Origin of the sequence: Erythrobacter longus (assembly GCF_000715015.1) — a bacterium.
Classification (GTDB): domain Bacteria; phylum Pseudomonadota; class Alphaproteobacteria; order Sphingomonadales; family Sphingomonadaceae; genus Erythrobacter; species Erythrobacter longus.
Genome location: NZ_JMIW01000005.1, coordinates 57672 through 169699 on the forward strand (window position 1 = coordinate 57672; position 112028 = coordinate 169699).

General features: G+C 57.8%; 120 protein-coding genes (1 of these 120 only partly in view). 62 read left to right on the forward strand and 58 right to left on the reverse strand.

The window, feature by feature from the left end; all coding sequences use genetic code 11:
• Window positions 1-599 precede the first annotated feature (599 nt).
• Window positions 600-962: a hypothetical protein gene (locus EH31_RS11390; protein WP_034960541.1), complete on the forward strand. Its 363-nt coding sequence runs from the start codon at window positions 600-602 to the stop codon at window positions 960-962.
• A gap of 228 nt (window positions 963-1190) precedes the next feature.
• On the opposite strand, the gene EH31_RS11395 is transcribed toward EH31_RS11390, so the two are convergent.
• The gene (locus EH31_RS11395) at window positions 1191-2189 is read right to left on the reverse strand and encodes an adenosine kinase (protein ID WP_034960695.1); all 999 of its coding nucleotides are present in this window, start codon (window positions 2187-2189) and stop codon (window positions 1191-1193) included.
• A 139-nt stretch (window positions 2190-2328) separates the two neighbouring features.
• Here EH31_RS11395 and EH31_RS11400 point away from each other — a divergent pair, with 139 nt between their 5' ends.
• From EH31_RS11400 to EH31_RS11410, 3 genes are all read left to right on the forward strand, one after another.
• Entirely contained in the window at window positions 2329-3072 is a 744-nt protein-coding gene (locus EH31_RS11400; RefSeq protein ID WP_034960543.1) for an EI24 domain-containing protein, read from the forward strand.
• Complete coding sequence (locus EH31_RS11405; RefSeq protein WP_034960544.1) at window positions 3065-3469, forward strand: hypothetical protein; 405 nt, start codon at window positions 3065-3067, stop codon at window positions 3467-3469. The genes EH31_RS11400 and EH31_RS11405 overlap by 8 nt, the downstream gene beginning before the upstream one ends.
• Window positions 3470-3566: 97 nt before the next feature.
• Window positions 3567-4541 (forward strand): hypothetical protein, encoded by a 975-nt coding sequence (locus tag EH31_RS11410; protein WP_034960545.1) that lies wholly within the window; start codon window positions 3567-3569, stop codon window positions 4539-4541.
• A gap of 3 nt (window positions 4542-4544) precedes the next feature.
• On the opposite strand, the gene EH31_RS11415 is transcribed toward EH31_RS11410, so the two are convergent.
• From EH31_RS11415 to EH31_RS11475, 13 genes are all read right to left on the reverse strand, one after another.
• Window positions 4545-5021, reverse strand: a complete 477-nt coding sequence (locus tag EH31_RS11415) for a hypothetical protein (RefSeq protein WP_034960546.1) — start codon at window positions 5019-5021, stop codon at window positions 4545-4547.
• The gene (locus tag EH31_RS11420) at window positions 5021-5383 is read right to left on the reverse strand and encodes a HesB/IscA family protein (protein ID WP_034960548.1); all 363 of its coding nucleotides are present in this window, start codon (window positions 5381-5383) and stop codon (window positions 5021-5023) included. The genes EH31_RS11415 and EH31_RS11420 overlap by 1 nt, the downstream gene beginning before the upstream one ends.
• Window positions 5383-5844, reverse strand: a complete 462-nt coding sequence (locus tag EH31_RS11425; RefSeq protein WP_034960550.1) for an SUF system Fe-S cluster assembly protein — start codon at window positions 5842-5844, stop codon at window positions 5383-5385. The genes EH31_RS11420 and EH31_RS11425 overlap by 1 nt, the downstream gene beginning before the upstream one ends.
• Window positions 5845-5846: 2 nt before the next feature.
• The gene (locus EH31_RS11430; RefSeq protein ID WP_081853380.1) at window positions 5847-7097 is read right to left on the reverse strand and encodes an aminotransferase class V-fold PLP-dependent enzyme; all 1251 of its coding nucleotides are present in this window, start codon (window positions 7095-7097) and stop codon (window positions 5847-5849) included.
• Window positions 7073-7498, reverse strand: coding sequence for a hypothetical protein (locus tag EH31_RS11435; protein ID WP_034960551.1), 426 nt, complete (start codon window positions 7496-7498; stop codon window positions 7073-7075). Before EH31_RS11435 ends, EH31_RS11430 begins: the two co-directional genes overlap by 25 nt.
• Window positions 7495-8250 carry a SufD family Fe-S cluster assembly protein gene (locus EH31_RS11440; RefSeq protein ID WP_034960553.1) on the reverse strand — a complete coding sequence of 252 codons (756 nt, stop codon included), beginning with the start codon at window positions 8248-8250 and terminating at the stop codon, window positions 7495-7497. The genes EH31_RS11435 and EH31_RS11440 overlap by 4 nt, the downstream gene beginning before the upstream one ends.
• Complete coding sequence (locus EH31_RS11445) at window positions 8247-8660, reverse strand: hypothetical protein (RefSeq protein WP_034960554.1); 414 nt, start codon at window positions 8658-8660, stop codon at window positions 8247-8249. The genes EH31_RS11440 and EH31_RS11445 overlap by 4 nt, the downstream gene beginning before the upstream one ends.
• Window positions 8657-9409 carry a Fe-S cluster assembly ATPase SufC gene (gene sufC, locus EH31_RS11450; protein ID WP_034960556.1) on the reverse strand — a complete coding sequence of 251 codons (753 nt, stop codon included), beginning with the start codon at window positions 9407-9409 and terminating at the stop codon, window positions 8657-8659. The genes EH31_RS11445 and sufC overlap by 4 nt, the downstream gene beginning before the upstream one ends.
• 126 nt (window positions 9410-9535) lie before the next feature.
• Window positions 9536-10099: an endonuclease domain-containing protein gene (locus EH31_RS11455; protein ID WP_034960557.1), complete on the reverse strand. Its 564-nt coding sequence runs from the start codon at window positions 10097-10099 to the stop codon at window positions 9536-9538.
• Window positions 10092-10508, reverse strand: a complete 417-nt coding sequence (locus EH31_RS11460; RefSeq protein ID WP_206742030.1) for a hypothetical protein — start codon at window positions 10506-10508, stop codon at window positions 10092-10094. Before EH31_RS11460 ends, EH31_RS11455 begins: the two co-directional genes overlap by 8 nt.
• A gap of 38 nt (window positions 10509-10546) precedes the next feature.
• Entirely contained in the window at window positions 10547-12052 is a 1506-nt protein-coding gene (sufB, locus tag EH31_RS11465) for a Fe-S cluster assembly protein SufB (protein ID WP_034960560.1), read from the reverse strand.
• A complete protein-coding gene (locus EH31_RS11470) occupies window positions 12049-12486 on the reverse strand; it encodes an SUF system Fe-S cluster assembly regulator (RefSeq protein ID WP_034960561.1) in 438 nt (145 codons plus the stop codon). The genes sufB and EH31_RS11470 overlap by 4 nt, the downstream gene beginning before the upstream one ends.
• A 145-nt stretch (window positions 12487-12631) precedes the next feature.
• The gene (locus tag EH31_RS11475; RefSeq protein WP_051699209.1) at window positions 12632-13570 is read right to left on the reverse strand and encodes a helix-turn-helix transcriptional regulator; all 939 of its coding nucleotides are present in this window, start codon (window positions 13568-13570) and stop codon (window positions 12632-12634) included.
• A 296-nt stretch (window positions 13571-13866) separates the two neighbouring features.
• Here EH31_RS11475 and EH31_RS11480 point away from each other — a divergent pair, with 296 nt between their 5' ends.
• From EH31_RS11480 to EH31_RS11490, 3 genes are all read left to right on the forward strand, one after another.
• Window positions 13867-14949: a quinone-dependent dihydroorotate dehydrogenase gene (locus EH31_RS11480; protein ID WP_034960563.1), complete on the forward strand. Its 1083-nt coding sequence runs from the start codon at window positions 13867-13869 to the stop codon at window positions 14947-14949.
• An 11-nt stretch (window positions 14950-14960) separates the two neighbouring features.
• Window positions 14961-16733, forward strand: coding sequence for a gamma-glutamyltransferase (gene ggt, locus EH31_RS11485; protein ID WP_034960564.1), 1773 nt, complete (start codon window positions 14961-14963; stop codon window positions 16731-16733).
• A gap of 165 nt (window positions 16734-16898) precedes the next feature.
• The gene (locus EH31_RS11490; RefSeq protein WP_034960698.1) at window positions 16899-18701 is read left to right on the forward strand and encodes an AMP-dependent synthetase/ligase; all 1803 of its coding nucleotides are present in this window, start codon (window positions 16899-16901) and stop codon (window positions 18699-18701) included.
• 1 nt (window position 18702) lies between these two features.
• Here the strand turns inward: EH31_RS11490 and EH31_RS11495 are convergent, their stop codons facing one another.
• From EH31_RS11495 to thiS, 3 genes are all read right to left on the reverse strand, one after another.
• The gene (locus tag EH31_RS11495; protein ID WP_152553556.1) at window positions 18703-19032 is read right to left on the reverse strand and encodes a hypothetical protein; all 330 of its coding nucleotides are present in this window, start codon (window positions 19030-19032) and stop codon (window positions 18703-18705) included.
• A gap of 161 nt (window positions 19033-19193) precedes the next feature.
• Window positions 19194-19724 (reverse strand): hypothetical protein, encoded by a 531-nt coding sequence (locus EH31_RS11500; RefSeq protein WP_034960567.1) that lies wholly within the window; start codon window positions 19722-19724, stop codon window positions 19194-19196.
• A gap of 98 nt (window positions 19725-19822) precedes the next feature.
• A complete protein-coding gene (gene thiS, locus EH31_RS11505) occupies window positions 19823-20806 on the reverse strand; it encodes a sulfur carrier protein ThiS (protein ID WP_081853381.1) in 984 nt (327 codons plus the stop codon).
• A 118-nt stretch (window positions 20807-20924) separates the two neighbouring features.
• Here thiS and EH31_RS11510 point away from each other — a divergent pair, with 118 nt between their 5' ends.
• From EH31_RS11510 to rpsI, 4 genes are all read left to right on the forward strand, one after another.
• The gene (locus tag EH31_RS11510) at window positions 20925-21992 is read left to right on the forward strand and encodes a COX15/CtaA family protein (protein WP_034960568.1); all 1068 of its coding nucleotides are present in this window, start codon (window positions 20925-20927) and stop codon (window positions 21990-21992) included.
• The gene (gene cutA / locus EH31_RS11515; protein ID WP_034960569.1) at window positions 21989-22315 is read left to right on the forward strand and encodes a divalent-cation tolerance protein CutA; all 327 of its coding nucleotides are present in this window, start codon (window positions 21989-21991) and stop codon (window positions 22313-22315) included. The genes EH31_RS11510 and cutA overlap by 4 nt, the downstream gene beginning before the upstream one ends.
• A 185-nt stretch (window positions 22316-22500) precedes the next feature.
• Entirely contained in the window at window positions 22501-22980 is a 480-nt protein-coding gene (rplM, locus tag EH31_RS11520) for a 50S ribosomal protein L13 (RefSeq protein WP_034960570.1), read from the forward strand.
• Window positions 22980-23498: a 30S ribosomal protein S9 gene (gene rpsI, locus EH31_RS11525; RefSeq protein WP_034960572.1), complete on the forward strand. Its 519-nt coding sequence runs from the start codon at window positions 22980-22982 to the stop codon at window positions 23496-23498. The genes rplM and rpsI overlap by 1 nt, the downstream gene beginning before the upstream one ends.
• A gap of 92 nt (window positions 23499-23590) precedes the next feature.
• On the opposite strand, the gene EH31_RS11530 is transcribed toward rpsI, so the two are convergent.
• Entirely contained in the window at window positions 23591-23788 is a 198-nt protein-coding gene (locus tag EH31_RS11530) for a hypothetical protein (RefSeq protein ID WP_034960573.1), read from the reverse strand.
• A gap of 131 nt (window positions 23789-23919) precedes the next feature.
• Entirely contained in the window at window positions 23920-24663 is a 744-nt protein-coding gene (locus EH31_RS11535; RefSeq protein ID WP_034960574.1) for a metallophosphoesterase family protein, read from the reverse strand.
• 333 nt (window positions 24664-24996) lie between these two features.
• On the opposite strand from EH31_RS11535, the gene EH31_RS11540 reads away from it, so the two are divergent.
• On the forward strand, window positions 24997-25314 hold the full coding sequence (locus EH31_RS11540) for a UrcA family protein (RefSeq protein ID WP_051699210.1): 318 nt from the start codon (window positions 24997-24999) through the stop codon (window positions 25312-25314).
• A 227-nt stretch (window positions 25315-25541) separates the two neighbouring features.
• Here EH31_RS11540 and EH31_RS11545 read toward each other — a convergent pair whose 3' ends face one another.
• The 3 genes from EH31_RS11545 to fumC all read right to left on the reverse strand — a co-directional run bounded on the left by EH31_RS11545 (window position 25542) and on the right by fumC (window position 29231).
• The gene (locus EH31_RS11545; RefSeq protein ID WP_034960575.1) at window positions 25542-26315 is read right to left on the reverse strand and encodes a LytR/AlgR family response regulator transcription factor; all 774 of its coding nucleotides are present in this window, start codon (window positions 26313-26315) and stop codon (window positions 25542-25544) included.
• A gap of 18 nt (window positions 26316-26333) precedes the next feature.
• On the reverse strand, window positions 26334-27593 hold the full coding sequence (locus EH31_RS11550) for a sensor histidine kinase (protein WP_034960576.1): 1260 nt from the start codon (window positions 27591-27593) through the stop codon (window positions 26334-26336).
• A 162-nt stretch (window positions 27594-27755) separates the two neighbouring features.
• Entirely contained in the window at window positions 27756-29231 is a 1476-nt protein-coding gene (fumC, locus tag EH31_RS11555; RefSeq protein WP_241765910.1) for a class II fumarate hydratase, read from the reverse strand.
• A 186-nt stretch (window positions 29232-29417) separates the two neighbouring features.
• Here fumC and EH31_RS11560 point away from each other — a divergent pair, with 186 nt between their 5' ends.
• From EH31_RS11560 to EH31_RS11575, 4 genes are all read left to right on the forward strand, one after another.
• Entirely contained in the window at window positions 29418-30032 is a 615-nt protein-coding gene (locus tag EH31_RS11560) for a protein-L-isoaspartate O-methyltransferase family protein (protein ID WP_034960577.1), read from the forward strand.
• Window positions 30017-31519, forward strand: coding sequence for a TolC family outer membrane protein (locus EH31_RS11565; RefSeq protein WP_034960578.1), 1503 nt, complete (start codon window positions 30017-30019; stop codon window positions 31517-31519). Before EH31_RS11560 ends, EH31_RS11565 begins: the two co-directional genes overlap by 16 nt.
• A gap of 41 nt (window positions 31520-31560) precedes the next feature.
• A complete protein-coding gene (locus EH31_RS11570) occupies window positions 31561-32049 on the forward strand; it encodes a DUF2497 domain-containing protein (protein WP_034960580.1) in 489 nt (162 codons plus the stop codon).
• 266 nt (window positions 32050-32315) lie between these two features.
• Window positions 32316-34361, forward strand: a complete 2046-nt coding sequence (locus EH31_RS11575; protein WP_034960703.1) for a dipeptidyl-peptidase 5 — start codon at window positions 32316-32318, stop codon at window positions 34359-34361.
• On the opposite strand, the gene EH31_RS11580 is transcribed toward EH31_RS11575, so the two are convergent.
• Window positions 34358-34672 (reverse strand): hypothetical protein, encoded by a 315-nt coding sequence (locus EH31_RS11580; RefSeq protein ID WP_034960581.1) that lies wholly within the window; start codon window positions 34670-34672, stop codon window positions 34358-34360. The genes EH31_RS11575 and EH31_RS11580 overlap by 4 nt on opposite strands.
• A 134-nt stretch (window positions 34673-34806) precedes the next feature.
• Here EH31_RS11580 and EH31_RS11585 point away from each other — a divergent pair, with 134 nt between their 5' ends.
• From EH31_RS11585 to xth, 3 genes are all read left to right on the forward strand, one after another.
• The gene (locus tag EH31_RS11585) at window positions 34807-35238 is read left to right on the forward strand and encodes a CBS domain-containing protein (protein ID WP_034960704.1); all 432 of its coding nucleotides are present in this window, start codon (window positions 34807-34809) and stop codon (window positions 35236-35238) included.
• 49 nt (window positions 35239-35287) lie between these two features.
• Window positions 35288-35617: an iron-sulfur cluster insertion protein ErpA gene (gene erpA / locus EH31_RS11590; protein WP_034960582.1), complete on the forward strand. Its 330-nt coding sequence runs from the start codon at window positions 35288-35290 to the stop codon at window positions 35615-35617.
• Window positions 35618-35678: 61 nt separating this feature from the next.
• On the forward strand, window positions 35679-36485 hold the full coding sequence (gene xth / locus EH31_RS11595) for an exodeoxyribonuclease III (protein WP_034960583.1): 807 nt from the start codon (window positions 35679-35681) through the stop codon (window positions 36483-36485).
• A 120-nt stretch (window positions 36486-36605) separates the two neighbouring features.
• Here the strand turns inward: xth and EH31_RS11600 are convergent, their stop codons facing one another.
• The 10 genes from EH31_RS11600 to EH31_RS11645 all read right to left on the reverse strand — a co-directional run bounded on the left by EH31_RS11600 (window position 36606) and on the right by EH31_RS11645 (window position 43174).
• Complete coding sequence (locus tag EH31_RS11600; RefSeq protein ID WP_034960584.1) at window positions 36606-37283, reverse strand: cell wall hydrolase; 678 nt, start codon at window positions 37281-37283, stop codon at window positions 36606-36608.
• A 213-nt stretch (window positions 37284-37496) separates the two neighbouring features.
• A complete protein-coding gene (locus tag EH31_RS11605) occupies window positions 37497-37832 on the reverse strand; it encodes a DUF1491 family protein (protein ID WP_034960585.1) in 336 nt (111 codons plus the stop codon).
• A 10-nt stretch (window positions 37833-37842) separates the two neighbouring features.
• Window positions 37843-38298 carry a PaaI family thioesterase gene (locus EH31_RS11610; RefSeq protein ID WP_034960586.1) on the reverse strand — a complete coding sequence of 152 codons (456 nt, stop codon included), beginning with the start codon at window positions 38296-38298 and terminating at the stop codon, window positions 37843-37845.
• Window positions 38288-38752: a PTS sugar transporter subunit IIA gene (locus EH31_RS11615; RefSeq protein WP_034960587.1), complete on the reverse strand. Its 465-nt coding sequence runs from the start codon at window positions 38750-38752 to the stop codon at window positions 38288-38290. The genes EH31_RS11610 and EH31_RS11615 overlap by 11 nt, the downstream gene beginning before the upstream one ends.
• 159 nt (window positions 38753-38911) lie before the next feature.
• Window positions 38912-39481, reverse strand: coding sequence for a ribosome hibernation-promoting factor, HPF/YfiA family (hpf, locus tag EH31_RS11620; protein WP_034960589.1), 570 nt, complete (start codon window positions 39479-39481; stop codon window positions 38912-38914).
• Window positions 39482-39511: 30 nt separating this feature from the next.
• Complete coding sequence (dnaQ, locus tag EH31_RS11625) at window positions 39512-40219, reverse strand: DNA polymerase III subunit epsilon (RefSeq protein WP_034960590.1); 708 nt, start codon at window positions 40217-40219, stop codon at window positions 39512-39514.
• 40 nt (window positions 40220-40259) lie between these two features.
• A complete protein-coding gene (gene coaE, locus EH31_RS11630) occupies window positions 40260-40871 on the reverse strand; it encodes a dephospho-CoA kinase (RefSeq protein WP_199797033.1) in 612 nt (203 codons plus the stop codon).
• Window positions 40868-41731 carry a shikimate dehydrogenase gene (gene aroE / locus EH31_RS11635; protein WP_034960591.1) on the reverse strand — a complete coding sequence of 288 codons (864 nt, stop codon included), beginning with the start codon at window positions 41729-41731 and terminating at the stop codon, window positions 40868-40870. The genes coaE and aroE overlap by 4 nt, the downstream gene beginning before the upstream one ends.
• The gene (locus tag EH31_RS11640) at window positions 41728-42318 is read right to left on the reverse strand and encodes a Maf family protein (protein WP_034960592.1); all 591 of its coding nucleotides are present in this window, start codon (window positions 42316-42318) and stop codon (window positions 41728-41730) included. The genes aroE and EH31_RS11640 overlap by 4 nt, the downstream gene beginning before the upstream one ends.
• 10 nt (window positions 42319-42328) lie before the next feature.
• Window positions 42329-43174, reverse strand: a complete 846-nt coding sequence (locus EH31_RS11645; protein WP_034960593.1) for a pyruvate, water dikinase regulatory protein — start codon at window positions 43172-43174, stop codon at window positions 42329-42331.
• 332 nt (window positions 43175-43506) lie between these two features.
• On the opposite strand from EH31_RS11645, the gene hemE reads away from it, so the two are divergent.
• From hemE to EH31_RS11670, 5 genes are all read left to right on the forward strand, one after another.
• Window positions 43507-44523, forward strand: a complete 1017-nt coding sequence (gene hemE / locus EH31_RS11650) for a uroporphyrinogen decarboxylase (RefSeq protein ID WP_034960594.1) — start codon at window positions 43507-43509, stop codon at window positions 44521-44523.
• Between the two features lie 5 nt (window positions 44524-44528).
• The gene (locus EH31_RS11655) at window positions 44529-44981 is read left to right on the forward strand and encodes a CopD family protein (protein WP_034960595.1); all 453 of its coding nucleotides are present in this window, start codon (window positions 44529-44531) and stop codon (window positions 44979-44981) included.
• A gap of 246 nt (window positions 44982-45227) precedes the next feature.
• On the forward strand, window positions 45228-46493 hold the full coding sequence (gene rho / locus EH31_RS11660; protein ID WP_034960596.1) for a transcription termination factor Rho: 1266 nt from the start codon (window positions 45228-45230) through the stop codon (window positions 46491-46493).
• 54 nt (window positions 46494-46547) lie between these two features.
• A complete protein-coding gene (locus EH31_RS11665; protein ID WP_051699212.1) occupies window positions 46548-46940 on the forward strand; it encodes a BLUF domain-containing protein in 393 nt (130 codons plus the stop codon).
• Window positions 46941-46948: 8 nt separating this feature from the next.
• Entirely contained in the window at window positions 46949-47377 is a 429-nt protein-coding gene (locus EH31_RS11670; RefSeq protein ID WP_034960597.1) for a hypothetical protein, read from the forward strand.
• Here the strand turns inward: EH31_RS11670 and EH31_RS11675 are convergent.
• The gene (locus EH31_RS11675; protein WP_051699213.1) at window positions 47364-47786 is read right to left on the reverse strand and encodes a nuclear transport factor 2 family protein; all 423 of its coding nucleotides are present in this window, start codon (window positions 47784-47786) and stop codon (window positions 47364-47366) included. The two genes, EH31_RS11670 and EH31_RS11675, sit on opposite strands and share 14 nt — an antisense overlap.
• Window positions 47787-47900: 114 nt before the next feature.
• On the opposite strand from EH31_RS11675, the gene EH31_RS11680 reads away from it, so the two are divergent.
• The 9 genes from EH31_RS11680 to EH31_RS11720 all read left to right on the forward strand — a co-directional run bounded on the left by EH31_RS11680 (window position 47901) and on the right by EH31_RS11720 (window position 58617).
• Window positions 47901-48170 (forward strand): DUF6489 family protein, encoded by a 270-nt coding sequence (locus tag EH31_RS11680; protein WP_199797034.1) that lies wholly within the window; start codon window positions 47901-47903, stop codon window positions 48168-48170.
• Window positions 48171-48215: 45 nt separating this feature from the next.
• The gene (gene mnmE, locus EH31_RS11685; RefSeq protein ID WP_034960598.1) at window positions 48216-49502 is read left to right on the forward strand and encodes a tRNA uridine-5-carboxymethylaminomethyl(34) synthesis GTPase MnmE; all 1287 of its coding nucleotides are present in this window, start codon (window positions 48216-48218) and stop codon (window positions 49500-49502) included.
• Between the two features lie 97 nt (window positions 49503-49599).
• Entirely contained in the window at window positions 49600-51453 is a 1854-nt protein-coding gene (mnmG, locus tag EH31_RS11690) for a tRNA uridine-5-carboxymethylaminomethyl(34) synthesis enzyme MnmG (RefSeq protein WP_034960599.1), read from the forward strand.
• On the forward strand, window positions 51450-52091 hold the full coding sequence (gene rsmG / locus EH31_RS11695) for a 16S rRNA (guanine(527)-N(7))-methyltransferase RsmG (protein ID WP_034960600.1): 642 nt from the start codon (window positions 51450-51452) through the stop codon (window positions 52089-52091). Before mnmG ends, rsmG begins: the two co-directional genes overlap by 4 nt.
• Before the next feature lie 33 nt (window positions 52092-52124).
• Entirely contained in the window at window positions 52125-52904 is a 780-nt protein-coding gene (locus tag EH31_RS11700) for a ParA family protein (RefSeq protein WP_034960602.1), read from the forward strand.
• On the forward strand, window positions 52901-53914 hold the full coding sequence (locus EH31_RS11705) for a ParB/RepB/Spo0J family partition protein (protein ID WP_051699214.1): 1014 nt from the start codon (window positions 52901-52903) through the stop codon (window positions 53912-53914). The genes EH31_RS11700 and EH31_RS11705 overlap by 4 nt, the downstream gene beginning before the upstream one ends.
• A gap of 254 nt (window positions 53915-54168) precedes the next feature.
• On the forward strand, window positions 54169-54717 hold the full coding sequence (locus tag EH31_RS11710) for a DUF4402 domain-containing protein (protein WP_034960603.1): 549 nt from the start codon (window positions 54169-54171) through the stop codon (window positions 54715-54717).
• A gap of 264 nt (window positions 54718-54981) precedes the next feature.
• Window positions 54982-55803, forward strand: coding sequence for a fimbrial biogenesis chaperone (locus EH31_RS11715; protein WP_034960604.1), 822 nt, complete (start codon window positions 54982-54984; stop codon window positions 55801-55803).
• A gap of 42 nt (window positions 55804-55845) precedes the next feature.
• Window positions 55846-58617, forward strand: a complete 2772-nt coding sequence (locus EH31_RS11720) for a carboxypeptidase-like regulatory domain-containing protein (protein WP_152553557.1) — start codon at window positions 55846-55848, stop codon at window positions 58615-58617.
• A gap of 18 nt (window positions 58618-58635) precedes the next feature.
• Here the strand turns inward: EH31_RS11720 and EH31_RS11725 are convergent, their stop codons facing one another.
• Complete coding sequence (locus tag EH31_RS11725; protein ID WP_034960605.1) at window positions 58636-59649, reverse strand: hypothetical protein; 1014 nt, start codon at window positions 59647-59649, stop codon at window positions 58636-58638.
• A gap of 173 nt (window positions 59650-59822) precedes the next feature.
• Window positions 59823-60320 (reverse strand): GAF domain-containing protein, encoded by a 498-nt coding sequence (locus EH31_RS11730; RefSeq protein ID WP_034960606.1) that lies wholly within the window; start codon window positions 60318-60320, stop codon window positions 59823-59825.
• A 142-nt stretch (window positions 60321-60462) separates the two neighbouring features.
• On the opposite strand from EH31_RS11730, the gene EH31_RS11735 reads away from it, so the two are divergent.
• The gene (locus EH31_RS11735; protein WP_034960607.1) at window positions 60463-61950 is read left to right on the forward strand and encodes a PQQ-dependent sugar dehydrogenase; all 1488 of its coding nucleotides are present in this window, start codon (window positions 60463-60465) and stop codon (window positions 61948-61950) included.
• 25 nt (window positions 61951-61975) lie between these two features.
• Here EH31_RS11735 and EH31_RS11740 read toward each other — a convergent pair whose 3' ends face one another.
• Both EH31_RS11740 and EH31_RS11745 read right to left on the reverse strand, forming a co-directional pair.
• Window positions 61976-62815, reverse strand: coding sequence for a DUF815 domain-containing protein (locus tag EH31_RS11740; protein WP_034960608.1), 840 nt, complete (start codon window positions 62813-62815; stop codon window positions 61976-61978).
• Window positions 62816-64558: an acyl-CoA dehydrogenase family protein gene (locus EH31_RS11745; RefSeq protein WP_034960609.1), complete on the reverse strand. Its 1743-nt coding sequence runs from the start codon at window positions 64556-64558 to the stop codon at window positions 62816-62818.
• An 84-nt stretch (window positions 64559-64642) separates the two neighbouring features.
• Here EH31_RS11745 and EH31_RS11750 point away from each other — a divergent pair, with 84 nt between their 5' ends.
• Window positions 64643-65590, forward strand: coding sequence for an L-threonylcarbamoyladenylate synthase (locus EH31_RS11750; protein ID WP_034960610.1), 948 nt, complete (start codon window positions 64643-64645; stop codon window positions 65588-65590).
• 1 nt (window position 65591) lies between these two features.
• Here the strand turns inward: EH31_RS11750 and EH31_RS11755 are convergent, their stop codons facing one another.
• The 6 genes from EH31_RS11755 to EH31_RS11780 form a co-directional block, all read right to left on the reverse strand.
• Window positions 65592-65924, reverse strand: coding sequence for a hypothetical protein (locus tag EH31_RS11755; RefSeq protein ID WP_034960613.1), 333 nt, complete (start codon window positions 65922-65924; stop codon window positions 65592-65594).
• An 84-nt stretch (window positions 65925-66008) separates the two neighbouring features.
• Window positions 66009-66785, reverse strand: a complete 777-nt coding sequence (locus EH31_RS11760) for a head GIN domain-containing protein (RefSeq protein WP_051699216.1) — start codon at window positions 66783-66785, stop codon at window positions 66009-66011.
• Between the two features lie 138 nt (window positions 66786-66923).
• Complete coding sequence (locus tag EH31_RS11765; RefSeq protein WP_034960614.1) at window positions 66924-67457, reverse strand: CarD family transcriptional regulator; 534 nt, start codon at window positions 67455-67457, stop codon at window positions 66924-66926.
• Between the two features lie 309 nt (window positions 67458-67766).
• Window positions 67767-68105 (reverse strand): ferredoxin FdxA, encoded by a 339-nt coding sequence (gene fdxA, locus EH31_RS11770; RefSeq protein ID WP_034960615.1) that lies wholly within the window; start codon window positions 68103-68105, stop codon window positions 67767-67769.
• An 88-nt stretch (window positions 68106-68193) separates the two neighbouring features.
• A complete protein-coding gene (locus tag EH31_RS11775) occupies window positions 68194-68499 on the reverse strand; it encodes a S4 domain-containing protein (protein WP_241765911.1) in 306 nt (101 codons plus the stop codon).
• A 24-nt stretch (window positions 68500-68523) separates the two neighbouring features.
• Window positions 68524-71373, reverse strand: coding sequence for a helicase-related protein (locus EH31_RS11780; RefSeq protein WP_241765919.1), 2850 nt, complete (start codon window positions 71371-71373; stop codon window positions 68524-68526).
• Between the two features lie 335 nt (window positions 71374-71708).
• On the opposite strand from EH31_RS11780, the gene EH31_RS11785 reads away from it, so the two are divergent.
• The 5 genes from EH31_RS11785 (at window position 71709) to EH31_RS11805 (ending at window position 76239) form a co-directional block, all read left to right on the forward strand.
• Window positions 71709-73493: a M23 family metallopeptidase gene (locus EH31_RS11785; RefSeq protein ID WP_338390483.1), complete on the forward strand. Its 1785-nt coding sequence runs from the start codon at window positions 71709-71711 to the stop codon at window positions 73491-73493.
• Window positions 73494-73578: 85 nt separating this feature from the next.
• Window positions 73579-74574 (forward strand): porphobilinogen synthase, encoded by a 996-nt coding sequence (gene hemB, locus EH31_RS11790; RefSeq protein WP_034960617.1) that lies wholly within the window; start codon window positions 73579-73581, stop codon window positions 74572-74574.
• Between the two features lie 6 nt (window positions 74575-74580).
• The gene (locus EH31_RS11795) at window positions 74581-75135 is read left to right on the forward strand and encodes a GNAT family N-acetyltransferase (RefSeq protein ID WP_034960618.1); all 555 of its coding nucleotides are present in this window, start codon (window positions 74581-74583) and stop codon (window positions 75133-75135) included.
• Window positions 75128-75667 (forward strand): GNAT family N-acetyltransferase, encoded by a 540-nt coding sequence (locus EH31_RS11800; RefSeq protein ID WP_034960619.1) that lies wholly within the window; start codon window positions 75128-75130, stop codon window positions 75665-75667. Before EH31_RS11795 ends, EH31_RS11800 begins: the two co-directional genes overlap by 8 nt.
• Window positions 75664-76239: a gamma carbonic anhydrase family protein gene (locus tag EH31_RS11805; protein ID WP_034960620.1), complete on the forward strand. Its 576-nt coding sequence runs from the start codon at window positions 75664-75666 to the stop codon at window positions 76237-76239. The genes EH31_RS11800 and EH31_RS11805 overlap by 4 nt, the downstream gene beginning before the upstream one ends.
• A gap of 18 nt (window positions 76240-76257) precedes the next feature.
• On the opposite strand, the gene EH31_RS11810 is transcribed toward EH31_RS11805, so the two are convergent.
• Together EH31_RS11810 and EH31_RS11815 are read right to left on the reverse strand one after the other, a co-directional pair.
• The gene (locus tag EH31_RS11810) at window positions 76258-76776 is read right to left on the reverse strand and encodes a DUF1993 family protein (protein ID WP_034960621.1); all 519 of its coding nucleotides are present in this window, start codon (window positions 76774-76776) and stop codon (window positions 76258-76260) included.
• A gap of 52 nt (window positions 76777-76828) precedes the next feature.
• A complete protein-coding gene (locus EH31_RS11815) occupies window positions 76829-78424 on the reverse strand; it encodes a cisplatin damage response ATP-dependent DNA ligase (protein ID WP_034960622.1) in 1596 nt (531 codons plus the stop codon).
• A gap of 11 nt (window positions 78425-78435) precedes the next feature.
• On the opposite strand from EH31_RS11815, the gene EH31_RS11820 reads away from it, so the two are divergent.
• Window positions 78436-78819 (forward strand): hypothetical protein, encoded by a 384-nt coding sequence (locus EH31_RS11820; RefSeq protein ID WP_241765912.1) that lies wholly within the window; start codon window positions 78436-78438, stop codon window positions 78817-78819.
• A gap of 25 nt (window positions 78820-78844) precedes the next feature.
• On the opposite strand, the gene EH31_RS11825 is transcribed toward EH31_RS11820, so the two are convergent.
• The 4 genes from EH31_RS11825 to EH31_RS11840 form a co-directional block, all read right to left on the reverse strand.
• Window positions 78845-79876 (reverse strand): ligase-associated DNA damage response exonuclease, encoded by a 1032-nt coding sequence (locus EH31_RS11825; protein ID WP_199797035.1) that lies wholly within the window; start codon window positions 79874-79876, stop codon window positions 78845-78847.
• A gap of 38 nt (window positions 79877-79914) precedes the next feature.
• Complete coding sequence (locus EH31_RS11830) at window positions 79915-82017, reverse strand: alpha/beta hydrolase family protein (protein ID WP_034960624.1); 2103 nt, start codon at window positions 82015-82017, stop codon at window positions 79915-79917.
• Between the two features lie 73 nt (window positions 82018-82090).
• Window positions 82091-84496, reverse strand: a complete 2406-nt coding sequence (gene clpA, locus EH31_RS11835; RefSeq protein ID WP_034960625.1) for an ATP-dependent Clp protease ATP-binding subunit ClpA — start codon at window positions 84494-84496, stop codon at window positions 82091-82093.
• Between the two features lie 111 nt (window positions 84497-84607).
• Window positions 84608-84823, reverse strand: a complete 216-nt coding sequence (locus tag EH31_RS11840) for a DUF1192 domain-containing protein (RefSeq protein ID WP_034960627.1) — start codon at window positions 84821-84823, stop codon at window positions 84608-84610.
• A 209-nt stretch (window positions 84824-85032) separates the two neighbouring features.
• Here EH31_RS11840 and EH31_RS11845 point away from each other — a divergent pair, with 209 nt between their 5' ends.
• From EH31_RS11845 to EH31_RS11865, 5 genes are all read left to right on the forward strand, one after another.
• Window positions 85033-86016: an NAD(P)H-quinone oxidoreductase gene (locus EH31_RS11845; protein WP_034960719.1), complete on the forward strand. Its 984-nt coding sequence runs from the start codon at window positions 85033-85035 to the stop codon at window positions 86014-86016.
• The gene (locus tag EH31_RS11850) at window positions 86013-86975 is read left to right on the forward strand and encodes a glutathione S-transferase family protein (RefSeq protein ID WP_338390484.1); all 963 of its coding nucleotides are present in this window, start codon (window positions 86013-86015) and stop codon (window positions 86973-86975) included. Before EH31_RS11845 ends, EH31_RS11850 begins: the two co-directional genes overlap by 4 nt.
• Window positions 86976-87050: 75 nt before the next feature.
• Window positions 87051-87950 (forward strand): hypothetical protein, encoded by a 900-nt coding sequence (locus tag EH31_RS11855; protein WP_034960628.1) that lies wholly within the window; start codon window positions 87051-87053, stop codon window positions 87948-87950.
• A 125-nt stretch (window positions 87951-88075) separates the two neighbouring features.
• Complete coding sequence (locus EH31_RS11860) at window positions 88076-88966, forward strand: DUF1013 domain-containing protein (RefSeq protein WP_051699226.1); 891 nt, start codon at window positions 88076-88078, stop codon at window positions 88964-88966.
• Window positions 88967-89192: 226 nt separating this feature from the next.
• Entirely contained in the window at window positions 89193-90854 is a 1662-nt protein-coding gene (locus EH31_RS11865; protein ID WP_034960629.1) for a long-chain-fatty-acid--CoA ligase, read from the forward strand.
• Between the two features lie 118 nt (window positions 90855-90972).
• On the opposite strand, the gene EH31_RS11870 is transcribed toward EH31_RS11865, so the two are convergent.
• Together EH31_RS11870 and EH31_RS11875 are read right to left on the reverse strand one after the other, a co-directional pair.
• Complete coding sequence (locus EH31_RS11870) at window positions 90973-91377, reverse strand: bactofilin family protein (protein ID WP_051699217.1); 405 nt, start codon at window positions 91375-91377, stop codon at window positions 90973-90975.
• Window positions 91378-91393: 16 nt separating this feature from the next.
• Window positions 91394-92572: a M23 family metallopeptidase gene (locus EH31_RS11875; protein ID WP_338390485.1), complete on the reverse strand. Its 1179-nt coding sequence runs from the start codon at window positions 92570-92572 to the stop codon at window positions 91394-91396.
• Window positions 92573-92944: 372 nt separating this feature from the next.
• Between EH31_RS11875 and EH31_RS11880 the strand changes: the two genes are divergently transcribed.
• The 9 genes from EH31_RS11880 to EH31_RS11925 all read left to right on the forward strand — a co-directional run bounded on the left by EH31_RS11880 (window position 92945) and on the right by EH31_RS11925 (window position 100715).
• On the forward strand, window positions 92945-94249 hold the full coding sequence (locus EH31_RS11880; RefSeq protein WP_034960630.1) for a glutamate-5-semialdehyde dehydrogenase: 1305 nt from the start codon (window positions 92945-92947) through the stop codon (window positions 94247-94249).
• 41 nt (window positions 94250-94290) lie between these two features.
• A complete protein-coding gene (locus tag EH31_RS11885) occupies window positions 94291-94956 on the forward strand; it encodes a nicotinate-nucleotide adenylyltransferase (RefSeq protein WP_034960631.1) in 666 nt (221 codons plus the stop codon).
• 171 nt (window positions 94957-95127) lie between these two features.
• Window positions 95128-95505: a ribosome silencing factor gene (rsfS, locus tag EH31_RS11895; RefSeq protein ID WP_051699218.1), complete on the forward strand. Its 378-nt coding sequence runs from the start codon at window positions 95128-95130 to the stop codon at window positions 95503-95505.
• Between the two features lie 246 nt (window positions 95506-95751).
• Window positions 95752-96174: a 23S rRNA (pseudouridine(1915)-N(3))-methyltransferase RlmH gene (locus EH31_RS11900; protein ID WP_034960727.1), complete on the forward strand. Its 423-nt coding sequence runs from the start codon at window positions 95752-95754 to the stop codon at window positions 96172-96174.
• A 35-nt stretch (window positions 96175-96209) separates the two neighbouring features.
• On the forward strand, window positions 96210-97409 hold the full coding sequence (locus EH31_RS11905) for a murein hydrolase activator EnvC family protein (RefSeq protein WP_241765913.1): 1200 nt from the start codon (window positions 96210-96212) through the stop codon (window positions 97407-97409).
• 150 nt (window positions 97410-97559) lie between these two features.
• Window positions 97560-98978 (forward strand): S41 family peptidase, encoded by a 1419-nt coding sequence (locus tag EH31_RS11910; RefSeq protein WP_034960634.1) that lies wholly within the window; start codon window positions 97560-97562, stop codon window positions 98976-98978.
• Window positions 98979-99025: 47 nt separating this feature from the next.
• On the forward strand, window positions 99026-99478 hold the full coding sequence (locus EH31_RS11915; protein ID WP_081853389.1) for a disulfide bond formation protein B: 453 nt from the start codon (window positions 99026-99028) through the stop codon (window positions 99476-99478).
• A 31-nt stretch (window positions 99479-99509) separates the two neighbouring features.
• Window positions 99510-100031: a demethoxyubiquinone hydroxylase family protein gene (locus EH31_RS11920; protein ID WP_034960636.1), complete on the forward strand. Its 522-nt coding sequence runs from the start codon at window positions 99510-99512 to the stop codon at window positions 100029-100031.
• A 72-nt stretch (window positions 100032-100103) separates the two neighbouring features.
• On the forward strand, window positions 100104-100715 hold the full coding sequence (locus EH31_RS11925) for a hypothetical protein (protein WP_034960637.1): 612 nt from the start codon (window positions 100104-100106) through the stop codon (window positions 100713-100715).
• 26 nt (window positions 100716-100741) lie between these two features.
• On the opposite strand, the gene EH31_RS11930 is transcribed toward EH31_RS11925, so the two are convergent.
• The 4 genes from EH31_RS11930 to EH31_RS11945 form a co-directional block, all read right to left on the reverse strand.
• On the reverse strand, window positions 100742-101755 hold the full coding sequence (locus EH31_RS11930; RefSeq protein ID WP_034960638.1) for an SDR family NAD(P)-dependent oxidoreductase: 1014 nt from the start codon (window positions 101753-101755) through the stop codon (window positions 100742-100744).
• Entirely contained in the window at window positions 101755-102561 is an 807-nt protein-coding gene (gene fabI / locus EH31_RS11935) for an enoyl-ACP reductase FabI (protein WP_034960639.1), read from the reverse strand. The genes EH31_RS11930 and fabI overlap by 1 nt, the downstream gene beginning before the upstream one ends.
• The gene (locus tag EH31_RS11940; RefSeq protein WP_051699219.1) at window positions 102558-103556 is read right to left on the reverse strand and encodes a YihY/virulence factor BrkB family protein; all 999 of its coding nucleotides are present in this window, start codon (window positions 103554-103556) and stop codon (window positions 102558-102560) included. The genes fabI and EH31_RS11940 overlap by 4 nt, the downstream gene beginning before the upstream one ends.
• Before the next feature lie 75 nt (window positions 103557-103631).
• Window positions 103632-104642: a DnaJ C-terminal domain-containing protein gene (locus EH31_RS11945; RefSeq protein WP_034960640.1), complete on the reverse strand. Its 1011-nt coding sequence runs from the start codon at window positions 104640-104642 to the stop codon at window positions 103632-103634.
• Window positions 104643-105155: 513 nt separating this feature from the next.
• Between EH31_RS11945 and pdxH the strand changes: the two genes are divergently transcribed.
• Together pdxH and EH31_RS11955 are read left to right on the forward strand one after the other, a co-directional pair.
• Window positions 105156-105812 carry a pyridoxamine 5'-phosphate oxidase gene (gene pdxH / locus EH31_RS11950; RefSeq protein ID WP_081853384.1) on the forward strand — a complete coding sequence of 219 codons (657 nt, stop codon included), beginning with the start codon at window positions 105156-105158 and terminating at the stop codon, window positions 105810-105812.
• A 15-nt stretch (window positions 105813-105827) separates the two neighbouring features.
• Complete coding sequence (locus EH31_RS11955) at window positions 105828-106634, forward strand: PhzF family phenazine biosynthesis protein (RefSeq protein WP_034960641.1); 807 nt, start codon at window positions 105828-105830, stop codon at window positions 106632-106634.
• On the opposite strand, the gene EH31_RS11960 is transcribed toward EH31_RS11955, so the two are convergent.
• Window positions 106635-107771, reverse strand: coding sequence for a serine hydrolase domain-containing protein (locus EH31_RS11960; protein ID WP_034960642.1), 1137 nt, complete (start codon window positions 107769-107771; stop codon window positions 106635-106637).
• On the opposite strand from EH31_RS11960, the gene EH31_RS11965 reads away from it, so the two are divergent.
• Complete coding sequence (locus tag EH31_RS11965; RefSeq protein WP_241765914.1) at window positions 107770-108159, forward strand: hypothetical protein; 390 nt, start codon at window positions 107770-107772, stop codon at window positions 108157-108159. The two genes, EH31_RS11960 and EH31_RS11965, sit on opposite strands and share 2 nt — an antisense overlap.
• A 17-nt stretch (window positions 108160-108176) precedes the next feature.
• Here EH31_RS11965 and mnmA read toward each other — a convergent pair whose 3' ends face one another.
• Window positions 108177-109349, reverse strand: a complete 1173-nt coding sequence (gene mnmA, locus EH31_RS11970) for a tRNA 2-thiouridine(34) synthase MnmA (protein ID WP_051699220.1) — start codon at window positions 109347-109349, stop codon at window positions 108177-108179.
• 326 nt (window positions 109350-109675) lie between these two features.
• Here mnmA and EH31_RS11975 point away from each other — a divergent pair, with 326 nt between their 5' ends.
• The 4 genes from EH31_RS11975 to EH31_RS11990 all read left to right on the forward strand — a co-directional run.
• Window positions 109676-109999 (forward strand): hypothetical protein, encoded by a 324-nt coding sequence (locus EH31_RS11975; protein ID WP_152553558.1) that lies wholly within the window; start codon window positions 109676-109678, stop codon window positions 109997-109999.
• A complete protein-coding gene (sciP, locus tag EH31_RS11980; protein ID WP_034960645.1) occupies window positions 109996-110295 on the forward strand; it encodes a CtrA inhibitor SciP in 300 nt (99 codons plus the stop codon). Before EH31_RS11975 ends, sciP begins: the two co-directional genes overlap by 4 nt.
• A 160-nt stretch (window positions 110296-110455) precedes the next feature.
• Window positions 110456-110725, forward strand: a complete 270-nt coding sequence (locus EH31_RS11985; protein WP_034960646.1) for a GlsB/YeaQ/YmgE family stress response membrane protein — start codon at window positions 110456-110458, stop codon at window positions 110723-110725.
• Between the two features lie 282 nt (window positions 110726-111007).
• On the forward strand, window positions 111008-112028 hold the 5' portion of the coding sequence (locus EH31_RS11990; RefSeq protein ID WP_034960647.1) for an efflux RND transporter periplasmic adaptor subunit. 173 nt of this gene lie beyond the right edge of the window; the window shows 1021 of its 1194 coding nt (coding positions 1-1021); it begins with the start codon at window positions 111008-111010; the stop codon falls past the right edge of the window.

Consider the following 112028-nt stretch of genomic DNA (forward strand, 5'->3'; position numbering starts at 1 on the left):
TAGGCTATGTACGGGCCAGCCTACGAACGAGCCACCGGGTCGACAAATAGCCAAAAAAGCAAAGAGGAACACTCCACCATGCGAGGTGAGCCGTCAGTGAAGCCCACACGGCTTCGTCTTTGGGCAAAAGGTCATAGTACCGCTGTCGGATCGCGCGAAGGACGTACCAGTGGAGAATTGGATAAGCCGTTGCCACGCTGAGGCTTCCCAAACCCCAGAAGAACCACCGCTGCCGAGAGAAGGCAAAGCCCACTAAAATGGCTAGCAAGATCGGGATCGAAGACCCTAGGAGGACGATTGTCATTGTCGCAGGTTAGCAGTCTGTACCACGTCCGCAATTGGGTGGATTTCCCGAGCCGCATCTACCGCAACGATATCGGCTGAACAGACGTTGCGCACGAAGGCGAGTACGCGCATCTGCCCACGCCCAACCCCTCCCGCAAGCGGGGAGTCGCAGACGGCCGTAGGCCAGCGGAGCGAGACTTGCCGAACCGATAGGTGAGGCTTAGTCGCAGCGGGGTGGGCTGTATGGAGAGCGTGCAGACACAAACTTGATTCAGATCAAAGACACTTGGCCTTAATGGGTTCATACAGCCAATATGACCCATCGCCTCATCATCTCCGCCGCAGCAGGTCTGCTCCTTGCCTCTTGTCAGTCCGCTTACCCGGATGCGCCTCAGGTCGGGGCGATCTCGACGGCTCCTGCGCCCGCTTTCGTCGAAGCAGCTTGCGGGGGGTGCCATGCGGTTGAGCCACCCTTCCTCTCGCCCAATGCGACCGCGCCAAGCTTTGAATCGATTGCCAATCGGCCCGGTGTGACCCGGTCCACAATCCAGGCCTGGCTCAGAAACGCGCACAATTATCCTGAACAGATGGATTTCGACCTGACCCCCGATAAGGTCAATGAAGTGTCCAACTACATGATTACGCTAAAGCGCCGGGATTACGTGCCGGTGGAGTGATTTCGAAAGCTGGGGTGACGTGGGCAAGCCATGTCGGAGAAACACTGGTTTTCCTACTCGGGCTTAGCGCGCTAACCTCAAGTATGGCTTTTTCACTTCCCGGCACGCTTGACCCAGTTCAATCGGTAGAACCGATTAGTGAGCGCCCGACTAATCGAACGGATTTCAACCCCAGGACAGTGTGTCAAGTGTGTCAAAACTTGCGTATTTTAGCGCATTTTCAGAAGCTTACAGACTTTGCTCCATCAGCGCCTTCATATCGGCTTCTGGACGCGGGCCATAGTGTGAAATCACTTCGGCGGCTGCAATGGCTCCGCGCTTGAGGCAAGTCTCCAGCTTCTCACCGCGCGCAAAACCGGCAAGGAAACCGGCGGCGAACTGGTCGCCTGCCCCTGTGGTGTCGACCACCTTGGCAACAGGCGCTGCGGCAACAACGGCGCGCTCGCCATATGCGCTGGCAACGGCGCCTTTGGCGCTGCGGGTGGCGACGAGGACGGGGACATTGGGCGCGATCATGTCGAAGCCGGTTTCGAAATCGTCTTCACCCGTAAGGCTCGCAAGCTCGGTTTCGTTGACGAAGAGGATGTCGATCAGCCCCTCTTCGATCATGGCGCGGAAATCATCGCCGTGACGGTCGATGACGAAGCTTTCGGAAGCGGTGAACGCGACCTTGCGGCCTGCGGCTCTGGCAACGCCCATGGCGCGGCGCATGGCATTACGCGGCTCTTCGGGGTCCCAGAGGTATCCTTCGAGATAGAGGATCGCGGCGCTAGCGATCAGCTCTTCGTCGAGGGCCGAGGAAGGCAGGAACTGGCCTGCGCCAAGGAAGGTATTCATCGTGCGCTCGCCATCGGGCGTCACAAAAATCAGAACGCGCCCGGTCGCAGGTTCACCAGTCCGGGCCGGGGTGTCGAAATCAATTCCGGTTGCGCGCATATCGTGGCGAAAGACCTTGCCGAGCTGGTCATCGGCAACCTGTCCGATAAACGCGCATTGCAGACCAAGGGTGGAAATGCCCGCCAGAGTGTTGGCAGCGGAACCCCCGGAAACCTCGCGCGCAGGTGGCATAGCGTCGTAGAGCTCGTCCGCCTTCGCCTCATCAATCAATGTCATGCCACCGCGATTGAGACCAAGCTCTTCAATAAGGCCCTCGTCGCACGAGGCGATGACATCAACAACAGCGTTGCCAATTGCGAGTACGTCATAGCGGGTGGTTGTGTCTGACACGATGAAGAGGTCCTTGGATCGAATAATTGAAAATGTTGAGCGAGCGCCTAGCGCCAAGGAGGGGAGAGGCCAAGCATAAAGGGGTAAAGCGCCTATGCGTGGTTTGACTTAAGCCAAGAGGGCAAGCACAGGTGAAGGTATGAATGACGTGATTTCAGCGCTGGTAAAAGGCCTTGGCCAGCTTACCGACCGGGCGGTTGTGTTGCTGCTTGTCAAGACGGCGGCGATGACACTTCTGGTGTTCGCGCTGTTCGGCACTGGCCTCTACTTTGGCCTTAGCGTTGCACTCGAAGCAATTGGGCTTGAAGCGGCCGGTGTTGATGGTGGCGGGTGGGCTGGATCTGGAGTTGCGGCGGCGGCGGCGGTGATCATCGGTGGCCTTGCATTCTGGTTCTTGTTCCGGGTGGTGGCGCTCGCAGTGCTTCAATTCTTTGCCGATGAGATTGTGATTGCGGTCGAACAAAAGCACTATCCCAAGGCCGCTGCGCAAGCGAACAAGCTGCCGTTTCAGCGTGACCTTGCCAACAGCGTGCGCGGGATTGGAAGAGCGTTATTGTTCAATGCTCTGGCCCTGCCGGTCGCGGCTGTGTTGGTGTTTACAGCGATCGGGCCTGCGATTGTATTCCTGCTTGTTAATGCAGTGCTATTGGGCCGGGAACTCACCGATATGGCATGGTTTCGTCATTGCGGTGACCAACCCAGCGCAAACCCCGTCCCCGGCTTTCAGCGCTTTGTCTTGGGAGCGGTTATTGCAGCGATCATGGTGGTCCCCTTCGTCAATTTCCTTGCTCCCATCTTAGGGGCGGCGGCTGGAACCCATTTGGCGCATCGGGGGATGGGTAGTGCTATCGCCAGCGGTCAAGGAACAGCATTGGATGCGTAAGGGCTTCGCAGTGATTTGTCTTAGCGGCCTGTGCCTGTCTGCCTGCGCGGGAGGGGCCGGCGGCGCGTCCACCACCGCTCGCACCACGGCTTCGGCTGGCACGGTTCCGCCCCCGCGCATTTTACGTGGAAACGGCCTCGAAAGCGTTATTGGCAAGCAAGCCACAGCCCTGACCCAGCGTTTTGGCGAGGCGCGGATTGACCTTTCCGAAGGCGACGCGCGCAAGTTGCAGTTCATTTCTGAAACCTGCGTGCTCGACATCTTCCTCTACCCGCTTCAACCGCGCTCCCAGCCGGTTGCGACCCATATTGAGGCACGCAGACGGGTTGGCGGTGAGAGTGCCGACCGGGCGCGGTGTATCTCCGAGGTCGAACGTAGCTCGCGTTCGGGCGGTTAAGGCGGGTGGATAAGGCGGGTGGATAGATCGACTTGGTAACCCGGCTTTAAGCACATTGTGTCATGTAACTGCCCATATCAAAGGGGTTACGACCAAAATGACCACGCATTTTACTGAACTCGCCAAAGCTGCCGCCGTCGATGGGAAGGTCGATGCACAAGAGGTTCTCGCGCTTCGCCGCCAAGGTTGGGGCGATGGGATCATTGCACGCGACGAGGCAGAGGCGCTGTTTGCGCTCAACAATGCCCTCGATCAACGCGACGAGGAATGGTGCGACTTTTTCGTTGAGGCCATCGGCGAATTCGTCCTGAACGCCACCCCGCCCCGCCTGCAATGCGACGATGCAGAAGCCCGCTGGCTGATCAAACAGGTCGACCAGGATGGGATCGTGGACAGTGCGGTTGAGCTTGAAACAATCGTGCGCATCATCGAGCGCGCTGAAAACGTGCCTTCGCTGCTTAAGAACTATGTTGTTGAGCAAATCGAGCAAGAGGTTCTCACAGGAACAGGCCCCACGCGTTGCGGTGGTGAATTGTCAGACACGCATATCACCAGCACGGAGGCCAATATCCTTCGCCGTGTGGTGTTCGCCAGCGGTGGTTGTGGCCCTGCTGCGGTCAGCCGGTTTGAAGCGGAGATGTTGTTCCGCCTCAAAGATGCAACGCTATCGGATGCCAACGCGCCGGAATGGGAGCAATTGTTCCTCGATGGGGTAGAGAATTATCTCAAAGGCTTCACCATGGCGAATGCCCAGTTGAGCCATGACCGCAAGCTTGAACTGCAAAGCTTTGTTGCGGACAATGACGCCAATGTTGGACGCTTCTTGGGTAATATGGTCCGCGCCGCGCCCAATGTGTCTGAGAATTTCGCGAACGCAATGGGCGTTGTTTTCGGCAAGCGCAAAGGCGGGCCGCTGCCAGAAAGCGCAGGCGAAAACATTGTCGCAGCGTCCATCGAAGGGGCCAAGGTTACTCAGGCTGAAAAAGACTGGGTCAACGCCATGGTGGAGACTGACGGCGAAGTGGATGATCTTGAGCAACGCTTGATCGCCCGGATTGTTAAAGGCAGCTGAGGTTCAACGCTTTAGCGGGGCAAACCCTTTCGCTACAAGAGAGCGCCAGCGTCTTTGACGGTGGGCATAGAAAACGCGCGCAAACCCGGCGACAAGCGGCGTTAGAAAGCCTGCGTCCACAGTAACACGGTCGGTGTAGCGCGTTGCGGTGCCGCCCGTGTCGGGTGCGATCTCGATCCAGTGGTCCCAGCGTTTTATCATCGGGCCATAGCCATTATCGCGCAGCGTCCGGACCTCGCCATCGGGCTCGGGGAAGCTGATAACGATCGCCTGCCACCCTATCGGGATGATGCCAAACAGCAGCATCAAGGCGCGGTGTTCGCCCACGGTCCAGTCTGGCGGGAACCGCTTCCCCCCGCGCGGCACAAACCGGATCAGCGGCGCGGCAATATAGTCAAGAAGCGCCGAGGTGCGCACATAGGTCCACGCTTCGTCAGGCGCGCAGTCAAGCGTTGTCGTCAATTCGACAACCCGCTGCATCAGACCATAAAGCTCTCACCGCACCCGCACGCGCCTTTGGCGTTGGGGTTTTCAAAGGTGAAACCGGCGGTGAAGTCGTCTTCGACCCAGTCCATGGTCGATCCCACCAGATAGAGCACACTCGCCCCGTCGATGTAGAATGTGCCGCCGGGTGTTTCGATCTTTTCGTCGAAGTTGGCCTCTTCGGTGACATAATCGACCGAGTAAGCAAGGCCGGAACACCCACGGCGCGGGGTTGAGAGTTTGACGCCGATCGCATCATCAGGCGCCTGGCTCATCAGATGGGCAATCCTCTCCTCTGCGCCCTTTGTCAGGACCACAGCTGCGGGCAGTTTGCGGGTCTTTGTTGTTGTATCGGTCATCACAACATCCCCAGTTCGAGGCGGGCTTCGTCGGACATTTTTTCAGGGCTCCATGGCGGATCCCAGACCAGCTCCACCTCCGCATCCCGAATGCCGGGGACGGATGCGGCGCGCAGCTCCACTTCACCCGGCATAGTCTCGGCAACCGGACAATGCGGGGTCGTGAGCGTCATCGTGACGGTCGCATCGCACTCATCATCCACTTCAACCCCGTAAATCAGGCCCAGATCGTAGATGTTGACCGGAATTTCCGGGTCGTAAATCTCTTTGAGGGCATCAATCACTGCCTGCTGCAAATCGCCACCCGGACCGCCAGCGGCGTCGCTGGCCGGCTTCTGGTGCAGGAAACCGTCGAGATAATCACGGGTCCGAGGTGCAGTCGCGCCCGATGTGTCCGGGTCGACAGCGTCTTCAACCCGAGCGCGGGGTGGTTTTTCCTGAGTTTGGTTGGGAGTGGTCATACTCAAATGCCTTTTCCAAAAATCCGGCGAGTGCGGGCGATGCCTTCAAGAAGCGCGGTTACGTCTTCCTGAGTGGAATAGAGCCCGAAACTGGCGCGCGCCGTGGCTGGTACGCCGAGATAGTCCATCAATGGCTGTGCACAATGGTGGCCTGCGCGGATGGCGACATTGGCTTCGTCAAGGATGGTGCCAAGGTCATGGGGGTGAATGCCGTCGATGGTAAAACTGACGATCCCTGCGCTTGCCTCAGGACCGTAAACGGTCACATCGTTCATCGCGGTCAGCTCGCGGCGAAGACGGGCCACAAGCTCGCCTTCCGCCTCGTGCATCGCGCCAAGGCCAACGGATTGAACGTAATGCGTGGCAGCGGCAAACGCGATCGCTTCAGTGATCGCAGGCGTGCCCGCTTCAAAACGTTGGGGTCCGCTGGCGTAAGTGGTCTTTTCAAAGGTCACGCGATCGATCATCGCCCCGCCGCCTTCCCAGGCGGGCATTTCGAGCAGGATTTCAGAGCGCGCCCATAAGGCACCGATGCCCGTTGGACCATAAAGCTTGTGCGCGGAGAAAACGTAGAAATCGCAATCGAGCGCTGCGACATCGACCGGCATATGCGCAACCGCCTGACAGCCATCGAGGAGCAATTTCGCGCCGACTTTGTGAGCGAGGTCCGCCGCACGCTTGGCATCGAGCACGCCGCCCAGGACATTGGATACATGACCAAAGGCGACCAGTTTGTGTTGCTCGGTGAGCATGGCCTCGGCTGCATCCAGATCGATCTGATGGTCGCTTGTCAGTGGCACTACATCGATATGTGCGCCAACCTCTTGCGCCAGCATTTGCCATGGCACGATGTTGGAGTGGTGCTCCAATTGCGAGAGGAGAATGCGGTCGCCTGATTTGAGGTTCGCCTTGCCCCAGCTTTTGGCGACAAGGTTGATCGCCTCGGTCGCGCCCCGGGTAAAGACGATCTCGTCCTCTCCGCCGCCGATCAGCGAGGCAATCGTGCGCCGCGCGTTCTCATAGGCCAAAGTCATATCGGCCGAGCGCGAGTACACCCCGCGGTGAACGGTCGCATAGTCTTGCCCGAGCGCGCGCGACATGGCCTCGATCACCGCCCGCGGCTTTTGCGCCGTCGCAGCGGTGTCTAGGTAATGCCACGGCGCGCCATCCTTGGTCACAAGACCAGGAAAGTCAGAGCGCAAGTCAGCAGCAGGTCGATTGGCAAGGGCTAGGGGCAAACTTCTCTCGTCCATTGATTTGTGTTGGGGCCATTCTGGCATTTGCGACGAAGGCCCGCTTCAACAGCTTCCCAGCCGCCGCTTTCGGCTTTTAGCTCAAGACGCCATTGAACCGCGTTGACCTTCGGATCATCAATGCCTTCGACGGTCGCAATAACGACTTTGTGCCTGTTGTTGCGCGGGTTACGTCCTTCTTCATACTCGGCATCGCGCGCCGAAAGGCCAAGCATCTGGACGTAAAATTCCGCCATATCCTTGGGCTTTTCGTAATTGGTGTCGAACCGCTGCATCGGTGCAAATTCGCTCGACGGGAGCATAAGCGCGCTTGTTTCGTCTTGCGCTGAAGCCGTCACGGCCGCGCCGCCCAGCAATGCGATAACGGGCAGAACCGCCAGCTTCGAACTTTTCGTGATCATAGTTTACCCTCCAATTTAGAAAGCGCTGCTTCGAGAAGCTTTTCGCGGCTTTCCTCGTCCTCAAGTTCTACAAAGGCATCACCAATAAAGGCCTGCACCAGAAGTCGCCGTGCCATCTCGGGCGAGAGCCCGCGTGCAGCCATGTAGAAGCGCGCCGCCTCATCAAGTTGACCAACGGTCGCGCCATGCGCACATTTCACGTCATCAGCGAAGATTTCAAGCTGCGGGACCGCATTGGCGCTCGCACCTGCTTCGAGAAGCAAGCCTTTGAAATCCTGTGCAGCGTCGGTTTTTTGCGCGTGGCGCGCGACTTTGATCTCGCCAAGGAAATTGCCCGCAGCCGTGCCCCAATGGACGCTGCGGACGATCTGGTTGCTGGTTGCATCGGGCTGCGCGTGCACAGTTTGCGTCACAAATTCGCGGGTTGCATCGCCGCCACCGATCGTCACCCCGCCAAATTCAAAATGCGCGCCTTTGCCGAGTGTGACTTCGATCTCGAGGCGGGTGTAGTCATCACCAGCGCTGGTCGCGAAGACTTCGGCGCGCCCGCCATCGCCGACGCTCATGCGGATCCGCGTGACTTCGGGAGCATCGCCGCCGACAACCATGCACGTGCGCTTGGTCTCGCCAGCGGGCACCGCGATGTCTTGCCATTCGGAAATGCCAGCAAGGCCAAGCCGCTCGACCGCGTCGATATCGGCATAGCGCCACGCCTCATCGCGGCGGGTTGGGAGGGTTGCTATTTGTGTCATGATCCGTCTCCCCGACGGGCAGCTGCCAGCGCTTCAATGCCCTCCTCACGCCTCGAAAAAGTGCACTGCCCGACATTGCCTTGTTCAAGAACAGCATTCAGGCGGTTGCCCATTTCACGGCGCGATAAGTCCATCTGTTCGAGTGCAACAAACTCGGGAACGAGCGGTGTCATGCACGAAGTCATCGCGTCGCAACCGATTGCATCGATGTCTTTGTCGCCGGTCGACTTGCGGGTCTTACAAACAACCGCGCCGTCTTTGAGTTTCCAGCTGCCCCGCCAGTCGCGCAGCTGCCGGCCAATCACGACAATCTCATTCTCGACTTCCGGCTCCAGCGTCGGGGACGGGGCCAAGGACGGAAACGGCGGCGGCGCTGCAGCGGATAGGGTGAGGAAAGCGATGCCTATCATGCCATCACCGCATCGTAGCCTTCGTCTTCGAGACGAAGCGCAAGCTCTGGGCCACCGGTCTGAACGATGCGTCCATCGGCGAGAATGCTCACCTTATCAGGCTTCACCACGTCGAGCAGGCGTTGGTAATGGGTTATCAGGAGCACGCCCTTGTCGGGTGCGCGCATGATCGAATTGATGCCCTCACCCACAATGCGCAGCGCATCGATATCGAGGCCTGAATCGGTTTCATCCAGCACAGCGAATTTGGGATCAAGAATGCCCATCTGCACCATTTCAGCGCGCTTTTTCTCGCCGCCGGAAAAGCCGACATTCACCTGCCGCTTGAGCATTTCCATGTCCATTTTGAGAAGCGCGGCTTTCTCTTTGGCAAGCTTCAGGAACTCGCCGCCGGACAGAGGCTCCTCGCCGCGGAACTTGCGCTGCGCATTGAGGGCCTCGCGCAGAAATTGGACGTTGGAGACGCCGGGGATTTCAACCGGGTATTGGAAACCGAGGAACAGGCCCGTGGCGGCACGCTCATGCGGGTCGAGGTCGAACAGGTCCTGGCCCATGAATTCGACCGAGCCGCTGGTCACGTCATATCCGGGCTTTCCCCCAAGGACATTGGCGAGCGTCGATTTACCCGCGCCATTGGGGCCCATGATCGCGTGGACTTCGCCAGCCTGAACTTCGAGAGAGAGGCCCTTGAGGATCGGCTTGGGGTCGGCCTCGCCAACGGTTGCGTGGAGGTCGGTGATCTTAAGCATCTGTTTCAATTCCATAGCAATTTTCGTCTCCCCGGACTTGATCCGGGGTCCAGCTTGCTTCTTGCGAAATGGCAAAGGAGCGGGATGCCGGATCAAGACCGGCATGACGGGAGGGGGTAAATTGGCTCATCGGCGGTCACCACCATCGCGGTCATGTCCCCTGTCACTACCAGCGCGATTGTCTTTGCGATCAGGCCGTGAGTAATCTTGGTTGGGGTTGGCCTCGCGGTGGGCGCGGGCGGCGTCTTTTCTGTCTCCGATACGAATGCGCATGCCAGCGGTGATACGCGCGAGCACGGCGTCCATATCGTCGAGGATATCAGTCGCCTTGATGCGCATGATGCGAATGCCAACGCTCTCGAGGCTCTTGTCGCGGCGTTTGGCCAGCGTTTCGTCCTGATCCTCTTCATCGATCATGATCGCCATACCGAGGTTGTGGCAGTTGAAGTCGACAATCGCGCTGCCAACAACGGCAAAGCGTTTGAAGGTGTAGCGGCCGAGATCGGCCTCAGCGAACTTCTTGGCGAGCGCTTTGTTCGCAGGCGAGGCAAAGCGCCGCATTTCGCGCGCACGGTCGTGGAGCGCGTCGAGACGCTTATCCGAAATCTTCCACCCGCGACCCTTTTTAGGGAGCTCGGGGGCTTCGGTGTCGCTTGTGTCGCGGAGGCCTAGGGTTTTGCGGTCAGTCATGGGTAGCTTCTGCCTTATTTGGCCCTACCGGACCAGGTATGGGGATCTGCCAAACAAATAGGTCTTCCTCGTATGTCAGCTGCACTCTTCTCAGTTCCTCTGCGGAGCGGATGAGGTCTCTGGCTGAATAAGCCCGATTGCCTCGCCCATTTGGCAGCATCTCAAATACCTGCAATTCAAGGTCGAGATAATTGCATGCCTCGCGTGCGTCCGAATTGACCGCAGCTAAGCGTTCGTCAATTTCCGCAACGCTCGTTTTCCCATCAACTGCTGGACGAGGAGCGTAAGTGGCGCCGCGCAAGCTCGTCTCCAACTCAATCATCTGGCGGTCATAAGGTGTCCGGCACTCAAGGTAAGGTTGCATCACCAACAAGAGTTGCGAAAGCGCAGGCAATTCGGTGTCGGCCATTGGTGCCGTTGACATCGCAAGGGCAAGAAATACGCCCATCACCCCACACTCCCCTCAAGCGAGATCGCCAGCAGCTTCTGCGCTTCGACGGCAAACTCCATCGGCAGCTCTTTCAGCACGTCTTTTGCAAAGCCGTTGACGATCAGCGCCACCGCTTCCTCTTCGTCGAGGCCGCGTTGTTGGGCGTAGAACATTTGCTCATCGGAGATTTTCGACGTGGTCGCCTCGTGCTCGATCTGAGCGCCGGGGTTCTTCACCTCGATATAGGGCACGGTGTGGGCGCCGCATTCATCGCCCAGCAGCAGACTGTCACATTGCGTGAAGTTGCGCACCCCTTCGGCCTTTGGACCCACGCGGACAAGCCCGCGATAGGTGTTGTTCGAATGGCCAGCGCTGATCCCCTTTGAGATGATGGTCGAGCGCGAGCCCTTGCCATTGTGGATCATCTTGGTGCCGGTGTCGGCCTGCTGGTAATTGTTGGTGACCGCGACCGAGTAGAACTCGCCCACGCTGTCTTCGCCATTGAGGACGCAGGACGGATACTTCCACGTCACCGCGCTGCCGGTTTCAACCTGCGTCCAGCTGATCTTGGAGCGGTCGCCTTGGCAAAGCCCGCGCTTGGTCACGAAATTGTAGATCCCGCCCTTGCCCTCGGCATCACCCGGATACCAGTTCTGGACAGTCGAATATTTGATCTCCGCATCTTCCATGGCGACCAGTTCCACGACGGCTGCGTGAAGCTGGTTTTCATCGCGCATCGGGGCGGTGCAGCCTTCGAGATAGGAGACGTAAGAGCCTTTCTCCGCGATGATCAAAGTGCGCTCAAACTGCCCCGTATTCTCGGCATTGATGCGGAAATAGGTGGAGAGCTCCATCGGGCAGCGCACGCCTTCGGGGATGTAAACAAAGGTGCCATCGGAGAAGACGGCTGCATTGAGGCAGGCAAAATAATTGTCGCGCGTGGGCACAACCCGGCCCAGCCACTTTTTGACGAGTTCAGGATACTCCTTGATCGCCTCAGAGATCGAGCGGAAGATAACGCCGGCACGCATCAACTCATCGCGGAACGAGGTCGCGACGCTCACGCTGTCGAAAACGGCATCCACGGCGACTTTCTTCGCGCCTTTGACCCCGGCGAGCACTTCTTGTTCGCCCAGCGGAATGCCAAGCTTGTCGTAAACGCGCTTAATCTCGGGATCGAGATCGTCGAGCGAATCAAGCTCCACCTTCTTCGTCGGCGCGGCGTAGTAGTAGGCGTCCTGATAATCGATTTTCGGATAGCCGACTTTGGCCCAATCGGGCTCTTCCATTTCCTGCCACATGCGGAAGGCTTTCAGGCGCCAATCGAGCATCCATTCCGGCTCACCCTTTTTGCCAGAGATAAACCGAACCGTATCTTCGGTCAGGCCCTTTTCGGCAAATTCGGTCTCAATATCCGAGGACCAGCCATGCTCATACTCGGTCGCAGCAGCAGCCGCGTCCTTGGCGTCCCTATCTATCTCTTGGGTGTCGATTTCCGGTTGTAGGTCGAGATTGTCGGTCATGCCGTAAGCTCTTTTTGTGTAAATTTTTGAGAGGGTGAATTTGGACGCAGATCGTCCAGAGTGATTTCAGCAAGCGCGCCGCGCAGCTTGGCGTTGATCATCGGCCAATGCGGCTTCATATTGCAGCCGGCCTCGTGATCGCAGTCGCCATTGTCGAGACATGCGGTAAGCGCAATCGGCCCCTCCACCGCTTCGACAATATCGGCAACCGTAATCGCAGCAGCTGGGCGGCCCAATTGCAGACCTCCGCCCGCACCGCGAACCGACCGCAGAAGGCTCGCCGCGGTCAGCTTGGACACCAAACGTTGAACCGTGGGAACAGGAAGCCCCGTCTCATTCGCCAATTCAGCCGCGCTCACCCGGCCATCCCCGCAATGGGTCGCCGCCTGGCACATCGTGATGATGGCGTAATCGGTGAGGTTGGAGAGGCGCATGAGAGAGGGAAAAGGGCCTTATTGCGAGTGGTTCTTAAATCGGATTGATTCGTTCCTATTTCAAATACGCGCAATATGCTCCGATTTCAAGCGCAGCGGGAGCGCCGGCAGGACTTGCCTCTCGATATTGCCTGCAAAGAAGGGCTCAGCTGTCCAGTTCGCGCAAGTTTTGCGGGGCGATCATCTCGGACAGGAACGGCGTATCCGGGTCCTGCAAGCGCGCGGGTGTGCGCCCGACGAAGAGATTGATCTCGCGGATCATGTGAGACTGGTCGAAAAAGGCGCCTGCCAACTGCGCCTCGAATTCGGGGGTGAGGCTGGGAAAAGACAAGAGAGCAGCAGCACGAAGAGCGCGGTATTTTCGCGCCAACGCTTGTGGTGGTAGGCCGAAATACCTCTCGGTCAAACGCTGAACCTGGCGCGTTGAATAGGCCGCAGCTTTGGTGAGGTCGTCAAGGCTGGGATTGAGCGAGGACCCAAGCCAGGTATTGACCGTCTTGATCAGCTGAGCATGGCGCGAATTGACCGGTTTAAAGCGGGCCTTCAAAAACTCACCGATGGCAAGGGCGCATTCATGCCCAGTCTGTGCGCCTGATAGATAATCGGCATTGAGCGCCTCACCCAGATCGACCGCATCTTGCCCAAGGACATCGCTTGCGCAAAGCAATCTGTCGCAAATCTCGCCTGCATGAAGCCCGGTCAGCGCGGCCCAGCCAAGGGGAGTGAGTGCTGCGCCAATGGAGTGCATCGGACCTTTGACCTGGATCGGGTGAGCGGTCGATAAAGGCGTCATCACAACGCTCGCGTGATTGGGGTCGCGCCGCCCATCGCGGAACAGCATTTCGCCGCGGCCCTTTGGAAATATCGCAAAATGGCCAACAGATGCAGGCTGAATGTCGCAAATCTCCGGTTCATCGCAGCGGAAGTGGTAAAGCGTGGTCACAAAGTCGCTGATCGCAGCAGGCGGCGCGATGTAGTCAACTTCGATGAGATCACCTGAGGTAAGCTCGACTTCAAAGTCAGCCGCCGTCCCGCCGTTATGACCGCCCGTTAGACCGGGAAAGCCTTCAAATCCCTCAACCATTTGTGCACCTACTCTTCTTTCGCGCAGAGCTAACAGAGGGACTGCACAAAAAAAAGGGCGGCTTTCACTCTAGGAAAGCCGCCCATGTGAGTTGAGGAACTCTTTGCATCGCTGCTTAGAGCCCTTCGGGTCGCGAGCTTTACTTAGCGGGGGTTTAAAAGGAATAATTGTATTGAAGCGACAAGCTTGGAGTGTTGCAATTTTCTCAATACTCGACGCATTTTGTAGCTTTTGTGCGCGTTCGGGTGATTGTTTGCGCTCGACAATCGCCCGTTTTTTGGGCTTAGCAATACGCGATGTTCAGCTCATTCAAACTGTTTGACCTTGCCCGCCCTGCCATTTTCGCGCTCGATTCGGAAACGGGTCACAAGCTTGCGATCAAGGCGCTCAAAGCGGTGCCTATAGGTGCGTCCCCAAAACGCCAAGCGGGCACTTCCAGCCTTGCGATCAATGTGGCGGGGCTCGATTTTCCCAATCCTGTCGGCGTTGCTGCAGGCTTTGATAAGGATGCAGAGGTTCCAGATAGCCTTTTGGCGCTGGGCTTTGGGTTTACAGAAGTGGGATCAATCACCCCGCGCCCTCAAGCGGGTAATCCCAAACCGCGCCTCTTTCGCCTGACCGAAGATCAGGGCGTTATCAACCGGATGGGGTTCAACAATGCTGGCGCTGTGGCGGCGGTTAAACGGCTCGAGGCACGCAAAACTCGCGGTGGCCTTGTGGGTATCAACATCGGCGCAAACAAGGATTCCGAAGACCGGATCGCAGACTATGCTGAGATGGCACGGGTGATGACCCCTTATGCAAGCTACCTGGCTGTGAATGTGTCGAGCCCCAATACACCGGGTTTGCGGGCGCTTCAGGATGAGGGCGCGCTTTCTGCCCTCATCGACGGCGTGATCGCGGCGCGGGCAGAGGCAATGGAGGGCGCGGCATCAAGGGGCAGTCTGCCGCCGATGTTCCTTAAAGTGGCGCCTGATCTCGAGCCCCAAGACATTGACGCGATTTCGCGCATTGCGATGGATAAGGGGCTTGGCGCGCTGATCGTGTCCAACACAACCATTTCGCGCGACGGGCTGACCTCGCGCCATGCAGGCGAAACCGGGGGGCTGTCAGGACAACCACTGCGCCAGCTTGCGCTTCAGCGGGTCCGGGATTTCCGGGCGGCCACTGGCGGGGCTATTCCTTTGATCGGAGTGGGCGGTATCGCCACGGCTGAACACGCCTGGGAACGGATCTGCGCCGGAGCCAGCCTCGTTCAGCTTTATTCCGCAATGGTTTATCACGGCCCCACATTGGGCGCACAAATCGCCCGGGGTCTTGCCCGGATAATGGAGCGCGAGGGCGTCTCAAGCATTGCGGAGGCGGTTGGAAGCGAATAGCTAGCTTGCCCATGCTAAAACACGTCGCAATCTTAGCCCCGTTTGCTCTTGGCCTGTCCGGATGCAGCAATGCGCCCGCACCTCTTTCAAGCACCCCGCCGCCGATTGAGAGAGCGGTCTCCGACCCTATTGACCTTGGCGCCGTCAGCAGCGCTGATCCACGAGCGACCGCTGCGGGTGAGGCGATTTTAGCAAAAGGCGGATCTGCAACGGATGCTGCGATTGCGGTGATGCTGGCGCTTACCGTGGTTGAACCGCAAAGCTCTGGCATTGGCGGAGGCGGCTTTATGTTGCGTGCGGGCGATGGTGAGCTTGTCACATTTGACGGCCGGGAAACCGCGCCAAAGTCGGCAACGGGCAACCGTTTCCTTGATGCAGAAGGCGAGCGGCTGCCCTTCGAGATGCGCACTATCTCGGGGCTTAGTGTGGGTGTTCCGGGCAACATCGCCCTCGCTGCAAAGGCCCATGAAAGGTACGGTAAGCTGCCTTGGGCTGACCTGTTTGAGCCCGCAATTGCCCTGGCGCGCGATGGTTTCGTTGTAAACCGCCGCCTGCACGCATCGTTGAGCGGCCGGGTCGACCGAGCAGGCAAAACCGAGGCTGCGCGCGCTATATTCTATGGCGCAGACGGCGAAGCTTTGCCTGTCGGAGCGACGATTAAAGTCCCCGAATTGGCCGCCACGTTCGAGATGCTGGCAGCTAAAGGGGCCTCGGCCTTTTACGATGACAGCGCCGCCGAATTTGCCGCCTATGTCGCAGGCGAAACCCCGCAAGATGGCCGCATGACAGCGACCGATGTCTCATCCTACACCGCCAAGCAGCGCGATCCCGTCTGTGTTCCCTATCGCGCCTACAAAGTGTGCGGCATGGGCCCACCCTCGTCTGGCGGCGTTGCGGTTGGACAGATGCTGGCTCAACTCGAACGGTTCGATGTCGCTGCTCTTGGCCCAAACAGCCCCCAATTCTGGCACCTCTTCCTCGATTCGCAGCGCCTCGCCTATGCCGATCGTGAACTCTACATCGGCGATGAAGACTTCGTATCTGTGCCTGTCGCAGGGCTTGTCGACCCCGCCTATCTCTCCAGCCGAAGCGCATTGTTGGACCCTGCAAAGGCGCTCGAAGAAGCAGAAGCCGGGACACCGCCCGGAGCCCCCCTCGCCCGCGGCGATGGCGACGAACCAGCCGAAAACGGCACCACCCATTTTGCAATCGTCGACGGCGAAGGCAATGCGGTAAGTTACACCTCAACCATCGAGGGAGCATGGGGGTCAGGCCTCCATTGGGGCGGCTTCTACCTCAACAACGAACTCACCGATTTCAGCACCAACCCGGTTGCAGACGGAAAGCCGGTCGCAAACCGTGTCGAAGGCGGCAAGCGCCCGCGCTCTTCCATGGCCCCTACAATCGTGTTCGATGAGCAGGGCGAGGTCGTTTTGGTGATCGGCGCAGCGGGCGGACCGACTATCCCTGTGCAAGTGACCCGGTCCATCATTGGCGTCCTTGATTTCGGGATGAGCGCTAAGGATGCTCTCAACCTGCCCTTGTTTATGGCGTTTGGACCAGTTGCCATCACCGAAGAAGGCGGCATTGTTGCTGGCATGGTCGATGAGCTTAAAGCGCTTGGCCATGAACAAATCCGGGTGATTGCCCCGCGCGGTAAAACCAATGCTTTGCGCAGGACAGACGACGGTTGGGAAGCGGCAGGCGACCCGCGGATCGCTGACCTTTTGTCCTACACGCCAACAGAAGAGGTCGATCCAGAGGCAGCTGCGAACGCGCCTTGAGCTTGACGGGGTATCTCTTGCCGCCCCGCCAATCATCGCTTATTTCGACTTTTGAGAGAGATATGAGCGTTGCCGTGCCGGCTTTCTGGCGCAGGCATACGCGATGAGGAGCCCTAATCTGTGAACGCCCCATATGCGCCGCCTGTGATTGATCCCAATGACGATCTGATCCTGCAAGACGTTGATTGTGCAAACAACCTTGTCGAGCTGTTCCTGAAACGCGCCGATGAAAAGGGGGATGCCCCCTTTCTCGGGCGCAAGGTTGATGGCGAATGGACCACGCAAAGCTGGAGCGAGGTGGCCAAGGCTGTGTGTCTGCTTGCCGAAAACCTGCGCCGGATTGGCTTGAATGCTGGCGACCGGGTGGCGCTTGTTTCCGAAAACCGCCCGGAATGGTGCATTGCCGATCTTGCGATCATGGCAGCGGGCTGCGTTTCGGTCCCGACCTACATCACCAACACTCAGCGCGATCATGCCCATATTCTCGACAATTCCGGCGCACGCGCCGTGATCGTCTCCAATGAGAAGCTTCTTGCCCCATTGGTGGGCGCGATTGGAGAGACGGGCTGTACCGATTTTGTGATCGGGATTGACGATCTTAAGCGGCGCCAGGCGAGCAGCTTTGAATACCACAATTGGGACGACATGACCGCTGGCGATGCAAAAGCGGCGCGCGCGATCGTCGATGCCCGGATTGCGGATATGGGCCGCAATGATCTTGCCTGCCTCATTTACACCAGCGGCACCGGCGGGGCGCCGCGCGGAGTAATGCAGCACCACGGCGCGATCCTTTGCAATGTATCGGGCGCGGCGGAAATTCTCATCAATGATTTTGGCATTACGGACGAACGGTTCTTGTCCTTCCTGCCGCTCAGCCACGCATACGAACATTCCGCCGGGCAATATCTGCCTATCGGTGTGGGCGCTGAGATTTTCTATGCCGAGGGGCTCGAAAAACTGGCCTCCAATATCGAAGAAACCCGGCCCACCATCATGGTCGTGGTCCCGCGCCTGTTCGAAGTGCTGCGCACGCGCATCATGAAGCAGATCGAAAAGCAGGGCAAAGTCGCCAATTTCATGATGGATGCAGCGCTCAAGATCAGCGGCAATTCGCGCGGCGGCAAAAAACGCCTGCGCGACCGGCCGCTGGATATGCTGGTTGAAAAGACCCTGCGCCCGAAAATCCGCGCCAAGTTTGGTGGGCGATTGAAAGCCATGGTTTCAGGCGGCGCGCCGCTTAACCCCGACGTTGGCAATTTCTTCCAAGCGATGGGCCTCACCATGCTGCAAGGGTATGGCCAGACCGAAGCAGGCCCCATCATGAGCTGCAACCGGCCAAGGACAGGCCTTCGCATGGACACCGTTGGTCCGCCGATGCGCGGAGTCAATATCAAGATCGCTGAAGATGGAGAGATCCTGTGCGCAGGCGAGCTCGTCATGCACGGCTATTGGCGCAATAAGGCCGAAACGGCGCGCACGGTTAAGGATGGCTGGCTTCACACAGGCGACATTGGCCTGATCGATGAAGGTGGCAGGATCAAGATCACCGACCGCAAGAAAGACATGATCGTCAACGACAAGGGCGACAATGTCGCCCCGCAAAAGGTTGAAGGCATGCTAACCCTGCAACCTGAGATCGCTCAGGCGATGGTGAGCGGTGACAACCGGCCTTATGTCGTGGGACTCATCGTGCCCGATGCGGAATGGGCATTGGAATGGGCGCGGGCGAATGACGAGAAATTTGACCTAGCCGCCCTGCAAGACCTCCCCGCCTTCAAAAACGCAGTGCGTGCGGCAGTGGACCGGACGAACAAGGACCTCTCAGTGGTCGAAAAGGTCAAGAGCTTCGCCTTTGCGGACGAAGCCTTCACCATCGAGAACGAAGAGATGACTCCGAGCATGAAAATCCGCCGTCATAAGATCCGTGACCGGTATCAGGAGCGGATCGATGGGATGTATCGTCGGTGAGCTAGAGCCTCTTTCGTAGAGAACCAAGTTCGCACGAAAGGGAAACAAAGCCGCTCTTCAGACGGTCGTTAAACTTAGTTGTCTCTGGACGGTCCAGCACCCATTGCTCTTCAATTGGCGTGTTGGCCTTAACCCGGGTGAGGTCAAACCGGGCATGCCATCCCCCTTGCGCTTCTAGCAGCGTGGTAAGCTCGCCGTGCGCCAGAAACGCGCGCTTTGGTTCAACCTCCTGCCAGAGGTTTATTGCGGCAGATGCGGCATCGCGTTGCTTTTGGGTGGCATCAACCTTCAAGATGAGTGACTGTATTTCTGAGAAGCGGGGTCCAGCCATTGGGCTGATTTTAACCTCCTTTCCGGAGGCTTGAGCCGTTTGGAGTGCAGAGATAATTGCTCTCTCACCACGAGCAAAAAGATCAATACATTTGCCTCGCCAAGCCTCTATTTCAGCGCGCGCAATTTGGTGCGCGCTCAAGGGCTTCAGGTCAGACGCATTCACGCCGCTTCCACATCCTCGACATATTCGGGAAGGAAGCTTGGCTGACGCTCTGACCATGCGGGTGCTGTGGCGGCGGCTTCGCTCAAGCTTTGCAACAGAACTTTGCGGTGGTCTGGCCGGATAAGCGGTAATGCTGCGGCAGCGCAGAATACGCTTGGCAGATAGGGGCGCACTTGGGCACCCAAGAGGCGCTCATAAAGGAAGCGGAAGGCGGAGAAGCTTTCGATCCGTTCCTGGCCAAGGTCAAAGGCAGCGATGCGGATGCATTTGCCGACAAAGCACTCAATCTCGCCAATGCCGCCTTCTTGCGGGACTAACCCACGCAAGGACCGCAAGTCCTGATAGGCGACATATTGCCGGCGGATTGCGACATTCTCGTCCTCTGTGCGGCCCCACAGGCGAAAAGCATCACAGCGCGAAAGCCCGATATCGAGGCTGCGCTTGATGTAGCGCTGCTCGGCGGGGGTGAACCCTGCAAATTCGCGCATTTCGCCAATGGTCAAGGTCGAGGTGCTGGCAAGTGTCATTCATCGTCTCCTGACTTCAGAAAACGGATGTGACAGCCTATGGTTAATACGTAGTAACCAAGGCGGAGGATTTACAATTCGGTCAGCATATCGGCAAGCTAGATCAGACCGGCAAGCGGGCTGGACGGATCCGCATATTTGCGCCTTCCCATGCGGCCAGCAAGATAAGCCTCGCGTCCGCCTTCGACGGCCAGCTTCATCGCGCGGGCCATGCGGATGGGGTCTTTCGCCTCGGCAATGGCGGTGTTCATTAAGATGCCGTCGCAGCCAAGCTCCATACCCACCGCTGCATCGGACGCTGTACCAACGCCTGCGTCCACAAGGACGGGCACTGACGCGCCTTCTACGATCAGGCGGATGGTCACCTGGTTTTGAATACCAAGGCCAGAACCAATCGGCGCGCCCAAGGGCATGATCGCGACCGCGCCTGCGTCTTCCAATTGCTTGGCCGCGATGGGGTCGTCGACACAGTAGACCATCGGCTTGAACCCCTCTTTGGCGAGCACTTCGGTCGCCTCAAGCGTCTCTTTCATATTGGGATAAAGCGTGCGCGCTTCGCCCAGCACTTCGAGCTTTACAAGGTCCCAGCCCCCTGCTTCCCGCGCCAGCCGCAGCGTGCGGATTGCATCATCAGCGTTAAAGCACCCGGCGGTGTTGGGAAGATAGGTGACTTTCTTGGGGTCAATGAAGTCAGTGAGCATGGGCGCTTTGGGGTCGGTGACATTGACCCGGCGCACGGCCACGGTCACGATTTCCGCACCGCTTGCCTCAACAGCCGCGGCGTTCTGCTCAAAGTCCTTATATTTGCCGGTGCCCACGATCAGGCGCGAGGTAAAGGTGTGGCCAGCAACGGTCCAAGTATCGGCCTGATGGTCGCCCCCACCCACAAAGTGGACGATCTCGAGCGTGTCACCTTCAGCCAATGGGGCATCTTCCAAGGTCGAACGCGGGACGATCTCCCGATTGCGCTCAACCGCCACTTTTGCAGGCTCCAGTTCAAGCTCGCGCACAAGCGCGGCGATAGTGGTGGCAGAAGTCTGGCGCGGTTCGCCGTTCAGCGTGATGGAAATAGTGTCGCTCATGGCCCTTCAAATAGAGCCCTCGCACAGCGGCGCAAGCCTCGCTTGCACAAGACGTAACGCTGCGTTTCCGCAAACGCACTTGCTTGCGCGCGGGTTCAGGCACATTTAGTGCGCAATTATGGCTACCACCGCTCCTCATACCGCCTTTCAACCGGCCCCCAGTGCGCTTGCACGGCCGCTTGCGCTTGCCCGCTGGCTTGAGGCTGTGGCTGGCCTTGTCGTGCTGATCGTCCTTGTTGGCGGCATTACCCGCCTGACCGAAAGCGGCCTTTCGATCACCCACTGGAGCGTTGTGACCGGTATCCTGCCCCCGCTAAACGATGCGGCCTGGTTGGCCGAGTATGAGCTCTATAAGCAAACGGGCGAATTCAAGTTTGAAAGCGGCCCTGCGGGTATGGACCTTGCGAAGTTCAAGTTCATCTATTTCTGGGAATGGTTTCACCGCATCCTTGGCCGTGTAATCGGGCTTGCCTTCTTGCTGCCGATGGTCTGGTTCTGGGTGAAGAAGACCATTCCCAAAGGCTACAAGCCGCGCCTTCTTGCGATGTTTGCCCTCATCTGCGGTCAGGGTGCGCTTGGCTGGTATATGGTGAACTCGGGCGTTGGCACGGACCTGACCGATGTGAGCCACTTTCGCCTCTCAGCGCATCTGCTCACTGCTCTGTTCCTGCTCGGCGGGCTTGTTTGGACCGCGCGGGACCTGCGCAATTTGCCGAGCAATCCCGATGCTCTACCAGCAAAGCTCACAACCCCTTCCGCCATTGTAGCGGGCGTATTGTTTATCCAGCTGCTGCTTGGCGCATGGGTGGCAGGGCTCAATGCTGGCCATGCCGCCTATGACTGGCCGCTGATGAACGGGCGGCTGGTCCCAGAGGTGAGCTTTGAGGGCGGGTTCTTTGCGACACTCACCAATGACCCCTTCCTCTTGCATTTCCTCCACCGCTGGTGGGCATGGATCGCTGTCGCAGCGCTGATCTATCTCGCGCGGCGAGTGCGGAAAACGGACCGCGCCGCTTCAATAGCAGTTCACAGCGCGTTCGGCTTTATGGTCATCCTTGGGATTGCGACGGTCATGAGCGGGGTTGAGCTTTGGATTGCAGCGGCTCACCAATTAACCGGTGCCTTGCTCGTCGCGAGCACCGCCTGGGCAATGCATTCTGATGGCAAGGTCAAGCTCAGCGCATGAGCGGTGACCCGCAAGCAGCGCTCGTCTGGTGCCCCTTCCCCGATGCCAAGACCGCCCGGGCAATTGCGGGCACATTACTCGAAGAAAAACGCATCGCCTGCGCCAACATCCTGCCCGGCGTAGAGTCAGTCTTTACTTGGAATGGCGAAGTGTCGAGCGAGACTGAGACAGCGGTCCTGTTCAAGACGACGGCCGGTCAACTGCGCGCCCTGACCAAGCGTCTGGAGGAGCTACACCCCTATGAGACGCCGGCGATTATGGGGTGGTTGGTTGATGCAACACCTCCCAAGACGCTGGAGTGGTTGAATCAGAGCCTCAAATAGCCTCAATCGCGCGAGAGGTATTATTTTACCACCCCCGAAACCCCCGGATTTGCTTGACTTGAAGCCCCTAAAGCGACAAATGCGCCCCACTTCGATGGACAGGCAACGCTGTCTATCGGCTGTGATTCGCAAGCAGCGAACCACAACCAGTTTCGAGAAACCCTTGATTTAAGGACGCATCAGCCATGAAGGCTCTCAGCAAACAGACCGCGTCGGTGAAACCGGCAGAGGTCGAAAAGAAATGGCATATCATCGATGCCGACGGCCTTGTGGTCGGTCGCCTTGCATCGATCGTCGCCAATATTCTGCGCGGTAAGCACAAGCCAAGCTACACCCCCCATGTCGATTGTGGCGATCACGTGATCATCATCAACGCGGGCAAGGTGAAGTTCACCGGCAAGAAAAACACCGACAAAATCTATTACAAGCACACCGGTCACCCCGGCGGCATCAAGCAAACCACCCCTGAGAAGGTTCTGGGCGGTCGTTTTCCTGAGCGTGTGCTTGAAAAAGCGATCGAGCGTATGATCCCGCGTGGTCCATTGGGCCGCGATCAGATGCGCGCTTTGCACCTCTATAACGGCACCGAGCACCCACACGACGGGCAGAAGCCCGAAGTGCTCGACGTTGCTTCGATGAACCGTAAGAACAAGGTTTCTGCATAATGGCTGACGAAAACAACACCGTCTCCGATCTCGCTGATCTTAAAGACATCGCTGCGGATGCACCGGCTGCGGATGCGGCGGAAATCGCCCAAAACCCAGCTACGCCTCTGCGCGAGCAAGAACTCGACGCACAAGGCCGCGCCTATGCAACTGGTCGCCGTAAAGACGCAACTGCACGCGTCTGGCTCAAGCCTGGCACCGGCAAGATTACTGTGAACGGCAAGGATCAGGAAGTGTATTTTGCACGTCCAACGCTTCGCCTCATCATCAACCAGCCTTTCGGCATCACCGATCGCACTGGCCAGTATGACATCGTCGCAACCGTTAAGGGCGGCGGCCTTTCGGGTCAGGCTGGCGCGGTGAAGCACGGTATCAGCCAAGCTCTTACCAAGTACGAGCCTGAGCTGCGCAGCACGGTGAAAGCCGCTGGCTTCCTCACCCGTGACAGCCGTGTGGTTGAGCGTAAGAAATACGGCCGCGCGAAAGCCCGTCGTAGCTTCCAGTTCAGCAAGCGCTGATATTTGGGGGCGGCCACACCGCCCTTCTCAAGATACGAAAAGGGGCAGCTTCCACGAGGAGGCTGCCCCTTTCTTTTGCGCTTCGCGAACAGTCAGCGCTGAAGCAGCATAATCCCCCAGCCAAAGCCACTCCCGCAAAGGAAGACTGGCCATGACCAGAAAAAGCGAAACCCATCAAAGGTAATCGCATAAATGGCCAATGCGCCGCCGCTTGTCCCTTGCGATCCAATTACGAGCGCAATGCAGAGCGTCAAAAGAGAGCTCAATCCCATCGCTTTCAATAGGTCCATCGAACACACTCCAACTGTTGTTACCCGCACCTTCGCGTGCGAATCCCGTGCACACACAATATCAGCGCAGGGTCGTTAAATGCGAACCTCTAAGAAAGGTTAAATTTCGCGGCGTCGAGGTAAACGTCAAGTTACTGAAAACCTCTTAGTTCGACCTGTATCGGTTCGCCGCGCACGCAGGTCAGCACATTGTAGGACGGTGGAAAACCTCCACGAAGCCGGGTCGAAAGGGTGCCAGCCCCAATAACATGGGTGCTCCAACCCGAACCTGCGCGGATTTCGGAGAAGGGTTTGTGAATATGCCCGGTCAAGACCGCATCCATGCCGCCTGACGCGAGGGTCGCGATCACTTCATCCCCGCGGATTGTATCATTGGGCCCGCCTGCGACCGGCCCATGCAACGGATGGTGCGCGGTCACGATAATGTGCCGAGGGTCATCATTATAGCGCGCCAGATCCTCACAAGTGCGTGCCTCAGATGCCTCGGTTATGTGTCCATCAGACCACGGCCACCGGTTTTGTGATCGCACTGTGGTCTTAAGCGGGATCAGCACCACATCGTCAGTTTCAAAGCGCTCTATTGCCACGGCTTTGCGCAAGGCATTGTACCGGTCATATGGCCGCTTGAAGCGCTCCCAAAGGTTATAATAAGGCATGTCATGATTGCCCGGATCAATCCAGACAGGCACATCAAACTGGCGAAACCAGTCCGCTGCCGCTCTATACTGGGACCGGGTGGCACGCTGCGTCAGATCCCCTGTGCAAACAAGCGCATCGGGCCGCTCATCATGCACGGCCAAAGCGACTGTCTCGAGGGCAGCCCGGTTCTCGACCCCGAAATGGACGTCGCTGATATGGAAAAGGCGTGTTGTCATGCCGCTAAGCCCCAAGCGCTTTCACAGCGCCCTTGCAAGCAGAAAAGATGGCGAAAAAGTTGGCCAAAAGGATGATCGATAAGCCCACATCATGTGTGACAATATGGCGAAACCCCTCGTCCTTTGAAATAGGCTGTTCGTCAGCACGCTTAAGCACTCGGTCATTTCCCACGCCCTCAATCGACGACTACAAGTGGTTTCGTCGAGCATGAAATGACGCGGGCGAAGGCTTTGGGTAACCCTTAATCACAGCACAAAAGGCGGCATCGCCAAATTCTGGCCCGGTTCGGCCCCCTTCGAACCCAGCCTTTAGTGCTTTGATGGAGAGTAGTTATGAAAACCCGTAATTTTGCCACAATGGCAACCGCCACCCTCGCTCTTGCAATGACGGCCAGCCCTGCTTTTGCAGGTAGCGCCGAGGTCCACACCAAGATGGTTGATTATGCCGATTTGAACCTTGCTTCCCCAGCAGGCCAGAAGCGGCTTGAGCAACGCATTGAAGCGGCCGCGCGCAGTGTGTGCAGCGTCCATGAAAACCGTATCGGTACGCGCCTTCGCTCCCCTGAGCTTGACGCCTGCCTCGCAAACGCCCGCGCCGGCGCCAAAAAGCAGGTAGCAACCATCATGTCTGACCAACGGCGCGGCGGCTAACTCACGCGTTCACTCCTGCGCCCCTTATCTTACCCCGATATAGGAGCGCAAACACTGCGGCCCGAACCCTACTCAGTCCCGGGGTTCGGGCTGCTTCTTTTAGCTTTGCACAGCGCCGCTTTGTCGCTGCGCACCGAGCGCTTTCGGGAGCGCTTTCCAGGACGCGTATGGGCCCACTTGCAGGCCTTTTCAGCCCGACTGAACTCCTTCGACAATCAGCGTGGCGCTTAACGCCCCGCCATGGCTTTCACTTTGGAAAGATAGGTCCGCCCGATCCTTAAAGCCTCACCATTTTGCAGCTCTGCTGACCACACACCGAGCCCATCATGCCGCAGGCCCCGAATGTTATCGCGGCGCAAGATGGTCGAACGGTGGATGCGAATAAACTGCTCTGGGTCCAACCTGTCTTCAAGACCCGCAATGGTTTGAAGCAAAAGATAAGAGCGCCCCGTTTCAGCGCTCGTCACCGGATCACCGACATGAAGGCGGACATAGTCGCGCTCTGCATCAATCTGATGCACTTCGCTCACCGCAATGCGTAACAGTTCAGAGCGGTGCGGGACCCACAGCTCTTCGAGCCATTTGCTGGCAGGGGCTTTGCGCTCGCCCTTTCGGGCCACAGCGCGTTCAATCGCTCGGTCGAGGCGCTCCGATGAAACGGGTTTTAGAACATAATCAATCGCTTCAAGATCAAAGGCTTCGACTGCAAAATGATCATGGGCGGTCACAAAGATCACCGCTGGCGGATTGCTGTCTTCGGCAAACTTTCGCGCGACACCAAGGCCATCAAGTTCTGGCATAGTCATGTCGAGCAGCACGAGATCAGGCTCAAGCTTTTCGGCAAGCCGCAGCGCTGCTGCCCCGTCGCTCGCCGTGCCCACGACATTTATCGCAGAAAGTTCGGCGCAGATCACCTGGATCCGCTCCACGGCCAAAGGCTCATCATCCACAATCAAAGTGCGCAGTTTGATTTGAGCGTCTTCGCTTTCAGCTTTGGCCAAGAATCACCTCTTATCTAACTAGTCTCGGGGTTTGAAATCTCTGGGTTTAGAGAGCGGGATTCGAATTTCCGTTCTGTATCCGCCTGGAACCGGGGTGGAGGTAAAGGCAATATCGGAACCAAAGCGCGCTTCGAGCCGGTCGCTTACATTGGCAAGGCCAATACCAAAGCCATGCGGCGCGCCTTCTGGTATGCCGGGGCCATCATCGCTGATCGTGATGACCAGCCGGTCAAATTCCTCATGCGCAGCCACGGTCACGGTCACCGGCCGCGTCACAGCAGAGACAGCATATTTGACCGAGTTTTCAACCAGCGGCTGAAGGATCATGCCGGGGACCCGCGCCTCTTCAAGGCTCTCAGGAAGGTTGAACACAGGTTTCAACCTTTCGGGAAACCTCACCGCTTCGATGTCGAGATAAAGCTTTTGGAGGTCGAATTCGTCTTTGAGTGTCACATCGCTGGTCGGCTCATCAGCCAGACTGTGGCGATAGAACCGGCTCATCGTCTGGATCATGCGCTCGGCCTGTTCTGCTTTGCCGGTCATCACCAAAGCGGACAGGGAATTGAGCGTGTTAAAGAGAAAATGCGGGTTCACCTGATAGCGCAAGGACCTGAGCTCCGCCGCTTTTGCTGCGGAGCGAAATTGTTGTTCACGCCGTTCAGCCACGCGCGCCTTTGTACCCGCAAGCAGCGCAAAATAGGTCGATGACCACGCAAGCAAAAGGAAATATCGACCAAGCGCAATTTCCAGAACCGAACGCCACGTGCTCCCGGCCTGTTCAGCCTCTACGATGATAAGGCTCTCAGATTGTTCAAAGGTGCTGGACCCGTCTGGTCCTGGCGCTGGAACGGTCACACCTTCGGGAAGGTCAAAAATCAGATTGCCTTCACCATCGAAGCGAAACCCGCGCTCTTCGGCGAATTTGGCCTGCAACTCGGTCTGTATGTCTTCGAAAACGAAGTGGTTGATTTGGCCAATCGCGCCCGCAACGGGGATAGCAAACAGGCTCGCGGCGAAGATTTTGATCCATAGAGAAAACCGGTCGACGAGGCGCAAAAGCGCCCACAAAACGAAAGTGAGCCCAATCGCTGCGAGGGTTACGAGAAACCTGCGCGCAGCCATCTCCACCTGCATGTCCAATTCAAAGACATAGGTACGAAGGGTAATAAGGAGGAAATACGCCCCCCAAAGCAATACGGCCGACAGCAATACCGTGCGAAACGGTACGCTTGCCGAGCCCTTTTTGACGGGCGTTTCGGGAGTGCGGCTTAAATCCATACTGAAAGGCCGAGATAGCGCTTTACAAGCCAAAGCGCCAACCGGTCGTCGGCGCAAAAGCTCTTTTCGTCGATTGGGATCGACCCTGAACGAGCCCAGTCTTCAACAAGGCCAGTCTTCAACAAGTCCAGTCTTCATCCAGCCCGGCCTTGCACATTGGCGTCAAGCGCGCGGCTTGATCATATCGGCTGGCACCACCCACTGCGCAAACTGTTCTTCGGTAAGAAGGCCAAGCTCAAGCGCGGCTTCTTTCAACGTCGTTCCATCGCCATGCGCTTTCTTCGCGATTTTTGCGGCGTTGTCGTAGCCGATGTGCGGGTTCAGTGCTGTGACAAGCATCAGGCTTTCATTCATCAGCTGGTCGATGCGGGCGGTGTTCGCCTCAATCCCGACAACGCAGTTGTCGGCAAAGCTGCGTGAGGCATCCGACAGAAGGCGCACGGATTGCAGGACATTGTAGATCATCACCGGCTTGAAGACGTTGAGCTCAAGGTGCCCGTGAGAGCCTGCAACGCTGACGGTGGTGGCATTGCCCATAACCTGCGCGCACACCATAGTCAGCGCCTCGCACTGCGTTGGATTGACCTTGCCCGGCATGATCGAGGAGCCCGGCTCATTGGCAGGTAGCGCAATTTCACCCAGACCCGAACGCGGGCCAGAACCAAGCAGGCGGATATCGTTGGCAACCTTCATCAAGCTAACGGCGGTGGAGTTCAGCGCGCCTGCCAGTTCGACCAAGGCATCATGCGCGGCGAGTGCTTCAAACTTGTTGGGAGCCGTTACGAACGCATGGCCGGTGATGTTCGCCACTTGCGCTGCAAATTTCTCTGCAAAGCCTGCTTTGGAATTGATGCCGGTCCCCACAGCCGTACCGCCCTGCGCAAGTTCAAGCACGCGGGGGAGCGCGTTTTCAATCCGCGCAATCGAATATTCAACCTGCTTGGCATAGCCCGAAAACTCCTGACCCAGGGTCAGAGGCGTTGCGTCTTGCAAGTGAGTGCGGCCAATCTTCACAATGTCCGCGTATTCTTTCGCCTTGGCATCCAATGCGCCGTGAAGGTGCCCAAGCGCAGGGATAAGCTGCTCAATCGTCTCACAGCCAGCAGCAATGTGCATTGCGGTTGGGAAGGTGTCGTTTGAGCTTTGCCCCATGTTGCAATGATCGTTGGGGTGAACCGGCTCCTTACCACCATGAACGCCGGTCAGGATCTGATTCGCGCGGCTCGCGATGACTTCGTTCGCGTTCATATTGGACTGTGTGCCCGAACCCGTCTGCCAAACACTCAAAGGAAACTGATCGGCAAGCGTGCCATCAATCACTTCGCCCGCTGCTGCGACAATGGCATTGCCGATCTCTTCAGAAAGCACGCCCAATTCCATATTGGCCTTCGCGCTTGATTGCTTTTGAATACCCAGCGCCTTTACCAGCGGAGCGGGCATCGTCTCTGTACCAATCGCAAAATTATACAGGCTGCGCTGTGACTGCGCGCCCCAGTGAGCATCGATGGGAACGGCCACTTCGCCAAGAGAATCCGTTTCGATCCGCACATCGCCGGTCGCACCGAAGATCGCACCATCGTTGTGCACTTGACGCGAATCTTTTCCATCAGCGCCACCTGTTTGCTTCATGTCACTCATCGAAACTCTCCATTCTTCGGTCGAACCGGGATTCCTGTGTTACTTTGTGCCCCATATGACGCCTGACGGTGACAGGTCAAAGGGAAGCTCACGCAAGTTTACCTAATGGCTTGGAAGTCTTGGCTCCGAGAGCTAAGTAGGGTTGACGAGCTGTGTTATGAGCATAATACAGCGCTTGGAAAAAATATGAGCGATACCACCATGTCAGTGACCAAGAGCGCCAATAGCGAAACCGCGCGTAAAGCCATGATCGACAGCCAGCTTCGCACCAGCGGCGTGAACGAGGAATTTGTCCTTGGCCGTATGAACTCTGTCCCGCGCGAAGCATTTTTGCCAGAGGACAAGGCCAGCCTTGCCTATATCGACCGCTCGGTATCCATTGGGCCCGATGCACATCTTGCCTCGCCATTGTTTTACGGAAAACTCTTGCTTGAAGCAGCGCCCATGCCCTCTGACCGCGTGCTTATCGTTGAGGGCGGCACCGGCTACCTCGCTGAGCTTGTGCGCCCGCTTGTGGCAGATGTGACCGTTGTGGCTGCCAAGGATGCGGCCGAGGGTTCTGCGATCAAAGGCACCTATTCCATGATCCTGATCGACGGTGCGATTGAGGCGCTGACCCAAGGTTTAAGCGATGCTCTCGAGGAAGAGGGCACAATTGTCTCCGGCTTGCTCTTGCGCGGCGTCACCCGCCTTGCATCTGGCCGCAAGGTCGTTGGCCACCTCTCGCTTGAGCCTGTCGCTGACATCGGAATTCCGCTGCTCCACGCCTTTGACCAGCCCAGAGAATGGACCTTTTCGTGACAATCAAACCTTGCTCCTATCGGGCTTTTAAGCTTGCCTCCTGCACAAGCGTTGCTGCCCTTTTGATGGGGGCAAGCGTCGCTCAGGCGGACACTTTGCGCGATGCGCTGGTTTCGGTTTACAACACCAATCCAACCCTAGAAGGCGCACGCGCCACGCAGCGTGCTGAGGACGAGAACGTCCCGATCCAGCGTGCGCCGGGCTTACCGAGTGTGAACGTAACAGCCACTCATATCGAGTTTATCCAGCAGTCTGCGAACGCCTTTACCGCACCAGAGCGTAACCTGGGCGTCAATGCACAGCTTCAAGTGCCGATCTATTCGGGCGGCGCTGTGCGCAACGGTATTCGCGCTGCAGAAGAGCGGGTTGCAGCAGGTCAAGCGACTTTGCGCGCCACGGAAAGCTCCGTTTTCAGCCAAGCCGTTGCCGCCTACATGGATGTGCTTCGTACACAGGCGCTGGCACAGCTTGCGGCCAATCAGGCCGAAGTGCTCGAAGTGACGTTTCAATCGACAAGCGACCGGTTTGAAATTGGCGACCTTACCCGCACCGATGTGGCACAGGCAGGCTCTCGCCTTGCGGTCGCTCAAGGGGACCTGCGGACCGCCTACGCCAATCTCGTGACCGCGCGTGAGACATATATTCAGCTGGTGGGCCGTGCGCCCGACAACCTCGAAGCGCCGCCCCCTCTTCCAGGTCTTCCTGAAACAGTCGGCTTGGCAGTCGTAACAGCGCTTGAAAACAACCCTGATGTGATCGCTGCCAAGGAGCGCGCAGTGGCAGCAGGGTATGACACCGAAGTTGCCGGCGCAGGACGCCTCCCGACAATCGGCCTGTTTGCCAATGGCGATTACAGTGATTTCTTCGGCACGCTGGGCGGGCCCGTTGCCGCAGAGTTCGCACAGAGTGAGAAGACAGCCAACGCCGGAGTGCGGCTCACCATTCCGATTTTCCAAGGTGGTCTGACCGCCGCGCGCCAACGTCAGGCGGGCGCGCGCGAAAGTGCGGCTTTGGAGCAAGTCATTGCCACTGAGCGCAGCGTCATCCAACAGACCCGCTCGGCCTATGCAAGCTGGCAAGCGTCCAACGCCGTGATTGAAAGCTCCATAGCCGCCGTCGAAGCCGCTGAAGTCAGTCTCGAAGGCGTGCGCGCAGAAAATTCCATCGGCAATCGTACGATTATCGATGTTCTCAACGCTGAGCAGGAATTGCTCCTTGCGCGCGCCAACCTCGTGACGGCAAGGCGCAATGCCTATGTCGCAGGCTTCACCTTGCTTGCCGCCATGGGCCGCGCAGAAGCACGCGATCTCAACCTTGATACTGGCGGGCCGCTCTACGATCCTCAGGTCAATTACGAACGCGTGCGAGGCAAGCTTTGGGATTGGGATCGCGATCCTGAACCCGAACCAAAATCGACGAGAACCGTTGACATTGAGGCCGCTGAGGCTTTCATAGGCCCCGTATTGGAACCTCGCGAAACGCCTTAAACCGCGATTCGTAATGGTTAATGTGGAATTGGGGAATTTCCTTGAGCAAGAACGGCGAACCTTCGGTCGAAGAGATATTGGAATCGATCAAGAACGTAATGGAGCGCGACAGTCGCGCATCCGCTGCTGATGCCAAACGCCGCAACCGCACCGAGGGTAATGATCTCGCCGCCAGCCGTTCAAACGAGGAAGCGGGCAAGGCATCTGAGGATGAAATCCTCGATCTGAGTGAGCTTGAACTCTCAAATGTGGTCGACTTTGAAGCAAATGATGATGACAGCGCAGAGTACGCACCGTTGATCGGCGAACAGACACGCGGCGCTATGCAGGAAAACCTCGCGGCGCTCGCAATGCTCGCCGAACCCGGTGCAAAACCGCAAATCGTGCGGTCAGGTGAGACCTCTCTTGAGGGGCTTGCGCGTGAATTGATGCGCCCGATGCTTGCAGAATGGCTCGACAAGAATCTGCCTGGTATGGTTGAGAAAATGGTGCAGGCCGAAATCGCCCGCATCGCTGGAAAGCGCAGCTAAAAACCCAATAACTCTGGTTTCGCTGGAAACCTTCTGGTGTTGGGGTTAGCGTTGGCAACATGGGACTTATCAAATCATCGCGCCTTCTTTTGGCCGCTCCGCTGTTTGTGACCTCGTTCTCGTTTGGTGGGCCGCTGGCCGCCGACAATATGGCCGCCGATAATCACGTCACAAACGGTCGCCCAAATGAAACCGCGCCAAATGAAACCGCCCCAAATGAAACCGCCCCAAATGAAACCGCCATTGCGGGCGTTAGCAAACCGCCGATGACCGCGCGCGACCTTATCACCATGCCGCGCTTGGGGTCGCCAACGGTGACATCAGATGGCCGATATACGGTCTATTCGGTCACTTATACCGATCCGCAGACACTAGAGCGCGCGCCAAAGCATTATCTGCTTGATCTTTCCGTGTCCGGAAGCTCTCCAGTAGAGTTTGAATTGGGTCTCTCGGGCCATTCTTTGAGTTTTGGGCCTGACAACTTCCTCTATTTTCTGACTTCGAAGCATACCGATGAAGGAGCAGAGCCCCGCTCGCGGCTTTGGCGGGTGGCGCTTGAGAGTGCGAACGGTTCGTCGGTAAATGTGACCGGCCCCATGCCCGTTGCTGATATTGCCACAACTGACATTGCTGGCTTCAAAATCGCACCAAGCGGCGACAAAATCGCACTTTGGGCCGAGATTGGCCGCGATTGCCCGCGGTTTGGCTGTGTCATAGAAGATAATGCCACTGGCTCTGGCCGCCTTTACCAAGGGGGCGGGGGGTTTTACCGCCACTGGGACCATTGGGTGGAACCCGGCCTTCTTAGCCGCGTCTTCGTTTTCGGCCTCGAAGACGGCGGAGTTATCGGCGACGGAGTGCCGGTCGATGGCGGCATGGGTATCGGCAACACACCGACAAAGCCGTTTGGCGGGGAAGAAGACATTGCTTGGGCCCCGGATGGATCAGGTCTTTATTTCGTCGCTCGCCGATCGGATGCAAAAGAGCCGACCTCGACCGATCTCGACATTTACTGGTCCGACTTGTCGGGCGGTACACCGACCAAGCTGACCAAGTCCAACGAAGCGCACGATTCAAGTCCGGCCCCGTCGCCCGATGGCAAATACCTTGCTTATTTGGCGATGGCGCGTCCCGGATACGAATCGGATCGCATGGTCGTGCATCTTCGCAATTTGGAAAGCGGCGAAACCCGCGCGCTGATCCCCAATCGTGACCTCTCTTTTGGCAGCCTTACCTGGACCCACGACGGCAAAGCGCTTCTGGCAACGGCGACAGATATGCTCGATGTGCCTGCGTACCGGATTGATCCGACAAATGGCTCCGTCGAAGAGCTCAACCTGATCGCCGGAAACGAAGCGCATATTGGCGCGCTTACATCGCTTCCTGGAGACAGGCTGCTATTCACCCGCGATTCGATCGGCACTGCAAAAGAGCTGTTTCTAGCCAAAGGCCGCGCCAAGGCCATGCCGCTTACCGACGTGGTCACCACTCGCACTGGGGCGATGGCCTCAACTGTGACCACACGTTTTAGTTTCAAGGGAGCGGGAGACGATACCGTCTGGGGGCAGATCACGCGGCTTGAGGAACAAGAAGGCCCGATCCCAGCAATCCTTTACATCCACGGCGGCCCGCAAGGCTCCTTTATCGATGGCTGGTCCTCGCGCTGGAACCCGCGTGTTCTGGCAAGCCAGGGCTATGCGGTCATCTCGGTCGATTTCCACGGCTCTTCTGGATACGGGCAGGATTTCACGGACTCCATCAATCGTGACTGGGGCGGTAAACCATTGGAGGATTTGCAAAAAGGGCTGGAAGCTGCACTCGAGCTAGACAGCCAGATCGATGGGACTCGCGCCTGCGCTATGGGGGCAAGCTATGGCGGTTATATGGTGAACTGGATCGCGGGCAATTGGCCTGACCGGTTCAACTGTCTTGTTCAGCACGACGGCCTTTTTGATATGCGCAGCTTCTACTATTCGACAGAAGAATTGTGGTTCCCGCGCTGGGACTTTGGCGGTTCTTATGGTGAGAACCGGGAAGTTTATGAAAAGTGGAACCCGGTCAACCACGTCGACAAATGGCAAACACCGATGCTTGTGATTACTGGCGAAAAGGACTTCCGCGTACCTTATACCCAAGGCTTGCAAAGCTTCACCGCCTTGCAAGAACGCGGTGTCCCCTCCCAATTGCTCGTGTTCCCGGACGAAAACCACTGGGTTTTGGGCGCTGCCAATTCTTTGCAATGGCACGACACGGTGTTTGCGTGGCTTGATCGCTGGTTAAAGCAGCCCGAGAACAGCTCAGAAGAGGACTAATTCTCGTCCTTCTTGGACCAAAGTTCATCAGGATCAGGCAGGCGATTGTCGACCGATGCATCGTGACCCGTTCCATTGGAAAGAAACGCCAAGCCCATCAAAGCCCCGCCAAGCAACATCGTGAAACTGATACCCAAGGCAACCGCGATGTAAAAATGGACCGAAATGGCGCCATTATACGCGTACAAAAGGCCCACCGCGATCAAGACTGTCGCAACCGTGACCGAAAGCAGGATCCGCATGATTTGACGATACCGCGCCCATGCGTGGGCTGCGTTTGCGGGATCATCGAGGGGGGACTTATTGACCATGGGGGCTCCATGCGGTGGGCGAGGGGACATTGCAATGGTCAAGGTACGAACGGTTCTCGATTTAGGTTTTAACTGCGCGGACTCGCAATTTGGCGCAATTGGTGGCATTTTCTTTCCCGGAAGAGGAGTTGGCCATGACAATTGGAAAAATTATCCGCGATCGGAATGCATCGGACATCATCTCTTGTGACGTGAGCACTCCGGTCAAGGAAGTCATTGGTATGCTTGCTGGAAAGCGGATCGGAGCCCTGCCGGTTTTGCGCGATGGCAAGGTTGCCGGGATCGTTTCGGAACGCGACATAATCTACCGACTCGCAAAAGAGGGACCAAGCTGTCTTAACGGCCCGGTCGAGGCGATTATGACATCACCCGCGATAACGATTGAGCCTTCAACAAGGATCGACGATGCCTTGGCGCTGATGACGAAACGCCGGTTCCGCCATTTTCCCGTGGTTGAAGGCGAGGCTCTGGTCGCATTCGTCTCCATTGGTGACCTGGTGAAAGACAAGATCGACGAGGTTGAACATGAAGCGGCGGCACTGCGCGATTACATTCAGACGGTTTAGGCGGAACGCTCCCCTTGAGGATTCTATCCGCCGGACCTAAATGGTACTCATGGCACAAACCCTGACCCTTACCCCTGCGGCGGCAAAACGCATTGCGCTGATCGCGCAAAAACAGACGAAGCCTGCCATCTTGCGGCTTTCGGTCGAAGGGGGCGGGTGCTCCGGCTTTCAATACAAGTTTGACCTCGCCGAAGGTGCGGATGGCGACGATTGTGTGAGCGAAACGGATGGGGTGAAGCTCGTAGTGGACCCGGTCAGCCTTGATCTTGTCGGCGGAAGCGTTGTCGATTTTGTCGAATCGCTGGGCGGGGCGGCCTTCCGCGTCGAAAACCCTAACGCAGCGGCCGGTTGCGGTTGTGGTTCAAGTTTCGGGATTTAATCGCTCTGACAGCAAACACTCATGATGGACGAAGGCCCTTCGATCCTTCATGAATGCTTCCATGAAAATCGCCACTTACAACATCAACGGTGTTAAAGCGCGCCTGCCTCGGCTTAAGGAATGGCTTGAGGAAACACGGCCATCGGTTGCCTGCCTTCAAGAGATCAAGAGCCAGGACAAGGACTTTCCCGCGCACGAATTTGAAGCCTTGGGATATTCGCTCATCTGGCACGGGCAAAAATCGTTTAACGGCGTCGCGGTCCTGGTTGATACCAAGGCGGGCTACTCCCTGAACGAGGTCAAGCGCGGGCTAGGAATTGACGGTCCCAAAGAAGGCGAGGGCGAACAATCACGCTATCTCGAAGCAGACGTCACCAAAGACGGGCAAACGGCGCGCATCGTTTGCATTTACCTGCCCAATGGAAATCCGCAGCCAGGGCCCAAATTTGATTACAAGCTTGCATGGATGGAGAAGCTGCGCGCGCGCATGGCCGAAATTTGGGCCGAGGAAGTGCCAGCGGCGATCTTGGGCGACTACAACGTGATTCCGCAAGACGATGATGTTTATTCGGTGAAAGCCATGGCGTCTGATGCACTGATGCAGCCCGAATCGCGCGCTGCATACAGCCGGTTGTTGGCAGACGGTTGGACCGATGCGGTGCGCACGCACAACCCGAATGGCGGCGTGTGGACCTATTGGGACTATCAGGCGGGCGCTTGGCAACGCGACCATGGTTTTCGCATTGACCACATCTTGTTGTCGCCAGAACTCGCTGACCGTTTAAATGCCGTGGGTGTCGACCGCGAACACCGCGGGCGCGAAAAAGCGAGCGATCATGCCCCCACATGGGCCATATTGCGCGACTGATTCCACTTTTTGGAAAACCCCAAGCAAAAGGACCCCGCCCTCGGGGGGAGAGGGCGGGGCCTTAAGCCATCGGCTGGAGCAATGCCCAGCGATAGAAAGGGTTCAACGATGAAAAAGGGTTCAGCGGTAGAAGACGTGCGTATCGATCTGTGTCACGCGGGTCTTTGTCCGGCTCCACTTGGGCCGAACATAATTTGCGTGGAAATACACCGCTTCGTTGGCTTCTGACTGCCACAGATTGTCATGCGCGATCTTGGCAACCGCCTTGGCGCGGCGCCATGTCGCGCTTGACGTGTTGATCGACGGCATTTTGCCCCCGCGGACAAAGGAAAACTGCGCGCGCTGATAGACGACACCGCAATAGCTTGCAGGCCAGCGATTATCTTGCGCCCGGTTGATCACAACCTCAGCGACAGCGAGCTGCCCGTTAAGAGGCTCACCGCGCGACTCAAAATACACAGCACCCGCCAGACAACGAAGCTGTTCGCTCAAAGTCGCGTTCTGATCAATGCTTGATACAAGCTCGCGCAAGGACGACGCCTCGATAGGCGCATCAACAACTGGCTCAACGACTGGCTGAACCACCTCATTAGCGACAAATGCGATCTCTTGGGAGGAAGGGTTTTGAGGCACGATCTCGATCGTTTCTGCCTCGACAGTCTGGCTTTGCTCCTCAACCACCTCATCTTGAGCGATGAGGTCTTGTGCAAAAGCCTCAGCACCATCGGCGCTGGAGAAACTCAGTGCTGCAACCGCCACAATTGCGGCTGCGCTGTATGAATAAGTCTTACGACTCATGAAACTTACTTTTTGTGCGGTGAGCGAGCTCAGACGCAGGCGGAACCTGGAGTGCGATTATGTCGCGAATTAGGAGAGGTGGTTCAAAAGCCTGCCGGCTGCCCCCCGTCTGCGTGCCATAGGTCGAGCCGAATTGCTCGCGTCATGGCCTGCGCGTCTGGAAGTCGGGGGCTCAAATAATCTCAGACGAAACTATGTCAAGTTAACGACCCCTCACTTGGGCAAAAGCGCGATGAACCGTTCTGGATCGTCGATATCCACCTCAAGAACCCAAATATCCGGGTCCTGAGATTGCCTTCGTGAAATGTATTCGTCAAATTCCAATTGTTTTTCAGGGTCTTGTGATTTTGTCAGCACGAAAGGGCGTGTTCCGTCCAATTGCGGCATCCTTTCGTAAAGTCTCGCATTACTGCCGCGAAACATACTTACTATGAGAATAGTGCCTGCATCGCGCTCCCCTTTGGCTAGCACCATCGCAAAGCCACCATTTGATTCGGCAAGCCGCATCAGGCTCGATACTTCAAGATGTGCGGGGAGCCGCTCGCTCATCGCGATGCCTTTACCCTACATATCCAGGCAGGCTGGAGAGCGGGATGCGCGAGCGCATGAATGTGCCGGTGCCGCGACCGATTTCTTCGCCCTCGCCGTCAACCAACCGGGATTCAGCAACCATCACGCGCCTTTTGCCGCTCACCCATTTGCCCTCAGCCACCACTTCACCCTCGCGCACGGGCTTGGTGAAGTGAAGATTGAAACTGGTTGTGAGAAGGAAGGTATCGGTCGCAAGCGTGTTAGCCGCATAAAAAGCCGCATCGTCGAGCATCTTGAAATAGATCGTCCCATGCGCCGCACCTGCGGCGTGATAGACGTCCTTAGTCACCATAAAGGTCAGGCGCGAAATGCCTTTCCCCGTGATTTCCAGCTTGGAGTTGAATAGCGAATTGACCGGAGCCGAAGCGTAAAGCCGCTCAAGCGCGCGGTAATGTCCTTGCGCTCCTGTCTCTTCAGGCGGCATCGCGGCCAAAGAATTGGTTGGTCAACACCGCAAAGACTGCCTCTGAATCAGGCGCGTCGCCAAGCGCATTGAGCATATTTTCATCGCGCATGATGCGAGAGATCGCAGCCAATGCGTGAAGATGGATGGCCCCCGCGTTTTCGGGCGACACAAGGCCAAATGCAATCGTCACAGGAACAGCATCGGCTGCCTTAAAGTCCACTGGGTGATCAAGCTTAAGCACGACCAGTGTTGGACGGGTCACCGTTTGGAGGCGGCAATGCGGAATAGCAACGCCGCGGCCAAAGCCGGTACTGCCCAAGGCTTCGCGCTGCTCGAGACCTTCCAGCACGTCATCTGCGTTCAGCCCGTAAACTGATGCAAAAAGCTCAGAAATGCGGGTTAAGACCTGATGGCTGGATTCAGCGCGTACCAACGCGATCGCATCCGGCTCAAGTGCAATGTTAACGTCCATGTAAATCCCAAAACTTGTTTATCCCCTTATCACGAAGGGAACATTGAAATCTTCCAATAGTGAGCAAAAGCGCCGCAATTAAGGCGTGTGCTTCCTCTCTTAGGTTTGATTTGGACCGATCTGGTTGCTTTGCGGCTCCCAACCGCTGTCCAGACTTCCTTAGCCCTGAGTGGGTTCAACCCAGCCGATTGATCCGTCGGCGCGGCGATAGACCATATTATGCCGTCCAGTTCCAGCATTTTTGAAAAATAGTGCCGGTGTGTCGCGCAAATCCAGCATCATCACAGCGTCGGCAACGCTGCTTTCAGGCACATCGACGCTGGTTTCAGCGATAATGGGCGGGGCGTCTGCCACCTCCTCTTCGCTTTCGTCTTCGACAGCAAAAATCGTATAGGCCGCTTCTTCTTCTGCTCTTGCATGAAGCGCTTGTTCGTGATGGTCTTTCAGTCGCCTTTTGTAACGGCGCAGCTGTTTTTCAATCTTTGCGGCCGCATCATCCAAAGATTGGTGTGCATCATGGGCGCTGCCTTGCGCCCTCAGGATCAGCCCCTGCATCACATGCATGACAATATCGCAGGTAAAAGCGCTGCCGGGACCTTTGCCAAAGGTCACATGGGAGGAAAGGGCGCGGTCAAAGTGCTTTTCAACGATACCGCCCAGCCGGTCGGATGCGTGTTCCTGGAGGGCTGCACCTGTTTCGACCTGATGGCCTGAGATCCGCATTTCCATATTGCCAGTCCTCCTGTGTGTAATTCTAATTCATCGCGCCCAGATCGCTTCCTTGATCTCGGCGACAAATTCCTCGTGGCGCGCCAGTTCAGCGGCGCTGGCCGCGTGGGGTCGCGGCTCTCTTCGTGGGGCTTTGGGCTTTGTAACAACGCCGTCCGCGCCATTGCTTTGAGCATCGACCATTGCATCGCCGCGCTTTGGTTCACCGGCAAGCTCAAGCCCAATCTGACGCCCGCCTTTGAGTTCAACATAAACCTGTGCGAGCAGCTCTGCGTCCAGCAATGCGCCGTGTTTTACCCGGTGACTGCGATCTACGCCGTAGCGCGTGCACAGCGCATCAAGCGAGAGTTTGGCGCCGGGGTGTTTCTTGCGCGCGATTGCGACCGTATCGATCATACGATCCATCGAAATCGGCTCGCGCCCGATCAACACCAACTCAGAATTGAGGAAGCCAAAGTCGAAGGCTGCATTGTGCGCCACCAAGGGGGCATCGCCCAAAAACTCGAGCAATTCGTCAACTGTTTCAGAAAACAGCGGCTTTCCCGAGAGGAAATCGGCTGATAGCCCATGCACCGCTTCGGCAGCGGCGGGCATATCGCGTTCGGGGTTGTAATAGGCGTGGTAGGAATTGCCGGTCTCAACCCGGTCAATCATCTCAACACAGCCAATTTCGACCATTCGGTCCCCTGTCTTGGGGTCTAATCCGGTCGTCTCTGTATCGAAAATCACTTCGCGCATTTGCTGGACTATCGGCTCATGTGCTGGCGAGCGCAAGAGCCTAGACCTGCGCTTTCAGCACTTCGATCAAAGCGCGCACCTGTTCCTCTGTTTCTTCAAGGCTTACGCCTGTCTCAATCACATGGTCAGCGCGCTCGCGCTTTTCCTGGTCAGGGGTTTGCAGGCCAAGGATGTGTTCAAACTTTTCCGGCGTCATGCCGGGACGGGCAAGGACCCTTTCACGCTGAACTAGGGCAGGGGCCGAGACAACAACGATGTGATCGACATGGGCATGACCGCCACCTTCGAACAATAATGGGATGTCAAAAAGGATGAGCGGCTCATCGGCGTTATCTTTTAGAAACTGCGCGCGTTTTTGGCCCACAGCTGGGTGCACGATCCCCTCAAGCGCGGCGAGTTTCGCCTTGTCAGCAAAAACAAGCTTGCCCAGCGCATCGCGGTCAACTCCGCCAGGTCCGGTAGAGCCCGGGAAGGCAGCCTCGATTGCAGGGATAAGCTCACCGCCGGGACCCTGCATTGTGCGAACCTCGGCATCGGCATCGAAGACCGGGATACCAGCGTGTTCAAACATAGCGGCAACGGTGGATTTGCCCATTCCAATCGAGCCGGTAAGGCCGATCATTTTAGGGCCAGAGGTGCTTTTGTCCTTCATACAGCCAAAAGCTCCACCAATTCAGCGTCGTATTCGCGCGGAGGGGCGGCGTTGAAGAATTTCTCAAACGCCGTGGCCGCCTGTCCGATAAGCATCGCAAATCCATCAATCGTCTGGTGACCAGCCGCGCGTGCATTTTGCAGGAACGGCGTATCAAGCGGGCTCGTCACAATATCGTAAGCGACGCTGTCCGGAGGCGCGTGGCTCCAATCAAAGGGGAGGGGGGGATTGCCTGTCATCCCCAAAGGCGAGGCGTTAACGATAAGGTCAAAACATCCCTGCCGGTCATCAAACTCAAAATCGGTTGCCTTGGCAAAATGGCCGAGATCGATTGCGTGATGCTCGCGCTGGGGGGCAAGCTCATCGAGAAGCGCGCGCGCCTTATCGGGATCGCGCCCTGCCAGGACCAAAGTGAACCCATGCGCTTCCAAAGCAGCAATGATCGCCCGTGCCGCGCCGCCGGTACCAAGAACACGCGCCATGCGGAACAAATGTTTCTCACCAAGCGCGGATCGCAGCGGCTCCAGAAACCCTTCGCCATCGGTGTTATAGCCAACAAGTCCGCCATCCTTGGCGCGAACCACCGTATTCACCGCCCCCAGCTTTTTTGCCAGAGGGTGGAGGCGATCAAGCAGCGGTATGATCGCCTGCTTATGCGGCATGGTGACATTGCAGCCGGTCCAGCGCGGATTGTCTTTCGATTGCGAAAGATAATCGGACAATTCGCCGCTTTTGACATGGGCGCGGCCATATTCGCCTTCGATCCCAAGCTTCTCAAGCCAGAACCCGTGAATAACGGGCGACTTTGAATGCGCAATGGGATCGCCGATCACTTGGGCAAAAGGGGTTGGGGAGGTCATGGCAAGAGCACGCCCTCGTCGCGCAAAGCCCCAAGCACCGCAAGAAGCGGCATTCCCAAAACGGTGAATTGATCGCCTTCAATACTCTCAAACAGCTGGACACCCATGGCTTCAATCCGGAAGCACCCCACGGTGTAGCCAATTGCGGGCCATTCAACCTCAAGGTAATGTTCAATGAAATCAGGCGACAATTCGCGCACCTTCAACCGGGCACAGTCCATATGGCTCCAAATACACCCGCCATCGCGCACAAGAGCAGCCGCGCTGTGTAGTTCTATTGTCTTGCCGGAGAAAAAGCTCAGGTGTTCGCGTGCGTTTTCGCGTGATGTGGGCTTATCGAACCGTGTGCCCTCCACCACGACCAAGGAATCGCTGCCCAGAACGATGCCATCGGGACGGGAGTTTGCGACCTCTGCGGCCTTGGCAACGCTTAATGCTTCGGCAATTTCCGAAGAAGCCGCATTTTGCAAACTCTCTTCAATTGCGCGCTCATCTACATCGGCAGGCACCGCTTCATAAGTCACGCGTGCTGCATCAAGCATCGCCCGACGCGAGGCCGATTTGGACGCGAGTATCAGCTTGGTCATTTCATACCGTTCATATCGGTTTGCTCACTCCATCGACCTGGCGGTCTTTGCGCTGGCGCTCTTGTACCAGGCGGATGATCGCAGCGGCGCTTTCTTCGATAGAGCGGCGCGTCACATCGATAACCGGCCAGCCATTGTCGGCAAACATGCGGCGAGCAAATGTCAGCTCATCCTTGACCTTGTCATTATCAACGTAAGGCGTCTTAGTGCCTTCATTCAAAGACAAGAGGCGATTGCGGCGGATCTGGACCAGCCGCTCTGGCGCGGTGGTTAGGCCAACGACCAGAGGGTGGCGAAGACCAAACAGCGCTTTGGGCGGCGGGCTTTCGACCACAAGCGGGATGTTCGCGGTTTTGTACCCGCGATTGGCAAGATAGATGCTGGTCGGAGTTTTTGAGCTGCGCGAGACGCCAGCAAGGACGATGTCGGCCTCTTCCCAATCCTCCCATGCAACTCCGTCATCGTGAGCAATAGTGTATTGGATCGCATCGACGCGCTTGAAGTAATCTTCATCCATCAAATGCTGTCGGCCCGGGCGGCCGTGCGCTTCCTGGCCCAATTGCGATTCAAGTGCGGCGGTCACTTGATCCAGGACGGGCACTGCGGGAAGGCCAAGGTGCAAACAATGCTCCTCCAACCTTGCGCGCGTCTCCGGATTGACCAGAGTAAACAGGACAAGCCCCGGATTGTCCGCCAGATCAGGCACTATCCGGTCCAAATGCTGACGCGAGCGCACCATCGGCCAGAAGTGGCGGCTGACATCGGGATCATCAAACTGCGCAAGAGCAGCCTTGGCGATCATCTCGAGAGTTTCGCCCGTGGAATCCGAGACTAAATGAAGGTTAAGACGGCTCATAAGTCGATTCGCGCGTGGCCCTGATCAGCTTGTGGACAGAATGCTGCATAAACCACGGGAGAGAACCGTCGACAACCTAGGGACAGTTTTTCCTACCCACTACGCGATTTTTCCTGAGGGTCTTTCTCTACATAAATTCACGAATGTGCACAGGCTGGTAAGACTGGGGAAAGAATCTGATTGACCACGTAATCTTGCGGATTCGGCATGTGTAAATCTTGCTGGACCTTTCCGATTGTATAGGGGAAAGTACGATAATCCCCGCTTTCCACAGGGCCAACAGACTCCATCAAACCTTTTATAATTATAATTTATTTGTTTAGAGGAACCCCATGCCTGGTCCATTGCTTGAAACCCTGAAGGGTAACCGCCAAGAAATCGCTCCTGTTTGGCTTATGCGCCAAGCGGGCCGATATCTTCCTGAATATCGCGAACTTCGCGCTGACAAAGGCGGCTTTCTAGCACTTGTTTATGATAGCGAGGCAGCAGCTGAAATCACGGTTCAGCCGATCAGGCGATTTGGCTTTGATGGAGCGATCTTATTTTCGGATATTCTCATCGTCCCTCATGCGATGGGTCAGGGGTTGGAGTTTCTGGCAGGCGAGGGACCTAAGCTCTCGCCCACTTTGCTTGAAACTGAGCTTGATAGCTTTTCTGCGCAGTATGAGCGGTTTGATCCCATTTACGAGACGGTGCGGCAAACGCGAGCCCAGATATCTGACCAGGTGACGATGCTGGGGTTTGCAGGCTCTCCGTGGACGGTTGCGACCTACATGGTCGCTGGCGAAGGATCGAAGGATCAGGGTAAGACACGGCTTCTGGCCTATCAGGACCCAGCCCGTTTTCAGGCGATTTGCGATGCGATTGCTGACGTTTCGATCACCTATTTGCGCGGCCAAATTGATGCAGGGGCGGAAGCGGTACAATTGTTCGATAGCTGGGCAGGGACGCTTGCCCCTGATGAGTTTGAACGCTGGGTAATTGCGCCCAATGCGAAAATCACTGCGGCGATCAAGGAAAGCCATCCTGACACGCCCGTGATCGGTTTTCCCAAAGGCGCAAATGAGAAACTTCCGGCGTATGCACGCGAAACAGGCGTTGATGCGGTGGGTCTTGATGAATCGCTTGATCCCAATTGGGCCAATGCAAATCTTCCCGAAGGCATGCCAGTGCAGGGCAATCTTGATCCGCTGCTGGTGGAAGCTGGCGGCGATATGCTTCCCAAACGGGTTGAAACCATTCTCAAGGCGTTTGAAGACCGGCCCCATGTGTTCAATTTGGGTCACGGCATCGGGCAATTCACTCCGATTGAGCACGTCGAGACGCTTTTGAAAGCTGTACGGGGCTAATTCTGATGCAAGAGGCGCTGCTGACCATCTATCCTTGGCTCACTGCGGGCCATGTGATTTTCGTCGTGTTCTGGATGGCGGGGCTCTTCATGTTGCCGCGCCAGTGTATCTATATGCACGATTGCGCACCCGGCTCGTCCGAAGAAGCCTTGTGGGCGCATCGCATGGGCCTTTTGCGCAAGATTATCCTCACGCCCAGCCTGATCGTCGTGTGGGTCCTTGGCCTTACACAGGCGGTTGCGATGGAAATGTTCACCCAAGGATGGCTGCACATCAAAATCACGCTTGTGGTGCTCATGTCGGGCTATCACGGGTGGTTGGTTGGCCAGACAAAGAAGATGGCACGCGGCAAACGGCCGCTGAGTGAAAAGACGCTGCGTTTGGTTGGAGAGGTTCCCGGTATCCTCCTCATCCTTATCGTTGTTGTCCTTTATCTTGGCCGTATCCACCTTGCATAAAACGATCATCATCGCAGGCTTTGCGATTGATGGATTGACCAGCGCGCTTTCCGCCCGTAATTTGTAACCCATCAAACCGAATGGTCGCAGCGTCTAACGCTCGGCCCGTCTGCTTTCTCCAAGCCCAGCCTTCCCTGCAATCGAAGCAGCGAGGCACCTCTTTTTTTCGAGAAGAGGGACTGACGTTTCGGCCATCCCTTTGCGCAAGATACCTTTTGCGCCGTAATATTTGGACTGTAATTTTCTATGCACCTTAAAGACTTAAAGGAACGCACCCCGGCCGATCTCGTGGCAATGGCGGAAGAGCTCGGTGTTGAGGGTGCCTCAACCATGCGCCGGCAGGACCTCATGTTCTCAATCCTTCGCGAGCTTGCCGAAGATGAAGAATATGAAGAGAAAATCATGGGCATCGGCACGATCGAAGTGCTGCAAGATGGCTTTGGTTTCCTGCGTTCACCCGAAGCGAACTATCTCGCTGGGCCAGACGATATCTATGTTTCCCCCAACCAGATCCGCAAATGGGGCCTTCGCACAGGCGATACGGTAGAGGGCGAAATCCGCGCACCAAAGGATGGCGAGCGCTATTTCGCTCTGACCAGCCTTAGCACCGTCAATTTTGAGGACCCCGATGCGGTTCGTATGCGGACCAATTTCGATAATCTCACCGCGCTCTATCCTACAGAGAAATTGAATCTCGATACGCTCGATCCGACGGTTAAAGACAAGTCGGCCCGCGTGATCGACATCATTTCACCGCAAGGTAAAGGCCAGCGCGCCCTGATTGTGGCACCGCCGCGCACGGGTAAAACGGTTCTTCTCCAGAACATTGCCAAGGCGATCACCGACAATCACCCGGAAGTGTTTCTGATAGTGCTTCTCGTAGATGAACGCCCGGAAGAAGTCACCGATATGCAGCGCAGCGTGAAGGGCGAGGTGATCTCTTCAACTTTTGACGAACCTGCAACGCGTCACGTGCAAGTCGCTGAAATGGTGATCGAAAAGGCGAAACGTCTGGTTGAACACAAGAACGATGTTGTGATCTTGCTCGATTCGATCACGCGCCTTGGCCGCGCCTACAACACGGTTGTGCCATCCTCGGGTAAGGTTCTTACAGGCGGTGTCGATGCGAACGCTCTGCAGCGCCCAAAACGCTTCTTTGGTGCAGCGCGTAACATTGAAGAGGGCGGATCGCTGTCCATCATTGCAACCGCTTTGATCGACACCGGCAGCCGGATGGACGAGGTGATCTTCGAGGAGTTCAAGGGCACCGGTAACTCTGAAATCGTGCTTGATCGCAAGGTATCCGATAAACGTATCTTCCCAGCCCTTGATGTGGGCAAATCGGGTACCCGTAAGGAAGAGCTTCTGGTCGAGAAGGACAAGCTCTCCAAGATGTGGGTATTGCGCCGCATCCTTATGCAGATGGGCACCGTAGATGCGATGGAATTCCTCCTCGACAAGATGAAGGATTCCAAGACAAACGAAGATTTCTTCGATACTATGAACCAGTAAGGGCACTGGGACAACGAAGGCTTCGTACCAAGTGGTCACAGGGAGGGTCGCAGGTTGATCAGTCAATACGTTTATATCAGCACGGCCCAAGGCCTTTCTCGCGACCAGGTTCAGGCGATTTTGGACAGCTGTGCCCGCAACAATGTGGAGCACGGAGTTACGGGCCTTCTGTTGTATAATGGCCGCAACTTTCTCCAACTTTTAGAAGGGGATAAGGTTGCGGTTGATCAGCTCATGACGATCATCGAAAAGGACCCTCGCCATGCAGGTCTTGCCATTTTGCACAAGGGCGAGGTTGATGCGCGTGTGTGCCCCGACTGGGCGATGAAGTGGATCGCGATTTCAGATGCGTTTGATCTGCGTCAAGAACGCCTCGAGGAAGACCTTCCCAAAGCCGTTGATCCGGCAATTCACAAGATCGTTATGAACTTTGCCATGCTCAATTAGGCGGCTGTATGACTGACCTGGTCACTGTTTCCATCGCTGTTTCGCGCGCTGAAGCTCTCGTCGTTGCTTCGATGTTGGAAGGTTACGGCATCCCAGTTCATATCGGAGGGGATCGGCAAGGCTCGACCGAGTATTTGTCTCTCGCTTATGGCGGCTACAGGCTTTGGATATCGCAGGACGACCACGAGGTTGCATCGCAAATTATCCGGCAATCCGGGGCTCTGGACGAAGGCGACCAGCGCAAATGGCCACGCAGGGCGCTTGTTCGGTTTTTGTTGATCTGGACTGGCCTGAAAGTGGCTATAGTAATTGGCTTCTCCGGTGCATCGGGTGTATCGCCGCCGCTGTATGCGTTGGGCTTCGTCATGTTGGAAAGCCTGACCGCGCCAGTAAACCCGCAAGGGCGAGCGGATTATTTTTTGGCTAGCCCTTCTTAAGCTGCGTCCCCATCATCTCCCACACTTTGTTCACAGCCTGTAGTGGGCGCACCATCACCTTGAAATCGGTGATCTTTCCGTCATCATCGAAGGTGATGATATCGACCCCATTGACCTCAATCCCTCCCATGACCGTACGAAACTCAAGCACAGCTGAGGTGCCGCTCACGACCTCGCGTAGATACTCAAAACTGTCATTACCAAGCGTTTTACCTGCGGCGGCAAGATAAGCTGTGGTGATTTTGCGGCCCCGTTGCGGTGTATGGACAACCGGAGAGTGAAAAACGACGTCTTCATGGAGGATTGAGCTAAGGCCCTCCATCGTGCTGCCCCCGGCCAGAACCTCGTGCCAGTGTTTGAGCCCACCAAGCGCGGGTGAGTTTTGGGTGGCTGTGCTTGCGTGGGTCATTATCGTTCACATTTCCTGTAATAGGGTATGAAACAAACCTAGCCATTGCTCGGCGCTTGATGCAAACCCAAATGCATGGTCTGATTGATGCAGGCGATTTTGTGGGAGAGTGCGATGAAAATTAATGTAGAATTTGACTGCACACCCCAGGAAGCGCGCGAGTTTCTGGGCCTTCCTGATGTGAGCGAAGCAAACAGCATCTATGTCGAGAGCATCACCAATGCGATGAAGGGCGTTCAAAGCCCTGCGCAATTGCAAGAATATGCGCAAGCGCTTGCTCCAATGGGTCAAATGGGCCTCAAAATGTTTCAAAGCTTTGTTGAAGGCGGCCTTCGCGGCGCTGGTGTCTCTGGTGGAAAATCCAAGAGTGGCTCTGACGAATAATCCGCGCAAGGTTGGTAATAGTCCGACTGGGCGAACCCCATTGAAATGAATGCAGACCTCCCCACCATTTTTGCGATCTCAAGCGGCGCCCCTCCTGCGGCCATTGGAGTAATCCGGGTAAGCGGGCCGAAAGCTGGGCTTGCTTTGTGCGCATTGACCGGGCGTGATCTCGAACCACGGCGCGCTTCCTTGGCAAAGTTGCGGGACAATTCAGGCGAAGTGCTCGATGAAGCGCTCGTTTTGTGGTTTCCGGGCCCAAAGACGGCGACAGGGGAGGATCTGGCGGAACTTCATTGTCATGGGGGCCGCGCTGTCCTTGCCGCTGTGTGCGAGGCCCTGGGGGCGATAGATGGCCTACGTCCGGCGCAAGAGGGCGAATTCACCCGACGTGCATTCGCCAATGGCCAGATTGATCTGGCACAGGCTGAAGGGCTCGCTGACCTTTTGGAGGCCGAGACCGAATTGCAGCGTGCTGCTGCCATGCGCAGCGTGAGCGGAGCGATATCTGACAAGGTAGAAGGGTGGCGAGAGCGTGTCTTGCAGCTTTCTGCGCAGATCGAGGCCGCGCTCGACTTTTCTGACGAAGACGATGTGAGCGAACTGCCGCCAACGTTTGTTGAGAGTATCGACGAACTCGCCGCATCAATAGAGGATTGGCTGACGCGTCCACGGTCTGAACGGTTGAAGGATGGGCTTAGGATCGTCCTCGCTGGGCCGCCCAACTCGGGCAAATCCACTCTGTTTAATGCTCTTGTAGAGAGCGAAGCGGCGATCACGTCTCCGATAGCGGGCACAACCCGCGATGTGATCGAACGCAGCGTTGCGATCAAAGGCGTTCCGTTCGTCTTTATCGATACAGCTGGGCTTCGCAGCGATAGCGCGGACGAGATAGAAGCGATCGGGATAGCGCGCGCCAATGACGAATTTGAACGCGCGGATTGCGTGCTCTGGCTCGGCAAAGAAGGCGAGGGGCCGCCCGATGCCTGGGAGATTGCAGCAAGAGCGGATTGTACCGATTTTGTCGCCAAGCCCTCAGCCCTTCATAGCGTGTCTGCAACGACAGGGGCGGGGCTCACCGGTTTGAAAGATGCTTTGGTCGCATTTGGACGGGCCCGTCTGCCAAAACCCGGTGATGCCGCTCTCAACGCAAGACAGCGGGACCGTTTGAACGAGGCGTATGAGGCTTTGGTATCGGCGAAATCACAAACGGATTTTCTCCTTATTGGAGAAGATTTGCGCAGTGTACGCCTCGCATTTGATCGTCTGATTGGCCGAACCTCGACTGAAGATATGCTCGATGCACTCTTCGGTCGCTTCTGCATCGGGAAGTAGGTCTCTCGCGTTAGTTGCTGGTTGAGTGTTTCACGTGAAACAGTTTCGAGGCAAAACGCCTTTGACGGGGCCTAGGAGAGGCTCTATTTGGCGGCTCATGCAAAATTTTGATGTTCTTGTGGTTGGCGGCGGGCACGCCGGTGTTGAGGCAGCCTGTGCGGCTGCGCGCATGGGCGCGCGCACTGCGCTCATCAGCTTTGACCTTGAAGCCATCGGAGCGATGAGCTGCAACCCTGCAATCGGCGGGCTGGGCAAGGGCCACCTAGTTTGCGAGGTCGATGCACTGGACGGTGTTATCGGCAGAGCGGCCGATGCGGGCGCTATACATTATCGCATGCTAAACCGGTCGAAGGGCAGTGCGGTCTGGGGCCCAAGGGTTCAAGCGGATCGGAAGCTCTTCAAAGCGGAAGTGAAGCGCATTGTTCGTGCGCAAGATAAACTCACCCTTGTGGAAGGCGAGGCAGCCGCGCTTTCGCTAAAAGGCGGCAAGGTCGCTGGGTTGGAGCTTGCGGACGGCACACTCATTGAGGCCCAGCGCATCATTTTATGTACGGGCACCTTTTTGGGCGGCATCCTCTTTCGCGGGGAGGAGCGCTTCGAAGGGGGCCGTATTGGCGAGAACGCAGCAGCGCGGCTCGCAGAACAGCTTCGTGGTGCAGACTTGCCTATGGCGAGGCTCAAGACAGGCACCCCGCCGAGGATTGATGGGCGCACGATCGACTGGTCACAGTTGGAAGAGCAGCACTCCGATGCTGACAATTGGACGATGTCGGCCATGGCAAGCGAGAGGGTGAACCCGCAAGTATTCTGCGCGATCACTCGCACGACCCAAGCCGCGCACGACATAATTCGTCAAAATCTGCACCGCTCACCCTTATTCTCGGGTGCAATCGGGGCTGCGGGTCCACGGTATTGCCCCTCCATCGAGGACAAAATCCATCGTTTTGGAGACCGCGATGGTCATCAGGTATTCCTGGAGCCAGAGGGGTTGGACACACATCTCGTCTATCCCAACGGGATCAGCACGTCTTTGCCGGTTGATGTGCAGCACGATATGCTGCGAATGATGCCCGGCCTCGGCAGCGCCGAGATGGTGGTTCCGGGCTACGCGGTTGAATACGATCACATCGATCCACGTGCGCTCACCCCTGATCTTCAGCTTCGCGCCATTCCAGGCCTTTATTGTGCTGGTCAGATTAATGGCACCACCGGATATGAAGAGGCAGCGGCGCAAGGAATGGTTGCGGGACTTGAAGCTGCTGCGGCAGCATTGGGCAAAACCGCTCCTGCGCTCGACAGGGCTAACTCCTATATCGCGGTGATGATTGATGACCTCACGCTGCAGGGTGTTTCTGAACCCTACCGCATGCTCACCTCGCGTGCGGAATACCGGCTTCGCCTGCGCGCAAACAATGCATCGACCCGTCTCACCCAGCTTGGCATTGATGCGGGATGTGTTGGTGGGGATCGACTACGATGGTTCAGATCGCGCGATGTTTCACGTGAAACAGTTAGGGCCGCGTTTGCATCGAAGGTCCATTCGCGCGAATTGGCTGACGCGGGAATGAATGTGCGGCGCGATGGCGGTGAGAAGCCCATTGAAGAGTGGTTGCGGCACGGCGGCGTGGATGTGTCCACTATGCAGCCGTGGCTCAGCGAGTTGAACGGCGTCGATCAAGCGCTTGTCGAGGAAATGGCGGAAGATGCCGCCTATGCGCCCTATCTCGCACGCCAAGAGGCTGAATTGCGCGATTTGCGCGCAAGCGAGGCGCTAGGCCTACCGTCAGATTTTCCTTATGAACAGGTGCCTGGTCTCTCAAACGAGATGGTTGAACGCTTGACCAAGGCGGCCCCAGTGAGCCTGGCAGCAGCAGGACGTGTTCCGGGCATTACACCAGCGGCCCTGTCGGCTCTTCTGGTACACGCTCGGCGTTGGCAAAACGCGGCGTGAGCGATCGACGGCTTCTCACGAGTGAGACTGAGGCAAGATCCTACGTCGAAAGCCTCGCAAGCCAAGAGGCGTGGGAAGGTCTCAACCGCTATGCGTCCTTGCTCCTTGAAGAGAATCAGCGGCAGAACCTTATAAGCAAGCCGAGCGAGGCAAGCCTTTGGCTGCGTCATATAGCGGATAGCGCTCAGTTGCTTGAGCACGCTGGCCTTAATGCGCCATCGCAGAATACAGATGGACCCTGGCTTGATCTTGGTAGTGGTCCAGGCCTTCCGGGACTTATTATCTCGATCCTTTCCCCTGAATTACCGGTTGTCCTCGTTGAATCTCGTGCCCGGCGGGTTGAGTTTCTTGAGCGATGCATAAGCGAGATGGGCCTCAACAATTGCACTGTTCGTGGTGACCGCTTGGAACGGATTGACCCATTTCATGCTGGTATTATTTCGGCACGGGCTTTCGCGCCGTTGGAGAAGCTCCTGAGTTTATCCGCACCCTTCTCCACAAAGCATACTCGCTACCTCTTGCCCAAAGGGCGGTCGGCGGCGCACGAATTGAAACGTGTAAAGGCGCCGATTCGGAAGATGTTTCACGTGAAACACTCGTTGACCGATGCAGACGCAGGGATCATCGTGAGCAAATAGCTCTGATTGAGCCAACCAATAAGGGAGAGCCCAGTGCTTACAATTGCCATTGCGAACCAGAAAGGCGGGGTGGGGAAGACCACAACCGCTATCAATATGGCAACAGCAATGGCTGCGACCGGTTGGCGCACGCTTTTGATCGACCTTGATCCGCAGGGAAATGCGTCCACGGGTGTTGGGGTTGAGGCCTCGTCACGCCACGTTTCGAGCTATGATATCCTCGTGGAGGGCCTGCCCCTTGCAGAAGCCACTATGGAGACGAGCATCCCGGGGCTGGATATTGTCCCTGCAACAGTAGACCTTAGCGGGGCTGAGGTGGAGCTGGTTTCTGTGGAAGAGCGCACCGAATGTCTGCGCAAGGCTTTGGCCGGGCATAAGGACCACGAAATCTGCTTTATCGATTGCCCTCCATCGCTTGGGCTTTTGACCTTGAACGCTCTGTGCGCCGCGGATTCGATCCTTGTGCCGCTACAATGCGAGTTTTTCGCGCTGGAGGGCTTAAGCCAGCTTTTACAGACAGTTGAGCGTGTTCAACAAGGCTTTAACCCGAGACTTAACATCATTGGCGTTGCGCTCACCATGTTTGATCGCCGCAACCGTCTGACCGACCAGGTTTCCGATGATGTGCGCGATTGTCTTGGTGATTTGGTGTTTGAGACAGTGATTCCGCGCAATGTTCGTCTTTCCGAGGCGCCGAGCCACGGGCTTCCCGCGCTGGTTTATGACCACAGCTGCGTTGGCAGCCGGGCATACATTGCTCTGGCGCGTGAATTGATTGGACGTTTCCCCCCTGAAAGACAGGTTGCAGCATGAGCGGTAAGACATCAGACCCCATTCCTTTTTCGGTGCCACAGCGCAGTCCAGCGGACCGCAAGAAGAAGCTGGGTAAGGGGCTTGGCGCGCTTTTAGGTGAGACTAAGCGCGAGGAGCCGCTTGTCAGGCAAGATGGTGAGGGGGAGCAAGGCCGCAGCGGCCAAGGCTTGGCTGCGCAGACATCTGGTGACGGGTCTTTTTCAAGTGAATCTCCGTTCAAATCCCTGCCAATTGCCTCAATCCAGCCTTTGCCGGGTAACCCGCGCAAACATTTTGACGAGGGTGCGCTTGAAGAATTGGCGGCATCGATCGCTTCGCGCGGGGTAATCCAACCCATCATCGTGCGACCCAAGGGCAATGGCCGTTATCAATTGGTCGCCGGTGAACGTCGCTGGAGGGCGGCCCAGAAGGCGCGCCTTCATCAAATCCCCGCTCTCGTGCGCGAGCTCAGCGACCGCGAGGTCATGGCGCTTGCCCTGATTGAGAACCTCCAGCGTGAAGATCTCAACCCGGTTGAGGAAGCGCGTGCTTACCAACGTCTCGCTGATGACGAGGGGATGACGCAGGCGGAAATTGCCCGGATGGTTGAAAAGTCACGCAGCCATGTCGCGAACATCCAGCGTCTTCTGGGCCTTCCCGAAGCTGTGCTTGATCTTGTTGAGGGCGGTAAGCTTTCGATGGGGCACGCCCGCGCGCTTGTGGGGCACGAGGATGCAGCAGCGCTCGCTAAACAAGCGGTGAATGACAAGCTCTCCGTACGCGAAATTGAAAAGCTCGTGCGCAAGGTTGCCAAAGAGGTGGGTGGTGCGAAAGCAGTAAAACCCTCAATCGCTGCCGACGGTGAAGACGCAGATATCGTCGCTGTTCAGCGCCATCTTGAGGAATTCCTTGGACTTAAAGTCCGAATCAAAGCGGATGCCGACCCGCGATCGGGGGCGATTACGATCCAATATGGCTCTCTTGATCAGCTCGATTTGTTGTGTCAGCGGCTAACGGGCGGTGATTTTTAAGAAGAAAATTTGCACGTGATCTGATCGAAAAGGTCAGGATTTCAGGTGCTTGGAGTTAATCAGGCGAAAGTCCTACCGCTCCATTAACCATACCTAAAAACGAAAGCGGAACCCCGGACTTCTACCTAGAGGGCCGAACGGGAAAAAACTCGTTCGGTTAGGGTGATCTGGTGCAGTGATTCGCGACGGGTTGCGAGAGTGCTTTGTCCTTCACCCTGACAACGGGAAAAAAGAATTTTCGGAAGGACCACAAAATGACCAAGATTTTTCGCACTGCCGCTGCTGGCGTTGCACTTTTCGCCGCTGTAGGCCTCGGCTCAGCTGCTCACGCCCAAGTTACCGAAAGCGCGGATGCGACTGCAGAAGTTCTTGCAGCACTTCAGCTGACTAACGATGCCGGCCTCGACTTTGGTGCGATCGTCGTAAACGCTGGTTCAACCGGCGGTAGTGTTGCAGTGGACTTTACTGGTTTCCGCAATTGCGCAGGCGATGTGATCTGTGGCCCAGGCGGCACTGAGCAGGCTGCTGCCTTCACTGTCACCGGTGCTGCGGGCACCAACGTGTCAGTATCTGTCCAGGACCTCGGCGCAAACCCAGTTGTTCTCACGCATACCGGCTTCGCTGGCTCAACCAGCAACGAGCACCTGATCGAGCTGACATCGCTCCAGGATGGTTCATTCGGCGGGTTCCCGTTCTTCAACGGCTCTGAAACCTTCAACGTTGGTGGAACTATCTCTCTCGACGGGACTGAAATCGCTGGCACCTACGAAGGTTCGTTCGACGTAACCGTTCAGTACCAATAATCTCCTTGATGCTGAGCGCCCGCCCTTAGGGTTGGGTGCTCAGCCAGAGACCAAAACAAGAAGCCGCACCCTTTCATAGGGCTGCGGCTTTTTGTTTTTGGGTCTGGGCCCTCGAGATTGGCCCCTCATGCCATGCGGTCTTTAACCAATCTTAACCCTATTTGCTTACCAACTTACGTGAAAACGCGTGGGGGCTCAGGTGGTGATGAGCTTCCATTCACGGGAGCTATGGAAAATATGTCACTGAAGTCTTTTGCAAAAACCATGAAAACTGCTGCTTGCGCTGCTGCTGTCGGCCTTGCTGCTCTATCGGGCGCTCTATCAACCTCAGCGCAGGCTCAGGGCGATCTCCTTGTTGCTCCCACGCGGGTGATCCTTGATGGATCACGTGGCACAGAAGTGATTCTTAGCAACATCGGATCAGAAGAAGCGACCTACCGGATCGGGCTCGAGCTGCGCCGCATGACCGAAGATGGCCGCCTGGTTGAGGTTGAGAAAAGCGAAGCGAACAGCGTCGAAGAAGCATCGCTTGGCATGATCCGTTATGCGCCGCGCCGCATCGCTCTTCCTCCAGGGCAGCCACAGGCTGTGCGACTGGCGGCGCGCCCGGGCGCAGAATTGCCCGATGGCGAATACCGCGTGCATATGTCTTTCAAGGCAATCCCACGTCCGCGCGAAGTAACTGAGGAAGAGACGCGTTCTGATGCGGTGACCTTCCGCCTGGTCCCGATTTACGGGATCACCATTCCAATTATCGTGCGCCATGGAAGGGTTGAAGCGCAAGTGGCCCTGACACAGCCGAGCATCGTTGCCGGCGAAAATGGCCCAGAACTCGCCATGTCGATCGAACGTTCCGGCGAGAGCTCGACTTACGGCGTTTTGAGCGTTGTGAAGCCGGGTGTGCCTGATCCCATTATTCTTGCAGGCGGCATCGCGGTTTATCCCGAAGTTGGTTCGCGCGAGGTGCGCATTCAGCTGACCGATGAACAGGTTGCGCAGATCAAAGGTCCTGGCCGGATCGAATATCGCGAACTGCCTGAGCAGGGCGGGGCGTTGATCGCCGCTGTTGACGGAATGATCGGCTAAGGCTGGCTCAGCCAGTCGGGGCCGATTCCCGGAATATTCCTCATGACTGCACTACGCCAACGAATTCTAAGCGCCGCTGCGATTGCCGCAGTGGCGCTTAGCGCGTTTGCGTCTGGTGCGCCGGTTCATGCTCAAGCCAACAGCCGGGCCCAGGAAAGTGCTGCTAATCCAAGCGGCTGGCGGGCGAATGAGGATGATTATCTTCTCCTCCAGATGAAGATCAAAAACTTCAGGCTGAGCTACGAAGTGCGCGGTTACCAAACCGACCGCGGCGTCTGCCTTGATTTGGCCGATGTGGTGCAATCACTCGACCTGCCGATCCGTATCGACAAAAAGTCGCGCCGCGCAACTGGTTGGTTGTTTGCAGAAGATCAGGAAATCACGATTGATCGTTCCTCAAACACGGTACAAAAGGTGAACACAGGGCCGGCTCCGCTCGCCAACGACATCTATGATACGCCCGAAGGATGGTGCGTTGATACCAGAGCCCTTTCGCGTTGGTTTGGCGTCGATTTTACGCCGGATCTGTTCAACGCAGCGGTAAAGCTCGAGTCTGAGACCGAACTGCCCTTTATGCAGGCGATTGAACGCCGCAAACGGGCTGAACGTATCAGGCCAAGCAATGTGAGCTTTGATCTCTCGCAATACCCCTCTTCGAAAATGGAATATCGCAATTGGCGCACACCATCGGTTGATGTGGTTGCAGATGTGGAAGCGCGCAAAGACAGCGGTCTTGCCGGGCGTGTCGAGTTCTTTGCAGCGGGCGAGGCGCTGGGGGCAAGCTATACCGCGCGGATCAGCACCGATAACCAGCTTCGGCCGCAATCTGTGCGTGTGCGCGCCTATCGCAGCGATGTTGAAGGAGGCCTGCTTGGGCCGCTTGATGCAACCGATGTGGCGATTGGCGATGTTGAGACGGTTCCGGGCCGATTGGTGGGTCAGACGGCTGTTGGACGAGGCGCTTTTGTCACAAACCGGCCCCTTAACCAGACCTCGCGCTTTTCCACGACCGTCTTGCGCGGCACTTTGCCATCGGGCTGGGATGCAGAGCTGTATCGCAATGGCCAGTTGATCGCTTTCCAGGGTTCGCGCGACGATGGCCGTTACGAATTTATCGATATTGAACTGTTCTTTGGTCGCAATGACTTTGAAGTCGTCCTGTATGGCCCACAAGGCCAGATCAGGCGCGATCGATCATCGGTCCCTGTGGGGGCCAGCCAGATTGAGCCTGGGCAGACCTATTATTGGGCCGGCGTGGTACAGGACAACCGCGACCTCATTCAGCTCGAACCCATAACCGTCAGACAGGCGCAACTTCCGCAAAAGTGGCGCTGGGGCACCGGGGTAGAGCGCGGTCTTAGCAAGCGGACCAGTGTGGGTTTCGGTGTTCACAATTTGTTCCGAAATGAGGCTCGGCATACCTATACCGAGGCCACTCTCACGCACTCCTTATCCTTTGCGCAGGTCGAACTGGCCGCGGCACATGAGTTTGGAGGAGGGGTTGTGACCAATCTCAATACTCTGGGAAGGGTTGGAAACGTCAACTTTGGCGCCAACGCCCGGGTGTTCTTTGGCGATTTCGCAGGAGAATTTGCAGAAAACGACATCGCCTATCTGGGCGGTGTCAACTTCTCCACTTCCTTGCGAATGGGACGCCTATCCATCCCCATCCAAGGGGGTGTGACCCATGCCAAGCGCGACAATGGCGAATCGATCAACGGATTTAACCTCATCACATCGATCGCCGCAGGTCGCCTGTCGCTGTCCGCTCAGCTTCGCCATGAACAAGACAGCGGCCGCCCGCAAAATGACAACACTGAGGTCACTTTGATCGCTAACCGGCGTTGGCGCGACTTTCGAGTGCGCGGTAACGCCACATTCCGTGCAAATGGGCCCGACAAAGGCCTCGTATCTGCTACCGTGCGCGTGGAAACCGACATCGGCGAAGATGGCGCATTACAGGGAGACTTCGACTACAATTCTTCCAACAATGAGTATCGTTTGACTGCCGGTTATACGCACCGCTTTGAGGAGTTCTCTCTTCGCGGTGATGCGTTTGTCACCTCGCTTGGCGGGGTCGGTGCCGGGATCCAGGCAGCCTTTAGCCTTGGGCCTGATCCGATCTCAGGCGGAGTACGCGTCACCCATGCCAAGCTTGCGCGCAATGGTCAGGCCGCGGTTACCGTCTACCGCGATGACAATGGCAACGAGCGCCGCGATGCAGGGGAGCCCTTGCTCGAAAATATCATGGTCGAAGCCGGTCTTCGCAGCACCGATGCTGTCACAGGTGCAAACGGGCGGGCGATTGTCGATGAGTTAAGGCCATTCCAACCCGTGTTGGTGGGCATTGATGAAAGCTCGCTTGAAGATCCTTTTCTAGCGCCATCAACCAAAGGCATCGTCGTGACCCCGCGGCCAGGTGTAGTGGCGCAGGTGGAACTCGCGATCTCTCCAACTGGCGAGATCGAGGGGTCGCTCTTGAGTGTGACCGGCACGGACCAATCGGGGGTGAGGCTGCAGCTGATCAATCAAAGGGGTGCGGTGCAAGCAGAGACAGTCAGCGAGTTTGACGGTTTCTTCCTGTTCCAGCGCGTGCCTTACGGAAAATATAGCCTGCGGATCTCTGAGGAAGCGGCCAATGCGCTTGATGTGAAACCAGCGCTTTCTCTCAAGGATGGCCGGTTTGTATTCACGATCAACCGCGAAGAGGATGTCATCCGCTTTGGGCCAGTGAAACTGATTTCCGCAGATGCGCCAGACCCGCCAACCTCTCGGCCAGCGGGTCCAGTTATTGCTGCAGCAAATGCTAAGTAACCTGCCGAATACTCAGCCTCAATTGCCCTTGATGTAGCGCGGCTGCCCTTTGATCGGAATTGGTGCGGGTTGGCGCACAGGTGGTGGCGGTGGCGGCGCAGGGATTGTCCGGCGCGCACCAGGAATGACCTCTTCGCGCACAGTCTCACGCACGATCACGCGCTGGCGTTGCTGGTATTCAACCGGCACATAAGTGATCTGCTGTGGTGGCTGATAATAATACTGCGGCTGCGCATAAGTGTATGCGGGAGCTGCATAAACAGGCGCTGCATAGACTGGAGCTGGCGCAGGAATAGTCCGCGATGCAATGCGCGTGCCGCCCGCTGCATATTGCGACAGGTAGGCGTCAAGCGCTGCCTCGCAGTCGTATTCGCCGCGATCATTGCGACCACCACCAATCAAACTGCCAAGAAGTGCGCCGCCGATACCGCCAGCGCCAACACCGATCAATGTACCGGCAAGACGCTCGCTATCCCACAACCGATTGCCAAGCACGCCGCCTGCAACCGCTCCAAGAAGACCGCCGATGATGCCGCCTTTTTTGCGGCCCCTGTGGCCGTCGGTGCGACGCTCACATTCTGCAATCCATTGTTCGCGCTGAAACACTTGAGCGCCTGGCGCATAGGATTGAGCGTAAACGGGTGCATAGCCCTGCGCATATCCCTGCGCATATCCAGGCGCATAGGCTTGGTTGGCAGGAATCTGGCCTTGTGGAAGCGGGGGAAGTTCAACCTCATACTCTTCCTGTGTCACATATTGCGCTGGCGCCTCAGCATAAGGAGCAGAGCGCGTGATCCGCCGTGTGCGCGTAATCGTCTCCACCCCATCAGGGCCAATGCTTGTTTCTGGAAGGGAAGTCGCAGGCACAGGCGCGCTTTGCAATTCAAGCGGCAGGGTGCGCGTTTCCTCTACACTAAGCGGCTGAATATCAGGCATGAAGTCTTGAGCTGATGCCGCTGTTGGAGCCGCCATCGCAACGCTGGCCAGACCAATGCTGGTCAAAGTTGTGCGGGTAAGGGCAGTGAATGTCATCTTGGGTCCCCTCTTTGCGCCAACCACGGGATCGCTGTCATGCGACTCGCGCTAACGCCTAAGAAAAATGCTTAGCAATTCCTTACCATTACGCCGAGTGGCCCGCCAAACAGCCTAACTCACTATGTCTCGAAACGGGGCGAAAGCGGACAGAAGTTCAACGGAGTGAGCGCTTAGATACGGCTCCCTAGCATTGTTGCGAGGGCCTCAATCCCGTCTGCGTCTTCTTGTGTGAAGCGTGCTTTGGTGGGGCTATCCAGATCGATCACAGCAATTACCTTGCCCTCGCGCATTACCGGGACGACGAGCTCGGCCTGACTTGCTGCATCACAGGCGATGTGGCCGGGGAAGGCATGAACATCTTCGACAAGCTGTGTTTCGCCCGTCTTCGCAGCTGCACCGCACACGCCGATCCCGATCGGGATACGAATGCACGCGGGCCTTCCGGCAAATGGCCCAAGCACCAGTTCATCCTTGCCCGATGCATCCGCGCCCATGCGATAAAACCCTGACCAATTGAGGTCGGGTAAAAATTCCCACAGGAGCGCTGCAACATTGGCCATATTGGCAACCGCGTCGCTTTCGCCGTGTGTCAGCGCTTCGGCTGCATCGTGCAATTGGCGATAGATTTCTGTTTTGCCCAAGGCTGGATCTGGTTTGAAATCAAACATTGCGTGGGGCTTTCTAGAGTGTGTGGACGCTATTACGGAGGAGAGGGCTCATGGCAAGTGGGTGCCTTATGGCTGTTGTAGGTGTAGCATTGGGAGCGCTGCGCACTTGTGAGAGCCGCAGCGCTGCCTTATTGGGCTCGACATGGGAATTCTTCGCAAGACCGCAATCGGCACAATCGTTTTTCTGGTTATCGCAGGCGCAGGCCTGTTCTACCTTGCACAGGGCCAGACGGCCACATTGAGCGTGGACGAAGTGAGCGGAACCGACCCCGTATTGGTCGAACCGTCGCCCGAAAACTTCCCCACAGTAAAGATTGCAGAACCGGTGGGCTGGGCCGAGGGCGAGGCACCTTCGGGAGCAGATGGCCTTGCGGTCAATCGCTTTGCCGAAGGGCTCGATCACCCGCGCGTTTTGTATGCGCTTCCCAATGGCGATGTGCTGGTCACTTTGACACGGGCACCCGCACGTGAAGAGGGCAGCGATGATCGCGGCTTCTTCGATACCATTCGCGGCTGGGTTGCAGGCATCTTGTTTGCCCAAGCAGGCGCTGCTGGCGAATCGGCCAATGAACTCGTCCTTTTGCGCGATGCAGATGGAGATGGCGCGGCAGAGGTTAAACAAGTGCTGCTGAATGCAGACGATGGCCTCGATTCCCCTTCAGGCATAAGCTGGAACGATGGCAAGCTGTATGTCGCCAACCACAACTCTGTTCTGGCCTTCGATTACGAGCTTGGCGCGGATGCCACCTCTGGCGAAGCGGAGAAGATCCTCGATATGCCGGGTGGCGGCGGTCACTGGATGCGCAATATCGAAGTCCACCCGGACGGCGACCGGCTCTATGTCGCGATTGGCTCTGTTTCAAACATTGGCGAACAGGGCATGGCAATCGAGGAAGGGCGCGCCGCGATCTGGGAGTACAATATCGAAACTGGCTTTGTGCGACAATTCGCATCCGGCCTTCGCAACCCCAACGGTATGGATTTCAGCCCATGGTCGGGCGAGCTTTGGACCACAGTGAACGAGCGCGATATGCTCGGCCCTGATCTTGTACCCGACTACCTGACCAATGTGCCTGTGGGCGCGCAATATGGTTGGCCGTGGCTCTATTACAAAAACAATATCGACCGCCGGGTCGAGACGCGCATGCCCAATTTCCATATGGAGTATACGCGTTTTCCTGAGTTTGCGATGGGACCGCATGTTGCAGCCCTTGGCCTGGTTTTCACCGCTGAAGGCCACCGGATGGGCGATGCCTTTGCAAGCGGCGCATTTATCGCGCGCCATGGTTCATGGAATCGCAAACCGGCGGCGGGATATGACGTGGTTTATGTTGCCTTTGATCAGCGTGGCAATCCCCAAGGCAAGCCGGTGCCGGTTCTGACCGGGTTCCTCAATGAAAACGGTGCCACGAGGGGTCGTCCCACATGGGTGGAATGGGCGAGCGACGGTTCGCTCCTGGTTTCAGACGATACGGCGGGCATTATCTGGCGAACCCTGGTTCCTGACAGCGCGCCGGGCGCCGGTATCACCAGGGTGACGGGTGAGCCGCTGCGTCCGTCGCGTGAGCTGGTCGATCCGCGGGCTCAGTTTGAAGAGGAATATCTGCGCCAAGAAGCGCAAGAGCAGTAGGCGTAGGAGCCCAAGCGAGTAAACGCTACACTCTCAAAGCAAGGCCAGCGCGCCCTGCGAGCTCGCACGCAAACTGGTACGCCGTGCGGCCCGAGCGATTGCCGCGTTCTATTGCCCAGCTTTGCGCCTCAACCTCGTCAAAGGTGAGCCCGAGCGGTTCACAATACGACCGCACAATTGCAATGTAATCGGACTGGTCACATGGGTGGAAGGGCACGGTAAGCCCAAACCTGTCCGCCAGCGCCAAAGCGTTGTCGCGCTCGTCGCGTTCGTGCAGCTCGGTTGGCCGGGTTGCCTCTCGCTGGACGATGGCGCGCCGGTTGGATGTGACCGCTACCGCGATATTGCCAGGGCGGCCAAGCGCGCCTCCATCAAGCAGGCTGCGTAATGCGAGGTTGGCCTGCAAATCATTGTCGCCAAATCCAAGGTCATCGATGAAGAGGACAAACGCACGCGGCTGTTTGCCAAGCGTCTCTATCAGTTGAGGGATCGATGCAAATCCGCCAGCATCCACTTGAACAAGGGCAAGGGTCGCGCCCTCACTTTGCAGCGCGTTGACCGCTGCACGGATGAGCGCTGACTTACCCATGCCGCGCGCGCCCCAAAGGAGCATGTCATGCGCCGCAACCCCTTTCGCAAGGCGAGAAAGATTGTCGCAAACAGCGCGTTTCTGTGCGTCAATTGCGCGCAAGTGTTCGAGGGGAAGCGCACTGAGCTCGCCAAGCCCATACGGCGCATCGCCCGTCCAGAGATAGGCTGGATGCGCGCCCCAATCTATCGGAGCGGCAGGCGCAGGGGCGATCCGCTCAAGGCTTGCAGCAATTCGCTCAAGAAGATCGCGTGGCAGATCTCGCTCCCCCGACACTTAGCTCGCTAATGCCTCAGGTGAAAGCGTGTAAAGCCCCTCTGCCCCAGCGGTGGCGCTTGCTTTAAGGCCAGCGGCCTCAGGGACAATTCGGTCAAGGAAGAAGCGCGCCGTTACTGGCTTTGTTTCAAGCAAGGCGGGCGCGGCCCCGGCTGCGACTGCCTCAGCCTGTTTCATCAGCTGCCAGCCAGCAACTGCCACCGATGCCATCGTGCAGAACGGTACGCTTCCCGCAAGGCGATCATCGAGGCTCGCCTCATCACGCATCCACTGGGCAATCGCAGCGCAATCTTGCGCCAATACTGCCAGAGCAGGTTCGCCCGATGCATCGCGCGCAATATCGGCGAACAAAGCCAGGATCGCTTCGCCGCCTTCCATGCCCAGCTTGCGGGTCACAAGGTCAGCCGCCTGAATGCCGTTCGTGCCTTCATAAATCGGAGCAATGCGCGAATCGCGCCAGTGCTGCGCTGCACCGGTTTCCTCAACAAAGCCCATGCCGCCGTGGATTTGCACACCAATGCCAGCAACTTCGACGCCGACATCCGTGCCCCAGGCTTTGAGCAGCGGCACCAGAATCTCGGCCCGCGTTCTCGCCTCGCTATCGCCGAGGGTTCCGCGATCGACCTGACCTGCACAGTAATAGAGCAGCGCGCGAGCCCCTTCGGTCAGAGCCTTCATCCGCAAGATCATGCGGCGCACGTCGGGGTGTTCGATAATCGCAACCGGCGTCTTGTCCGGCGATCCGGCACGCGCCGACTGCACGCGGTCTATCGCATACGCAATCGCCTGCTGCGTTGCCCGCTCCCCGATTTGCACGCCCTGGTTGCCGACATTGATGCGCGCATTGTTCATCATCGTGAACATCGCCATGAGCCCGCGATTCTCAGCGCCCACCAACTCACCAATGCAATTGTCATTGTCGCCATAGGACATGACGCAAGTGGGCGAGGCGTTGATGCCAAGCTTATGCTCGAGGCTGACGGGGCGTAGATCGTTGTGAGGGCCAAGCGATCCATCGGCATTCACATGATATTTTGGCACCACAAACAATGAAATCCCGCGCGTGCCCTCGGGCGCTCCAGGAAGGCGGGCAAGCACGAGGTGGATGATGTTTTCTGCCAGCGTGTGATCGCCCCATGTGATGTAGATCTTCTGACCCTTGATCTTGTATTTGCCCGCGTGTTCGCCGTCCGTGATTGGTTCAGCGGTAGAGCGCAGCGCGCCCACATCGCTTCCCGCAGCAGGCTCGGTCAGGTTCATCGTGCCTGACCATTTCCCGCTGATCAGGTCAGGCAGGTACATCGATTGCTGCGCTTCGTTGCCGTGGTGCTCCAACGCCTCAACCGCGCCGACTGACAGCATCGGGAGAAGGGAGAACGCCATATTGGCCGCGCCCAAATTTTCGAGCACATTGCAGGCAAGCGTGAAGGGCAGGCCCTGACCACCAAAATCGGTTGAGCTTCCGATGGAATTCCATCCCTGCTCGACATAGCCTTCGTAAGCTTCCTTGAACCCATCGGGCAGGCGTACAACGCCGTTTTCAAGTTTCGCGCCTTCCAGATCGCCGATACGGTTGAGCGGTGCAAATTCGCCAGCGGCAAATTGCCCGACCCCTTCGACGATTGCCTCGACCAGATCGCTTTCAGCGTGAGCAAACTTTTCGGAAGCAGCGAGCTGTTCAATCCCGGCGTTTACCCGAATGGCGAGCAATTGGTCTTGGGTGGGCGGTGTAAAAGGGGTCACGCGGTTTGATCCTCTTAAGAGAAAGCTTGGCCCATCATGCGATGCGGGCTTGGAAATTCAGGCTATCAGATATAGCGCGAGCGGATGGCCCGCAAGAACGTTACGGAACAGCTGCTCCCAAATGATGCAGGTCTTGCACGCGCGGCCGACATTCTTGTCGCCGGAGGCTTGGTCGCAGTGCCGACCGAGACGGTTTACGGCCTGGCGGCGCGTGCAGATTCGGCAGAAGCGGTTGCTGGCATTTACGCAGCGAAGGGCCGGCCAAGTTTCAATCCGCTTATCGTCCATGTGAAAGATATCGAGCAGGCAGAAGCGCTCGCCCATTTCGATGCCCGCGCCCGCAAACTGGTGGAGCGGTTTTGGCCGGGACCATTGACCCTCGTTCTCCCATTGCGCGCCAACGCCGGACTTACGCCTGCGGTGAGTGCAGGCCTGCCAACGATTGCGCTGCGCCAACCGGCACATCCCGCGATGCGTGCCTTGCTGGAGCGGCTCGACTTCCCACTGGCAGCCCCGTCTGCCAATCGCAGCGAAGAGGTGAGCCCTACAAAGTCAGAGCACGTCATGGCGTCGCTGGGTGAGCGCTGTCCTGCGGTGATTTGTGGCGGAGCGACCGAGGCCGGTTTGGAGTCTACGATCGTTGCGCTTCGGGAAGATGGCGGCTGGAACCTCTTACGGCCCGGACCCGTCACCCGGGAAATGCTCGCAGATATTCTGGGACCCGAAGCCCTTGCGGCAACTTCGCGGATAGAATCGCCTGGCCAAACGGCTCGCCACTACTCCCCGGGCAAACCCTTGAGGATGAACGCCACAGAAGTTGCGCAAGACGAGTTTTGGATCGGCTTCGGGGTTTTGGATGGTGACTTTAACCTGTCACCGCAAAGCGATTTGAATGCCGCAGCCGCGCGTTTGTATGAAAGCCTGCATCTGGCGGGCGCTTCGGACAAGCCGCGTATTGCAGTCGCGCCTGTTCCCGAAGGCGGCGTGGGCCGTGCGATCAATGACAGGCTAAAGCGCGCGGCCAGCCGGTAGTTCAGCGCGGCTCGACCGGGACCTGGGGCAAGAGCTCCAGATATTCCTCGCGGGTTTCCTCGGCATCTTTGCACGCGCCCTTATCGCCCGCGTTGCACGCCTGCCTCTCTTTGCTCATCCGCCGTTCGAGCTGGGCGAGCTTTTCTTCCCGCCTGCGAATTTCACGGCCGCGGTTTTCGTCGGCTTCCGATTGGCTGGTGGTCGCAACGTCCACCGCCTTGCTCGCCACGCGCACGGGCGCAGTTACCACATTGGCAGCGGTCCGGACCAGACAACCCGATAGGGTAAGCGATAGGATCGCCAGAGAAAGGACAAGTTGGGGGGTGGCGCGCATGTCGGCAATCTTGCCTGCCTCGCCTAAGATTGCAAGTCGGGGATTACCCCTGATCCCTTCCGCTTGTCGCCCTTTATGCTCGCGCTAGCTCGAACAGGTAAGCGAGCCGGACCCAGCGGCGTTTTCTGTACATTTGGCATCGCCCTTCACGCTGACGCTGCCAGAGCCCAGGATATTGGCCTCAACCTCGCCGTCGGATTGCAAGCTCACACTGCCAGAGCCTGCGATTGAAATCTCCGCGTCATCGGCTTTGAAGCCTGACAAATCAGCGCCGCCTGAGCCGCCCAAATTTACTTCCAATCGCTCCGCGCTGCCCGAACCTCCAAGCGTCACTTCGAGAGATTGCGCTGTGAGGGTACCAAATTTGGCGCTTCCCGAACCGCCGATGTTGACTTCAAGCGAGTTTACTTCGGCGTCTCCGCCGGTGAAATCACCCGAACCCAAGATCGAGATGTCCGCGTTTTCAGCAAGGTCTTGTGCTTCGATATTACCGCTCCCGGTGATCACAATCTCGCTTGGCGCGGGCATGGTGATGCGGATGGTCGCAGCGTCACTGCCATCCCACATGTCACCTTCGCGCATGATACCAAGGGTTTTTTCATCAAGGACAAAGCGCAAGGCGGCCACCGCCTCGTCGCTGCCCTCGACATCAATGCTAAGTGTATCGCCGTGGGTTAGAATCACGTTATCCGATCCTGCAAGGACCAGCTCAACGGGAGATGCTCCAACGATGTCGAGTTCAGACAGGGGTACGCCTTCCTCGCCGTTGATCGTCATGTCGACATCAAAACACCCGGCAAGGCCGAGGGCCAAAGGAAGCGATGTCAGGGCAAACAAGCGATTGCGGGGCAGAAACGACATACGAGAACTCCAACGAAGAACAGAGCGTATTACTGATGTAATACACTAGGATTGTGTGCGCAAGCTTGGCACAAAGAAAAAGGGCCACCCGATAGGGCAGCCCTTTTTAATCTTTGTCAAAAGACTTGCGTCTGAAGCCTAGCCCTCGTCAGCGCTCTCGTAATATTGCGGCGCGTGCTCACGCAGCACTTCGAGGATTTTCCCAAGAGCGGTCGCTTCGTCGGTTTCTTCCATTGCGCCCAATTCGCGCGCAAGTCGGCTGGATGCCGCTTCGAAGATTTGCCGTTCAGAGTAGCTTTGCTCTGGTTGATCGTCCGGGCGGAACAGGTCGCGGGTGACTTCTGCGATCAGGACAATTTCGCCTGAGTTGATCTTCGCTTCGTATTCCTGCGCGCGGCGTGACCACATGGTGCGCTTCACCTTGGGTTTGCCTTTGAGCGTTTCCATCGCCTCTTTGAGGGTCTTGTCGCTGGAGAGCTTGCGCATCCCGATGGATTCAACCTTGTTGGTTGGCACGCGCAGCGTCATGCGCTCTTTTTCGAAGCGGAGAACATACAGCTCCAGCTGCATACCGGCGATCTCTTCGTTTTGAAGCTCGATCACGCGGCCAACGCCGTGCTTTGGGTAAACAACATAATCGCCTACAGTGAAGGCGGGCGCATTGCTTGCCATGCGAATTCCTTTCTTTGGGCCCCAGCAAAAAGGTCCTAACCCCCAATTCTGATCTAGCGGGGATTCGACAAAAGCCCTGGTTTTCCAGCACCCGCATACAATGAGGCGAGGGCTGCGAACTGACTGATATCAAATTGTAATTGCTGGTATGTGGCCTTTCCAATTGTCACACCCTGCACCCAGCCCGATCTAGGGACGATTGGTGCGGTTGCATCATTATATAGCACACTTGCAACAAAATTACGAGTCGTAGAAATGGCGGCCGTCAAAAGGAGCGAGATTTAGTCACCTTCACGCAGTTGCGTCGGCTCAGTCCCCTTCGCCGGGTGCTTCAGAAAAGTACTTCTCGAACTTGCCTTCTTCGCCCTTATGCTCATCGGCATCGGCGGGCGGTTCTTTCTGGCTGGTGATATTGGGCCATTCAGCAGAAAACTTGGTGTTCAGCTCAAGCCATTTTTCAAGGCCGTCTTCTGTATCAGGCAAAATCGCTTCGGCTGGGCATTCAGGCTCACAAACGCCGCAATCGATGCATTCCGCGGGGTTGATGACGAGCATATTCTCGCCTTCATAGAAGCAATCGACCGGGCACACTTCCACGCAGTCGGTGTATTTGCATTTGATGCAGTCATCGGTGACGACGTAGGTCATTTAAAATGCGTCTTTCTTTACGTCCAAAGCGCGCGAACCGCGCATGGGTCAGGAATCACAAGTTTTGCGCTGCTAGGGGTAAGTGGGCCTAGTGGTCAAGGCCACTATTGATGCCGCGATCATACTCACAATAGAACGTCTTAGCTAAATCGGGCGATGCACGCCGCTTAGGTATGGCTACTATTTCGATGATGCGCACTTCGCCGCCCACGGCCAAAGTCAGCACGTCTCCAATAGCGATCCTTTCGCTGGTGCGCTGCACATGTTTTCTATTGCGGCGAAAACTGCGCCCTTCAATCATGGCGCGTGCAGCCGACCTGGTGCGGGCAAAGCGCAGATAAACGAGCAGCCGATCAAGCCTCAGGCTTTCGTTGGCTGCGTCGTCATTAGCCATCAGAAGCGTGTCGCCATCAGCGCCTCATCCCCCAAGCAGATCCGCCAATTTGTCAAAGGCACCGCTTGCCCGTGCCGGGCCGAAGTCCTGCTTGGGCCTGCGCTTGCCAGCGTGCTTTGGCCCTGAGTGGTTCGGTTTACCGCCGCGCTTTTCGTCGCCTCTTTGCGGTTTACCTTTGCCCTTCGCATTGCGGTCTTTCTGATTTCCGCCTTTGCCTTTGCTGGCCCGTTTGCGGGGATCGCCTCTCTGACCAGAACGTCTATCAGAACGATGGTCACCGGCACGTTTGGGACGCCAGCTCCAGCCATCGGGAAGAACAGGGCCTTGTGCGCCTTCTTCCAATGGCTTTGCGCGCTGAACGCGGAAGCCTGCGCTGCCCAAAAGACGGCGCGCGTTTTCTTCCTCAAGCCCAATCGAGACTGGCAAAGACAGGTCGAGATGGAACTTTGCATTCGCTGTTTTGGGGCGCGGTTTTGTCGGTGTTTTTGCCTGTTGGGTCGGCTCTGCCTCGGTCTTGGCCGCCTTTTCTGGCGCCTCGACCTTCCCAACGCCCTGCCCAACGCCCTGCCCATCGGCTTGCCCATCGGCTTGCCCGGCGGCCTGTTCCTTAGTCGGCATCGTATCCGCTTCGACTTCGGCCGCAGCAGGCGCTGCCTCCACTTTTGGTGCTACTGGCGCGGCCTGCTCGCTCGCTTTGGCGCGGGTGTCAAAAGCAGAACGCAGGATTTTCTCTGCCAGATCCACCCGGATCACCTGACTTCCAGCAAGGCGATATCCGGCAGGAATTTCGTCGGCTTGCGCAATCACTGGGAGCATCGCTTCCTGCAATGGCCGTGTGTCCAGACCAAGCGCATGGAGCAGTTGGCGAGGGGCCGGTTTGAGCAGATCGCGCGCAAAAATATCAAGCGCGCCAAATGTCACACCAAGTTTGCGCAGGAAGGGGCGCATTTCCTTGGGCAGATGTTGCAGACCCGCGTTCTCGCGCGCCACCACGCCGCGTGCATCAATCAAAGTGACGAGCAGTGCGCGCGCTTCGCTGCCCGCGCCCGGGTCGCGCGCCGCTTCGGAAAGTTTGCGCAGCGGTTCGAGCGGGGCGAGTTTACCCTCGAGCCATGCGGTGAGCCCTGCTTCCAGTTTCTCGCGCGCTGCATCGGGAAGAGCCGAAACCTCGCGCGGGAAAGCCAATCGCGGCGTTCCGAAATCATCGGGGACGGTGATGTCTGCAAGCTTTTCGCCCTGCCACTGGATAGCACCGCTTTCGATCGACAGATCGTCAAGGCCAGCGGCGAGCAATTGCTCTGCGCGTTGCGACAAAATGCCCGGAAGCGCCTTTTCCCCTGCGGAGAGCAACATCTTGCGGTCAGCCAGACCGGCTTGCGGGTCGACGGAGAAGCGAAAGCCATCAAGGCGTCCGATTGTCTCGCCCTCAACGCTGACCCGTCCATCGGGCTCGAGCGTCACGGGAAGAGCGCCGCCATCCTGGCCCAGAGATTTCATCAAAATAGTCGTCCTTCGATTCACAAAACGTTCTGTCAGACGCGCATGTAGCGCATCCGATAGCCGTGCTTCCACCCCTCTTGCACGCGCCGCCATTTCATCGCGCGCCAGAACCCAGTCGGGCCGCTGGCAGATATAGGCCCAGGATCGGATCGCGGCGATCCTCCCCTGCAAAGTATCGATATCGCCGCTAGTCCGGTCGAGTTCGGCAATGCGCGCCGCTACGAAGTCTGCGCCAATATAGCCTTCGCGAAGATCCTGCCACAGCCGTGCGACAAAGCGAGAGTGGGGGTCCACGCCTAATGCACGAAAATCGGGAAGCGAACACGCCTCCCAGAACCGGCGCACGCTGCCGTGGCCTTTGACCGTGTCGGCAATCGGTTCGCTCGCAAGGCGTTTGAGGACCGCAAGGTCAATCGCTTCGGGGGCGGGTTTGAGCACTTCGTTTTGCGGCTTTGCCTCTAAATCCCCGATCAGGACACGGAGCGTATCAAACCGGGGCTCTGCCTCGCGCCAATATAACTTGGTCAGAGGGGCAAACTGGTGTTCCTCAATTGCGTAAATCTCTTCTTCGGCAAATTCGATTGGAGCGCCAGACCGGCTCCCCCCGCCGGAAAGCACGCCAAAGCTTCCATCGGTTTGGTGGCGTCCGGCCCGCCCTGCAATTTGCGCCATTTCTGACGGGGTGAGGCGGCGCTTTCGCTTACCGTCAAACTTGGTGAGCGCGGCAAAGGCGACGTGGTGCAGGTCAAGGTTGAGCCCCATCCCAATCGCATCGGTGGCGACAATGTAATCAACCTCGCCGTTCTGAAAAAGCTCGACCTGTTTGTTGCGCGTCTCCGGCGAAAGCGCCCCCATGACCACGGCTGCGCCTCCGCGAAAACGCTTCAAAGCCTCAGCCATGGCGTAGACCTGCTCGGTCGAGAAAGCGACGACCGCGCTTCGTGGAGGGAGCCGTGACAATTTCGCCTCGCCTGCGTGGGTGAGGGTGGAAAAGCGCGGGCGCTCCACCATTTCAGCGCCGGGGATCAGCTTTTTGACGATAGGCTCCAGCGTGGCCGAGCCCAGGATCATCGTCTCTTCGCGCCCGCGTGCATGCATCAAGCGGTCGGTGAAGATATGGCCACGCTCAGGGTCTGCCCCGATCTGCGCCTCGTCGATGGCAACAAAGGCATGGGGACCATTTGCGCCCATGCCAAGCCGGTCCATTGCCTCCATCGTGCAGCAGAAATAGCGCGCCTCGGGCGGTTCAATCCGTTGTTCGCCCGTGATCAGCGCAACCGCTTTGTCCCCCTTGATCGCGCGCACCCGGTCATAAACCTCGCGCGCGAGCAAACGCAGCGGGAAGCCCATCATCCCAGAGGAATGCGCGCACATCCGCTCGATGGCCAGATGCGTTTTGCCAGTGTTGGTTGGGCCAAGCACAGCGCGAACACGACTATCGGTGGGGGGGCGATGAAGAATTTGTGAAGTCACTGGGTAAAGCTGTGTCAAACGATTGGCTCAGGGGCAATGCCTGATCGTGGATTCACGCCGATAAAATTCTGGCACATTAGGCTGGCATGGCTAAGGGAAACACCTTATCGCAGCCGCATCTCATTTGGCCGCTTGTTAAGTTTACATTTACCATGTTTCGCCATGGAAGGAGTGCAGCAGTCTGACCGTTATGTTGTCGCATGAGAGGCTGACTGAGTGCAGTGAGAAGGTAAGATTTGGATCATACGGGCGACATCCCCCAAGGTTCTGCCAAGGGATTTGCAGGTGAAGAACCGGGTTTCGACGGCCCCGGTGCGTCTTCGGTCGGCCTGAACGCGCCTGATCGAGCCGATCCAGCCGACCCAGTCTCTGCCGCCGATACCGCCAGCAAAGGCGGGATGGACGAAGAAACCGCGCGCAAGTTTGCACCCTACCTTGCCAATTCAATGAAAGCTGCGCCGCCTACAGGCACGCGCAAAGTCAAACGCCAGGTTCTTGCCCGTGTGCAAGGCTGGGGGGAGCGTTATGACGAATGGAAGCTTGGCGTAAGTACAAGGCTTGAGGCACTCGATCTTGTGCCTGACCTGGCGGATAATATTGGCAGCCGCCGTTGGTTTCGCGGTCTTGGCACTATGGTCTTGCTGGGCGCACTTGCGCTGGCTTTCTGGCCCAGCCTAACGCCTCTGGAGGCGCGTGCTGCAATCCCGGAAGGCGAAGATATTCGCGACGAATTTCGCAGTCAGATGATTATGCCGCTGGCTTTGGGCGCAGACAGTGGCCGGCGTATGGGGCCCACCAACGCGGTCACCCCGCTTGCAAGCGTCCCGGAGCGGCCGCAAATCGCACTTGTTGCAACCCTTGCCAGAGGCGACAGCTTTGCATCGATGTTGCGCCGGGCAGGGGTGTCTGCGAGCGACATTGGCCGGGTGAGCGCCCTCATCGGCGATGCAATGCCTCTTTCCGACATCGAGTCCGGCACAAAAATCGACATTGTCCTTGGCCGCCGTCCAGCAGAAGGCGCGCCGCGCCCGCTTGATGCCTTGTCCTTCCGTGCGCGTTTTGACCTTGAGCTTGAGATTGGACGACAGGGCGCAGCTCTTGAGGCAGGCGATCCGGGAGAGCTTTCGCTAACCCGCAACTTCATCCGCGTGGACGACACCCCTTTGCGGGTGCGCGGTAGAGTAGGCTCAAGCCTATACCGTTCAATGCGCGCTGCAGGCGTCCCGGCAAGCGCTGCGCAAGATTACCTTCGCGCGCTTGATGATCAGATCGAGCTCGAGCGCGAAGTGCGCTCGTCGGACGAATTTGACATTATCATTGCCTATCGCCGCGCGGCCACGGGTGAGAGGCAGGCGGGCAACCTTCTTTATGCCGGGATCGACCGCGATGGAAAGCCCAAGACACAGCTGATGCGTTGGGGCGAAGACGGCCAATTTTTTGAAGCATCGGGCGTAGGCGAACAAAGACGCGGGCTTGTTGCCCCCGTTCCAGGCCCCATTTCGTCGCGATTTGGAATGCGCCGCCACCCTATCCTTGGTATTCGCCGCCTTCACGCTGGGATGGATTACCGCGCTCGCTCGGGAACGCCGATTGTGGCTGTGACCGACGGGCAAGTGGTGTCTGCTGGACGGGCGGGGGGATGCGGGATCACTGTGCGCCTTCGCCATGGAGGCGGGCTTGATACCCGCTATTGTCATATGAGCCGCATGGCTGTGCGCAAAGGTCAGCAGGTACGCCGGGGGCAAGTGATAGGCTATGTTGGGTCAACTGGCCTTTCCACCGGGCCGCACCTTCATTATGAAATGTACCGCAATGGCCGCGCCATCAATCCCGGTAGCGTCGACTATGTTACGCGCGCGATCTTGTCGGGAACCGAACTCATTGATTTCCGTCGCCGTTTGATCGAATTGCGCACTGTAGAACCGGGGGCAGCGCTTGAAGATCTTGAGCCGCTTCCAACCGAGGTTGAAGAGCCCATTCGCGAAATTGAGAAGATTGCGCCTGGCACAGCCGTTGATTGATATGATCGCTGATTGCTCGGACTTGACAGGCAGGCGCGTCAACATGCGTTGATTGCGCTCATAATTTCGGGCAACACTCAGCGGCATGACAGCAAGCTATCCCAATACCCGCCTCCGCCGTACTCGAGCATCAAACTGGTCACGCACACTCCACCGGGAGAATGTGGTTTCGCCCGCGGACCTTATCTGGCCGATGTTTGTGACCGAGGGCAAAGGCGTGGAAGAGCCAATTGGCTCACTCCCCGGTGTCTCACGCTGGTCAGTGGATGGCATTGTGGCGCAGGCGAAAGAGGCCGTGTCGCTGGGTATTCCGGTGATTGCGTTATTCCCGAACACGCAGCCAGATCGCCGGTCCGATGACGGGGCCGAAGCGCACAATCCCGACAACCTGATGTGCCGCGCTATCCGCGCAATTAAAGATGCCTGCGGAGAGGACTTGGGTGTTCTCACCGATGTCGCGCTCGACCCTTATACAAGCCATGGGCAGGACGGGCTTTTGGATGAGGCGGGCTATGTCACCAATGACGACACCGTCGCAATGCTGGTCGATCAGGCATTGAACCAAGCAGCCGCGGGCGCAGACATCATCGCCCCATCTGACATGATGGATGGCCGCGTTCACGCCATCCGCATGGCATTGGAAATGAACAGCCACCCCAACGTCCAAATCATGAGCTACGCCGCCAAATATGCTAGCGCCTTTTATGGCCCGTTTCGCGATGCGGTGGGCTCTGGCGGGCTGCTTAAGGGGGACAAGAAAACCTATCAGATGGACCCTGCGAACGGCGATGAGGCCTTGCGCGAGGTTGAGCTTGATATTGCCGAGGGCGCAGACAGCGTGATGGTCAAACCCGGCCTTGCCTATCTCGATATCATTTACCGGGTGCGCGAGGCCTTTGGCGTGCCGGTGTTCGCGTATCAGGTGAGCGGCGAATACGCGATGCTTGAAGCAGCGCAGGCAGCAGGCGCAGGGGATCGGGACGCTCTGCTGATGGAAAAACTGATCGCCTTCAAACGCGCAGGGTGCACAGGCATTCTGACCTACCATGCGCCCGTGGCGGCGCGTCTTCTCATTGGCTGATGATCAATGGCTGAGCCTTTCTATCATGAAACAGACCGCCTGATCCTGCGCGATTGGCGCGAGGAGGATTGGGACCCCTTTTGGAATAGCACGAACACGCCTGCTGTCATGCAATGGCTGGGCGGGGTGCTGGCCGATGAAGGTATGCAGGCTGCCCGCATGCGGCTCGAAACCTATCAACGCGAACATGGCCATACATTCTGGCCCATCGTTGCCAAAGACGATGGCACTATTCTTGGCTTTTGCGGGCTTAAGCGTTCCAACCAACCCGGCGGCCCGATGGGCGAGTTTGAGGTAGGCTGGCGTCTTCGTGAAAGCGCTTGGGGCAAAGGCATTGCCAAGGAGGCAGCACAGGCGAGCCTTGCGATTGGTTTTGAACGTTTCAATGCGCCGCGCATCATTGCTCTGACGGTTCAGGAGAACACAGCGAGCTGGGGTCTGATGAAGCGACTGGGGATGGAGCGGCGCGAGGATCTGGATTTCGCAAACAGCGATTTTGGGGCGGACACGATCATCGTTTATTCGATTTCTCTCGACAAATGGGTCGCCACAGATGCCTGATATCATCGCTGAAACGCAGCGGTTGATCCTGCGCACCATCGATGAATACGACGCCGCACTGCAAGACGGCCACCTCAACACCCCTACTGTGATGGCGCATCTGGGCGGGGTCAAGGAACTGCATGAGATTGAGGCGAAACACGCCAAATCCATGGCCCTGCAGGCACGCGAAGGGTTCTCTTTCCTTATGCTCATCGAAAAGGCGAGCGGAGAGCTTGTCGGGCACGCCGGGATCAAGCGGGTCGATAACCCCAACGCCCCCAATCAAGGCGACCACGAAATCGGCTGGCTGGTGCGAGAGGACCGTTGGCGACGGGGTTATGCGCATGAGGCGATGATCGCGGTGATCGAATGGGCTTTTGGAAGAGTTGGCGCGCCCCATGTGGTTGCCATCACCAATCCGCCCAACATCGGCAGTTGGAAGCTGATGGAGAAGCTGGGTATGGAAAGGCGCGAAGACTTGGACTTTGTCGACCAGGAGCCATTGATCCAATATTCCCTCACCAAAGCTCAATGGGAGAGAGCCCGATGACACAATATCCGCCCAGACACCCAGGCGTGAACATCGTGCCCATTCACGGCAAGACGCCCAAAATCCACGAAACCGCCTTTATTGCGCCGGGATGCACTATCATTGGCGATGTGGAAATCGGGGCGGGGTCATCGATCTGGTACAATTGCGTCCTTCGCGCCGATGTCTTCACAATCCGCATCGGCGAACGCACCAATGTGCAAGACGGCAGCGTCCTTCACTGTGATCCGCCACGTCCAGGCGATGATGAGGGATGCCCGCTCATTATCGGTGATGATGTGCTGATCGGCCATATGGCGATGGTCCACGGCTGCACCATCCACGACCGCGGCTTTGTCGGCCTTGGCGCGATTGCAATGAACAAGTCGGTCATCGGATCAGACGCAATGCTTGGCGCAGGCGCAATGTTGACAGAACGCAAAGTCATGGGTGAGCGCGAATTGTGGGCAGGCCGCCCGGCTAAAAAGCTTAAAGACCTGTCCGATGCAGCCATTGCCGGCATGCGCATCGGCGTTGCCCACTATGCCGAAAACGCAAAGCATCATGCTGCGGCGGTGAAAGACGCTCTTTAAGCGCGCTGTGCTGCTCCTTCAGTTCGGGCCTTTGGTCATATAGGCCATCATATGCGGCATAAAATCGATCTTTCCGATTTCTAGCCCCTCTGAGCGCAGCAGCGAATAGGCTGTCATCAGGTGGAAGTAGAAATTGGGAAGCGACCAATCGCGCACATATTGCTCGCGCGTGAGAGCAAATTGCATCCCATTGGGAAGCGTGATCTCGATTTTTTCATCAGCCGCCTTCAATTCATTAAGAGCGATGCTGTCGAGCAATTCAGCTGTCGCCGTGACCATCGCCTTCGCCTCTGCGAGCGTTGTCGGATTGTTTTCCTCCTCGCGTGATACGAAGCTGCGGTCGGTCAGCCTCGGTAGGGCCTCACCCGGCAAATTGGCGACAAAGCGGACTTGCGTCGCCAAAGGGTGCATATCTTCCGCAAGCCTCGCGTCGAGCAGCGCGTCGCCTTTCGGATGACTCTCTGCCTTAGTCAAAATCCCAGTTAGAATGTTCAGCCGCGCGCGATAGGTGGCGATGGATTGGTCGTATAGGTTCATTCAGGCGTCTCCTCTTGGGAGACACTCTAAGGCCTCGGCCAAAGCTGGCAATCTAACCCCGCACAAGCGCCCGCAATGCCTCGATCCGGTCGGCTTCGTGCACTGGTTTGTCCCATCGGATGCGGTGAATGCGCGGGAAGCGCATGGCGAGGCCGGACTTGTGGCGTTTGGAGGAATGGACGCTGTCAAATGCGACTTCGAAAACCAGAGTGCGTTCCACCTCGCGGACCGGCCCGAACCGGTTGAGGGTCGTCTGGCGCACCAATTTGTCGATTTTTTTGAGTTCGGCATCGGTGAAGCCGGAGTAGGCTTTGCCTACAGGCAAAAGCTCTGCGCCTTGATCGGGATCGCCGTCCCAACAGCCGAACGTGTAGTCGGAATAGAAGCTCGACCGCTTGCCGCTCCCGCGCTGCGCATACATGAGGACGCAATCAATCAGTAACGGATCGCGCTTCCATTTGTACCACAGACCCACTTTGCGCCCGGCAATATAAGGCGCATCGCGGCGTTTGAGCATCAGCCCTTCAATCGCGTCATCGCGCGCGCCCTCGCGTATCTCAGCCAAGTGATCAAAATCGCGCGCTTCGACGAGCGCCGACAGATCAAAATGCGAGTCCGGTAGCTTGGGCACAATCGATTCGAGCGTATCGCGCCGCCGCTGCCACTCTCTTTCGCGAAGGTCTTGCCCCTCAAGGATCAGCGCATCGTAAAGCCGGACGAAAGCGGGCGCTTGCGCCAGCATCTTCTTGGACACCGTTTTGCGGCCAAGGCGTTGTTGCAAGGCGTTGAAACTGGCCGCCCCCCCCGCTTCTCCACCTTGGGATGTGCCGCGAACGAGAAGCTCGCCATCGAGCACGGCGTCGATCGGTAAAACATCAAGCAATTCGGGGAAAGTCACCGAGATATCGTCGCCAGAACGCGAATAGAGCCGCGTTTCGCCGCCAACCCGGACCAATTGCACGCGAATGCCGTCCCATTTCCATTCCGCCGCATAATCCTTGAGATTGACTTTGGTCTCTTCAAGCGGGTGGGCAAGCATAAAGGGTCGGAACATCGGACGGTTCGACACATCGGGCGGATCAGCGCCGTCTGCGGCCCATTGGAACAGCTCGGTGTAGGGCGGCTCCAGCGCGTGCCAATATTCCTCAACCTCTTCGACGCTAACGTCAAAGGCCTGCGAGAACGCGGTCTTGGCCAACCTTGCTGAGACGCCAATCCGCATACCTCCGGTTGCCAGTTTGATCAGCGCAAAACGCCCGTTGGCATCAAGACGGTCCAGAAGTTTTGGAAGTTCTTTGGGTGCCGTGTTGCGATTGAGGCCCGAGAGAAGATCGATCACTTCACTGACGCTGGGCGGGTCGTCTTGGGGGTCGGTGTCCTGGGGCCACAACAGGCTCGCCGTCTCGGCGGTGTCGCCGACAAAGTCTCGGCTCAGCGTCCACAGCACCGGGTCCACGCGGTCTTTCATCAAATTGCGGATGGTGGAGGATTTCACGGCGGGAAAATCAAGCTCCCCCGTCAGCGCCCCCAAGGCCCAGCCGCGATCCGGGTCCGGCGTCTCACGCAGATACTCAGCAATCAGGGCAAGCTTGCGATTGCGGCTGGTGGTGTAGACCAGCGTATCGAGAAGGGTGGCAAAGGCCTTCACGCGAAAACCTCATGCGCTTCATCGAGAAGACAGGTGCAATCACTATTGGCTTGTGGCAATCCGCTCCTTCGCGTCCAATTCTTGAGGAACCCGATACGATGAAAATGCTTCACGCCGCCGTTCTGGCACTTACTCCTGTTCTGGCAATTACCGCAGCGCCCGCGCTCGCTGAGGAAGCCGCCGCAAAACTCAGCATCGACAGCCCGATCGAGGCGTTGATGGCGAATGAAGCAGCCAAGGCTGTTGTGATCAAGCATCTGGGCCCGCTGAACCAGCACCCCTTCTACGATCAGTTCAAAACGATGACCCTGCCGCAGGTTCAGCCCATGTCGAATGGCGCGATCACGGCGGAAACCATTGAGAAGATCAAAACCGAGCTTGCCGCAATCGCGTAACGGCAATCGGGGGGAGAGGGGGCGATCAATCATCCTCTTCCTCCCGTCCGACCAGAGCCAGCGCCCGCGCACGGCGCTGGTTTAGCTCGCACCATCGAAGCAGGGCTTCCTCGCGCCCGTGTGTGATCCATGTCTCGGCCGGGTTCACTTGGCCGATGGTGTCGGTAAGCTCGTTCCAATCGGCGTGATCTGAAATGATCAGCGGAAGCTCCACGCCTCTTTGCCGGGCCCGCCCGCGCACTCGCATCCAGCCTGACGCCATAGCGGTGACAGGCGAAGGGAGACGCCGCGACCACGTCGCGCTCATGGCGGAAGGCGGAGCGACAATGATCGCGCCGGCCATATCCTCTTTGCTGTGATCCGCGACCAGCCGAAGCTCGCCCAGTTCCACGCCGTGCTCTTCATATAGGCGGCACATTTTCTCCATCGCGCCGTGGAGATAGATCGGGGCATGATGCCCTGCTGCTCTGAGCTCCGCGATTACCCGCTGTGCTTTGCCGAGCGCATAGGCGCCGACAAGCACTGAGCCTTCGGGGTTCGCCTCTAATGCCGAAAGCAGTTTTCCCATCTCGTCGGCAATCGGGGGGTGGGTGAAGACGGGGAGGCCAAAGGTCGCCTCGGTGATAAACACATCGCAAGGCGTCACTTCAAAAGGGGCGCAGGTCGGGTCTGCGCGGCGTTTATAATCCCCTGTGATCACCACCCGCTCGCCCGCGTGTTCGAGCAGGATCTGAGCCGAGCCCAGCACATGGCCGGCTGGGATATATGTTGCATCAACCCCTCCGGCGAGGCGGATCGTCTCACCATATTCAACCGGCACAGCCTTGTGCGGGATTGCGCCTTCATCGTCCGATGCGCCGGTGCGATAGCGCAGTTCCATAATGGCGAGTGTTTCAGGGGTCGCGATGGTTTCCCCGTGTCCGCCGCGCGCATGATCGGCATGGCCATGAGTGACAAGCGCCTTGTCTACCGCGCGCGAGGGGTCAATGAAGGCCCCCGCCGGCACAATCTCGACGCCCCAAGTATGGGGTTTGATCCAGGAAAAGGGCGCGCTCATCACCGGGTTAAACCCTTGAGCGCGCCTTGGGGTTCCAATTATTCCGCGTCTTTATCGCTGCGATATTTATCGAACCACGCAATAACACTCGCCGTGCGCGCGGCTTGTTGGCTTGGGCTTTGCGACAGGTTGTTGTGGCTCGAATCGGGTGTCACCACCAAGGCTGTGTCCACGCCCACCAGTTTCAACGCGGCGTAGAATTGCTCGGCCTCGCTCCTTGGTGTGCGGTAATCCTCCGCGCCCACCAGAACCAGTGTGGGCGTGGTGACATTGGCCATATTGCTAAGCGGCCCACGCTCCCAATATTCCTCCGGCTTCTCCCATGGAAGGCCGCCCAGCCAATAGCGCGGGATAAGCGTGGGGAGGTCCGACATCAGACCCTGGCTCACCCAGTTGATGACGGGTTTGTGCGCCGCTGCCGCTTTGAACCGGTCCGTCTTGCCAACCATATAGGCGGTCAGAATACCGCCGCCCGAACCGCCGGTCACAAACAGGTTTTCCTCGTCAGAGAAGCCTTGCGCCACCGCTGCGTCCACCACGGCCAGAAGTTCGGGGATGTTGCTGATCGGGTAATTGTCTTCGATCCGGTCGGCGAACGCCTCGCCATAGCCGGTCGAGCCGCCCGGATTGGCGAAGACAACGGCATATCCCGCCGCGCCATAAAGCTGATAATCGACCGAGAATTCAGGGCCATAGGCCGCATAGGGACCGCCGTGCATCTCGAGGATGGTCGGCACAGCCTTGCCTGCTTCATATCCCGGCGGGAGCATGATCCACGCAGGGATGCGGGTGCCGTCTTCCATTGTCACCCGCAGCTCGCGCGTCTGCCCCATTTCCTTGCCCGCAAGGCTGACGGTGTTAAGCGAGGTAAGAGTGCGAATGCCGCGCCGTGTCTGTACGCCCACGTCGGGCGGCGCGACCGCGCTTTGCGTGGTGAAGGCGAGGCTGCCATTCTCGCTCACCGACCATTCGCCGCCCGTGTAGGGCAGCGCGTAATACCCGCTGCCCACGCGCGCTTCCAATGGAGTTGGCGCGCTTGCATTCAGGCCGATTTTGGCAACGCGGTGCTCGCCGTCATCCTCATAGCTGGCAAAAAGGCCAGCATCTGTCCAATCAAGCCCGTCAAAGCCCCGGTCGAAGCCCGGTACCAATTGGCGCGAGCCCGAACCATCGGCGTTCATCACGTAAAGCTTGGTTTGATCAAACGCGTTGCCTTGATCGTCGAACCCGAGATAGGCGATTTTAGAACCATCGGGAGAGACCTGCGGATTGCCATCAGGGCCGTCGCGTGTGGTGAGCGGTGTGATCTCTCCGCTGGCAATATCGAGCCTGTAAATCTCGCTGCCGAAGATTTCGAGCTCCCAGTTTTCCTTGCGATTGGCCGAGAAATACAAGGTTGAACCATCAGGCGACCATTCAACCGCGCCGCCATTGGAATATTCGCCAAAGGTAAGCTGACGCGGCGCGCCTCCGGTGGCGCTGACGACGAAAAGCTGCGTCGTGCCCGGTTTTACGTAAGAGCCGCCATCGCGGCGATAGACGAGGCGGTCAATCACTTGGATCGGCTGGCCCCATTCCGCGCCCTCTGGCTTGGCAGGGGGCGCGCCGAGGGTCAGGCCCTTGCCCGGAACGCGCGCGGTGTAAGCGATTTGGCGACCATCAGGGGACCATTGAATGCCGCCGGGCCCTTCTGCCAAGGCGGTGATATTGGCGCTTTCACCGCTTTCCATCCAGCGCACGTGCAATTCCGGCCCGCCGCCACTTTCGGTCGAGATATAGGCGAGCCTATCGCCACCTGGCGACCAGCGCGGGGAGACATGGGTGCCTTCGCCCGTCACCAGCGGGGTTTCCGCGCCCGTGCCCACATCGATCAACCAGATTGAGGAGACGGCCTTGTCAGTCATAATATCGTTGGTGCGCCGCACGTATGCGATGTGGGAACCATCCGGGCTAATTTGAGGATCGGCGGCGACCGAAAGGCCGAAGATATCATCGCCGGTAAAGTGCTTTTGAGGCGCCGAAACCCCTTCCGGATTGTCACCAGCAGCATGATCGTCCGCCGCAAGGGGGGCGCCAAGAGCGCCAAGCGAAAGGGCGCTTGCAGTAAGGACGGTTTTGAAGGCTAGCTTTCGTGCAAACATAAACGGCTCCAGACGTGAGAATCTGGAGCCGATCAATGCCGAAATTTCGGGGCTTGTCCAGCGCTGTCGCTGATCAGCCCTCTTTGTCTGAGTCCGATGCCTCTGGCTTGGATTTGTCCTCCTGGGAATCATCCTTCTTGGCAGCAGGCGTTTTCTTCGCCGCCGGTTTGCGCCGTGGCTTGGGCTTTGGCTTCTCCTTTGGCGCGGCTGGGGTGAGCTCGAAGGCGGGCTTGCCGTCCTTCATCGTCACCGACACCTCGCCGCCCTCGGCAAGCTTACCAAAGAGCAATTCTTCGGCGAGCGGCTGTTTGATCTTGTCCTGAATGAGGCGGCCCATTGGCCGCGCGCCATACAAGCGATCATAGCCCTTGGCTGCCAACCAGGCACGCGCATCGCTGTCGAATTGGATGTCGACATTTTGTTCAGCCAGTTGGAGCTCAAGCTGAAGGATGAATTTGTCGACGACGCGGGCAACGGTGTCTCTGCCAAGGTAGGCGAACGGCACAATTGCATCCAGACGGTTGCGGAATTCCGGCGTGAACATCTTGTTCACGGCTTCGGTTCCGGCGTCTTCTTTTGACACATCGCCAAAGCCAATGCCGCTCTTCGCCATGTCCGCTGCGCCCGCATTGGTGGTCATGATGAGCACAACATTGCGGAAGTCGACCGTCTTGCCGTGGTGATCGGTGAGGCGGCCGTTGTCCATGACTTGCAGGAGGATGTTGAAGAGGTCCGGGTGCGCCTTCTCGATCTCGTCGAGGAGGAGCACACAGTGCGGGTTCTGATCCACGGCATCTGTCAGCAGACCGCCTTGGTCATAACCAACATATCCCGGAGGCGCACCGATCAGGCGGCTGACTGAGTGACGTTCCATATATTCGGACATATCGAAGCGCTTCAATTCGATGCCCATGATGGACGAGAGCTGACGCGCGACTTCGGTTTTACCGACACCCGTGGGGCCGGAAAACAGGAAGGAGCCGATGGGCTTGTCCGGATCACGAAGGCCAGCGCGCGACAGCTTCATAGCGGTTGCAAGGCGCGAGATCGCCTCATCCTGACCAAAGACAACGTGCTTCAGATCGCGGTCGAGGTTTTCGAGCGCTTTCTTGTCGTCCTTCGAAACAGATTTCGGCGGGATGCGGGCCATGGTCGCAATGACCTGCTCGATCTCGCGCGCGGTGATTTTCTTCTTACGGCGGCTGGGCGGGAGCAGCATCTGCATCGCGCCCACTTCGTCGATCACGTCAATCGCCTTATCGGGCAGTTTGCGATCATTGATGTAGCGTGCCGAGAGCTCAACGGCGGTTTTGAGCGCATCGGGCGTGTATTTCACATTGTGGTGATCTTCGAACGCAGAGCGCAGGCCCTTGAGGATCTTCACCGTGTCTTCAATTGTTGGCTCATTCACGTCGATTTTCTGGAAACGGCGCAGCAGGGCCCGGTCTTTTTCGAAGTGGTTGCGAAACTCTTTGTAAGTGGTCGAGCCGATGCAGCGGATCGTTCCACCAGACAGCGCGGGCTTAAGCAGGTTTGAGGCATCCATTGCCCCGCCGCTGGTTGCGCCAGCGCCGATCACGGTGTGGATTTCGTCGATGAACAGAACTGCGTCGGGCATGCCTTCAAGCTCGGACACGACCTGTTTCAAGCGCTCTTCAAAGTCGCCGCGATACCGCGTGCCAGCCAAAAGTGCGCCCATGTCGAGCGAATAAATCACCGCAGGCGCAAGCACTTCGGGCACGTCGCCTTCGACGATTTTGCGCGCAAGGCCTTCTGCGATGGCGGTTTTACCAACGCCGGGGTCGCCCACATAAAGCGGGTTGTTCTTCGACCGGCGGCACAGGATTTGCACCGTCCGATCCACTTCTGGCCCGCGGCCAATCAGCGGGTCGACTTTGCCGTCTTGCGCTTTCTTGTTCAGATTGACGGTAAACTGGTCGAGCGCGGTTTCTTTCTTGTTGCCGCTGTCCTTTGCAGCTTCCGCATCATTCGGCGCGCTGTCATCGCTTCCGCTCGCATTGCTCGATTCAATCTGACGACCGCCCTTGCCAATGCCGTGGCTGATATAGCTCACCGCATCCAGCCGGCTCATGTCCTGTTGTTGCAGGAAGTAGACCGCGTAAGAATCGCGTTCAGAAAACAGCGCAACCAGCACATTGGCGCCTGTTACGGTGTCTTTACCAGAAGATTGAACGTGTAGGATAGCGCGCTGGATCACCCGCTGGAAACCGGCTGTCGGTTGAGGATCGGCGTCCTCTTCGGTCTTAAGCGATTGATATTCCTGATCGAGATATTGCTTCACCACCTCGCCCAGTTCCGCCAAGTCGACCCCGCAAGCCCCCATTACGGCCGCACCGTCTTCATCGTCGATCAGCGCGAGCAAAAGGTGCTCCAAGGTCGCATATTCATGACGCCGCTCTGATGCGTGAGCGAGCGCGTTGTGAAGGGTGCGTTCCAGATTTTGGGCAAAGCTAGGCATAGAAAATCTCTATCGGGGGTGAGGGGTGCGGCGCGATACCGCAGGGTTTAAGGCAATATGGGGCGTCTTTGTATAAATACGAATCCGAATCGGTTTCAGACGACAAAGCCATCATGATCCCGAACCTTTAAAGAGTGCATCAGCGGCCGCGCGGTGTTTTGCCGCCTTTTGACTATGCGCTTGAACCCGGGCGATTTCTGCCTCGAGCATGGCGATGCGTGTCGCCAATTCATCCTGACTGTAGGGTGCCAGATCTTCGGCTGAAAGCTTGCTTGCAGCATCGCCTTTTGTGCGCCCTATAGCGTTGGGAAGATCATCATCATCCATCGAACGCGATCATCGCTCCACCATCTGCTTGCTGTCAATGCGGTTGGTGGGTATTTGCTCCATTCTGTTGGAGATGGCGCATTTGTGCCATAAAACCGCGCGAAGCAGAGCTTGGGGAACAACGAATGGTCGGGGCGACTAAATCAGATCTACCAAAAGTCATTCCAGAAACGATGCCAGAGACGGTGCCGGAGACGGTGCCAGAAACCATGAAGGCGATCGGTTTTGCTGCGCCCGGCGGGCCTGATGTTCTGCATCTCGAAGACGTGGCTGTGCCAAAACCTGGCCCAGACGATGTCCTTATCAAGGTTGCTTATTCCGGGGTGAACCGGCCCGATTGTATTCAGCGTGCAGGCCATTATCCGGCCCCGCCTGGCGCATCGCCTATCCTTGGTCTTGAGGTTGCAGGCCAAGTGGTTGCAGTGGGCAGCAATGTGCCCCGTGAAATGCTGGGAAGCGTGGTCGCAGCGCTTACTCCGGGCGGCGGATACGCCCAATATTGCACCGCGCCCTGGCGACATTGCCTGGCCGTGCCCGATGGCATGGATGTAAAACACGCTGCAGCCCTGCCAGAGACGCTTTTCACCGTATGGCACAATGTTTTCGAACGCGGCCTAGCGCGCGACGGGGAGACTTTGCTGGTCCACGGCGGCACCAGCGGCATCGGCACTATGGCGATCATGCTTGCCAAAGCGTTCGACCTGAACGTCATCACCACATGCGGTGATAAAGCCAAATGCGAAGCGGCGCGCGCATTGGGCGCAGACCTTGCGATCAATTACCGCGAAGAGGATTTCGTGGAGGCCGTCAAAGCCCACACCGGCGGCAAGGGCGTCGATATTGTGCTCGACATGGTGTCGGGCGATTATGTCGCGCGAAACCTCCAATGCCTTGCCGAAGATGGCCGCCATGTGACGATCGCTGTGCTGGGCGGGGCCAAGGCCGAACTCTTCATGCCGCTGGTTATGATGAAAAGGCTAACGCTGACCGGATCGACCCTTCGCCCGCGTTCGGATGCATTCAAAGCGGCTTTGGCCGACGAGATTGCACAAAACGCGTGGAGCCTTTTCACAGACGGTGAGCTGTCGCCAGTGATGGACCAATCCTTCCCCCTGGCCGAGGCCGCAGCGGCGCACGCGCGAATGGAATCAAGCGCGCACATCGGCAAAATCATGCTGGAGGTTGCACCGTGAGCTATCCCGTCCTTCAGATCACTGGGGATTATGCCTATGTCGAAATCCGAAAGGGGCGGGGGGCTGTTCGCTGGGAGGATATGGACCTTGTCTATCGGGGAAGTGCATCGCGCGGTGATGAATGGAAAGGCACGGAAGGTGAAAAGCTCTGGGGGCGTCACTGCCTCTGGCCAACCGATCCCAATTCCACGCTGTCACAGCCCTATGATATCTCCTCAAGAGCAGGGTTAGCGGTAGGGCAGCCACGCCTTTTACGCTTTCCCACACGCGTCGGCAGCTTTCGTTCCTTTGCCGCCTTCGAAACGCTCGCTGACGAGATGCAGGAAGAGAACCTGCCGCGCCTCTTGCTGCACGAAGACCCGAAAAGCGGCAATTGCTACAAGATAAAGCTGACCGCCGCGCTCCTTGGTTTGCCGCTCGAGACGCGCCAGTATGACATCTTGAACGGCGAAACGCGTAACGCCGATTTTCTCCAAAACGTGAATGCCAACGGCCGCATTCCTGTTTTGCAGGTAGGGGAGGGCGATAGCGCGCGCTTTTTGCCGGAAAGCAATGCAGCGTGCTGGTATCTCGCTTCCGGGTCGCAGCTCATCCCTGAGGATCGCTTTGCCCACGCCGATATGCTGCGCTGGATGTTCTTTGAGCAATACCAACACGAGCCCAATGTCGCGACTTTGCGGTTCTGGCTGCGGTTTGTGGGCGAAGATGCGCTTTCAGATGACCAGCGGGCACTCATTCCCGTCAAAAGGGCTGCAGGTGAGGCCGTGCTGCAATTGATGGATGATGAGTTTGCCCACCGCCCATTCCTTTGCGGTGAGAAGGTGACGCTCGCGGACATTGCCCTGTTTGCGTATTCACATCTGGCGGATGAAGCAGGCTTTGATCTTGGCGCATTACCCCATCTCTCGTCATGGATTGACCGTGTCAAAGCGCTGCCTCGATTTGCGGCGATGGACTGATCGGTTCTGAACTGCTGCTTGAGATTACGCCTGATCGCCTTAAACTGCGCATTGTAGTCCGGTCCGGGGGGTCAGGTGAATACAGTTGAAGATTCTCTTGTAGAACAAGAAAAAGCCGTTTCGCATCTTGATAAGATGCTGGGCAAATACATCAGATGGGTTGCCGCCATACTGCTTGTGAGTTTCAGCTTTCTAGAGCTGGAGAATGCGCCGATCGACAAAATCACTGCGGCGTTCGATGAGAACAGCTTCACGAAGCTGGGACTTTTTCTGCTTTTTGCAGCATGGGCGACAGGCGCAACGGACGATACACGAATTCAATCTACCGCTTATACTCGTGACCCAAAAGCGGGCAAAATCGGGATTCAGGAAGTCCTTGGGATACTGCTTTTTCTACCAGTCTTTACCGGATTGTTTCTGCTCCACGAATATCTGTTTTGGTTCCAGCTTGCCCTGCTTGTTTTTGTTTGCGTCAATATGTGGACTTACTCCGTTGCCGTGATGGACCGCGCGTCGTCAATCATCGAGGCAAGCAAAGAACATTCGCTCAAAACCAAAGACTACAAAGCTTACCTGAAACTCTATTGTGCAGTTGAGTATCTTACTGGAAATTGGCAGCGCAAGCGGTTCATAGCGCTCTTTTTGCTCGCCCTGATTCAGGTGATCATTGCAGCCTGGCTTAAGTTTTTTGGTTTGCCTGAGGCGGTCGCGCAAATCGGTTTCAAAGGCGTGAGCGGGCTTATCCTCGCCTCATATCTGCCTTCGGTCTTGTTCGTTGTATATGTTCTGACTTCAGAGATTTGGATCAGAATCTACCGCTACAAAATATTCTCTGACTTCGAGACGATTGACGTCGTCGCCGAACATTTCCGAATGACGAAGCAACGAAACGTGACTTTGCCCGAAATTGACACCACAAACCTATTCCGCCGCCAAGTGTCGCCCAATCGTAATTATCGCGGTGGTAGAGACTAGAAACACTGATGCTCGCAACCGGCCGCAAGCATTTCCTTGCTCCTAGCGGCGAGATCGCCTATCTAGCTCTACGTAACGGCCGCTCCGAAAGGGGCGGCCCTTCTATTTTTTACGGAGATTTCATCATGGCCAAAGCAGGGGCCAAAGTAGGGGCCAAATCAGGCGCACAAAAGGAACAGCCAAAGCCGCTGATGCCTCACGCCACCGCGACATGGCTTGTGGACCACACGGGTTTGTCTTTCGAGCAGATCGCTGAGTTTTGCGGCCTTCACATCCTTGAAGTGCAAGCGATGGCCGATGACCTTGCGGGCAGCAAATACACCGGTCGTGATCCTGTGCACGCTGGCGAGCTGACACTGGGCGAGATTAAGCTTGGCGAAGAAGACGCCGAGTATTCGCTCAAAATGCATAAGGCGCCCGTCGAAGTCACCCGCACCAAGGGCCCGCGCTATACGCCTGTGTCCAAGCGTCAGGATAAGCCCGATGGCATCGCCTGGCTCTTGCGCAATCACCCGGAGGTGTCCGATGCGCAGATCGGCAAGCTGATCGGCACAACGCGCAACACCATTGGCGCTATTCGCGAACGCTCACACTGGAACATTCAGAACATTCAGCCAAAGGATCCCGTGACCCTTGGCCTGTGTGCTCAGCGTGAACTTGACGCAGTGGTTGCCAAGGCGGCCAAGCGCGCAGGCGTTACCGAAGAAGCGGCCCCTGTTGCCGATGAAGCTGTGCTCGACACCCGCTCAGACAAGGACAAGCTGATCGAAGAGTTGCGTGCGGAACGTGCGGCAAATGTGAAAGCTGCGGCGCAGGCCGCACAAGAGGCGGAAGCCGAAGCCTGGCTTGCTGATAAACGCGCAGCTGAAGAAGCGAGCGCCGAAGAGGTCGTGGATGTCGAAGCTGCCTTTGCTGCTCCTGCCCAAGAAGCGGCCGAAGAAGCGGCTGAAGAGGCATCTGAGGGCGCAGCGCCAGTTGAAGAAAAGCCAGAATCGGACGCCGATACGGCTAATTGATCTGGGGCAACTGATCCCAACCATCCGAGATTGAAAAAGGGCGGCCCGCTAGTTTCGCGAGGCCGCCTTTTTTGTGCCTGATTATGGCGCATTTGGCCGCAAACGCCCTGCACCCTCGCAGTGCCCTCTCAATTCCCTCACAACTCCATCACAACTCCATCGCAACTCCCTCCAGATTTCCCCAAATTCGCTTGCGCCTTGTCGCCAATTCGCCCATTCTATTGACATGCATGTCAATACAGCGCCTTACAATCACCCAACGCCGTGGGAGACCTCGTTTGAGCCTCTGACGCTTCCCGCCATGCTTGAACGCACATTGATGCACGATCCTGGCGCGCCATTCCTGCATTTTATGGGACGCACCTTCTCCTATCGCGCAGTCCATAGCGAGGCGATGAAGTTTGCTGCTGGGCTGATTGAAATGGGTGTGAAACCGGGTGACCGGATCGGCCTGTTCCTGCCCAATGTCCCAATTTATGCGAGCGCTTATTATGGCGCGATGATGGCGGGCGGCGTCGTGGTCAATTTCTCGCCGCTTTATTCGGTCGAAGAACTCGCCTGGCAGGTCGCCGACAGCGGGACCAGGGCACTGGTCACAGTGGATGTGCCTGAACTCTATGTCACAGCTTCCAAAGTGCTCGAAACATCAGAGCTTGAAACGCTGATTGTTGGATCCCTGGCGTCAATGCTGCCGCTTGGCAAAAGTATCGCCTTCAACCTGTTCAAGCGCAGCCAGATCGCAAAGGTCGAATGGAGCGCGTCGGTGCGCCGCTGGGATGATGTGCTGAGTGATGAGGGCGTAAACCTGCCCGTCATCACGCCCGATGATCTGGCGCTGCTGCAATATACGGGCGGCACAACCGGGCGGCCCAAAGGCGCAATGTTAGGGCATAGCCAGCTGACGCAAAACGCGCAGCAAGTGGCGGCGATCAATCCGTTCGAAAACCCTCGCAAAGAGGTGATGATGGGAGCGCTGCCGTTCTTCCATGTCTTTGCGAACACGGCGCTGTTGAACCATGCGGTTGCAGCAGGCGCCTCGATTGCGATGGTCCCGCGCTTTGATGCAAAACAAGTGCTGCAAACGATAGAGAAATACGGCGCGACAGGCTTTCCCGGTGTGCCCACGATGTTTCAGGCGCTGCTTGATCATCCCGATCTTGCCAAGACCGATCTTTCAACCCTGAAGGTTTGCATTTCAGGCGGCGCCCCGATGCCAGCGCAAGTCCACACGCGCTTTGAAGACGCCACCGGCGTGCGCCTTGTCGAAGGCTATGGCCTCACCGAAAGCTCAGGCGTGGTTTCCGCCAACCCATACGTCGGCACCCGCAAAAAGGGCACGATTGGCCAGCTGGTGGCAGGCACTGAGATCATTCTTCTCGACAAGGAAGACCCCACCAAGCTTGCGCCAGAGGGTGAGCCGGGGGAATTGGCCGTTTGCGGGCCGCAGATCATGCGCGGATATTGGCAGCGCCCCGAAACCGACGCCGATGTCTTCGTAGAGCGAGATGGCAAACGGTACCTTCGCACAGGCGATGTCGCGGTGATGGATGAGGATGGGTTTTTAAGCATCGTTGACCGGATCAAGGACATGATCGCGGTGGGCGGATTTAAGGTGTTCCCAAGCGTTGTCGAAGAGGCGATCCTCAAGCACGAAGCGGTGAAAGAGGCGCTGGTGATCGGCGTACCCGACGATTATCTCGGCGAAGTCCCACGCGCTTTTGTCGTCCTTGAGCCTGAGGCAAATGCGGGTGCCGAAGACATCAAAGAATGGCTGAACAATCGCATTGGCAAGCATGAGCGGGTCGATGAAGTGGTGATCCGCGATGAGTTGCCAAAGACGATTATAGGCAAGCTTGATCGAAAGGCCCTGCGCGCCGAAGTCTTGTGAGGCGGCCAAAAATAGCGCGCGCCGAAGTCTTGTGAGGCGGCCAACAAAAACGCCGCAAACCCGTCTGGGGTGCGGCGTTTTTTGTCTTTGACCAGGAGGCCGGGAACAGAAGGCCGGCTTAACCAGCGATCAGCGGCTCGGCGCCTTTCTTGGCAGGCTCTGATGGAGTGGGGAGTGCCGGTGTGGGGGCACTCGCCTTGTGGCTGGCATTGGGGGCAAAACGGCCATCAACCTGCGCACCTTGTTCAATGGTCAGCGCATCATAATGCACATCGCCGTCAATCTTGGCCGTTTTGAGGACCACCAATTCTTTTGCTGTGATCGAGCCGATGACCTTGCCAGACATACGCGCGGTTTCCGCTGTCACACCGCCTTTGATCGTGCTCGATTCGCCTTGAACGATGCTGGCGCATTTGATGTCGCCTTCGATCGTTCCATCGACGTGCAGGTCGGCAGTTGCTGTGATGTCGCCCTTGATGGTGACATCAGAACCGATCACGGAAAAGGTTGAGTTACTGGCCATCCCTCGTCCTTTTGGCTTAGCGCTTGGCACCGAAGGCGGCGCTGGGGTCTGTTCCGCGGGCTTCTTTGAGAACATTGGGGGCGGTCTCCAGGAAAGGACGCGGGTTGACCGCACGTCCGTTGATACGAACTTCGAAATGCAGGTGAGGACCAGTAGACCGGCCAGAACTGCCAAGGCCACCCAAGGTTGCCCCGGCGTCGACGGGTTGGCCTATATTCACGTCGATCCGCGCCAGGTGGGCATAGCGGGTGACGATACCGTTGGTGTGAGTTACCTCAACTGTGCGGCCATAGCCGCCTTTCCAACCTGCAAAGGTAACCTCGCCCCGCGCGGCGGCATAAATACCTGAACCATAGGGGCCTTTGAAGTCGATGCCGCTGTGCATTGCGGCGCTGCGGTTAAATGGATCACGGCGATAGCCGAAGTTTGACGAAATACGAGTGGCCGCAGCGGGTACAACACGCGGCACGCCTTCAAGCGCAAGCTCAAGCGCGGACATACGCGCAAGGCTCATTCCCAACCGTTCAAACCGGGGATCAATCGAACCGTCCGCAGATGAGGCGAGCACTTCAAGCGGGCCACCCATCGCGCCCTGTGATCCAGCCCGGGCTGCGCGTTCCATTGCGCGCGGATCCAGGTTCAGCTTGCGCAAAGCCTCTTCTGCCTTGCGCGCGCGCCAATCGGCATAGCGGGTCATGTTCTCAACATAAGCAAGCTGGCGCGCCTCGATTTCGGCCAGACCTTTGGCTTGCGGGAAGAAGGCACCGACTTGCTCAACGGTTTTGGATGTCTCTTCCGAGCTGTCGGTCACATTGGTGTCGACGGTTTTGATATCGTCGGGCAGCATTTCCGACATCGCCTCAAGCGCCTTTTGGCGGGCTTCAAGATCGGCGACGACGGTTTCAATGTTGCCACCGTAGGCTTCAATCCGTTCCTGCGCCTTGACCACTTTGGCCTTTTCAGACTGGAACGAGGCAACCTGCAATTCAGCAGAATATTTGTTCCATGCCATCACGCCCATTGATCCAGCCCAGCCAAGAGCAAGAACAATCGCGGCTGTCGCGGCGCCTTTTTGGAGGCGCGATGAAACTTTGATGAAGCGCACTTGACCTTGTGATCGCATGAAAAACTCACGGTCGGGGAACCAACCTTCGAGCCTTTCGGCGAATGTGCGTTTGGTGTTTGTGCCTGACAATTTGCGTCTAACCCGAATTTTTTTGTTTCGTTATGGCAGCGGACGCTAGCGGCAGATTCGTGAAGAAGCGAATCCGGGAGCCTAATGAAAGGTTGAATCGAAGCCTTAGCACGGTGAGTCGTTCATCCTAGAGCAATCCCCTATTGGCGGCGTCATAGCATGGCAACGATTGCCCACGTGCCAGCCCTTAGTGTTGTCCCGTGGCAGGACAGTTGTGACCCCGATTCGCCGCCAATTCGCCGCCACGATTGCACCCGATTCGCTCCCGGAAAGCGCCTGAAGCGCGCCCAACAGGCCGCTTTCAGGCAAGCCGTCATGTCAGCTTGGTTATGTCTCCTGACAGTTGGTCAAGCTGATGCTAATGCGGATTGCATGAATGAAATCTCGCCTATCACCGAAGCCGAATTGTCCGGCAGCCTTGACGTCACAAAGCCAGAGGCGTTGATCGCCCATCTTGCGAAGGCAGGCCGCGCGGCGCAGAGCGTCCTGGCGCAGATGCCGAGCGATGCGCGTGCGCAAGCACTGCGATGTGCTGCCCGAAAAATGCGCGAGGAGGCGGGCGCAATCCTCGCCGCCAATGCCAATGACGTTGAAGCGGCTCTTGCCAATGGGCTTTCCAAAGCGATGGTTGACCGGCTCACCCTTGATGGGGCGCGGCTTGAAGGCGTGGCGGCAGCGGTTGAGGCGGTTGCGGATCTGCCTGATCCTGTGGGTGTCATCATCGATAAAAGCGAGCGGCCCAACGGCCTCAAACTGTCGCGGGTGCGGGTGCCGATTGGCACCATTGGTATCATCTATGAAAGCCGACCCAATGTGACCGCTGATGCAGCGGCACTCTGCGTTCGGGCGGGCAATGCGGCGATCCTTCGCGGGGGAAGCGAGGCGGCCGGCTCCAACCGCGCGATCCTTTCAGCCTTTACCGCCGGGCTTGCCGAAGGCGGCGTTCCAAAGGCGGCGGTGCAGCTTGTGCCCACCCAGGACCGCGCCGCTGTTGGCGCGATGCTGACAGCAAGCGGGCTCATTGACATGATCGTGCCACGCGGTGGCAAAAGCCTTGTCGCAAGGGTGCAGGCCGATGCCCGCGTGCCGGTTCTCGCTCACCTTGACGGGGTCAACCATACCTATGTTCACAGCCAGGCTGACCCTGCCATGGCGCGGGCAATCGCGATCAACGCCAAGATGCGCCGCACCGGCATTTGCGGGGCGATGGAAACACTTTTGATCGATGTGCAATTTGGCGATGCCGCCGGTCTGGTGTCGTCCTTGATCGAGGCAGGGGTGGAAGTGCGCGGTGATGCCCGCGCGCTTGCTCTGGGACCACAGGTGAAGCCTGCGACAAGCGAAGATTGGGGCACCGAATATCTCGATGCGATCCTGTCGGTTGCGATGGTCGACGGGTTGGATGATGCCTTGGCCCATATCGCAGAGCATTCCTCTGCCCACACCGATGCGATCATCACCGATGACGAAGCGGCTGCCGAAGCCTTTTTGAGCCAAGTGGACAGCGCGATTGTCATGCACAATGCGTCCTCGCAATTTGCCGATGGCGGCGAGTTTGGGCTGGGCGCAGAGATCGGGATTGCCACCGGGCGGCTTCACGCAAGGGGGCCCGTCGCGCTCGAAGGGCTAACCACCTACAAATGGATTGTCCGAGGCAGCGGGCAGGCGCGGCCATGATGGGTCCAAAAGCAATTGGCCCAAATGAGATTGGGGCATAGATGCTCACCGGACTTTTAGGCGGCAGTTTCAACCCGGCCCATGGGGGCCATCGCCGCATCACCCGCTTTACCATTGATGCCTTGGGGCTGGATGAAGCGTGGTGGTTGGTGTCCCCCGGCAACCCTCTGAAACCAAAAGCGGGAATGGCGCCGCTTTCTGCGCGGCTTCGCTCTGCCTATGCGCAGGCAAAGCGCGCTCCGATCATCCCCACCGCGATCGAAAGCGAGCTTCGAACCCGCTACACTGTGGACACTCTGCGCGAGCTTCAAAACCGCTATAAGTCGCGCCAGTTTGTGTGGCTTATGGGTTCTGACAATCTGGCTCAGTTCCACCGTTGGAAGGATTGGCGCACCATTGCGCGAACCATGCCGATTGCAGTCATCGCGCGACCCGGTTATACTCGTGATGCTATGACGAGCCCCGCCATGGCCTGGTTCAGGCGTTATACGGTGTCTGTACCGGCTTTCCGAAAATTGGGGCGAAACGGCCTTGGGAGAGCGCCCGCACTGGTGTTGCTACATTTTGATCCAGACCATCGCAGCGCAACGGCTATCCGCCGCAACGAGAGCGATTGGGCTGACCAGTATGGCAACACGCGCGTGCTCCGAGACAGGCTGACGCATCAGTTGATCAAAAGCGGGCAGATTAAGGATTTGGATGCATGAGGGCGCGCAACGCCTCCTCTCCAACCCCACAGCTTGCCAAAAGCGCTGCCAACCCCCACATTTTGCCTATAATCAGGAGACTTCATTCAGCCTATGACGCAGGCACATACGACGCAGGCACAAACCGCCCCATCAACCGGGGCACCAACCAATTTGAAAGCGGTACACGCAATGTCTGAAGGCGCCGAGCCAACGAATGGTGCAGTTGACGAACTCTATGCTCTGATCATGAGCCAGCTTGACGATGATCAGGCGCAGGAAATCGTCTCCATCCCGCTTGAAGGGAAAAGCTCTGTCGCCGATCACATGGTCGTGGCGAGCGGCCGTTCGTCCCGGCAAGTTGCCGCGATGGCGCAAAAGCTTGCCGAAAAAGTCAAACAGGCCGGCTTTGGCCCAGTGCGCATCGAAGGTCTGCCTCAAGCTGACTGGGTGTTGATCGATTGCGGCGATGTCGTCGTGCATCTGTTCCGCCCCGAAGTGCGCAGCTTCTACAACCTTGAACGCATGTGGTCGTTCGAAGGCGGCGAATTGAAGCAAGGGCGTAGCTAGGTTTTTGGTGCCCTCGCACGGCAAATAAACAGGTTGCCCCCGCTGCGGGCGCCCGTGCAGGTGGCCTCGGCCGTCTGCGCTTCGCTTAGACTCCGGGCTTGCGGCTTAGTGTTAGTTCGACACCGCAGGTGTCGCAAGGGCGACCGCCCGCCCGCAGCGGGTCCGTACCCTGAACTTGTTTCAGGGGAAGGACATCTAGCGAGGACGCGCCCCCGGATGGGGGTGCAAGAAACAAAGGAAAATCCCATCCTCCTCCACATCATCGCCCGTGGGAAGATCGCTCGCTCACCCGAAGCGGACCTTGTCGCGCGTTATGAAAAGCGGATGACCTGGCCGGTGAAGTTCACCGAACTCCCTGAAACCGGGGGAAAAGTGCCGCTCCCTCAACCTCCGCATAGAACCGTGCTTCTGGACGAGCGCGGCAAGGCGCTTGCATCTGAAAAGCTGGCAAGCACGCTTGAAAACTGGCGCGATACGGGCACGCGTGAGGTCCGCTTTGTGCTGGGCGCGGCGGATGGTCATAGCGAGGCCGAGCGCGCCGAGGCGGACCTGCTTTATGCCTTTGGCCCCGCGACCTGGCCGCATCTTCTGGCGCGCGCGATGCTGATGGAACAGCTCTACCGCGCAACAAGCATCCTTGCAGGCCATCCCTATCATCGTGCAGGGTAGCGGGTATGCGCAAGTTAACTCTCCTTTTTGGTGTTATGGGGGCCGCCGCCGCGGCGCTGCTCATGACTGCGCCGCAAGGGTGGGCGCAGCGCGAAGTGACCTTGCTCGAACCCGAAGAAGCACAGGCTGAGCTGACAAGGGCAACCCGCGAAAGCCAGCGTGCACAGGCGCGTGCCGACAGGTTTGCCAAAGAGGCAGAAGAAGCAAGCGAGGCAGCGGACAAAACCGCGCGTGAAGCGGCCGCAATGGCAGCGCAAATTCAAGCATCCGAGGCCAAAATCGCCGCAGCGCGTGCGCGATTTTCGCTCCTGCAAAGCGACCGCGATAAACTCGCCAAACGCCTGTCTGACCGGCGCGAGCCTTTGGTGCGCCTAACAGGGGCCTTGCAAACAACGGCGCGCCGGCCCCTCGCACTCTCCGCGCTTCAGCCCGGATCGCTAAAAGATTTGGTTTATGTGCGCGCTGTGCTTGCCTCTGCCGTTCCTGAAATCCGCACCCGGACCGCTGCCTTGCGCGCCGAGCTTGAGGAAGGCGAGCGATTGGAGCGCCGGGCCGCGCGCGCGGTTGCAACCTTGCGAAGCTCAGAAACCGAGCTGCAATCGCGCCGCACGCAGCTTGCCGAACTTGAAACACGCCAACGCTTCGCCTCGAAAGATGCGCGCAGCAACGCGGTGCGAGAGAGCGAGCGGGCGCTTGCTCTGGCCGAAGAGGCGCGCGATCTGGATGGTTTGGTCGATACCTTGGGTGAGGCGGCGAAATTGCGCGCTGAACTGGCCGCGCTTCCCGGACCGATTGCGCGGCCTAGCGACCTTTCCGCCCGGGTCGTGGAAGTCGATCCCACCCCCTCAGCATCGCCCAGCTCAAGCTCGCGGCCACCGGGATTTCAACTGCCCGTTCAAGGACGGACGATCGCTGGATTCGGCGAATTGCGTGAAAGCGGTCTTCGCTCCAAAGGCCTAAGCCTTTCGCCCGCACCCTCTGCCCAGGTCGTTGCCCCTAGTGCAGGGCGAATCGCCTTTGCGGGACCCTATCGCGGCTTTGGGCGAATCGTCATTATCGAGCACCCCGGCGGCTGGACGAGCCTGGTTACCGGCCTTGCCCGGACCGAGGTTGAGGTGGGTGATGAGGTCATTGGCGGCGCGCCTTTGGGTGTTGCAAGCGGGGGTGATGAACCGATCAGCCTTGAGCTGAGGCGTGATGGAACGCCCGTTAACCCGCTCAATTTTCTTGGTTAATTTTAGAGGCGCGTTAACGCTTGCAAGGCTTTGATGACCCGCAAAGGGACGCATGGGCAAACATTGAGAGGGCGCCTCACCTCTCATCTGGCGTTCAGACCCCGCTTCCTATACGTTTGTGTGCACACACTAAGGAGCACCTTTCCCATCATGAAACTTGCCGCTCTTCTTCGCCCCAATCTACTTCGGGGCGCCGCTCTGGTTACGGCCGTTGCGCTCATCCCCGCTACCACCGCCACCATGGCGCAGGTTGATGGCCGCGCTGGTCCCGAACTGGCGAAAATCTTCGCGATCATGCAGCGGGTTCAGGCGAACTATGTCGAGCCAGTTGAAGATGAGGTGCTGGTTCGCGGCGCGATTGACGGGATGCTTGCGGCATTGGATCCGCACAGCGCCTATCTCGATGGCAGCGATCTGGAGCGGCTCAACACTCTGATTGACGGCAACTATTCGGGCCTTGGCCTCTCCGTTGTCCAGGAAGAGGGCGCGGTTAAGATCATTTCCCCGTTCAAGGGTAGCCCGGCGGACAAGGCCGGGATCAAAGCGGGCGACTATATCACGCACCTTGAAGGCAAGCTGATTGTTGGCGGTGATCTTGATGATGCGGTTGCGCAAATGCGCGGGCCTGCTGGCACTTCGATCAACCTCACGATTTTCCGCCCAGGCCGCGATGAACCGATTGAGCTTTCCGTGACGCGCGGCGTGATTGAGCTGGAGCCGGTCACATATGAGCTGAAGCCCGGCAATATCGGGCACATTTCGGTGAATGAATTCTCCGCTGATGTGGGCGCGGACGTTTATAACGCTTGGGCCGCGCTTCAGACAGAGGCGACCGGCCGGATGAGCGGCCTTGTGCTTGACCTGCGCTCTAACCCCGGCGGCAGCCTGGATGAGGCCGTGGCGCTGACCGATCTGTTCCTTGAAAAGGGCGAGATCGTATCGCAGCGCGGGCGTTCATGGGGCGAAACCTTTGAGTTTCAGGCCGATGACATCGACTATTACCTGCGCCGCCGGATGACCCGTGCCAAGGCCCAGATTTTCATGGGCGAAATCGCGCGCGATGTGCCGATGATCGTTCTGATTGATGCAGGCTCGGCGTCGGCCTCCGAAATTGTCGCAGGCGCTCTGCAGGATCATGGCCGCGCTCTCATCATGGGCCAGAGGAGTTTTGGTAAAGGCTCTGTCCAATCGCTGTTGCCATTGGGACCGGATTCGGCGCTTAAGCTGACCACGGCGCGCTATTACACGCCTAAGGGCAAGTCGGTGCAGGAAGGCGGGATTGCGCCAGATATCCGCGTGCCGCAGCTGTCGGACCCAGACTTTGCTCTTCGCGAAAAATACCGCACGCGTGAAAGCGATCTTCGCGGGCACCTGATCAATGAAATTGGTATCGCTGATGAGGAAATGGTCGAAGACACCATTGCCGATCCGCGTTTCCAGCTCACGAGTGAGGAATTGGAAGAGCAGGGCGTTGAGGATTTCCAGCTGCACTATGCGCTTGAAACCCTGCGCCGCACCACGGCAAGCTCGGTCGCGTTGAGAAAGCGCGGCTCGAAAACGGGCGGCTAAAGAACTGGAAACTGGTCAAAGCCTGGGCGTCACCCTAAATGGTCGGCATGACCGGTTCTAATCAAGCTCGCAGCTTAGCGTTGCTCATTCCTGCTGGCCTTTTGGGCGGCGCTTACATTTCGCAATACGTCTTTGGTCTTTACCCGTGCGAGATGTGCTGGTGGCAGCGTTATCCCCATTTCGCCGCTCTTGGCTTTGGCCTTGCCGCCTTCGCCCTCCAGCCCTCGCGGGTCTGGGTCGCATTGGCAGGGCTCGCTATCATCACATCGGGCCTGATCGGCGGGTTTCACGCAGGCGTCGAATATGGTTGGTGGGAAGGCATCACAGGATGTTCGACCTTGCCATCGGAAATTGACGTGATGGACATCAACGCCGCCCCAATCGTACGGTGTGATGTGGCGCCGTGGGACCTGTTTGGCATATCGCTTGCCGGGTGGAATTTCCTGATTTCTTGTATCGGCGGTGCGGCTGTTGTGGCTTTGGCTGCGTATAAGAAGTAGCATTACATACAGTATGTTTTGGAGATGACCTATGGAACGCGATGAACTGCACCGTATGATCCGCGTCGATCAGGCCGGCGAATTTGGCGCAACGCGCATTTACGAAGGCCAGCTTGCGGTCATGGGTGACCGTGGCCCGCATTCCGCTGAAATCCGCCACATGGCTGAACAAGAGAAGGTTCACCGCGAGAAATTCGACGCACTCATGGCAGAGCGCGGGGTTCGCCCGACCGCCTTGCACCCGCTTTGGTCGATGGCGGGATATGCGCTTGGTGCGGGCACCGCGCTGCTTGGGCCAGAGGCGGCGATGGCGTGCACTGCAGCGGTCGAAGAGGAAATCGACAAGCATTATTCCGAGCAATTGGACCGGCTCGCCGAAACCAATTGCGAGCCCGAACTTGCCGAGATGATCGACAAATTTCGCGAGGAAGAGCGCGAGCATCGCGATGCAGCCTTGGCGCATGGGGCAGAGCAGGCCCCTGCCTATCCGTTGCTCTCGGGCGCTATCCGCCTTGGTTGCAAGATCGCCATCAAGGTGAGCGAGCGGGTCTAAAACCCCTTCAGTCGCGGTTCAGCGGGTGCTATCTATTGCGAACAGCGAATTTCGTCCCCGATAGGAACCACCATGTCCAAGCTCTTGCGCCTCGCCTTCATCGCCCCCTTCGCAGCGGCCACCGCAATCGCTGCCGCCGTCCCTGCAACAGCGCAGGATCAGGCCGGCGACCGCGTCAACATGGTCATCGCCTACAGCGAAGACGAATGCCCCGAGCAGACTGCCGAAAACGAGATCGTGGTGTGCCAGATCGTGGTCGAAGCCGACCGCTATCGCATCCCGTCGACCTTGCGCACAAGCAATTCGCCAGAAAACATCACTCAGGCGCAGCAGTTTGAAAAAGTGCGTTACATCGGTGAATTCGGCGCATTTTCTTGCAGCCCAGCAGGCGCAGGCGGTTTCACCGGCTGCACGCAGCAGTTCATTGATGCCGCCTATGCTGAGAAAGACAAAGCCGAAGGCATCCGTTTTGGTCAGCTGATCGAACAAGCCCGGCAGGAGCGTCTTTCAACCATCGACGGCGATGCCGCCGCAGAACAGGGCCGCGTTGAGCAAATTGAGCGCGAATATCTCGAGCGGCTCGAACGTGAACGCAGCGCCGCGCTTCCGGGTGAAGGCCCAGATGAGCAGGCCGATGAACAGGACCTGCCCGACCCCGAAGCATCCGAGGACGGCCCCAACTAAGGGTCTGTGTTGGGGGTATTTACCCCTTAAACCTGATAGTAATCGCGGTACCACGCCACAAATCTGGCGATGCCTTCGCGCACATCCGTTTTGGGTGTGTAGCCCGTAAGCTCTTTCAAAAGCGTCGCATCCGCCCATGTGGCAGGCACATCGCCTTTTTGCATCGGCAGGAAATTGCGGATCGCCTCGCGCCCGCATTCCGCCTCAATCGCGTCAACGAAATCGGTAAGCTTCACCGTGTCGCTGTTCCCGATATTGACCACGCGATAGGGCGCGGCGGGTGATAGCGAATCCCATTCGGGAATATCTTCAGGCGTTTCCGGGCGCTCAGGCCTCGCGTCGATCAGCAGGCGAATACCGCGCACCAGATCCGTCACATAGGTGAAGTCGCGGTGCATCTCGCCATGGTTGTAAATGTCGATCGGCTCGCCGTTCAAAATGCCGCGCGTAAACTTGAACAAGGCCATGTCCGGGCGTCCCCACGGGCCATAAACCGTGAAGAAACGGAACATCGTGGTCGGCAGGTTCCAGAGGTGGGCATAGGAGTGCCCCATCGCCTCATTCGCCTTTTTCGTGGCGGCATAAAAGGTCAGCTGGTGATCGCTTTTTTGCTGTTCATGGAACGGCATATCGGTGTTCGCGCCGTAGGCCGAGCTGGTGGAAGCCATCAGCAGATGCTCCACCTCCAATTCGCGCGCGCATTCCATCACGTTGAACGTGCCCACCAGATTGGCGTCGAGATAGGCGCGCGGGTTTTCAAGGCTGTACCTGACGCCCGCTTGCCCTGCGAGATGCACGATCACATCGGGTTTTTCTTCCATGGCGAGAGCATGGAGCGTCTCCATATTCTCCAGCATTCCGACTTTGCAGGTGAAGTTCGCATTTTGCAGCAGCATTTGATGCCGCCGCTCTTTCAATGCGACCTCGTAATAATCTGTCATCCCGTCATAGCCAACGACGCGAAAGCCCTCATCCAGGAGCAATTGCGAGAGGTGATAGCCGATAAACCCGGCTGATCCCGTGACGAGGACTGTTCGCATCAATCCACCGAGATATCGGGCGCGTCGACCTGCTTCATGCCCACCGTGTGATAGCCGCTATCGACGTGGTGCACCTCGCCGGTGACCCCGCTGGAGAGGTTTGAGAGCAGGTAAAGCCCCGAACCGCCCACATCTTCCAAAGTGGTCGTGCGGCGCAGCGGCGAGTTCAGCTCGTTCCATTTGAGGATATAGCGGAAATCGCCAATCCCGCTCGCCGCGAGCGTTTTAACAGGCCCTGCGCTGATTGCATTCACGCGGATATTGCGGGGACCAAGGTCATTGGCAAGATACATGACGCTCGTCTCAAGCGCCGCTTTGGCAACGCCCATCACATTGTAATGCGGCATGTATTTCTCGGCGCCATAATAGGTTAGCGTGAGGATGGAGCCGCCTTCTTCAGGCATCAATTCCGCTGCGCGCTTGGTCACAGCGACAAGCGAATATGCCGAGATGTTCATCGTCATCAGGAAATTATCGAGGCTGGTATCAAGATATTTTCCGCGCAGCTCGTTCTTGTCAGAAAAGCCGATCGCGTGGACCACGAAATCCAATGTGCCCCAGCGCTCTTTGATGGCGTCAAACCCTGCATCGAGCGACTCCATGGATGACACATCGCATTCAAAGGTGAAATCGCTGCCGAGCTTTTCCGCCAGAGGCTTCACCCGCTTGGCCAAAGCATCACCTTGATAGGAGAAAGCGAGCTCGGCGCCGTGTTCGGCAAGCTGTTTCGCAATGCCCCAGGCCAGCGACTTATCGTTGGCAAGGCCCATGATGAGACCCCTCTTGCCTTCCATGAGTTTGGTCATGCCGCGGTTTCCTCTTCGATAGTTTCATGTGTCTGCTGCTCGTTCTCTGGCTCTGCCAGTGCAGCGTTCAATTCTGCCCCGATAACGAGCCCGAGCCCAACGAGCCAGAAAAAGAACAAGGCGATGATGATCCCCGCCATGCTGCCATAGATCAAGTCATAGGTGAAAACGCCGCGCAAAATGGGGGGCATGGCGGCGGTGACGCCCAGCCACCAGATGGCGGTAAAGGCAGGCCCGGGCCATTTGGGAAAGGCTTTGCTGCGGTAGGTTGAAGGCGTCAGGGTGAAGAACAGCAGGTACAGCGACACGCCAAGGCCAAGCGCTGGTACAATGCGCGAGATCCGCAGTTCGCCCACCGTTTCGGAAAATTCCGGAAGAAAGCTCAAGATCATCTGCTGCATCGTCCCGATCAGAACGCTTGCAAAAAGCGACACCATCAACACCACGACTGCTGCGAGAATAAGCGCGGCTGAAAACAGGCGCGATTTCCAAAAGGCGAGCATGGGCCGTGTTCCATATGCGCGGCGCAAGATTTCGCGGATCGTTTCCACCAGATTGGACACCGTCCAAAGCGCAACCCCTGCGCCCAGCCATAAGAGCCAGCCTTGCGGCGCATCGACGATCTCTTCTGCGACCGGCCCGATGGCGCTGCCAACTGTTGGCGGCATGGCCTCAAGGACGGCCGTGACCAGCTCCAATGCCTGTTCGCGCCCTCCGACAAGCTCAAACAAGGCGGCACCGATAATGAAGAACGGAAAGATCGCCAGCATGGAAAGATAGGCGAGGTTTCCGGCATGGATAAAGCCGTCCTGCCACGTCCCCACCAAGGTGCGGCGCACCGTTTCAAACGCTCTTGTGCCGGGGCCAATGTGGTGAGCGATAAAGCCAAAGAGGCCGGGTTGAGGGGCAACGGGCGCGCCCAAAGCGGAAAACTGCACAGGTTGTGTTTGCGCTCTTAACCGCCGCGCCTCTGGTGAAAGCGAGCGGATTTCCATACCCAGATGGGCTTTTTCCAAAGCTTGGGGAGGCGGGGGGTGTTGGTTCAAGTTTCCGCTCGCTCGGCCTCTGGCTTAGAGCCCGAACCTTTCGCGAGGCTTGGCCGGGTCTTTCCAGTCGCCAAGCTTCTCTTTGAGGCCGTCCAGATCCTTGGGCATTTGAATCTCCAACGTCACCAATTGGTCACCGCGCGCAGGCTTATCGCCTTTGCTCGATTTCTTGGTCCAGCCTTTGCCGGTAAGGCGCATCACCGTACCGCCATTGGCGCCCGGCTTGAGCGTCAGCATCACCGGCCCATCGACCGTGGGGCATTTGACCTTGCCACCGTTCACTGCCTCATCAAGAGTGATGGGCAAATCCATCCGGATATTGTCGCCATCGCGACGGAAGAACGGGTGCGCGGCGACTTCGACCATGACAATGCCGTCACCATAACCGCCGGGTCCTGCGTGCCCCTTGCCCTTAAGGCGCATTTGCGTGCCGTCTTCGACCCCTGCGGGCAGTTTCAGGCTGATCGCTTTGCCATCGGCCAAAGTGATGCGTTGGTCCTGACCAGAGGCTGCGTCCACGAAGGGGACGGCGAGGCGATATTGAATGTCTGCACCCTTTTTGGGTGGGGGCGCTGCCCGCCCGCGGGCGCCAAAACCGCCTCCCCCAAAACCACCACGCGGTGGGGGTTGGGCTGTTCGATTGCGCCCGCCGCCAAAAAGGCCTTCGAACAGATCGCCCAAATCCATGTCGTCTGTGTCAAAGCCCTGAAATTCGGAATCGCGAAAACCGCCGCCGCGCTGGGCTCCGCCGCCATATCCGCCACCGGGACCTCTGGGCCGACCGCCGCCCATCCCTGCAAAGGGGTTTAGCGGATTGCCCTCCGCGTCAATTTCGCCGCGATCAAATTGCGCGCGTTTATCCTTGTCCGACAAAAGGTCATAGGCCTTGGTCGCATCCGAGAACTTCTCGGCCGCCTTGGGATTGTCCTTGTTCTTGTCAGGGTGCAGTTCCTTGGCAAGCTTGCGATAGGCGCTCTTGACCTCTTTTTCAGAAGCCGTGCGGGCAATGCCAAGGGTGGAATAAGGATCGCGCATGGTGTTAGGACACCTGGGCACAGTCCGTGCGGATCACGGTTTGAGCCCAAATTTGTTCTCGTGAGGCGCTGGCGCACAGGAAGTGCACCGTACTTTCAAGCGTCGGCAACGATGCGAGGGCGGATTTGGGCCAAACCCCTCCGGGGCCTGCCGAGCAATCGCCAGCTAAGCGTCGCTCGTCCTTGAATATGCTCTGCATGTCCTTGCGTCCTCGCTCCTCTATCCGGCGATTGCTCGGCAGGCCGTGACCGCACGGACTGTGCCCAGGTGTCCTAGCTAGGTGAGGCAGTGGAGAGGTGCAAGCACCTAACGCCGATTGCGGGTGTAGGGAATATCTTTCCTACTGCGCCTCTAAGCCTTATCGCGCGCCGTATGTCTGTAAAACGCATCCCTTTTGCACCGCTTCACCGCACCAGTTTAGAGGGCCAGATCGGGCACAAAGATTTTTTGCCTCTGAACAGTGTGTCAAGTGTGTCAAAATCGTCAATAAACGTCTGATAAGGAACTCTTTTCATGATTAACCCCAACACGCTCAAAGAAGCGCAATTGGCAGACAGCGTGATCCCTTCAGGCGCCGATCCTTATGCATTGTTTGACGAGTGGTTTGCCGAGGCGAAGACAAGCGAGATCAACGATCCCAACGCCATGGCATTGGCCACCGCGAGCGCTTCGGGAATGCCATCGGTGCGCATGGTGCTGTTGAAAGGGCATGGACCGGAAGAGAGTGAGACCGGCGGCTTCACCTTCTTCACCAATGCGCAAAGCCGCAAAGGGGGCGAAATCCTCGCCAATATGCAGGCCAGCCTGCTGTTCCACTGGAAAAGCCTGCGCCGCCAAATCCGCATCGAGGGGCCTTTGGAAGAGGTGACACAAGCACGCGCGGACGAATACTTTCATTCAAGGCCCTTCAAAAGTCAGGTCGGCAGCGCGGCAAGCGACCAATCGCGTCCGATGGAAACACGGCAGGACTATCTCGACCGGGTGGAGGCGATCTGGGAAAGCCACGAAGCGGCTGGCAAAGTGCCGCGGCCATCGCACTGGACAGGCTTTACCCTGCGCCCGAGCCGCATCGAGTTCTGGATCGACCGCGACAACCGCCTGCATGATCGCCGCCAGTTTGACCGGCCACACGGTGGCGGTGATTGGGTGGACACCCTGTTGTATCCTTAAGGTGGGGCTTTACCCGTGAAGAAGAGCATCCCCTATTGGCATATCGACGCCTTTAGCGCCGAACCATTCGGCGGTAATCAGGCGGCGGTTATGGTGCTGGATGAGTGGCTCGATGACGAGGTGCTCACCAAAATCGGGGCAGAGAACAACTTTGCCGAAACCGCCTTTCTTGTGCGCGATGCGGGCGAAGAGGCCGATTGGGAACTGCGCTGGTTCACGCCGACGTCCGAGATCCGCCTGTGCGGTCATGCGACCTTGGCAAGCGGGCATATGCTGCTGACGCGGGACGGGGGCGAGAGGGTCACCTTTCGCACGCGGAAGGCAGGCATTCTCGAAGTGCGGCGAATGGGCGAGGGCTATGAAGTCGGCCTTCCGGCAATCGAGACTGAGCCGGGCACGTTGGACGAGGCAGCGCGGCTCCTTGGCGGGAGCCCGCAAGAGATGCGTCGTAGCGAGCTTGGCTACAACCTCTTCCTCTACGAAGATGAGGCCGCGATCCGCGCGCTCGACCCTGATTTTCGCGGGCTTGCCGCATTGGGCGGCGAACTGTTCGTATGCACTGCGCCCGGCGCAGTAGGGGGAACGGGCACCGACATCGTCAGCCGTGTCTTCGTGCCAGCCTATGGCATTGACGAGGACCCCGTGACAGGCGGCGCGCATGCGGTGCTGACACCCTATTGGACGGAAAAACTGGGGCGCGACAGCTTCACAGCCTATCAGGCAAGCGAACGCGGCGGATCGCTCACCTGCCGGATTGACGGGGAGCGCGTCTGGCTGGGCGGCCCATGCGTGACCGTGGTGAAGGGAGAGTTCTACCTCTGACTATTCAGCCGGATACAGCGCCAGCACATCGGCGGCTTCTTTGAGCATCGGTGGGCGCTCCTCACTGGTCGAATGGCCAAGCCGCACCAAGGTCAGCTTTTGATCGGGAGAGACAAGCACATATTGCCCCATATGCCCGATCAGCGAAAACAGGCTTTGCGGCGCGCGGTCGGGAAAGAGCGGGTGGGACCACTCAAGGTCAGGCTCGGGCCGGTTGAGCCAGATCTGATAGCCGTAATGCTCGGATGCAGGACTGGGCTTCAGCATCTTTGCAACCCAGCCGCTGGGCACCAATTGCTCTCCGCTGGGCGCTTGGCCACCGCTTCGCAGAAACTCGCCAAACTTGGCATAGTCGCGCGCCGAGGCGTGCATCAGGCTCCCGCCGATCAAAGTGCCAGAGGCGTCAAATTCGGGAACCATGGAGGTCATGCCAAGCGGTCCGAAAAGCCGCTCTTGAAGATAGTCGGCCACCGCTTTGCGCCGCGTATCGGGATCATCGCTGTCGGTGAGCGCGCGCGCGGCGATATCGGCAAGGATGACGGTGGTGTTGGACGAATACTCGAACCGTGCGCCCGGCTCATCCTCGAGCGGCTGCTCCTTCGCCCACTTCGCCATGTTGTCGCGACCATCAAGGAAGAGCATGCGCACTTCGGACGACTCATAGGGCGGATCGCCCGCCTCGGTATGGCGCAGGCCAGAGCGCATCTGAAGGAGGTGCTCCAAGGTGATGTCAGCGCGCGGATCGCCGCTTCGCTGCCAATCGGGAATGGGGGCGGGCGCCTCTTCATTCAGAAGCCCGTCGGCGACCAACATGCCGACCAGAACGGCGGTGACGGTCTTTGCCATCGACCAGCTGATAAAGCGGGTGTCGGCATCGTATCCGTCCGCATATCGCTCGGCCGCGATCTTGCCATCAGCCATCAACAGCACGGCGCGGGTCTCTCCAAGGCCTTCGGTCGTGAAGAGCTCATCCACCTGGCGGGCAAGTTGATCCTTGGGTGCGCCCGCATCATTGGAAACAGCATCCAGCGCGGCTTGAGTAAGCGGGGGCGGGGCAGCAGGCTCGGCATCCCCGCAAGCGATCAGGGCTGGCACGAGCGTTGCGGCGGCGATAGAAGCTTTCAAACGGGCGATCATGGCTCTTCAATCTAACAAGGATACGCGCAAAGCAATGGCGAAATCGGGCAATTCATCGGCCAAATGGGGGCGCAAGCCGGTTTGGCTTACGGTCCTTGGACTAATCGTTCTCGCGCTTGGTCTTGCCGCAAATTACTATCGCGGTCCGATACAAGGATACACTGCGGCTGCCACCACCTATTCGGCGCGCGTTGCGTGTTCGTGTCGCTTTGTCGCCGGGCGCGATCTAGAAGATTGCGCGAAGGACAAGCTCTCCGGCATGGAAATGGTATCCTTGAGCGAAAACCCGGATGCGCAAAGCGTGACCGCCAGCATTCCCTTCGTCAACACAGCTACGGCGACGAGACGCGAAGGCTATGGCTGCGTGCTCGAAAGCTGGGAGGGCTAAGGTCAGGACCCCAGCGCTTAAGACGCGACAGAAGTGGTCGCATCGATCCAGCCGCCGCCGATCACGCGCTCGCCATGATAGATGACCGCTGCCTGTCCGGGGGCAACGCCAAATTCAGGCGTTGCAAAGCGGATGCGGGTTGAGGCGCCATCGCCCAGCGGCCCTTCGAGGGTGATCGGCACAGGCTTTGCCAGACTGCGAACCTTGGCGGTCAGCTTAGCGCCTTCAGGGACGGTGCCAATGCGATTGGTCTCGATCACTTCCGCGCTTTCCACCGCCAGCATACGCTTGGGCCCAACGCGCACTTCGCGAGTCTCAGCATCGAGACTGATGACGTAGAGCGGCTCAGGCTGTCCCCCGATCTCAAGCCCTTTGCGCTGGCCAACGGTGTAATGGACGATGCCCTTGTGCTCGCCCAAAGTCTCTCCGGTTGCGGCATGAATGATCGCGCCCGGCACCCCGCCTTCGGGGCGCAGCTTGGTCACAATCTTGGCGTAATTGCCATCGGGCACAAAACAGATGTCCTGACTGTCAGGCTTGGCTGCATTGCGAAGCCCTGCCGCCTCGGCCAGCTCGCGGACCTGCGTCTTGGGAAGACCACCCAGCGGGAAGCGGATGTAATCAAGCTGCGCCTGAGTCGTGGCATAGAGGAAGTAAGACTGATCGCGGGTTGCATCATTGGCGCGGTAAAGATGCGGGCCGCCCTCTGCTTCTTCGCGGCGAACATAATGCCCGGTCGCCAAGCAATCGGCACCAAGTTCGCGCGCCATACGGAACAGGTCGGTAAACTTGGGGCCCATATTGCAGCGGATGCATGGCACCGGCGTGCGCCCGGCCAGATATTCATCCGCAAACTGGTCGACGACTTCTTCTTTAAAAGCGCTTTCATGGTCGAAGACATAATGCGCAATGCCAAGCCGGTCGGAAACCGCACGCGCATCGGCAATGTCATCGCCTGCACAACACGCACCCTTGCGCCCTGTCGCCGCGCCATAATCATAAAGCTGCAATGTGATGCCGATGACCTCTGCGCCAGTGTCAGCGGCAAGCGCAGCGACGACGGACGAATCGACTCCGCCGCTCATCGCAACGACGATTCGGCACTCAGAAGCCGGCCTTGGCAGGTTAAACAATGCAGCCGTATTGAGCCCAAAAGTGGGGCTTATGGTGGTGGGTTCGCGAAGTTTCATGATCGGTTGGGCATATAGTCACCCATGTTGCAGATAGCCATAGCCCAGCGATTTTACGCCGAAGCACATTGATTTTACACGCATTTCTTGGCCGTTAACTTCGACAACCACAGTGTTGCCAAGCGCCTCGGCACACATCCTAAGCAGTAGTAAAGCTGCGTTTTACCACATTTTGACAACCACCCCCTATACCTTTGCCCATGTTCGAAAAGGCAGCGCCTCCTGTGATTCCTTCTGCACATTCTGCGACCACGCAGGAAGTCACCAATCGTGACCAGTTTACCGACCGGTCGAGCGATCTGAGCGTTCCTGTGGAAGTGGCCCCGTTGCGCACGATCGAATGGAGCGAGCTAACCGCGAGGTTGAGCGCGGCGCGCGATTTAAGGCACTTGCTTCGTGAAGACATGGACAGAAAGCTCGACACTGACAAGCTAGGTTTTGCGACGGCGGCGGCACAATTTTTTCGCGCAATTGAAGAAGACGAACGGTGCGTTAACCCTAATGCTTTAGAGGCCCGAAAAGCCCGTGCTGTTAGCCATGAAAGCATAGAGAGCAAGGGCCCGGATGAGGACCGTTTTGCTGAAGAAATATGCTCGGACAAATCGCACCGCGCGCGATTGTTGCAGAGCAATACGAGAGAAAAAGAATGATTGAGAACCAAGACATCAAACCAGCACAAGTGATTGGCCCTCTCGGGGAACCCTTGACCATTGATGATCTGCCTTCTCCCTCGACGAAGCGGTGGGTTGTGCGTCGCAAGGCGGAAGTCGTTGCTGCGGTGAACGGCGGTTTGCTCACCATTGACGAAGTGCTCGAGCGTTATGGCCTCACCCTCGAGGAATTTGCCGGATGGCAGCGAGCGGTGGACCGGTCGGGCATGCAAGGTCTGCGAGTGACCCGGATTCAGCATTACCGCGATCTCTATGAGCGCCAATTGAAATACTAGGCTCAGCCGCCTATCCCGCATACAGTCCGGGGACGGCTCAGGCTCCCGTTACCAAAATTCACATTTCTCTCTCGCGCTATTTTGCGCTAGCTACCCTATATGACCGGCTATGAAACCGCGCCGATTGAGCGTGGTACGGTGCCTTATAAGGGGAAGTTAAATGGGATGGATTGTCGCACTCATCGTTGGCGGTGTTGCAGGTTGGCTTGCTAGCCTGGTTATGAACCGCGATGCATCGATGGGTATATTCTGGAACATAGTTGTTGGTTGTGTCGGCTCAGTGGTCGGCAATATGATCGTTGGCCCGCTGCTTGGCATTACCGGGAGCGTGCAAGAGTTCTCGCTCACCGGTCTTGTTGTCGCAGTGGTCGGCGCGGTTGTTCTGCTTGGAATTCTTAATCTGATTCAGCGCGGCCGCATCAAGGGCTAAAAACCAAAGCGGTTTGAAAGCGGGCCACACCGCCGGACCGCTGAGAGATTTAAGAGGACGGTGCGAGGGCTTTAACCTTGCGCCGTCCTTTGTCTTTGGGAACTTCGTTTGCCCGCAGACGTCTTTCGTCTAGGCCCAAAGTCATCGGTCGAGATACGGATTGCCCTTTTTCATGCTGTGAGTATGAGGGATTGCAAGGGGTGACTTATGCCTATAATACACCCTGTGTCGGACAAAAGCGGGCTCAATGCCCGTAAGTGTCACCGCTAGAAGGCAATTGGCATGAATTACGCGAGCACCATCGATGCAGAGGCGCAGGACGAGGTTCCTTCGGACGCTTTGACACAATATCACGAGCAGCAAGGTTCTGCGATGGGCCGCAAACTGCTGATTTCAGGCGGCATCTTGCTGGCGCTGCTTCTGGCGATTGGTGCTTACTTTGCGCTGGCTGGCGGTGAGCCGGTTGGTCCAGGTGATGACAACACACAGGCGCCGGTCGTGACCGTGATCGCCCCCGGAAAGACCACGGTCGAAGGCCAGGTCGAAGCGCCCGGCACCCTTGCTGCGCGCCGGCCCATGCCCGTTGGTGTAGTGGGCGAAGGTGGTCAGGTTCTGTCCGTTCGAGTGGATGCGGGCGACTGGGTTAGTGCAGGGCAAGTTCTGGCTGTGATTGATCGCTCTGTCCAAGCGCAGCAAGCAGCGGCGCAGGAGGCTCAGATCGGCGTGGCGCGTGCGGATGCACAATTGGCTCAGTCCAATCTTGACCGGGCACTGCAATTAGTAGAGCGCGGATTTATCTCCAAGGCAGAAATCGACCGCCTGACCGCCACTCGCGATTCCGCTGCTGCCCGGATCAAGGTGGCCCAGGCACAGCTTGCGGAACTGCGCGCCCGTAACGCGCGGCTCAATGTGACCGCCCCTGCTGCCGGCTATATCTTGGAGCGCAATGTAGAGCCGGGTCAAACCGTCGGAGGTGCCTCTGGCGCGTTGTTCACGATCGCGCGCGGCGGCGAATTTGAAATGCTCGCTGAAATCAGCGAGACGCAGCTCGCTACACTTTCCGTCGGCGCTTCGGCGACTGTCGTACCCGCAGGCACCGACAAGAGTTTCGAGGGTCAAATCTGGCAGCTTTCGCCGGTCGTGGACCCTCAAACCCGTCAAGGAACGGCCCGCATCGCTTTGTCATATCAACCTGGACTACGCCCCGGTGGTTTTGCCACAGCGCGGATCAACAGCGGGACGGTTACAGCAACCGTGCTTCCAGAAAGCGCGGTTCTTGCGGACGATCAAGGCAGCTATGTCT

Bases quoted from the DNA above. Each gene is read 5' to 3' on its own strand.
- EH31_RS11390 (WP_034960541.1), top strand. From the start codon at position 600: ATGACCCATCGCCTCATCATCTCCGCCGCAGCAGGTCTGCTCCTTGCC.
- EH31_RS11400 (WP_034960543.1), top strand. From the start codon at position 2,329: ATGAATGACGTGATTTCAGCGCTGGTAAAAGGCCTTGGCCAGCTTACC.
- EH31_RS11405 (WP_034960544.1), top strand. From the start codon at position 3,065: ATGCGTAAGGGCTTCGCAGTGATTTGTCTTAGCGGCCTGTGCCTGTCT.
- EH31_RS11410 (WP_034960545.1), top strand. From the start codon at position 3,567: ATGACCACGCATTTTACTGAACTCGCCAAAGCTGCCGCCGTCGATGGG.
- EH31_RS11415 (WP_034960546.1), bottom strand. From the start codon at position 5,021: ATGCAGCGGGTTGTCGAATTGACGACAACGCTTGACTGCGCGCCTGAC.
- EH31_RS11420 (WP_034960548.1), bottom strand. From the start codon at position 5,383: ATGACCGATACAACAACAAAGACCCGCAAACTGCCCGCAGCTGTGGTC.
- EH31_RS11425 (WP_034960550.1), bottom strand. From the start codon at position 5,844: ATGACCACTCCCAACCAAACTCAGGAAAAACCACCCCGCGCTCGGGTT.
- EH31_RS11430 (WP_081853380.1), bottom strand. From the start codon at position 7,097: ATGGACGAGAGAAGTTTGCCCCTAGCCCTTGCCAATCGACCTGCTGCT.
- EH31_RS11435 (WP_034960551.1), bottom strand. From the start codon at position 7,498: ATGATCACGAAAAGTTCGAAGCTGGCGGTTCTGCCCGTTATCGCATTG.
- EH31_RS11440 (WP_034960553.1), bottom strand. From the start codon at position 8,250: ATGACACAAATAGCAACCCTCCCAACCCGCCGCGATGAGGCGTGGCGC.
- EH31_RS11445 (WP_034960554.1), bottom strand. From the start codon at position 8,660: ATGATAGGCATCGCTTTCCTCACCCTATCCGCTGCAGCGCCGCCGCCG.
- sufC (WP_034960556.1), bottom strand. From the start codon at position 9,409: ATGCTTAAGATCACCGACCTCCACGCAACCGTTGGCGAGGCCGACCCC.
- EH31_RS11455 (WP_034960557.1), bottom strand. From the start codon at position 10,099: ATGACTGACCGCAAAACCCTAGGCCTCCGCGACACAAGCGACACCGAA.
- EH31_RS11460 (WP_206742030.1), bottom strand. From the start codon at position 10,508: ATGGCCGACACCGAATTGCCTGCGCTTTCGCAACTCTTGTTGGTGATG.
- sufB (WP_034960560.1), bottom strand. From the start codon at position 12,052: ATGACCGACAATCTCGACCTACAACCGGAAATCGACACCCAAGAGATA.
- EH31_RS11470 (WP_034960561.1), bottom strand. From the start codon at position 12,486: ATGCGCCTCTCCAACCTCACCGATTACGCCATCATCACGATGTGCCAG.
- EH31_RS11475 (WP_051699209.1), bottom strand. From the start codon at position 13,570: ATGGTTGAGGGATTTGAAGGCTTTCCCGGTCTAACGGGCGGTCATAAC.
- EH31_RS11480 (WP_034960563.1), top strand. From the start codon at position 13,867: ATGTTCAGCTCATTCAAACTGTTTGACCTTGCCCGCCCTGCCATTTTC.
- ggt (WP_034960564.1), top strand. From the start codon at position 14,961: ATGCTAAAACACGTCGCAATCTTAGCCCCGTTTGCTCTTGGCCTGTCC.
- EH31_RS11495 (WP_152553556.1), bottom strand. From the start codon at position 19,032: ATGGCTGGACCCCGCTTCTCAGAAATACAGTCACTCATCTTGAAGGTT.
- EH31_RS11500 (WP_034960567.1), bottom strand. From the start codon at position 19,724: ATGACACTTGCCAGCACCTCGACCTTGACCATTGGCGAAATGCGCGAA.
- thiS (WP_081853381.1), bottom strand. From the start codon at position 20,806: ATGAGCGACACTATTTCCATCACGCTGAACGGCGAACCGCGCCAGACT.
- EH31_RS11510 (WP_034960568.1), top strand. From the start codon at position 20,925: ATGGCTACCACCGCTCCTCATACCGCCTTTCAACCGGCCCCCAGTGCG.
- cutA (WP_034960569.1), top strand. From the start codon at position 21,989: ATGAGCGGTGACCCGCAAGCAGCGCTCGTCTGGTGCCCCTTCCCCGAT.
- rplM (WP_034960570.1), top strand. From the start codon at position 22,501: ATGAAGGCTCTCAGCAAACAGACCGCGTCGGTGAAACCGGCAGAGGTC.
- rpsI (WP_034960572.1), top strand. From the start codon at position 22,980: ATGGCTGACGAAAACAACACCGTCTCCGATCTCGCTGATCTTAAAGAC.
- EH31_RS11530 (WP_034960573.1), bottom strand. From the start codon at position 23,788: ATGGACCTATTGAAAGCGATGGGATTGAGCTCTCTTTTGACGCTCTGC.
- EH31_RS11535 (WP_034960574.1), bottom strand. From the start codon at position 24,663: ATGACAACACGCCTTTTCCATATCAGCGACGTCCATTTCGGGGTCGAG.
- EH31_RS11540 (WP_051699210.1), top strand. From the start codon at position 24,997: ATGAAAACCCGTAATTTTGCCACAATGGCAACCGCCACCCTCGCTCTT.
- EH31_RS11550 (WP_034960576.1), bottom strand. From the start codon at position 27,593: ATGGATTTAAGCCGCACTCCCGAAACGCCCGTCAAAAAGGGCTCGGCA.
- fumC (WP_241765910.1), bottom strand. From the start codon at position 29,231: ATGAGTGACATGAAGCAAACAGGTGGCGCTGATGGAAAAGATTCGCGT.
- EH31_RS11560 (WP_034960577.1), top strand. From the start codon at position 29,418: ATGAGCGATACCACCATGTCAGTGACCAAGAGCGCCAATAGCGAAACC.
- EH31_RS11565 (WP_034960578.1), top strand. From the start codon at position 30,017: ATGGACCTTTTCGTGACAATCAAACCTTGCTCCTATCGGGCTTTTAAG.
- EH31_RS11575 (WP_034960703.1), top strand. From the start codon at position 32,316: ATGACCGCGCGCGACCTTATCACCATGCCGCGCTTGGGGTCGCCAACG.
- EH31_RS11580 (WP_034960581.1), bottom strand. From the start codon at position 34,672: ATGGTCAATAAGTCCCCCCTCGATGATCCCGCAAACGCAGCCCACGCA.
- EH31_RS11585 (WP_034960704.1), top strand. From the start codon at position 34,807: ATGACAATTGGAAAAATTATCCGCGATCGGAATGCATCGGACATCATC.
- erpA (WP_034960582.1), top strand. From the start codon at position 35,288: ATGGCACAAACCCTGACCCTTACCCCTGCGGCGGCAAAACGCATTGCG.
- xth (WP_034960583.1), top strand. From the start codon at position 35,679: ATGAAAATCGCCACTTACAACATCAACGGTGTTAAAGCGCGCCTGCCT.
- EH31_RS11600 (WP_034960584.1), bottom strand. From the start codon at position 37,283: ATGAGTCGTAAGACTTATTCATACAGCGCAGCCGCAATTGTGGCGGTT.
- EH31_RS11605 (WP_034960585.1), bottom strand. From the start codon at position 37,832: ATGAGCGAGCGGCTCCCCGCACATCTTGAAGTATCGAGCCTGATGCGG.
- EH31_RS11610 (WP_034960586.1), bottom strand. From the start codon at position 38,298: ATGCCGCCTGAAGAGACAGGAGCGCAAGGACATTACCGCGCGCTTGAG.
- EH31_RS11615 (WP_034960587.1), bottom strand. From the start codon at position 38,752: ATGGACGTTAACATTGCACTTGAGCCGGATGCGATCGCGTTGGTACGC.
- hpf (WP_034960589.1), bottom strand. From the start codon at position 39,481: ATGGAAATGCGGATCTCAGGCCATCAGGTCGAAACAGGTGCAGCCCTC.
- dnaQ (WP_034960590.1), bottom strand. From the start codon at position 40,219: ATGCGCGAAGTGATTTTCGATACAGAGACGACCGGATTAGACCCCAAG.
- coaE (WP_199797033.1), bottom strand. From the start codon at position 40,871: ATGAAGGACAAAAGCACCTCTGGCCCTAAAATGATCGGCCTTACCGGC.
- aroE (WP_034960591.1), bottom strand. From the start codon at position 41,731: ATGACCTCCCCAACCCCTTTTGCCCAAGTGATCGGCGATCCCATTGCG.
- EH31_RS11640 (WP_034960592.1), bottom strand. From the start codon at position 42,318: ATGACCAAGCTGATACTCGCGTCCAAATCGGCCTCGCGTCGGGCGATG.
- EH31_RS11645 (WP_034960593.1), bottom strand. From the start codon at position 43,174: ATGAGCCGTCTTAACCTTCATTTAGTCTCGGATTCCACGGGCGAAACT.
- hemE (WP_034960594.1), top strand. From the start codon at position 43,507: ATGCCTGGTCCATTGCTTGAAACCCTGAAGGGTAACCGCCAAGAAATC.
- EH31_RS11655 (WP_034960595.1), top strand. From the start codon at position 44,529: ATGCAAGAGGCGCTGCTGACCATCTATCCTTGGCTCACTGCGGGCCAT.
- rho (WP_034960596.1), top strand. From the start codon at position 45,228: ATGCACCTTAAAGACTTAAAGGAACGCACCCCGGCCGATCTCGTGGCA.
- EH31_RS11670 (WP_034960597.1), top strand. From the start codon at position 46,949: ATGACTGACCTGGTCACTGTTTCCATCGCTGTTTCGCGCGCTGAAGCT.
- EH31_RS11675 (WP_051699213.1), bottom strand. From the start codon at position 47,786: ATGACCCACGCAAGCACAGCCACCCAAAACTCACCCGCGCTTGGTGGG.
- EH31_RS11680 (WP_199797034.1), top strand. From the start codon at position 47,901: ATGAAAATTAATGTAGAATTTGACTGCACACCCCAGGAAGCGCGCGAG.
- mnmE (WP_034960598.1), top strand. From the start codon at position 48,216: ATGAATGCAGACCTCCCCACCATTTTTGCGATCTCAAGCGGCGCCCCT.
- mnmG (WP_034960599.1), top strand. From the start codon at position 49,600: ATGCAAAATTTTGATGTTCTTGTGGTTGGCGGCGGGCACGCCGGTGTT.
- EH31_RS11705 (WP_051699214.1), top strand. From the start codon at position 52,901: ATGAGCGGTAAGACATCAGACCCCATTCCTTTTTCGGTGCCACAGCGC.
- EH31_RS11710 (WP_034960603.1), top strand. From the start codon at position 54,169: ATGACCAAGATTTTTCGCACTGCCGCTGCTGGCGTTGCACTTTTCGCC.
- EH31_RS11715 (WP_034960604.1), top strand. From the start codon at position 54,982: ATGAAAACTGCTGCTTGCGCTGCTGCTGTCGGCCTTGCTGCTCTATCG.
- EH31_RS11720 (WP_152553557.1), top strand. From the start codon at position 55,846: ATGACTGCACTACGCCAACGAATTCTAAGCGCCGCTGCGATTGCCGCA.
- EH31_RS11725 (WP_034960605.1), bottom strand. From the start codon at position 59,649: ATGACATTCACTGCCCTTACCCGCACAACTTTGACCAGCATTGGTCTG.
- EH31_RS11730 (WP_034960606.1), bottom strand. From the start codon at position 60,320: ATGTTTGATTTCAAACCAGATCCAGCCTTGGGCAAAACAGAAATCTAT.
- EH31_RS11735 (WP_034960607.1), top strand. From the start codon at position 60,463: ATGGGAATTCTTCGCAAGACCGCAATCGGCACAATCGTTTTTCTGGTT.
- EH31_RS11750 (WP_034960610.1), top strand. From the start codon at position 64,643: ATGGCCCGCAAGAACGTTACGGAACAGCTGCTCCCAAATGATGCAGGT.
- EH31_RS11755 (WP_034960613.1), bottom strand. From the start codon at position 65,924: ATGCGCGCCACCCCCCAACTTGTCCTTTCTCTGGCGATCCTATCGCTT.
- EH31_RS11760 (WP_051699216.1), bottom strand. From the start codon at position 66,785: ATGTCGTTTCTGCCCCGCAATCGCTTGTTTGCCCTGACATCGCTTCCT.
- EH31_RS11765 (WP_034960614.1), bottom strand. From the start codon at position 67,457: ATGGCAAGCAATGCGCCCGCCTTCACTGTAGGCGATTATGTTGTTTAC.
- fdxA (WP_034960615.1), bottom strand. From the start codon at position 68,105: ATGACCTACGTCGTCACCGATGACTGCATCAAATGCAAATACACCGAC.
- EH31_RS11775 (WP_241765911.1), bottom strand. From the start codon at position 68,499: ATGGCTAATGACGACGCAGCCAACGAAAGCCTGAGGCTTGATCGGCTG.
- EH31_RS11780 (WP_241765919.1), bottom strand. From the start codon at position 71,373: ATGTGCGCGCATTCCTCTGGGATGATGGGCTTCCCGCTGCGTTTGCTC.
- hemB (WP_034960617.1), top strand. From the start codon at position 73,579: ATGACAGCAAGCTATCCCAATACCCGCCTCCGCCGTACTCGAGCATCA.
- EH31_RS11795 (WP_034960618.1), top strand. From the start codon at position 74,581: ATGGCTGAGCCTTTCTATCATGAAACAGACCGCCTGATCCTGCGCGAT.
- EH31_RS11800 (WP_034960619.1), top strand. From the start codon at position 75,128: ATGCCTGATATCATCGCTGAAACGCAGCGGTTGATCCTGCGCACCATC.
- EH31_RS11805 (WP_034960620.1), top strand. From the start codon at position 75,664: ATGACACAATATCCGCCCAGACACCCAGGCGTGAACATCGTGCCCATT.
- EH31_RS11810 (WP_034960621.1), bottom strand. From the start codon at position 76,776: ATGAACCTATACGACCAATCCATCGCCACCTATCGCGCGCGGCTGAAC.
- EH31_RS11820 (WP_241765912.1), top strand. From the start codon at position 78,436: ATGCGCTTCATCGAGAAGACAGGTGCAATCACTATTGGCTTGTGGCAA.
- EH31_RS11825 (WP_199797035.1), bottom strand. From the start codon at position 79,876: ATGAGCGCGCCCTTTTCCTGGATCAAACCCCATACTTGGGGCGTCGAG.
- EH31_RS11830 (WP_034960624.1), bottom strand. From the start codon at position 82,017: ATGTTTGCACGAAAGCTAGCCTTCAAAACCGTCCTTACTGCAAGCGCC.
- clpA (WP_034960625.1), bottom strand. From the start codon at position 84,496: ATGCCTAGCTTTGCCCAAAATCTGGAACGCACCCTTCACAACGCGCTC.
- EH31_RS11840 (WP_034960627.1), bottom strand. From the start codon at position 84,823: ATGGATGATGATGATCTTCCCAACGCTATAGGGCGCACAAAAGGCGAT.
- EH31_RS11845 (WP_034960719.1), top strand. From the start codon at position 85,033: ATGAAGGCGATCGGTTTTGCTGCGCCCGGCGGGCCTGATGTTCTGCAT.
- EH31_RS11860 (WP_051699226.1), top strand. From the start codon at position 88,076: ATGGCCAAAGCAGGGGCCAAAGTAGGGGCCAAATCAGGCGCACAAAAG.
- EH31_RS11865 (WP_034960629.1), top strand. From the start codon at position 89,193: ATGCATGTCAATACAGCGCCTTACAATCACCCAACGCCGTGGGAGACC.
- EH31_RS11870 (WP_051699217.1), bottom strand. From the start codon at position 91,377: ATGGCCAGTAACTCAACCTTTTCCGTGATCGGTTCTGATGTCACCATC.
- EH31_RS11880 (WP_034960630.1), top strand. From the start codon at position 92,945: ATGAATGAAATCTCGCCTATCACCGAAGCCGAATTGTCCGGCAGCCTT.
- EH31_RS11885 (WP_034960631.1), top strand. From the start codon at position 94,291: ATGCTCACCGGACTTTTAGGCGGCAGTTTCAACCCGGCCCATGGGGGC.
- rsfS (WP_051699218.1), top strand. From the start codon at position 95,128: ATGTCTGAAGGCGCCGAGCCAACGAATGGTGCAGTTGACGAACTCTAT.
- EH31_RS11905 (WP_241765913.1), top strand. From the start codon at position 96,210: ATGGGGGCCGCCGCCGCGGCGCTGCTCATGACTGCGCCGCAAGGGTGG.
- EH31_RS11910 (WP_034960634.1), top strand. From the start codon at position 97,560: ATGAAACTTGCCGCTCTTCTTCGCCCCAATCTACTTCGGGGCGCCGCT.
- EH31_RS11915 (WP_081853389.1), top strand. From the start codon at position 99,026: ATGACCGGTTCTAATCAAGCTCGCAGCTTAGCGTTGCTCATTCCTGCT.
- EH31_RS11920 (WP_034960636.1), top strand. From the start codon at position 99,510: ATGGAACGCGATGAACTGCACCGTATGATCCGCGTCGATCAGGCCGGC.
- EH31_RS11925 (WP_034960637.1), top strand. From the start codon at position 100,104: ATGTCCAAGCTCTTGCGCCTCGCCTTCATCGCCCCCTTCGCAGCGGCC.
- EH31_RS11930 (WP_034960638.1), bottom strand. From the start codon at position 101,755: ATGCGAACAGTCCTCGTCACGGGATCAGCCGGGTTTATCGGCTATCAC.
- fabI (WP_034960639.1), bottom strand. From the start codon at position 102,561: ATGACCAAACTCATGGAAGGCAAGAGGGGTCTCATCATGGGCCTTGCC.
- EH31_RS11940 (WP_051699219.1), bottom strand. From the start codon at position 103,556: ATGGAAATCCGCTCGCTTTCACCAGAGGCGCGGCGGTTAAGAGCGCAA.
- EH31_RS11945 (WP_034960640.1), bottom strand. From the start codon at position 104,642: ATGCGCGATCCTTATTCCACCCTTGGCATTGCCCGCACGGCTTCTGAA.
- pdxH (WP_081853384.1), top strand. From the start codon at position 105,156: ATGATTAACCCCAACACGCTCAAAGAAGCGCAATTGGCAGACAGCGTG.
- EH31_RS11965 (WP_241765914.1), top strand. From the start codon at position 107,770: ATGGCTCTTCAATCTAACAAGGATACGCGCAAAGCAATGGCGAAATCG.
- EH31_RS11960 (WP_034960642.1), bottom strand. From the start codon at position 107,771: ATGATCGCCCGTTTGAAAGCTTCTATCGCCGCCGCAACGCTCGTGCCA.
- mnmA (WP_051699220.1), bottom strand. From the start codon at position 109,349: ATGAAACTTCGCGAACCCACCACCATAAGCCCCACTTTTGGGCTCAAT.
- sciP (WP_034960645.1), top strand. From the start codon at position 109,996: ATGATTGAGAACCAAGACATCAAACCAGCACAAGTGATTGGCCCTCTC.
- EH31_RS11985 (WP_034960646.1), top strand. From the start codon at position 110,456: ATGGGATGGATTGTCGCACTCATCGTTGGCGGTGTTGCAGGTTGGCTT.